This is a genomic window from Kitasatospora sp. NPDC034023 (assembly GCF_055575795.1).
This window is the reverse complement of the sequence record NZ_JBVIRY010000010.1, coordinates 115,344-204,594: the sequence shown is the minus strand read 5'-3', so window position 1 is coordinate 204,594 and position 89,251 is coordinate 115,344. Positions and strand designations below refer to the sequence as shown.

Here is an 89,251-nt window from a genome sequence, read left to right as displayed (position 1 = left end):
CCAGTACCGCCCCGACATCCTCGACGGATTCCTCGCCGGGACCGGCCTCTCCCTCGACCTCCCGCCGCCATCACCCTGAAGCGCCAATTTCAGTAAGAGCCGGCCGGTGACTGTCGTCCGTCCGCAGGCCCGGGTGCGCCCGCCGCCCGGGCCGACCGCCCGCCGGGCGGGGACGGGGCGGCGGGTAGGGTGCGTGAACATGACGGACACGCGGGGCACGCACCTTTCCGAGCCCGCCCACCCGACCGGCAACGACCTGCACCTCGACCTCCCCGCCACCGGCGGCCGCCGCGCCGCACTGATGACGGCCCTGCGCGAGGCGATCCGCAGCGGCCGGCTGGCGCCCGGCACCCGCCTGCCGCCGTACCGGACGCTCGCCGCCGACCTCGGCCTGGCCCGCAACACCGCCGCCGAGGCCTACGCCGAACTCGTCGCCGAGGGCTGGCTGACCGCTCGTCAGGGATCCGGCACCACCGTCGCCGAACGCGCCGAACCCGTCCCGCCCGCCCAGGCCCGCCGGCCCTCGCGCCGCCCCGGGCCCCGGCACGACCTGCGCCAGGGCCAGCCCGACGGCGCCTCCTTCCCCCGTGCCGCCTGGCTGGCCGCCGCCCGCCGGGCCCTCACCGCCGCGCCCAACGAGGCCTTCGGCCCCGGCGATCCGCAGGGCCGGCGCGAGCTGCGCACCGTCCTCGCCGACTACCTGGCCCGCGCCCGGGGGGTGCGCACCGACCCGGACCGGATCGTGATCTGCTCCGGCTTCGCCCACGCGCTGCGGCTGCTCTTCGACGGCGCAAGGCCCGTCCTGCCGCCCGCCGAGAACGGGCCGCTGGCCGTCGAGGCGTACGGCCTGGGCTTCCACCACGGGCTGCTGGCCGCCGCCGGGGTCACAGCCGTGCCGCTGCCGATCGACGAACAGGGCGCCCTCGTCGACGAGTTGGCGCACCACAGGACCGTCCGTACGGCCCTGCTCACCCCCGCCCACCAGTTCCCCACCGGCGGCCCGCTGAACCCGGGCCGCCGCGCCGCCGTGGTCGACTGGGCGCGCGGCCGCGGCGCACTGGTCCTGGAGGACGACTACGACGGCGAGTTCCGCTACGACCGCCAGCCGGTCGGCGCCGTCCAGGGCCTCGACCCGGAGCGGGTGGTCTACCTCGGCAGCGCCAGCAAGAGCCTCACCCCCGCGCTGCGCCTCGGCTGGATGGTGCTGCCGGACCACCTGGTCGACCGGGTGCTCGCCGCCAAGGGCGAACGCGAGGGCTGGGCCAGCGCGTTGGACCAGCTGACCCTCGCCGAGTTCATCGACTCCGGCGGCTACGACCGGCACGTGCGCCGGATGCGCCGCCACTACCGGGACCGCCGCGACCAGCTGGTGGCCGCACTCGCGGTGAACGCCCCGCACATCGAGGTGTCCGGCATCGCGGCCGGCCTGCACGCGGTGCTGCGGCTGGAGCCCGGCACCGAGCGCTCGGTGCTCAAGGCTGCCGCCTACCGGGGCCTGGCCGTCGACGGCCTCGCCGACTTCCGGCACCCGGCGATCACCCCCGAGGCCATGCCGGCCGTCGACGGGCTGGTGGTCGGCTACGCCACGCCGCCCGACCACGCCTACACGGCGGCGGTCGAGGCGCTCTGCGACATCCTGCCGCCGTCCGCCTGAGTCCTGAGGGCTGAGTCCTCAGGGCGGGGGCCTCGGGCCGGGGTGCGAGCGGGAGACCGAGGGCGGGGGAGCGGCGAAGGATAGGCTCCCGGGCGCCCCGGTGGGGCCGGAACGCGACTTGCCGGTCCACGGCGTCCGCGCACCGCTCCTGCGTCGGTACGGAACCGGGCTGAGGAGAGCAGCCCAAGCGGTGCCGCCGCTTACGCTCCTTGGTCATGCGCAGAACACATCCGATCCGCGCCGCGCTCGTCGCGTGCCCGGCCCTCGTCGTCGGTCTGCTCCTCTCCGCCGCTCCCGCCCGGGCCGACACCCCGCTGCCCCTCACCGCCGTCTCCGACAAGCAGACGACCGTCCGGGGCGGCGAGTTCACGCTCACGCTGACGCTCACCAACCCTTACGACACCCCGATCCAGTTCGTCTACCAGAGTGTCCAGGAGACCTACGGAACCAGCCTGCAGACCGGCCTCAAGTTCACCGAGACCGCCTGCGGCACCCAGACCAACGGCTGCAGTGACAACGTCCACGGCGGCATCGCCCGGTACAACGTGCCGCTCGGACCCGGCGCCAGCAGCACCTTCACGGTGACCTACGCCATCGCCCCGGACTCGGCCTGCGGCGACGCCACCCGGATCGACTTCTACTCCTACCTGTACTACGAGTACAACGCAGGGCTGAGCAACAACGCGGGCATCGTCGGGGTCCCCGGCACCCAGGTCGCCTGCGCCTGACCCGAGAGTGACCCGGTCTCGAACCGATCCCGACCCGGCGCGGGCCCGCGACCGTCCCCGGCGCACGCCCCCACTGCGCATCCCCCGTTCCCCCGTCAGGTGCCGGCCGCCCCCGTTCCGGCACCTGACGGGCCGTCCGCGGCGTCGTGGGCGGATGGCAGGCCGGGCGCACGCGTGCCTCGATGCCCCATGGCCCGGTCGGTCCGGTCGATCTCCCCGGCCTGCCGATGTCGTCCGACTTGGCTTGTCTGCGGCTCGACCGGGTGCGACGCGGGTTTTGAGGTGGCCTGAACCGTCCGACCGGTGTGCCGGGTTGACGCCGGCCGGTGGCCGCCGGGGCCGTCCGACGGGGTCGGGGACGGGTGGGAAAGCCATTGGCAGCACGGGGATCGCAGGTGCGAACGGATGTTCCTCCGGTTTTCGGGGCGGTGGGGGCGGACCACGCGAGATTCACCCTATCGGGGGGTACTGGGCGTCCGTACGGCCTTGGTCGGGTTCTGGTGATCTAGGGTTCCGGATGGGCCGCCGGGAGAGGGCGGCCGCATCGCGACAGTTCGCCAACGCCCCCACCGATATACGGATCTGAGGATCCGTCACGGCATGCGCCAGGGCGGTTCGTTCGTACGGCCCTGGCCGCGTGACCCGACCACAGGAATGGAGACCCCTGCCGATGCCCGTGGACACGAGCCCGGAGACAGAGCAGGTCAAGCAGCAGAGCCTTGCGACGGCCGCTGCACGCAACCTTGCCACCACGACCAAGTCCGCACCGCAGATGCAGGAGATCACCTCCCGCTGGCTGCTCAAGGTGCTCCCCTGGGTGCAGGCCGCCGGTGGCGCCTACCGGGTGAACCGTCGGCTCACCTACACCGTGGGCAACGGCGTGGTGGAGTTCATCAAGACCGGTTCCCAGGTCCGGGTGATCCCGGCGGAGCTGGGTGAGTTGGCCCTGCTGCGCGGCTTCGAGGACGAGGAGGTGCTCACCGCCCTGGCCGACCGCTGCCAGCAGCGGGACTTCGGCCCCGGTGAGGTGCTCGCCACCCAGGGCGAGGCCGCCGACCGGATCTTCCTGATCGCGCACGGCAGGATCAACCTGTTCGGCACCGGCAAGTACGGCGACGAGACCGAGATCGGCGTGGCCGCCGACGGCGACCGCTTCGGTGACGACTCCCTGTTGAACCCGGACGCCGTCTGGGACTGCACCGCCAAGACCGTCACCTCCGGTGTGGCCCTCACCCTGACCCGGGCGGACTTCGCCGCCATCCGGGACAACGCGCCCAGCCTGCAGGAGCACCTGCAGGCCTTCCTGGCCCTGCCGCTGCAGGCCCAGAACGAGCGCGGCGAGGCCGAGATCGCCATGTCGGCCGGTCACCACGGCGAGTACGAGCTCCCCGGCGCCTTCGTGGACTACGAGCTCAATCCGCGTGAGTACGAGCTGAGCGTCGCGCAGACCATCCTCAAGGTCCACACCCGCGTCGCGGACCTGTACAACCAGCCGATGAACCAGATCGAGCACCAGCTCCGGCTGACCATCGAGGCCCTGCGCGAGCGCCAGGAGCACGAGCTCGTCAACAACCCGGAGTTCGGCCTGCTCAACAACGCCGACTTCGACCAGCGGATCCAGACCCACTCCGGCCCGCCCACCCCGGACGACCTGGACGAGCTGCTCAGCCGCCGCCGCGACCCCGACTACCTGCTGGCCCACCCGCGGACCATCGCCGCGATCGGCCGCGAGTTCAACGCGCGGGGCCTGTACCCCACCCACGTCGACCTCGGCGGGCAGCAGGTGCCGGCCTGGCGCGGGGTACCGATCCTGCCCTGCAACAAGATCCCGATCACCAAGGAGAACACGAGCTCGATCCTCGTGATCCGTGCCGGTGAGGACAACCAGGGCGTGATCGGCCTGCACCAGACCGGCATCCCGGACGAGTACCAGCCGTCCCTCTCGGTCCGCTTCATGGGGATCGACGAGAAGGCGATCATCTCGTACCTGGTCAGCGCCTACTACTCGGCCGCGATCCTGGTGCCGGACGCGGTCGGTGTGCTGGAGAACGTCGAGATCGCGCACCGCCGCCACTGAGCGCGCGGAACACGTTCGTGCGGAACAGTGCGTGCGGGCCGTAACCGGCCGGCACCAAGATCGTTTGACCTGATGACGGACGGCTCACCCCCGGAGGTGGGCCGTCCGCCGCGCGTTTGACCACTTTTGGTCGTGTCCGATCGATTCTCGGCCGGGAGCCGACCGCTTCCGGCCGGTCCTGTCTTGTCCCGTCCTTCCCCCCATGCGACCCGAGAGGTGTGTGGAGCCCATGTCCCAGCGTCGGCAGTTACGCCGGATACCGCTGCACGCCGGCGGGTCGGCGGTCTCCGGGCGGCGGGTACGGCTGATCGGCGCGGCGGTCGGCGTGGTCGCGATGTGCGCACTGGCCACCGGCGCGACCGCGTCCGGGGCCGAGCACGCCGGAGGGTATCCGCACGGCCCGGCCGTGGACACCTGCGTCTGCACCGAGACCGACGTGTCGGTGTCGGTGGGGCCGGGCGGCAGCGTGGGCGTCGGGGTGGGCGTCGACGTCCAGGTCGGCGTCAGCGTCGCCCCCAACGCCGGTACCGGACACCACGGCCACAGGCCCCCGTCAGGCCACCACCCGTGCCACACGCCCCGGGCCACTCCCCTCCCGGCGGCTCCCTCGTCCTCGGCGGGACCACGGCCGGAGCCCGGGCGGCCGGACGACGAGCACGAGGGGCCGGACGGGCACGGCGAGCGCGGGGGGCACAGCTGGCACGACTGGCACGACTGGGGTCACCACCATCACCACCCGCACCCCTGCCCGAGTCCGACGCCCACGCCTACACCTACGCCGACCCATGCGCCCACCCCCACGCCTACACCTACGCCCACCCCCACGCCGACCCCGACTTTTACGCCGACCCCCACGCCGACGCCGACCCCCACGCGTACGCCGACCCCCACGCCCAGCCCGACGCCGGCTCCCACCCCGCCGCCCCCGTCGCCGCCCGCGCCGCCGCCGCCCGTACCTGCGGCCCCGGCACCCCCGGCTCCCGCTCCGGATCCGCCCGCTCCCGCGCCGGTCCCGCCGCCACCCGCTGTCCCGGTCGTGCCGAGTCCGGTCGTGCCCAGTCCGGCGGCCCTGAGCGCCGCCCCGCCGAGCCCGGTGCGCCCGAGCCCGCTGTGGCCGGTGCCGTCGGCGCGGCCGACGTTCCACGTGCCCGTTTCGAAGCCGATGAGTGTGCCGCAGCGTCACCACGGCGCCTCGATGACCAAGACGATGCTGCTGGTCATGGTCCCCGCCGTGCTCGCGGCGGCGGCCCTGCGCCCGGGCGGTGGCGGCGGCCGCGGTCGAGGCCGCGCGGGCCGGTCCTGACCCACCACGGGCCCCGACGCCCGTCGGTCGGCCCCGGGACCGCTCCGGCCCCGGGGCCGCCTCCGATCTTTCTGTTCCGTCACAAGCCAAGCCAGAGAAGGGAGTTCCCATGTCCGAGTGGGTGGCGTTGGTCATCGCCATGGCGGCGGCCTGTGTCGTCGTGGTGGCGGTGGTGCTGTTGAGGCACCGCCGCGTGCGCACGGTGGAGAGCACCGACGAGACGCCGGACGTCATCGAGTACATCACGATGATGATCGGGGTGGTCTACGCGATCGTCCTCGGTCTCGCCATCGCGGGTGTCTGGGAGGGGCGCGGCGCCGCCCAGGACGACCTGTTCCGGGAGGCGCAGTCGCTGCGCGAGGTGAGCGACCGGGCGGTGGTCTACCCGGTGGAGTTCCGCGACCAGGTCCGCGCCGACGTGGACGCCTACGTCACGTACGTGGTGAACACCGAGTGGGACTACATGCGCGAGCACGGCGAACTCACCGAGAAGGGCGGCCAGTTGCTGCAGAAGCTGCAGACGGACGTCGCCACCCGGCCGCCGGCCTCCGACCTGGAGTCGCAGGCCTACCAGCCGATCCTGGACCGGATCGACCAGGCCTCCGACGCCCGCAATTCGCGCGGCCAGAACGCCGGCCCCACCATGCCGGACGTGGTCTGGTTCGGACTGCTCGGCGGTGCCGTGGTGACGGTCGGCATGCTGTTCGCGCTGCAGATCCGGAACACGCCGCGGGAGTTGATCCTGGCACTCTGCTTCAGCGCGCTGATCGCCTTCCTGCTGTTCATGATCTGGGACTTCGACAACCCGTTCTCCCGCAGCGTCTCGGTGACCACCCAGCCGTTCGAGGACCTCTTCCCCTCGCTCAACCTCAAGGGCTGAGCAGCGGTGGACGGCCCGCGCGGAATCGGCGGTATCCCGCGCGGGCCGTCGCCGTTCACAGTCGCCTGATGTGACGTCAGCGAAGACTGCTGCCCGTCGAGTTGAGCATCGTGCCGGCCGTGTCGTCGTTCTCCAGGGAGAAGGCGAACAGGCCGCCCAGCCCCTTGCTCTTGGCGTAGGCCCCGCGCGCCTGGACGGCCTGCGGAGTGTCACCGGTCCAGAAGTCGGTGCCGTCGTAGACCCAGCTGCTCTCGGTGACCGGGTCCCAGTGGGTCTGCGCCGCGGTCGGGTTGAGCTCCTTCCAGGCGGCCAGACCGGCCGCCTGGCTCATCGGCTTGGCGGCCGTCGGACCGGTCGCGCTCTGGTAGAGGCCGAAGTTCGAGCCCGCCGGGACGCTCGTCCAGCCGCGCCAGTAGAACGGGATGCCGAGCACCAGTTTGCTCGCCGGGAAGCCGCCGGGGATGCCGTACTCGGGCAGGCCGGTGGTGTACGCGGCGACCGTGGTGTCCACGTTGTACTTGCGGGTGCCGGGGGTGATCGGCGTGGTCGGATCGGCCGGGCTGTCGTGCAGCGGGTCCTGGTGGTTGGTCGGGCCCTTGGCGTCCCACGCGCCGTGCATGTCGTAGGACATCACGTCGGCGTAGTCCAGGTAGGCGCCGATCCTGTCGGTCTCCAGCTGGGCGACCTTGTCCTGACCACTGGGCAGCGCGGCGGTCGGCAGGTAGCGCTTGCCCTGCGCGGAGCCGAGGGTGTCCAGCTGGGTGCGGAACTCCAGCAGCAGCGTGTAGTTCTGCCTGTCGGCGGGGGAGTAGTGGTTGCCGGTGTGGACGCCGGCCGAGCCGGGGTACTCCCAGTCGAGGTCGATGCCGTCGAAGATGCCCGCGGCCGAGGCCTGTCCGCCCGAGGCGTCACCGGCGACACCGGTCGGCAGGTTCCCCTTGAGGAACATGTCGATGCAGGAGGATACGAAGGTCTTTCGGGAGGCGTCGGTGGCCGCCGCGCCGGAGAAGTACTTGGAGTACGTCCAGCCGCCGATCGAGATGGTGAACCGCAGGTTCGGGTACGCGGCCTTGAGCTGGCGCAGCTGGTTGAAGGGACCAATATTCGCCGTCAAGGGTGTCCGCCCGCTGGACCGTTCCCGGTCGTGGTCTCGTCGGCCCGGTAGGTTGGCCGGTGCAACCGGCAGGACCGGCACGAGCAGGCCCGTCGAACGACCGTCGAACGGAGGAGCCGCGATGGACAGCCAGGACTGGGACGACCGCTACGCCGCGAGCGAGCTGGTGTGGGGCGCCGAGCCCAACCAGTGGGTGGTCCGCGAACTGACCGGCCGCGCTCCCGGCCACGCCCTCGACCTGGCCGCCGGCGAAGGCCGCAACGCCATCTGGCTGGCCGCCCAGGGCTGGGAGGTCACCGGACTGGACTTCTCCGCCGTCGCCCTGGAACGCGCCGAACGGCTCACCGCCGACCTGCCCGACGAGGTCGCCGACCGCCTCACCTGGCGCCACGGCGACGCCCGCACCTTTGAAGGCCCCGCCGCCGGCTACGACCTCGTCCTGGTCGCCTACCTCCAGCTCCCTGCCGAGGACCGCCGCACCGCGCTGCGCCGCGCCGCCGACGCGCTCGCCCCCGGCGGCACCCTGCTGGTCGTCGGACACGACCTGAGCAACCTCACCGAGGGCGTCGGCGGCCCGCAGGACCCGGCCGTGCTCTTCACCCCGGAGGACGTCCGGGCCGACCTCGCCGACCTCGGCCTGCGCACCGTCCGCGCCGAGCGGGTGCACCGTACGGTCGGTGGCGAGCCCGGGCACAAGGGTGGGGGCGCGGGCGGCGTCGCCGTGGACGCGCTGGTACGGCTGGAACGGGCCGCGCGGTGACGGACGGACCCGCTCGGCGCGCCGTGCTCGGCGGGCTGTTGGCCGTCGCCCCGCTGGTGCTGGCGGGGTGCTCAGGGAAGCCGAAGCAGCCCGCCGCGATGCCCGAGCCGAGCGACCTGGGCCGCGAGGCCTTCGTGATGGTGATCCGGCACGGCGAGAAGCCCGACGGCAGCCACCCGGGCCTGGACGAGGCCGGCAAGCCGGACGGCAAGTCGCTCACCGAGCGCGGCTGGGCCCGCGCGAAGGCGCTGCCCACGTTGTTCTCCCCGCCCGTGCCCGGTCTGCGCACCCCGGCCAGGATCCTCGCAGCCGCCGATGACGGCCCGCTGGCCGGCGCACGCCGGATGCGCCAGACCGTCACCCCGCTGGCCGGCAGGCTCGGGCTGACGGTGAACACCGGGTACGCGGAGTCCCAGGAGTCCGCGCTGGTCGGCTCCGCCCTGGCCGGGGAGCAGCCGGTGCTGATCTGCTGGGAGCACTCGCGGATCCCGCGGATCGTCGAAGCGCTCGGCGCCACCGGCAGCGGCGTGCCCGCCGCCTGGCCGGACCGGTTCGACACGATCTGGACGTTCTCCCGGCCGGCGCGCGGGCCGTGGGCCTTCCACGAGGTGCGGCAGCACCTGCTGGACGGCGACACCTGATCCGCCCCGGCCGGGAGGGCGTAGGAGAGTCGGCCCTGGACAGCGTCCTGCCCCGGTCGTTCGGTGCCGTTCCACGGCTACGCCGGACGTCGGACCGCCGGTTCCGTCGGTGTGCGGACCGTTGTCGGGGGTGAGGCGAGGGGGAGTGCGGGGTAGGGGTGCTCGCAGGACCCCGTCGGATGATCAGGAAATTTTCTACAGTGCTGTAGATTCTCGGCACGCGGCGGTGGCAGAACGAGGAGGACGCGATGAGCGTTTCGCTGGCCAAGGGGCAGCAGATCAGCCTGGAGAAGCCGGGCGGTGGGCAGCTGAGCCTGGTCCGGATGGGCCTCGGGTGGAAGGCGGCGGAGCGCAAGGGCTTCCTCGCCAAGCTGCTCGCCGCCGGCCGGGAGATCGACCTGGACGCCTCGGCGGTGCTGTTCGCCCAGGGGCGGCCGGTGGACGTGGTGTTCTTCCAGCACCTCACCAGCAACGACGGCTCGGTGCGGCACAGCGGGGACAACCTGGTCGGCGGCTCGGGCGGCGCGACCGACGACGAGTCGATCACGGTCAACCTGACGACGGTGTCGGCCGAGGTCGATCAGATCCTCTTCACCGTCAACTCCTTCACCGGCCAGACCTTCCAGGAGGTCGAGGCGGCCTTCTGCCGGCTCGTGGACGAGACCACCGGTGCCGAGCTGGCCCGCTACACGCTCACCGGCGGCGGCCCGTACACCGCGCAGATCATGGCCAAGGTGCAGCGCACGCCGACCGGTTGGCAGATGGCCGCGATCGGCCAGCCGGCCAGCGGGCGGACCTTCCAGGACCTGATGCCGGAGTTGGTCAAGCACCTCTGAGCAGGCCCGGACGGGCGGCGGTCGCAGCGGGGGCGCGGTTCCACGAGGTGGAACCGCGCCCCCGTCCTGTCACTTCTTCCTGGTCACTTCTTCGGGGCGGCCGACGGCGAGAACGAGGCGCTGAGGGTGGTGCTGGGCGCGGCGCTCGGGGAGCCGGTCGGGGCGGGGGTCGGGCAGCCGGGGGTGCCGGTGGGCGTCGCCGTCGGGGTGCCGGTGGGCGTCGCGGTCGGGGACGGGGAGCCCGTCGGGGTGGGCGTACCCGTGGGCGTGCCGGTGGGCGTGCCGGTGGGCGTGCCGGTCGGGGTGGCCGTGGCCGTCGGGTCCGGGCAGGCCGTGGGCGTGCCGGTCGGGGTGCCCGTGGGCGTCGTGGTCGGGGTGCCGCTCGGGGTGGTCGTCGGCGTGCCGGTCGGCGACGGCGAACCGGTGGTCGTCGGCGTGCCGGTCGGCGACGGCGAACCGGTGGGCGTGGGCGTCGTCGTCGGCGTCGGCTGCGCGGTCGGCGACGGGTTCGGGGTGGGCGTCACCGGCGTCGTCGGCTCCTGCGTCGGAGTCGGTGTCGGTGTCGGAGCCGGGGGAGCGGTCGGCGTCGTGCCGGCACCGGTCGTGCCGCTGCCCGTCCCGCCGCCGACCGTCGGGTCGCCGACGACCGGGAGGTACGGCGAGGGCAGCGAGGACGTCGGGACCGAGGACCCCGCGCGGTCCGGGACGGTGGTCACCGTGCCGCTGCCGTAGTGGGCCATCCAGTTGCGGACGGTCCGCAGGTACTCGCCCGAGTTGTTGTAGCTGAGCACCGCGCGGTCGAGCTGCGCCGGGTCGGCGAGGTCGCGGCCGCCCGCGCACAGGTAGCGCCCGGCGGCCTCGGCGGCGTCGAAGACGTTGTTCGGGTCGGCCTTGCCGTCGCCGTTGGCGTCCACGCCCCAGGAGGCCCAGGTGGACGGGATGAACTGCATCGGTCCGACGGCGCGGTCCCAGCGGGCGTCGCCGTCGTAACGGCCGCCGTCGGTGTCGGCTATCGCGGCGAAGCCGTTGCCGTCCAGTGCCGGGCCGAGGATCGGGGTCAGGGTCGTGCCGAAGGCGTCCACCTGGCCGCCGTTGGCCTGCCCGGACTCGACCTGGCCGATCGCGGCCAGCAGCTGCCAGGGCAGGTGGCAGCCGGGGGAGCGCTGTGCCACCGAGGCCTCGGCCTGGTGGTAGGCGGTGAGCACCGTGCTGGGCAGTGCGGGCCCGGTGGCCGCGAACGGGCCGGCGTCGGGTGCGCCGGGCAGCGTGCCGGGCGGCTGCGGGAACAGGAGGGTGCTGCCGCCGTCGGCCGGGACTGCGGTGCCGGGGGTGCCGGGTGAGGGGGTGCCGTCCAGGGTGCCGGTCCCGTAGCGGTCGTCGCCCCGGGCGGTGGTGCCGCTCGTCGGACCGGTGTCGGCGGCCGCGACCGGCGCGAGCCCGAGACCCGTCACCTGAGAGCCGGTCAGTGCGGCCAGTGCGGCGAAGGCGGCCGCCGTCCCCGTGACCCGCTTGCCGACCCGGACCTTGCGCCCGCCCTGGGTGCTGCCGAACCTCGCCGTCATCCGTTTCCCCTCCCCGTCGCCGTCCGGACCATCCCGGAACGGTTGAGTTGTCGGCATCGTGCCCGTCATCGTGCCCGTCCATCTGATAACGGGAGCCGTCGCCGGGACGATTAGTATCACGACGATCTGACAGGGACAGGGTGACCGGGAGGCGGCCCGACGCCCACCGAGGGGTTGACTCGGCACTTCAGCGGGGGTGCGGCCGCTTCCCGGGGCGTCGCGCGAGGCCGGTGGCCTGCGGTCGTCCGGCCCGCTTCCGGCGGCATCTCCGGTTCCGGTACGGGGAGTTGACCAAGGCCCCAACGGCGGTGGGACGGACGCCCCGGGCGCCGGACCGGCGGTTCGGAGCACGGGGGTGGTACGTGTGCGGCGGTTCGGGCTCCCCGGCGGCGCCCGCGACCGACCCCTCTGACCTGCCGGAACGTCCGCCGCTCGGGGCGGCCTCCCCTAGCAGGACGAGCCTGCGGGCGCCAGGGTGCGTCCCCAACTCGGCCCTGGACGGGTGACGTTCTGGTGAAAGTGGGCATGCCAGGTATCGCCGCCCGGCATGCTGTGCCGCGTGATGATGCGGATGGAGGTCCAGACCGTGAGCGCGAACCTGCCGGATACCGTCGCCGAGGGAGCGGTCGTCCTGCCGGCGCCCCCTCGGGTCGTGGACGACCTGGCCCGTGACCTGACCCAGGCCGCCGCCGCCGTCCGGGCGGTGTCGCGGAACTGTCGCTCCGGTGGGGACGTCGCGGTCGCCGCCTACACCGCGGTGGTGTGCACCGGACTGTCGGCCGCCCGCGCCCTGGAGGAGGCGGCCGCCTGGTGCCGGCAGGCCCCCGAGGCCGAGGTGCACTCGCTCGCCTGGGCCCGGGTGCCGGGGCACCGGGAGGACGTCCACGAGTACCGCGTCACCATGGCCGTCAGCTTCCCCGACGACGAGACCGGCGAGCACCTCGGGGACACCCACCACTCCCGGCACTGAGGTCGTATCATCGACTCCATGGATGAGGGGGGTACGAACGACATGATGAACGACACCGCAAGCACCGCCGACGCCGACGGCCCGCAGGAGCTCTCGCGGGCCGCCGCCGTCACGGTCACCGTCCTGGCCGCGCTGTGCGGTTCGGCGATGCTGCTGGCCGTCTTCCACTGGCTGGGGTGGACCGTCCCGGGGATCGGCTGGATCGTCGCCAAGGCCGGGATCAAGCTCGCCGTCGGCGGCTTCGCCGGGCTGGCCGTCGGCCTCACCTGGCTCCGCTCCAGGCTGGGGTCCGGGCTGCGGACCCGGCCCCGGCGCTGACCTGGCAGCCGTCAACCCGCCTGCGGTGAAGCGCAGGTGAGGTCGTGCGCGGGTGCCTGGTCGTCCAGCAGGTAGCGCTCGACCACGTCGGTGACGCAGGCGTTGGGACCGGGGTACTGGCCGTGGTCGCCGTTCCCGGTGACGGTGACCAGCCTCGAGCCGCGCAGCGCGCGGTGGGCGCCGAGCGCCGCCTCGTAGTAAGTCGCCGGATCGTGCACCGAGTTGAGCATCAGCGTGGTCGGCAGATGGGCGCCGGTGACCTTGACCTTGGGCGCCGGGGCGACCGGCCAGGAGGCGCAGACCGCGCTGAAGGCGAGTGTCCGGGAGCCGGCCAGCGGCCAACGGGCGGTGTTCTCGGCGCCGCGCGCGATCCAGGTGTCCATATCCCTGGTCCACGGGGTGTCGGAGCAGGTCACCGAGAAGTACTCGGCGAGGAAGTCCGGGCTGAGGTAGTGGCTGAAGGCTTTCCCGGCCATGGCCTTGGCCGCCGGGTCGGCGGTCTGCCAGTTGTCGACGGTGGTCAGGATCCGGGCGAGGATCGGGAAGTTGGCGGCCTCGTAGATCGCCCCGATCGCCACGTTGTCCAACTGGTTCGGGCCGATCGTCACCGAGCCCTCGACGATGGGCGAGTCGTGCAGTGCGGCGCGCCGCTGCTCCCAGTGCGCCTGTACCTGCTCCGGCGTCGAGCCCCAGTGGTAGGTGGCGTCCCGGGCCGCGAGCCAGGGGACGAAGTCCTCGTCGAAGCGGCGCTGGAAGCTCATCGGCTGGCCCAGTTCGAACTTCTCCCAGGTGCCCTCGAAGCCGATGTTGCTGTCCAGCACCATCCGCTCGACCCGGTGCGGGAAGAGCGTGCCGTAGTAGGCGCCGATCATCGTGGCGTAGGACGGGCCGAAGTAGCTGAGCTTGCGCTCGCCGAGCAGGGCGCGGAACAGGTCGATGTCGTGGGCGGTCTGCTCGGTGTTCAGGTAGGGGATCAGGTCGCCGCTGCGCTCCTGGCAACTGGCGGCCAGCTTCCTGGCGTTGGCGATGACGCCGTCGATCGCGGCGGGGGACTGGTCGCGGTAGTCGCCGGCCAGGAACTCCTGGTACTCCTCCGGCGTCTGGCACACGGCCTTGGTGCTCGCGCCGACCCCGCGCTGGTCGAAGCCCACGATGTCGTAGGCGGCGGCGACGGCCGGGGCCGTCTCGGCCAGCCCGGCCGGGCGCGGCAGGCCCGAGGCGCCGGGGCCGCCGGCCGCCATCAGCAGGGTGCCCCTGCGCTTGGCCGGGTCGGTGGCGCGGTGCCGGGAGACGGCGATGCTCAGGTCGGCCCCGACGCCGGGGTGGTGCCAGTCGCGCGGGGCGGCCATGGTGGCGCAGTCCAGGGTGGGCTGCCCGGCGCAGGGCTGCCAGTTCAGGGTCTGGTGGGTGTAGCGGGCGGGTGCCGGGTCGGCGTCGCCCGGGTCGCGGGCGGTGTCGGCGCCGGCGGTGGCGGGTGCGGCGAGGCCGGCGAGGACGGCGGCGGCCACGGCCAGTGCGGCGCGCCGGAGGCGGGGCTTGGCCGTGGCCGGGACGGTGTCGGTCGCTGCGGTGCTCGTCGCTGCGGTGCTCGTCGGCGCGGTGTCGGTCGATGCGGTGTTGGTCACGGAAACGATCCTGTCCGAAACCCGCCCTGACGATCGATCACCCGTACCCCCGTCTTCGGGGTGGTGCTGGCTACACCCCCGTCCGGGTGGGAGCCCCAGCATCCGGTCTGTGGTGGACCGCGGCGGCCTCACCCCCGTCGAGGCCGCCGCGGCCGGTCAGTAGCCGGCGGTGAACCGCGCGCGGCGGTGGGCGGGCCTCTCGACCTCGTCGAGGAGGGCGATGGCGAGGTCCTCCATGGAGATCGCCGAGTTGCCGTCGGTGTCGACCAGCAGTTCGTCCCGTCCGAGCCGGAACCGGCCGGTGCGCACACCGGGCTCGAGCAGCGCGGCCGGGCTCAGGTAGGTCCAGTCGACATCGGCGTCGGCCGCGCGGTAGTGCGCGAGTTGCTCGTTGCAGGCCAGCGCGATCGGCCGGATCGCGGCGGGGAACCCGGGGTCCTCCACGAGGGTCATCCCGTCGGTGCCCGGGACGGTGAGGCTGCCCGCGCCGCCGACGGCCAGCAGCCGGACGCCGGTGCCGGCGATGCCCGCCAGCAGGCCCTTGGTGGCGACGGCCAGTTCGTGCTCGCTGCCGGGCACCGGGCGGGTGGCGGTGATGACCGCGTCCTGCCCGGGAGCTATCCGGGCGACGTCCTCGGGGTTGCGGGCGTCACCGACGGCGATGGCGGCGGCGGACGGCAGGCCGTGCGGCTTGGCCGGGTCCCGTACGACGGCGGTGACCTCGTGGCCGCGGGCGAGCGCCTCGGTCACGACCCGGCTGCCGACGTTGCCGGTGGCGCCGAACACGGTGATACGCATGGGGAGTTCTCCTTGAACCGGGCTGGACTGGATGCGGGATGCGGGATGCGGATTTTCGGGATGTGGGATGTGGGCGCGGGGTGCGGATGAGGCGGGTCAGGCGTTCTCGCGCACCGGTGGCGTGGAGGCCGATCGGGCCACCGGCGTCGACCCGGTGGCGGCGCCGGGCCGCCGGGTCTGGGCGACGACGAGCGAGCCGAGCACGACCAGGGCGCCCAGCGCCTGCAGCGGACTGAGGTCCTGTCCGAGCGCCAGCCAGCCGATCGCGGTGGCGACCACCGGGCTGAGCAGGGCGAGGAAGGAGACCGAGGTCGGCGTCAGCGCCTGGATCCCGCGGAACCACAGCACGTAGGTGAAGGCCGCGCCGATCAGGCACAGGTAGGTGTAGCCGAGCACGTTGGCGGCCGTGTAGTGGGACGGCGGCGCTCCCTCGGTGAGCAGCGTGAGCGGAACCAACAGCATTCCGCCGGTGGTGAGTTGCCAGCCGGTGGTGGCGAGCAGCGGGGCGGGGGACACCCAGAGCTTGGAGAGGACGACGCCGGCGGCCATGACCACCGCGCCGCCGAGCGCGGCGGCCACCCCGAGGGCGTCCAGCTGCGCGTTGGCCCGCAGGACCAGCAGGCTCACGCCCGCCACGCCGGCGATGCCGGACAGCACGGTCCGCAGGGTGAGCCGGTCGCCGAGGACGGCGGCGGAGAGTCCGGCGGTGATCAGCGGCTGGACGGCGCCGACGGTGGCCGCGATGCCGCCGGGCAGGCGGTAGGCGGCGATGAAGAGCAGGGCCTGGAACGCCCCGATGTTGAGCGCGCCGAGGACCAGCGATCGCCACCACCAGCTGCCCTGCGGCAGTCGGCGGGTGAGGGCGATCAGGAGGAGCCCGGCGGGCAGGCAGCGGATGACGGCGGCGAGGAGGGGACGGTGGGGCGGGAGCAGCTCGGTGGTGACGAGGTAGGTCGTCCCCCAGATGGCGGGGGCGAGGGCCGTCACCAGTACGACGGCGAGGCGATGTCTTAGCACTAAGCCAATGTATCTCAGCGCTAAGGTATTTTCCATCGGAGCCGACCGGTGACGTGGCTCACAGTTATCTCACCGCTAAGGAATCCTGTACCTCACCGCTAAGGAACCCGAGCCCGATCGCCTACCCTGGAGCCGTGGCAGATCATGTGGACCGCGTAGTCGCGCAGTGGGCCGCCGAGCGCCCCGACCTGGACGTTTCCCCGATGGAGGTGTTCGGCCGGCTCAAGCGCCTCTACCGCCTGGTGGACGCGGCGCTCAACCGCACCTTCGCCGAGCACGGCCTGGACGCCGCCTCCTTCGACGTCCTCGCCACCCTGAAACGCAGCGGCCCGCCCTACCGCCTCACCCCCACCGGCCTGATGCAGTCCGCCATGGTCACCTCCGGCGCCATCACCCAGCGCCTCGACCGGCTGGAGGCCCGCGGCCTGGTCACCCGGACCCGCAGCGACCAGGACGGCCGCAGCCGCGAGGTCGCCCTCACCCCCGAGGGCCACGCCCTGATCGAGCGCGCGCTGCCCGACCACCTCGCCACCGAGTTCGGCCTCCTCGAGGGACTGGACGACGCCCGGACCGCCGCGCTGGTCGACGCGATGCGCACCATGCTGGCGGCCCTCGGAGACACCCCCGAGTAACGCCTCCGGCCCCGGCCCCGGTCCTGGCCCCGGCCCTTCTGCCTCAGGGATTGACGGCGACCGCCTTGAAGAAGGTGTAGTGGAAGGTCCCGCCCGGCTCGGCCGCGCGGCGCAGCTCCGCGATGCCCCGGTCGAAGTCCTCCGCCGTGGCCAGCCCGGCGGCCAGCGCCTCCGCCCGCACGGCCTCGACCATCGCGACGAAGGTCCGCAGGGTGAAGCCCTCCACCAGCGCCGGGCGGCCGCCGTCGGCGTACACCGTCCGCGGCCGGACCGTCACCTCGGTGAACCCGGCCGCCGTCAGCAGCGGGTAGAGGCGGCGGCCGATCAGCCCGTCGCCGCCCGCCTCGGCCTGGAGCCGGACCAGGTGGTCGATCGTCCGGCCGGCCGCCAGGCTCTGCGGGTGGAAGAAGGCCGAGCCGTGGTCGCCCTCGATCACCGTGATCGTCCCGCCCGGCCGCAGCACCCGCCGCAGCGCCGCGAGCCCGGCCGCCGGATTGGGCAGGTGCTCCAGCACGAAGCAGAGGAAGACGTGGTCGAACGCGCCGTCCGGGAACGGCATCCGGTGCAGGTCGCCGTGGTGCCAGGTGACCTTCGCGTCGGGCATCTGCGCCGCCACCCGGGCGCGGGCCTGCGCGAGCGACTCCGCCGAGAGGTCCATCGCGGTGAGCAGCGCCCCCGGGCCGGCGGCCAGCAGGTGCACCGTCTGAGCCCCCACCCCGCAGCCTGCCTCCAGCACCCGGCTGCCCGCCGGGTAGGCCGTGCCCGCGTGCAGCAACTCGGCGAGGGTGTCCGCCTGGTCACCGAGGCGCTGCGCCTCGGCGTCCGAATAGCCGTGGACGTACTCCGAATGGCCGTGGACGTCGGTCGTGTTCTCTGGCGGTGCCGTTTCCGTGGTCATGGCCCCCACCCTCGCGCCACTATGGTCCGGTGAACAGGTCCAAAGCCACCACGTCGGACAGGTCCAAAGCTGCCGCATCCGACAGGCCCAAAGAGCTCGGCGCCGACTTCCTCCAGCTCGACACCGCCGACGCCCCGCCCGGCGGCCTCGCCGACTGGCTCGCCCGCCGGCTGCGCGAGGCCGTCGCCGACGGGCGGCTCCCGGCCGGCAGTCGGCTGCCCGCCAGTCGGGTGCTGGCGGCCGAACTCGGCGTCTCCCGTGGGGTGGTGACCGACGCCTACCGTCGCCTCGCCGAGGAGGGGCGGGTCGCCGGGCGCGGCCGGGGCGGCACCGTCGTGGTCGAGGCCCCGGCCCCTCCCGCCGCGCCCGACCCCGAACCTCCCCGCCCCCGGTCGGCGGCGCCCGCCCTCTTCCGGGACGACCCCGACTCCGAGGTGTTCGACCTGCTGCGCGGCACCCCCGCCCGGATCGACCTCACCCCCGGCGTACCCGACCTCGCCGCCTTCCCCCGCACCGCCTGGCTGCGCGCCGAACGCGCCGTCCTCGACGGCCTCGCCGCACACGACCTCGGCTACGGCGACGTCCGCGGCACCCCGGCCCTGCGCCGGGCCGTCGCCCACTGGCTCGCCCGCAACCGGGGCATCCGCGCCGACCCCGACGAGGTGCTGATCGTCGCCGGGACGGCCCAGGCCCTCGCCCTGCTCGGCCGCGCCCTCGAACGGACGGGCATCACCGAGGTCGCGGTCGAGGACCCCGGCTCCCTCGGCGCCCGCCAGCACCTCGCCCACTGGCTCGCCGCCACCCCGCCCGTCCCGGTCGATGCCGACGGCATCCGGGTCGACGCCCTGCGTGCCACCGGCGCGCAGGCCGTGCTGCTCACCCCCGCCCACCAGTACCCGACCGGCGTCGTCCTCGGCGGCGACCGCCGACGCGACGTGTTGCGCTGGGCGGCGGAGGGCGGCCTGGTCATCGAGGACGACTACGACGCCGAGCACCGCTACGACCGCCCGCCCGTCGCGGCGCTGCGCGCCACCCTGCCGGACCGGGTCTGCTACGCGGGCAGCATCTCCAAGCTGCTCGCCCCGGCCCTGCGAACCGGCTGGCTGCTGGTACCCGCCCGCCTCCGCGGCGCCGTCCTCGACGCCAAGCGCTTCGCCGACCTCGGCAACCCGGTCCTGCCCCAGCTCGTCCTCGCCCACCTGATGGAGTCCGGCGAACTCGACCGCCACCTACGGCTGCTGCGCCGCCGCCACCGCCGCCGCCGGGATGCCATGATCACCGCCATCCGCACCCACCTCCCCGGCGCCACCGTCCACGGCGCGGCGGCAGGCCTCCACCTGATGCTCACCCTGCCGCCGGAACTCGGCTGCACCGACACCGAGTTGGCCACCGCCGCACTGGCCCGGGGCGTGAAGGTCCAGCCCCTCTCCTGGCACGCCCGCCTCCCGTACCCACCCGGCCTGGTCCTCGGCTACGCGGCGGGCTCACCGCCCGAGATCACCGAAGGCATCGCCGTCCTCGGGCAGTTGGTCCGCCACGCGGGGTGAGGGCGGGCGCAGCCGAAGCCAGGCCGGGCGCGAGCGCCGGGCCCGAGCGCCGAGCCTGCGTGCCGGGCCCGAGCGCCGGGGCCGGCTTCCGTTACAGAGCGCCGTGCCACCAGGGGTCGGCCGCGGCGCGGGCGAGTTCGGCGTCGTACTGCTCGGCTTCGAAGTCGAACTCCGGCGGGCGGGCCTCCAGATATGGCACCTCCCAGTCCGAGCAGCGGATGACGTTCCCGAAGCGCTGCACGTCGGCGGAGAGGTAGCCGCAGCAGCCGCCGGTGCAGTCGGGCTCGCCCAGCTCCACGCGGTGCGGCTCGGCGGTCGCCTGCAGCGGGCTCGGGCGGTCGCGAGGGAGCAGCAGGCCGGCCCACCGGCCCTGGCCGGCGGCCCCGGCCGCCTGGGCCACCAGGTCCTCGCCGTTGACCCAGACCCGCACCTCGGCGGGGAGGCGCGGGCCGGGCGGCAGGATCCTGATCTCCAGTCGATCGAACATCCGGCCAGCCTAGGGCCCTGCGGGGCATCGTCTGTCGGAATATCGGCTGGACCCGGTGTGGGGTGGAATGGCGGATCGGGGTCCTGGGTACGCTGACGGGCCGTAGACCGCTGCTGACCCAGGAGGCGTGATGGCCCCGCTCCGGCGAGTCGCCCGGTTCGGGGCGGTGCTGACGGTCCTGGGGGCCGCGTTCGGGCCCGCCCCGATCGGGTCGGCGTCCGCGCCCCGCAGCACCCACCCGGAGAGGACCGTAGCGATGGCCGCCCAGGACCAGGAGGAGTCGCGCTTGCTCGCCGGACGGCGGATCGTCCTCTCGTACGCGGGCCCGACGCCGCCGCCCGGGGTGCTGCGGACGATCCGGGAGGGCCGGGCGGCCGGGGTGATCCTGTTCGGCGAGAACGTCACCGGCCCGGAGCAGCTCGCCGAGGCCGTCGCCGAGTTGAAGCAGGCGGCCGCCGAGGCGCCGAACCCGCGCGCGCTGCTGCTGATGACCGACCAGGAGGGCGGCAGGATCCGCCGGCTGCCCGGTGCGCCCGAACTCTCCGCCCGCCGCACCGGGTCGGCTCCGAACCCGGCGGCCGCCGCGGTGGACTCCGGCACCGGCGCCGCCCGGACCCTCACGGACGCCGGGCTGAACGTCAACCTCGCCCCGGTGCTCGACGTCTACGACACCCCGGACAACTTCATCGACCACTTCGAGCGTTCCTACAGCCAGGACCCCGCCACGGTCGGGAGGTTGGGCAGCGCCTTCCTCGCCGCCCAGCAGAGCCTCGGCGTGGCCGCGACCGCCAAGCACTTCCCGGGCCTCGGCGCCGCCGCCCGCGAGGAGAACACCGACGACCGCCCGGTCACCCTCACCGTCCCGCTGGAGCAGCTGCGGACCCGCGGCGAGGCGCCCTACCGGTCCGCGATCGCGGCGGGTGTCCGGCTGGTGATGGCCTCCTGGGCGGTCTACCCGGCACTGGACCCGGAGCGCCCGGCCGGACTGTCGCCCACTGTCATCCAGGGCGAGCTCCGCGGCCGGCTGGGCTTCGACGGCGTGACCGTCACCGACGCGATGGAGGCCGGCGCGCTCGCTCCGTACGGCGACACCGGCGACCGCGCGGTGGCCGCCGCCGAGGCCGGCATGGACCTGCTGCTCTGCTCCGTCCGCGACCCGCAGCAGGCCGAGGACGCCACCGATGCCCTGGCCGATGCCCTCGACTCCGGCCGGCTCGATCGCGACGCCTTCGCCGCCGCCGTCGCCCGGGTCGACGCCCTGCGCGCCTCCCTCGGCTGACCGGTCGCGGAGGCGGTGCGGAGGCGGTTCACCTGGGGGCAACGTGGGCGTTGCCTGGGGGCTTGCGCGGGTTGGGTCACTCAAGGGTGATTGCGCCATCGAAGGTCTGGTTTCGGTCGAGCCGGTAGTTCCAAGGGTAAAACTGGCTCGTCGCATAGGAATCGCATGACAAAGTATCTGTCTGTGGGCCTATGAAATGTCATATGTGCCACGCCACCTGTCTCTGACCGTCCTCGTGCCCTCCCAGGAGGAACTCATGAACCGCATCGCCAAGATCGCGGCCGGCGCCGCCGGCGCCGGCGCCCTGTTCGCGGTGCCCGTACCGGCGTTCGCCTCGGCCCCGACGGCTGCCGCTGCCACCACCGTCACCACCTGCGGGTGGTCCGGCCTGCAGGCCGGGCTGTCCACCAAGGTCTGCGCCGACGTCACCGGCAACAGCGTCGTGCTGTACGGGCAGATCGGGCTGGCCGGCCCGCCGTCGCCGGGCACCCCGTGGCCGCCGGCGCCGCAGGAGCTGCTCACCCGGGTGTCGGCCGACGTGACCGGCGGTAACTCGCTCGGCGCGGTGAACGGTCGCACCGTGTTCACGGTCAGCACCGTGCGGGTCGACGGGATCACGGCGACCGCGCCGTGCGGTTCGACCGTGCACGCATCCTTCTCGGTCGAGACGATGTGGTGGGGACCGTCCCCGGTGACGGTCGATGTGCCTGTAGTCTGCTGACGGCTCATCACTGTGACTGCCGAGCCCGGGAGTTGGTAGCGTCTCGGGCTCGGCGTTCGCATGTCCGGGCGCGGCGTGCCGATGTGAGGTGGGTCACCTGCGCGCGTCGCCCGGGAGTCGTCGAGCTGTGACGACTTGAAGAAATCTTCATCTGTCCGCGATGATGCCTACCGGCCGTGGCGCGCACCCGCCCGGCCGGGACGACCACCGAGCCGGATTCGAGGGAGGCGCGCGGACGATGCCGGTCCCGCTGTACCAGGCCAAGGCGGAGTTCTTCCGCACCCTCGGCCACCCCGTGCGGATCCGGGTCCTGGAGCTGCTCCAGGACGGACCCAGGCCGGTGCGCGAGCTGCTGGCGGAGATCGAGGTCGAACCGTCCAACCTCTCCCAGCAGCTCGCGGTGCTACGCCGCACCCAGCTGGTCACGGCCACCCGTGAGGGCAACACGGTGGTGTACGCGCTCAGCACCCCGGACGTGGCCGAGCTGCTGCGCGCGGCGCGCCGGATCCTGACCGAGCTGATCACCGACCAGGGCGCGCTGCTCACCGAGCTGCGTGTGTCCGGCGGCCGGCGGTCCCGCTGAGCCGCGCCCGGCCCGTCCGCCCGACCCGAGGAGCACCACCCACCATGAACGACGGCACGAGCGAGGAGAAGAGGCGCCGCAAGGCGATGCTGATCCGCGCGGGCATCTACATCTTCGCCACGCACCTGTTCGCCGGCTTCGTGCTGCTGCTGTTCGCGCTCGGCGGCCGGAAGTAGCGGGGCGCGAGCGGGCGGCTGTCCGGTGCCCCCGCTCATCGGTGCGCCGGCTCAGCGCTGCCCTCCGTTCAAGGCTGCTCTCCGTTCAGCGCTGCCTCCGTTCAAGGTTGTTCTCCGTTCAGCGCTGCCGCCCGCCGTCCGGCACCAGGTAGCGGTCGCTGGTGCTGGTCCAGGCCTGTACGCCGGCGACGAGCTCCCGGGTGCCGTCCAGGTACCAGCGCCCCGCCGGGTGGCGGCGCTGCAGGTCGCGGCGCAGGTCCTCGCTCTCCTGCCGCAGTCGCGCCACCCGGTCGCGGACGGCGCGGACGGCGCGGCTCCGGGTGCAGCGGCGGGCCCGTTGCAGGGTGAGCACGGTGTTGAAGGCGGCCGCGGTCTGCCGTTCCTCCCGCTCCAGCGAGTAGAGGTCGTTGATCAGCGTGGCGGTGTCGGCGGTGTTGGCGCGCAGGCGGTGCAGCGCGGGCTCCGCGTGGAGGGCGGCGGGGGCGTCGGCGCCGTGGACCCGTTCCAGTATGTTCATGAACGGGTAGAGGCAGCTGCCGTGTCGGCGCAGCCGCATGGTGTCCGCCAGGCCGAGGGCGGGCACGGTGCCGCGGGCGCGGTGGTCGGCTTCGGCGGGGAAGGTGGCCAGGCAGGCCTGCCATTCGCGGGCGGCGCGGGCGCGCCAGGCGGGGGACATCGACGCCGTCTGACGTTTCCACAGTTCCCGCCAGGAGCCCAGGAGTTGGCAGTCCGGAGGGGTGCTTCTGCCGTCGAGGACGGCGATCAGCGGGTCGACCAGGGCGTGTGCCTCGGCCGGGCGGCGTCCGGGCGTGCCGTCGAAGCGGTCGTCCAGGATGGTGAACCAGCCCAGCATGTCCACCAGCAGGTCGAGTTCGGTGCCGCGGGCGGTGGGGAAGGCGTGGCCGATCAGCTCGTGCAGGGCGTAGGCCCGGTAGCCGGGCAGCTCCGCGGGGGTGAGCAGGCCGTGGTGGACCGCCCAGTCGGTGTGCCGGTCCGCGGCGGCGCGCAGCTCGCCGGGCGGGCGTGCCGGCAGGGCGGCCGTGGGGGTGCCGGTGAACGGGCAGCCGCCTGGTACCGCCGGTTCGTCGCGCGAGGGCGCCGCACCGCTCGCCCGCGCGGTCCGTTCGCTGCGCGCGGCCCGGCCCGCGCCGCCCGCCGGCCCCGCGTCGGTCGACCGCTGCTCGCGCGGCGCCAGCCGGACGCGCAGCCCCTGCGCCTGGACCGTCGTCCAGACCACCTCCCGGGCCCGCGCTCCGGGCACGGCCTCAGGGCGCCAGCGGCGCAGGATCGCGGCTGCCGCGACCGTCAGCTCGGCCCAGGCGAAGGCCTCCCCGATGCACTTGTGCTTGCCCGCTCCGAAGGGCAGGAAGGACGGCCGCCCGGTGCCGCCGCCGTCCTGCCAGCGCTCGGGGCGGAAGCCGAGCGGCTCGGGGTAGCGGACCGGGTCGCGGTGCAGCGCGGTGAGGCTGTACAGCAGTTCGGTGCCGGCCGGGATCCGGTACGGGCCGAGGTCGACCGGGACCTGGGCGGTGCGCATCAGGAAGGCGTTGGGCGCGTGCAGGCGCACCACCTCCTGGGTGACGTTGCGGGTGTACGTGAGCCGGGCCAGTGCCTCGGGGGTGGGGATGGTGCCGGCGGGCAGGTGCTCGTCCAGTTCGGCCAGGACGCGGGCCTCCACCTCGGGGTGGCGCAGCAGTTCGTCGAGCAGCCAGGTCAGTGTGGTGGAGACGGTCTCGGTGCCCGCGCCGAACATGGTGATGGCCTCGGACCGGACGTCGGCTTCGGTGAGCGGGCGGCCGGTGCCCGGGTCGGTCGCGGCGCGCAGCAGGCCGGGCAGGGTGCCCCGGCCCCGGCCCCGGCCCCGGCCCCGACCCTGACTCTGGTCGGAACGGGTGTTCGCGGTACGGCCGTTGACGGCCTGGTCGACGACCCGGTTGAGCACCCGCACGGCGGCGTCGAAGCGCCGGTTGACGGGCAGCGGCAGCCGGGCGAGCGCCGGGTGCGGGTAGAGGGACTGGACGATCTGGCCCTTCACCATGTCCGGCAGCGCCTGCTGGAAGGCGAGGGTGGCGTCCTCGCTGAGCCGGGCGTCGAACAGTGAGCGGGTGACGATCTCCAGTGCCAGGTGGTTCATCTCCTTGGCGACGTCGAGGACCTGACCGGGGCGCCAGCGCCCGGCGCGCTCCTCGGTGACCTGGTGCATCACGGCCAGGTATTCGCCCATCCGGTCCGGGCCGAACGCGGGCTGGATGATCCGGCGCCGGTCGCGGTGGGCCTGCCCCTCGGACATCAGTAGGCCGTCGCCGAACGCCGTCTTGAGGGTGTCCTGGACGGCGCCGCGCGGGCAGTCGTAGGCGAGCGCGACGAGCAGGGTGTGGACCAGCCGGGCATCGGTGACGACGCAGACGGTGCGCGGCCCGAGGCGGATGCGCACCACGCCGCCGTGGCGGGAGAGGGAGCCGAGGAAGCCGAGCGGGTCGCGCAGCAGGGCGGCGGCGTGCCCGAGGCCGGGGAGCGCGCCGGGGGCGAGCGGGGGCACGGCCGCACGGGTCAGGGGGGACGGGTGCGCCGCGGATCTCGGGGCGACGATCCGTTTCCGGGTCTCGGTCTGCAGGTTCATGACATTACCTCTCACGGGAGGGCCGGTGCGGGCGGTGCCGGGCGGGCACCGGCACACCGGCCGCGAGTCGGGGGACGGGCCAGCGCGGACCCGCGCGCACCCCCACCGGAGGGCGCATGCCATGGCAAACGCGCCGTTCCCACGGGCGTTGCGCCGAACACGCGGGGATCACTCCAACGGCGGATCTCCCCGGCCCTCCCGTGCCCGCCCCGAGAGCCGGGGTGACCTGCGCGGATGTCCCGGGCTGAAAGGTCCGCGGCAGGGCCGGGCCGGAGGGTCTTCGGACCCTCGCCGCAGAGCCGTGCGAGGGCCGGCAATGGTGGCGGAGAAGGAGGAGCCTGATGACCCGTTTGTGCCGACCGGGAGCAGGGACCACGGACTGCGACGAGGTCATGCTGACCGTCCGGATCACCGCGGCCGAGCGGGCGCTGCTGCGCGTCCTGGCCCGGCCCACCCCCTTCGCCCGGTGGCTGCCCGCCGCGGTCGCGGACCTGCTGCCGCTGCTCGGCGGCCTGGCCGCCGCACTTTGCTGATGAGTCGTCATATGCCTGACGAGGATGGCCTGTTTGGGATGGAAAGCGACCTTCCCAGGGCTCTGGTCAGCACCCCTCGACGGGTCTAGCATTCCGTCACGGCCGACGGAGTCGCAAGGCCCCGCGACTCCGGCCGGGTGGCCGCCACCACCCCATGCCGGGGAGCGCGCACCCCCCGAGTGCGCTCCCCGGCTCTTCCTGTTCCGGACCGTTCTTCCTGTCCCGAACCGTTCCGCGGCTTCGCCCGCCGCGACCGCCCGATCCGGCGGAGCGAGTCGGACACCGCGAGCGCTCGATCCGGCCGAGCGAGTCGGCGACCGCGACCGCCCGATCGAACGGGTCGAAGAAATTCGTAAAAGGTTTCTGTTATTCCCGGCCGTCCCGTCCGCTCTCCGGAGTGTCGGAAGGCCCGAGCCCCCTTTCACCACAGGGCACGGGTCGTCGCACGAGGAAAGGAACGCGATGGGACACCGGAGCAGCGAGCTTCGTCGGCGCAAGCGCCGCAGGCTCACCCGCAGGAGCGCCCTGGTCGCCGCAGCGGTGGCGGCAGGGTTGGTGGCGGGGACGCTCGGCATCCGCACCGCGCTGGAGCCGGCGGCCATGCACAGCGCCGTCACGGCCGCGGCGGACGTGGTCGACAATTCGGGGTCGCAGGCCGGACTGGTCGGCGACGACGGCGGACCGGGCGAGACCGGCACCGCCGAGGGGGCCACCCAGGCACCCGCCCCGAAGCGGGACGAGAAGGCCGTGCCGCTCAAGGCGATACCCAAGGACCAGCCCGACCGCGGCCTGGTCTACGCGGGATTGAGCCTGCCGGGCAGCGACCGCTGCGGCGGCACGCTGGAGGTCACCGGTAGCACCCAGTGCAGCCACGGTCCGGACGTGCCGCCCAAGGGCGTGGACATCCACCAGGACGTCGCGCCGGTCGCGGCACCGGCCGCCCAGGCGCCCGCGCTCACCCCCGCGGCCGGGGCTCAGCCGCCCGCCGCCGCCGACCTGCTGAAGGGCGCCGCGCCCGTCCTGGACGCCACGCAGAAGGCGCTGCTCGGCGGCTCCGGCAGCGCCGCCGCGGAGCCCGCCCCGGGCGCGGCGGCGGCCGCGCCCGCCGGATCGAAGCTGGTCTGCGAGGGCGACGGCAGCAGCGGCAACCGCGTCCAGGTGGTGTACGTGCACAGCCCGGGCAACGACCGCTTCGCCCAGTACCTGCCCTCGTTCAAGAAGTGGGCCGCGGACGTCGACGTCATCTACAACGCCAGCGCCGGCGAGACCGGCGGCGAGCGGCACGTCCGCTTCGTCACCGAAGCCGACTGCACCGCCTCGGTGCTGAACGTGCAGATCTCCGACGCCGAGATCCAGGACTTCAACGCGACCAACCGGGCCCTCGCCGCGCAGGGGTTCAACCGCAAGGACCGCAAGTACATGATGTTCACCGACGCCAAGGTGTACTGCGGGATCGGCACCTTCGCCGGGGACGAGCGCCCCAGCCAGGACAACCTCAGCAACTTCGGTCCCTCGTACGGCCGGACCGACTCCGGCTGCTGGAGCGGCAGCACCGCCGCGCACGAGCTCGGCCACAACCTGGGCGCGGTGAACAACAGCGCGCCGAACTCCAGCAAGGCCGGGCACTGCGTCGACGAGTGGGACATCATGTGCTACTCGGACGCCCCCAACTACCCGCAGATGCGGACCGTCTGCCCGGACCGCGCCCATGACGACCGGCTCGACTGCAACCACGACGACTACTACAACACCGCGCCCGCGCCCGGAAGTTACCTCACCACGCACTGGAACGTCGCCAACAACCGGTTCCTCATCGCCGGCGGCGGCAGCGGCCCGAACCCCACGCCCACGCCGACCCCGACGCCCACACCGACCCCGACCCCGACTGCGACGGCTTCCCCGACCCGCACGCCCTCGCCGTCCCCGACGCCCACCGGCAGCCCCACCGCCACGCCGACCGGCTCCCCGTCGCCGACCGCGACCCCGACTCCGGGCAACGCCGGACCTGATGTGAGCACCAGCCAGATCACCCAGAATTCCGTGATGCTGAGCTGGAAGGCGGCCCCCGCGGCGGCCGGCTACGACGTCCTGCTGAACGGCCAGACGATCGGTACCGTCCGTTCGACCGTGGTCGGCGTGGTCCGCCTCGCCCCCGGCACCTCTTACACCGTGGCCGTCGCCGTCCGCGACGCCGCCGGTGCGGTCGGCAAGCCCGGCCGGGCCGCCACCTTCCGTACGGTCTCCGACAGCGGACGCCCGCAGCCGAGCGCGAACTACACCATGGTCAACGGCCTCACCGGCCAGGCGGCCGACCTGTGGGGCAGCTCGATGAACGACGGCACCGTGGCCATCGCCTACCAGCGCACCGGCTACGCCAACCAGAAGTGGCAGTTCGATGACGCCGGGAACGGCGCGGTGCGGATCAAGTCCGCGCGCTCCGGCAAGTGCCTGCAGCTCGGCGGCACCCCGGTCGCCGGTCAGTACGTCGCCCAGCAGCCGTGCTCCGACGCAGCCGCGCAGAAGTGGCAACTCACCGCCGCGGACGGCGGGTTCACCATCACGGCGGACGGTGGTTCGCTGGTGCTGGGGCTCAGCGACCGTTGGTACTACGGTGGTTGGCTGCTGGAACTGCAGCAGGCGAACGGCCGGCCGTACCAGAACTGGTCGCTGCTGAAGACCTCGTAGGTCGGTCCCTCCACAAGCCCGCACGTCGCGAAGCCCGTAAGTCGCGAAGCACGTCAGTCGTTTCGCCCCGTTCGCCGGGCGTGGCCGCCCCCTGAGGCGGCCGCGCCCGGCGCACCCGCTTCCCGCGCCCGTCCCCCACACCGCCACGAGGAATGCCCGTCATGCGAACCCGCCCGATCCTCGCTGCCCGCCCGATCCTCGCCGTCGCCGCCCTCGTCGCGGCGGCCGTCCTGCCCGCCGCCGCGCCCGCGGCCGCCCACGGCGACAGCGTCCACCTCGACGTCACCGGCCAGCAGAACGGCCACGTCAGCACCGTCGCCACCTGGGAGAACGACCACGATCCGGTCACCGAGGAGTTCGCCGGCACGCTCTCCGCCACCGCCGCGGACGGCCGCGCGGTCGGCCCCTGGCGCCTGATCACCGTCCCCGGCCACCCGGGGACGTACACCACCCGGGAGATCCTCCCCGCCGGGCACTGGCAGGTGACCGTCGACTGCGCCTTCCCCTCGCTGGGCCACGCCCAGCGCGAGCTCGACGTCGAGGCCGCCGTCATCAACGACCCGGTGCCCGCGGGCACGGCGGCCTCACCGCCGTCGGCCGAGGCCACCGCAGGGGCGGCGTCCGCACCCGCGCCCGCCCCCGCGCAGGCGGCCACCGCCGGGCCCGTCCGCGCGACCACGGCCGCACCCGCCGGCGAGACCACCACCGACAGCACCACCTGGGCCGCCATCGGCACCGCCGCCGCAGCCGTCCTGCTGACCGTCGCCGGCCTCTGGCTCCGTCGTCGCCGGGCCTGAGCGGCCGGGTCCGGGGGCCACCACCCATGAGCCGCAGTACCCGAGCCGCCGAGCCCGCCTCACCGCCCCTGAGCTGCCGGTACTGCCGACCCGGGAACCGGCAGGGCACGAACCGGCGTCCTCTCCGATCATCGGGTGCCGCCGGGTGCCCGGCCGATCGCAAGGGAGCATTCGCGGATGAAGAAGGTCCTGATCACCGGCGGAGCGGGGTTCATCGGCAGCACGGTGGCGTCCGCCCTGCTCGACCGGGGGATCACCCCGGTCGTGCTGGACGACCTGTCGAAGGGCCGGGCCGAGTTCGTCGAGGACCGGATCTTCTACCAGGGCGACATCGCCGACGCCGCCGTGCTCGACCGGATCTTCGCCGACCACCCTGACATCGACGCCACCGTGCACTGCGCCGCGAAGATCGTCGTACCGGAGTCGGTGGCCAAACCGCTGTACTACTACCGGGAGAACGTCGCCAAGACGGTCGAACTCCTGGACTCCCTCCAGCGACACGGCTGCACCCGCATCGTCTTCAGCAGCTCCGCCTCCATCTACGCGCCCACCCCCGACGCCCGGGTCGACGAGCGCAGCCCGGTCGACGCCAACAGCCCGTACGCGCGCACCAAGCAGATGATGGAGCAGGTACTCCAGGACTGGACCCGGGGCGAGGGGGCCGAGCGGCAGCGCGTCATCACCCTGCGCTACTTCAACCCGATCGGCGCCGACCCGCAGCTGCGCACCGGACTGCAGGACCTCAACCCGACCCATGCCCTCGGCAAGCTGATCGAGGCGCACACCACCGGCGCGCCGTTCACCGTGACCGGCGTCGAGTGGGAGACCCGCGACGGCTCCGGCATCCGCGACTACGTCCACGTCCAGGACCTCGCCGAGGCACACGTCGCGGCGCTGCTCCGCTTCGACGAGGTGATCGCCCCGGGCGCGGCGGACCGCTACCGCGTGATCAACGTCGGGACGGGCGACGGCACCACCGTCCGCGAGTTGATCGCCGCCTTCGAACAGGCCGTCGGCGCCCGGCTCGACGTCCGGGAGGCGGACCCGCGCCCCGGCGACGTGATCGGCTGCTACGCCGCCGTCGACACCGCCCGCGAGCTGCTGGACTGGCAGCCCCGGCGCGGCATCGCGGAGGGGGTCACCGACGCGCTCGCCTGGCGCGCCAAGTGGGCTGCCCGCCTGGGCGTCTGATCCTTCGGGAGTTCGGGGCCTGCCTCCGACTGCTGGTCAGTCCCTCCGGCCGCCCGTCAGTCCTCCGGCGGCCCGTCAGTCCTCCGGCCGGCGCCCGGCGGCGGCGGTTCGCGGGCAGGCCCTTCCTCACGGCCACGTCTCGGCCTCGCGGCACGGCCTCATGTCACGGTCTCACTTCACGGCCTCGCCGGACTTCGTCCAGTTGTCGCGCAGCCGGTCCAGGTAGGACTGCGCCTGGGAACCGATCTTGACGCCCCGGGCGAAGGCCAGCATGTTGCCCGCGCCCGCGTTGTAGCCGAGGGCGACGAGTTCGTCGCGGCTCAGCGACACGCTCGGGTGGGCCGGGAGCTGCGCGGCGAGGTCGTGCAGGTGCCACGCGGCCGCCTGGACGGCGAGGTTGCGGTCGTCCGGGAGCTCCTCCCACTGGCGGGAGGCGAACGGGCGGCCCGGCTTGGTGTCGTCGAACGCGGCGCGGTGCATGTTGGCGATGCCGAAGGAGGCGTCCGGTTTGCTGCGCTGCCAGGCCCGTTCCAGCTCGGGGTCGTGCGGCTTGTACGACTCGTTGTAGAGGATCGCCATCAGCAGCTGCGGGTTGACCCCGGCCTCGGCGGCGTACTGGCGGACCGGCGCCGCGTAGTCGGCGGGGTCGTACCCGGCGGAGGGCTTCGACGGCGCGGCCGAGGGGCCGGCCGACGGTGTGGCGCCGGACGACGGGGCCCCGGACGAGTGGGCCGACGCGGCGCCGGACGGGGCGGGGTCGGCGGAGGTCGCGCCGTCGTGGCCGTTGCCGCGGATGAGGCCCAGTACGGCCACGACCACGACGCCGATCACCAGCCGGCGTCCCCAGCCCGGCCCCTTCTGTTCCTCGCTCACCGCTGCCGGCCCTCCCCGTTCGTCCGTGCGCTCGTTCGACCGCCGTACGGTCGATCGTGTCCGGCGGCAGGTTACTCGGCGGGCTTCCGGTCGCCGTCGAGGTTGCGGAAGAGGTCCTTCGCCTTCTCGACGCCGGTGTCGATCTGCCCGCTGTACTTGCCGTCCGTGCGATCGTCGATCGCGTCGCCGACCTTGTCCAGGCCCTGTCCGATCACGTCGCCGTGCTCGCGGGCGAGGTCGGTGGCCTTGTCCGCGAGGTCCTTCAGACTCTCAGACATGGTTACGCTCTGCTCCTCCGATGCGTTCCTGATGGTGTGCCGACGTGGCGGGGATCATGGCCATCCTAACGACGGCCCACCGAACGGTTCGCCTGCTGTCGGTCGGCAGCGGGTGACTTTCGGTGACACGGGTTTGTATGCTCCAGCCCGACTTCTACAGAGATGTAGAGGGCGGGGCCGCCGCCAGGACCGAAGGCGTCCCGGCATCCGCGCCGGTGCGACCGCGCCGCCGCAGCCGCAACGATCGAGGGAAGTGCGCATGGCCGGCCAGCGGGCGAGAACGCCGTACCAGGACGCGGGACCGCGCACCGAGGACCGTGCTTTCCCCGCCCAGCGCTCCCACCCGGCCGGGGGCGCGGCCGGTGAGGGGGGCGCGGCGGACGCAGGGGGCGCCGGCGCGGAGCGGTCGGCGCGGGCGCAGCGGGCGGGAGTGGCGCGCCGTCGGCAGCAGGCGCGGTGGCGCGGCGGGCTGGTGGCCGCGCTCTCGGCGGTCGGACTGCCCGTGCTGGGCGGTGTGGCGGACGAGTTGGGCGGGCCCGGCGTCGGACTCCTGTTCGCGGTGGGCTCGGTGCTCGGACCGGGCATCGCGGCGGCGCTGTGCAGCCGGCCGGGCCGGTGGTGGGTGGTGACGGCGGCTCCGATCGTGGTGCTGCTCGCCGCGTCGGGCGTGGAGTACGTGGCGCATCCCCACAAGTACCAGGGCAAGAACCTCGGCACCGGCGCGCTGCGCTGGGTGGTCGGGGCGTTCCCGGTGATGGCCGCCGCGGTGGGCGTGGCGCTGGCGGTGGTCGTCGGCCGGGCAGTGGCCGACCGCCGCCGGGCAGTGGCCGACCGCCGCCGGGCGGTGGCCGACGGCCGACGACCCGACAGTTCGGGCGTCCCGACCGGAGGGAGCCGCCGTGGCTGAGCGCAACCGGAGCCGGAGCCGGAGCCGTACCGACGGCGGCGGCGCCGCTGGTCGTACCGGCCGTACCGGCAGTCCGCGCGGCCGCGCCCCGCGGCGCGGCGCCGCCCCGCTGACCGTCGCCGGGCGCACGCTGGCCTGCACCGTCTCCGTCGCCGTGCTCGGGGCCAGCGGCTTCACCTGGTACGAGTACCGAAGCCTGGACGACGGCATGATCAAGTCCACCGCGCTGAGCGAGGCCAAGAAGAACGCCCCGCCGCACCTCGACAAGTCCGTCAACCTGCTGCTGATCGGCCTGGACAGTCGCAAGGACATGGACGGCAACGACCTGCCCAAGCAGTTCGTCGAGGACGAACTGCACGCCGGCTCCAGCGAGATCGGCGGCTACAACACCAACGCGCTGATCGTGCTGCACATCCCGGCCAACGGCGGCAAGGTCACCGCGCTGTCCGTCCCGCGCGACGACTACGTGCAGACCGTCGGCGCCGACGGCAAGATGCACAAGATCAAGGAGGCGTACGGCATCGCCAAGGACGCCGCCGAGCTGAAGCTGGGCGGCAAGGGGCTCTCCAAAGCGGAGCTGGAGCGGCAGAGCCGGGAGGCCGGCCGCTCGGCCACCATCCAGACCGTGCAGAGCTTCCTGGACGTTCCGATCGACCACTTCGCGGAGGTGAACCTGATCGGTTTCTACGACATCGCCAAGGCGGTCGAGCCGATCCAGGTCTGCCTCAACCACCCCGTGGACGATCCGATCACCGCCCGGACCGCCACCCACGAGGGCGGCGGCACCGGCCTCAAGCTCCCGGCCGGGATCAGCTCCCTCGACGCCGCCCAGGCGCTCTCCTTCGTCCGCCAGCGCCACCACCTCACCAACGGCGACCTCGACCGCACCCACCGGCAGCAGGCGTTCATCTCCTCCGTCGAGTACAAGCTCAAACAGCAGGGGATCCTGAACGACTTCGGGCAGATGCAGAAGCTGTTCGGGGTGGTGAAGAAGGACGTCGTCATCGACAACGAGTGGAACATCCTCGACTTCGCCCAGCAGGCGCCCAACCTGACGGGCGGCAACGTCGAGTTCAACACCCTGCCGATCTCGGGGTTCAAGACGGTCGGCGGACAGGAGGTCAACACCGTCAACCCGGACCTGATCAAGAAGATCGTCCGACAGCTGTTCAACCACGAGACGGCGCCGGCCGCTCCGGCCCCGGCCCCCGGCGACACGGCGGGCGATTCGGCCGCTTCACCCCTGGCCTCCGCCGGCTCCGCCCCGGCCTCGCCGAGCGGGTCGGCCAAGGCGGTGGTCGACATCAACGCGGCGGCCGGCGCCGGTGCCGCCTCCACCGAGTCCAAGGCGCTGGCCGAACTCGGTTACCAGGCGGGGAAGATCGGCGACGCCCCCGCCAGGACCCGGATGACCACCGTGGCCTACGGCACCGGGGCCAAGGCCGACGCCCAGCAGCTCGCCGGCCGCTACGGCGTCACCGCCGCGCCCTCCGGTGCCGTTCCACCGGGCCACGTCCTGCTCACCCTCGCCGCCACCCGCACCCCGACCCCCACCGCCGCGCCCTCCGGCACCGCCGCATCGGGCGACCCGTCCGCCGACCCGGCGGCGGGCCTGCCCATGCAGGGACCCGCGGTGAAGGCGGGCGGGATCCCCTGCGTGGACTGAGGCGCGCGTCCCGAAGGGGCGCCGGTCGAGGACCTCGGCTGCTCAGGGCGCGGGGCCTTCTCGCCGTGGACGGCGGCGTACTCCGCGGCGAGCCACGGGCCCAGGTCGTCGATGAGCAGGGCGAGGACGGTCCGATCCGTGGCGGGCGTGCGGGCGGTGGCGGCGGCCAGGTGCATCTGGGCGGCACGCTCGGGGTAGTGGTCGGAGAAGGCCTTGGCGGAGGCGGTGAGGTCGCTGGTCCAGCCGCCCCAGCGGGGCATGACCAGGGTGAAGCCGGTGCGGACGATGCGGCGGGTGACCGCGCGGCTGAGGGCGCGCAGGTCGGCGTCACTGGTGGCGGCGGCCGCGCGTGCGCGCCAGCCCGGGAGGGCCAGGGCCAGGTCGCCGTTGGTCTCCCGGGCGAGCAGGGAGGTGGGGCGGTAGCGGGGGAGCCGTGCGGCGAGGTCCTCGCCGAGCAGCGGGGTGCAGAGGCAGGCCACGAACCAGCCCAGGTCGTGGAGTTCGAGCTCGCTGAGCAGCGTGCCGGTGCTGAAGAGCAGCACACCGACCCCGTCGACCTGCGCGAACTCGGCGTCGAGCGCGGCCTCGAGGGCGTCCGCTTCCGCCCGGTCCGCCGCCGTGGGCTCGTGGCGCAGGGCCACGAGCAGGTCCAGGTCGGAGACCCCGGGGACCGCGGTGCCGCGCGGGATGCTGCCGTAGAGGTAGGCACTGTGCAGCCGGGCGGGGCCGAAGGCACCGGCGATCCGCTCACGGGCGGCGTCCACTACCGGCGCGAACTCCGCCGGCACGCGGGCGAGCGAGCCCTCCCGTGCGATGAACCCGTCGGCGTCCAGTCCCTGAGTGGTGGTCATGGGGGCACTCTGCCCCACCGGTACCCCGCTGACCAGCGAATATCCGTCCGCTCGGTGGACTGCCGGTGGCGTGACTGTCAGTGGCGTGATTGTCAGTGGCGTGTGCAAGTATCCGTCGTACACGAACACGAAAGGCGTCGGGGAACACGAGGGGATCGGCATGGGTACGTAAGGCATCGGCCAGAGCGCCGACGGTGCTGCGCCCCTGGGGCGTGCCGCTGCCACCGGCCGGGGGTGCGGGCGGTGGCAGCGGGACGAGGCCGGACGCCGGGTCAGCTCGGCGTGGCGGTCAGCGTGGTCGGGCAGGGTGGCAGGGTCGACGGCGGCGTGGTCGCGCAGGTCGCGGCCGGCGTCTTCGGGACGGTGGTGGTGCTCGCGGCCGAGGTGCTGGTGACGGTCGGCTTACTGGTGCTCGTGGTGCTGCCGGCGCTCGTCGTCGTGCCGGTGGCGGTCGAGGCCGAGGTGCTCGACGTCGCCTTCGTCTCGGACGGAGTGCCGGAGGAGGTGGAGGAGGTCGCCGAGGAGGACGACGGCCCGCCCGACGACGTGGTCGAGCCCGAGGTCGTGGAACCCGACGTGGTCGAACCGGACGTCGTGGAGCCTGACGTCGTCGAACCGGAGGTGGTCGAGCCCGAGGTCGTCGGACCGGACGTCGTGGCCCCCTTGGTCGACGTGGTCGCCGTGCCCGACGGCGTGGACGGCGTCCACGGCCCCGGCGGCGGGACGCCCGGCACCAGTGGGCCCTTCGGCGGCTCGACGGGCTTGTCCACGATCTCGATCCGCCCGGTCAGCCGGGAGAACCAACCGCCGGTCTCGACGTTCACCAGGATGATCTCGGTCACCGGCTGCGGCGCCGGCACCACCACGATCAGCGTGGTCGGCTGGAAGCCGGCCCAGGCCTTCCCGGTGTACTTGGCGTTGCTCACCAGTTTCGGCGGCTTCAGCGGGTTGCCGCAGGCGCAGCGCACCCGGGGCACGCCCTGGGAGTCCACCAGGACGGCGGTGCCCGCCTGCAGCGCGGACTGGTACTCGACCACGGCGCCGCTCTTGTAGTTGTGGTTGGTCACCCGGGCGTCCACCCGCAGGTACGTCGGGGTCAGCGAGCGCAGGTAGCCGGGGATGTCGGCCTGCGCGATGCCCACGGCGGAGGCCCAGGCGCGGCCGGTGTCCCCGGCCGACACCATGCCGATCAGGCGCTCGGTGTCGCAGCTGGACTTGCCCATCGTCCCGGCGTACAGCCCGGTGGAGCTGCCCTCGACGCTGTGGAGGGCGGCCGGTGAGCTGCTCTTGGACGTTGCGCCGCCGGGGTGGGAGGTCGCGCCGCCCGGCTGCTGCGCCGCCGCCGAGGTGGCGGGAGCGGAGGCGGTCATGCCCTGGGTTTCCACCGATGGGGTGAACGGGTCCGGCCCGGGGTCGGCCGGCGCCTGCAGCGCGACCTCGTTCGCGGCCGGGACGGCCTCGGTGTGACTGCCCTGGTTGTTGACGATCAGCACGGTGGCCACGACGGCCACCACCAGGGTGCCCGCCGCCAGGGCCAGCCCCTTGCCGGAGCGCCACCACGGCGTGCGCGGCCTGCCGCTGGATCCACTGGATCCGCCGCGACCGTCGGAGGGCGGCCCGGAGGCCCCGGGCGGGCCCGAGGGCGGTGGGGGGACGGACGGCGGTCCGGCCGTTCCCCCACCGGACGGCCGACCGGCCAACGGGCCGGACGGGGGACCGGAGGGAGGGCCGTACGGCGGCTCGCTCGGCGGGCCGGACGGAGGCGGTTGGGGGGTCATCGAGGCTCCGTTTCGCAGGCGGCCGGCGATCACGGCCGGCACAGGAAGCTCCTGCCATTGGTTCCTTTCTCCCCCGGTGCCCCGTCCGCCGCAACAGCAGGTGCCCCGGCCGTCGCCGAGCGTGCGCAGCGCCCGTCGGCCACCCTGGAAACCGGCCGGGCCCGGAGAGCGGGCGGGCCCCATCGAGCGACCAGGAGGCGGCATGCAGCAGCCCACGACCCGGGCCGTGGGCCCGCCCGGCGCCGTCCGCGGCTGGCTGGACGCGCTCGCCGTCGTGCTGGCCGGAGTGGCCGCGATGGCGGCGGTGGCCGCGTTGGGCCTCTGGCTGGCCGGTGCCGACGACCTCCCGGACGGCGGCTTCCCCTCGGTGCTCGCCGCGACGCTGGCGCTCGCCGTCGGCGGATCCGTCCAACTCGACGGCGGTGCGGGCAACTTCGCCGCCCTGGACGCCGGGATCAGCGCGATGCCGCTGACCGTCTCGCTGGTCGGCGCGGTCGCGATGGCCGAGGTGTTCCTGCGTCAGCTGCGCTTCCGCGCGGTGGCCGGCGGGGGCGAACTGCTCGGCCGGATCGCCCGGACGGTCGTGGTCTGGCTGCTCGCGCTCGTCCTGCTGACCCTCGGCGCCCGGCACAGCTTCGTCGTCCCGCTCGGCGGCGACCTCGTGCAGTCGATCGGTGGCGCACTCGGGCTGACCCCGGAGGTGGGCTTCCACGCGGACGGCCCGAGCACCGTCGGCATCGGCCTGGCCTGGCTGCTGCTGGTGCTCGCGGCGACTTTCGCGGTGTCCCGGCGGGCGCCGCTGCCGCCCGCCCTGGTGCGCTACCAACTCGCGGTCCGACCTGCCGCGTTCGCGCTCTGGCTGGTGCTGCTGGCGTACCTGGCGCTCGGCGCGGTGGCCGGGGTGCTGACCGCGATCGTGCACGGCAACGCCCGGCAGACCCTGGCCGTGGTGCTGCTCGCGCTGCCCGACCTGGTCTGGCTGGCCTTCGGTGTCGGCCTCGGCGCCGAGTGGCAGGGCCGGTTGGTCGGCGGGCTCGGCCTGCCCGTGCCCAAGCCGCTCGCCGACGTGCTGCGCGCGCCGCACGGGCAGTCGGCGACGGTCGACCTCGGCACCCTGGCCGACCAGGACGCGCGCGCCTGGCTGCTGCTGCCGCTGGCCGCCGTCCTGCTGCTCGCGGCCGCCTTCCTGGCGGCCCGCCGCTCGCCCCGTACCGTCCGGCTCTGGCAGCACGCCGTACGGTTCGCGCTGGCCACCGCCGTCACCGTGCTGCTGGTGGGCCTGTGGACCCGGATGGACGCCGCCTACGGGCTGTCCGTCCTCGGTGTCGGTCTCGGTCAGGGCGGCCTCGGTGACCTGCTCGGCTCCGTCCTCGGCGGCTCGAACCCGTTGGCCGGCCTCGCCGGGGGCAGCCTCACGCTGCGTCCGGTGCTCTGGATGGCCGTTCCGCTCGCGGCGGGCTGGGGCCTGCTCACCGGCACGCTCGGCGCACTGCTCGCCACCCGGGTGCGGCACCGGGGCGAGGTGTCGGCAGACGCGGACGAAGAGGGGTGACAGGCGGTGCGGGGTGACGGGCGGCGCGGCCGGGGGGCTCGGAAGCTCAGAACAGCCGGTGGCCCTGGACCAGGGCGGTCTTGGTGCCGTCGTCCCGGACGAGCCGGAGCTTCTTGACGCCGCTGTGCATCTTCGCGCTGACCAGCAGCGACGGGCCGACGATCACGCCCACGGCGGCCAGGGCGACGAGCATGCCGATGTTGTCGGTGCTTTGCTGGTCGCCCTCCTCGACGGTCTGGCCGCCCAGGTGGATCAGCATCGGGACGGTGACCAGGAGCGAGAGCAGCAGCAGCCAGCCCAGGCTCCGGTGCAGCAGCTGCTTGGCCCGCGCCCGGGTGGCGCTCTCCACCCGGACCGCGAACGCCAGGGTGCAGCGCGGGCAGATGAGGGCGATCTCCTGGTCGCCGCTCGCCGGCCGGGGCGAGCCGCCGGGCGGCAGGTGGGAGATGCTCCACTTGACCGTCGTCGTGGTGAGCCCGTGTTCCACGCCCGCTCTGCAGCCGATGCTCACGACGTACCGGTCACCGATCGAGGACCGCGCCACCCTGCCACCCCCTGGACGCCGCCGCGACCGTCGCGGGGTAGGCGGATTGTATTCCCGTCGGGGGCGGTCGAACAGATGACTGTCGGTCAAAAGGCTTCGGCGAGAAGAATCACCGCCGCCGGGACCGCCTGGCCGAGCGCGCCGCGCCACAGCCTGGGCTCCGAGACGGCGAGGGTGATGCCGCCCGCGACCATGAACGCGGCGATGTAGAGGATCACCGGCCGGCCCGAGCTGCTGTGCCCGGTGTGCAGCAGGACCAGGCCCGTGACCAGGCCGAGTGCCAGGAACAGGTTGTAGAAGCCCACGTTGAAGCGCCAGAGCCGGACCTCCGGGGCGTCCGCCGTGTTGCCGGTGAGCAGGTAGCGCACCCGGGGGTGTCCGTACAGGAAGCTCTCCAGTGGCCACACGACGAGGTGGATCGCGGCGGCGATCATGGCGAAGACCTGGCTCACGGCGTTCATGGCGGGCGGCTCCCTCCTGGCGCGGACGGTGACAGCGGCGCGGACGGTGACAGGGGTGCGGACGGCGGGTGGACGACCGGCGCGGCCCAGACGGGCGGCTCCGGCACCGCGTGGGGCCCGCCCGCGGAGACCGCCGGGACGACCTGGGTGGGCGGCCCCGCCCCGCCCCACCGGCCCGGGGCGGGAGCGCCGGCGGCGGTGGTCGCCGCGCGCAGCTCGGCGACGAACTGCAGGCAGCTCGCGTACCGCTCCTCGGGCGTCTTGGCGAGCGACCGGGCGACCACCGCCGCCAGGGCGGCGGGCAGGTCGGGCCGGTGCTCGTCCAGCGCGGGCGGCGGGTCGTTGAGGTGGGCCCAGAGCAGCGCGAGGTCGCTCTCCCGGCGGAACGGCGGGGCGCCCGCGAGCATCTCGAAGACCACGCAGCCGAGGCTGTACTGGTCGCAGCGCCCGTCCAGCGGCCTTCCGGAGATCTGTTCGGGCGCCGCGTAGTCGAGCGTGCCGACGATCTGGCCGACGCTGGTCAGCCCGCTGAGCGAGAGGGACTTCTTGGTGAGCCCGAAGTCCGCCAGGTACAGGTGCTCGGGGTGCTCGCTGTCCGTTCCGGCGGCGACCAGCACGTTGCCCGGCTTGACGTCCCGGTGCACCAGGTCGCGGTCGTGCGCGGCGTCCAGCGCGGAGGCGATCTGCAGGGCCAGCCGGGTGGTCCGCTCGACCGGGAAGGGGCCGCTGCGGTTGAGCAGGGCCCGCAGGTCGCCGCCCTCGACGTAGCGCATCGCGATGAACAGGATGCCGTCCTGCTCACCCGCCTCGAACACCGGGATGATGTGCGGGTGGTCGATCGCGGCGGCGGCCTCGGACTCGTGCATGAAGCGCTGCCGGAACACCTCGTTGCGGGCCAGTTCGGGGGCCAGCAGCTTGACCGCGACGGTCCGGCCGAGCCGCAGGTCCTTGGCCCGGTAGACCACGGCCATGCCGCCGCGCCCGATCTCGCTCTCCAGCCGGTAGCCCGCGACCTTCCGCCCGACCAGGCCGGCGGGCAGGCTGGGGGCGGACGGCTGTCCGGCCGAGGTCACGGCTCGCCGGCCTGGGTCGGGGCGTACGGGCTGTGCGCGGGCGACGGCGAGGCCCCGGGTGTGGGCGTCGGCTTCGGGGTCGGCGTCGGTGTCGAGGCGGGCTTCGGCGTCGAGTGCGGCGGTGGCCGGTCGGTGGCCGCGTACGTCTGGAGCTGCAGCCCGTCGCAGTAGCACCAGCGGTCGTGCACCGGATCGAACACCCAGAGCGCCTCGCCGTCCACCACCAGACCCACCCGCAGGCCGCGCGTGTGCTCCCGGAAGGCCTCCAGGTCGAGGGTGCCCGCCGCGAGGTCCTCGAGCAGGGCGCGGTAGCGGGCCAGCGCGGTCTCGGCCTCGGCGAGCGCCGGGCGCGGGTCGGCGGTCCGGGCGGGCGGTCCCCCGGCGGCGGGCGGCGGCTGCGGGAGGGCGACCAGCAGACGGCCGTCGACCCAGGTGGTCCAGCCGTTGGAGCAGAGGACCTGGGCCCAGTCGCCCTGGTGGCCGAGCAGCTGCACGGGGAGCAGCGGGTCGAGCCGGGCGGTGGGCCGTGCCGGGTCCGGGGCCGTCCAGGAGGCCATCCCGCCCGGCGGGGCGACGTGGGTGGGGTGGAACGCGAACTCGTCCATGGGCGGCTACATTTCCTCCGCCGCGCGACCCCCGCCGCGCGCGGCACGACTCGCACCACAGGGCTGTTCCCACTCTACCGGCGACGGCCCGGACCGACCCGGCGTCGCGACCGGCGCATGATCACCGGGACCCTCGCGCCATCACGGTGCTCCCTGCCTGAGCGGGGTGTGCGACGTGCGGGCTCGGGGTGCTACGCATGCGATCGGATGCTACGTAGGCGATCGCCGTGCGCCGTGCGCGATCCGGGTGCTACTTGCGCATGATCGCGGGCTCGTGGCGCCGCAGCAGGCCCAGCACCACCAGCCCGTATGCGGCCGAGAGCAGCGGCAGCATGATCATGCTCAGCTCCCATCCGGGCCGTTCGTGGCGGAACATCGGGTCCTTGGTGATCTCGTTCGGGAAGAGCGTGTGCAGTTCCACCGTGCGGGCCATCGCGGACATGCCCCAGCGGGACGGGATCAGCCAGGCGAACTGCTCCAGCCCGGGGACGCCGTAGAGCTTGAGCATCAGGCCGCTGAAGACGATCTGGACGACGGAGAGGAGCACCAGCAGCGGCATGGTGGCCTCCTCCTTGTCCACGAGCGCGGAGACCACCAGGCCGAGCATCATCGCGGAGAACGCGAGCAGCGCGACGGCGATGATCAGTTCGGGGAGCTGGGGCATCACGATGCCGGTCGGCACCGCCGAGGAGAGGTCCACTCCGGCCAGGCCGACCACGGTGAGCACCGCGGCCTGACCGACCGTGACGATACCGAGGATCACCACCTTGGAGACCAGGTAGGCCGATCTGGACAGCCCGACCACCCGTTCCCGCTGGTAGATCGCGCGTTCCTTGACCAGTTCGCGCACCGAGTTGGCGGAGCCGGTCAGCAGGCCGCCGATGCAGAGGGTGAGCAGGCAGTTGACGGCGTTGACGGGGGTGAGGCGGGAGCCGGCCATCGCCCGGCACATCAGGCCGATGACGAACGGCAGCACCACCATGATGGTGAGGAACAGCCGGTCGGCGGCCAGCACGGCGGCGTACCGGCGCACCAGGGTGCCCAGCTGGGAGAACCAGCCCTGTGGCTTCTCCCGGCCGATCGCCGGTGCCCGCTCCGGTGCGGGTGTCAGTGCGGGCAGGGGCACCGACGGGACGGCCTCGGCCGCCACGTACCGCCGGTACTGCGGGGAGGCGCGGAAGCGGGTCTGCCAGGCGGCGTGGTCCTCGTTCTCGAAGGCCTCGAAGGCCTCCGGCCACTCCTCGTAGCCGAAGTAGCCGAGCGCCTCGCCGGGCGGCCCGTAGTACGCCGTCCGACCGCCCGGGGCCAGCACCAGCAGACGGTCGCAGACGTTCAGGCTGAGCACACTGTGCGTCACCACGACCACCGTGCGGCCGTCGTCGGCCAGCCCGCGCAGCATGTGCATCACCGAGCGCTCCATGCCCGGGTCCAGACCGGACGTCGGCTCGTCGAGGAAGAGCAGGGACGGCTTGGTGAGCAGCTCCAGGGCGACGCTGACCCGCTTGCGCTGGCCGCCGGAGAGGCTGGCGATCATCTGGTCGGCCCGGTTGTCCAGGCCCAGTTCGTGGATCACCTCCAGGACCCGGGCCTCCCGCTCGTGCGGGGCCGTGTCACCGGGGAAGCGCAGCTCGGCCGCGTAGGACAGCGCGCGGCGGACGGTGAGCTGGGTGTGCAGGATGTCGTCCTGCGGCACCAGGCCGATCCGGCTGCGCAGCTCGGCGTAGTCGCGGTACAGGTCGCGTCCGTCGTACAGCACCGTGCCCTCGTCGGCGGGGCGCAGCCCGGTGAGCGCGTTGAGCAGGGTGGACTTGCCCGCGCCGCTCGGGCCGGCCACCGCGAGCAGGGCCTTCTGGGCGAGCGGGAAGCCGACGCCGTCCAGCAGCACCCGCCGGTCGCGGCCGACCCGGACCACCAGTTGCTGGACGTCCAGGGAGATCTCGCCGGTGTCGGTGTACTCGACCAGGTGGCCGTCGGAGAGACAGAGCGCGGAGTGGCCGATGCCGACGATGTCGGCCGGGCCGACCGGGGCCCGCTGGACCGGGCGGCCGTTGAGGTAGGTGCCGTTGTGGCTGCCCAGGTCGACGATCTCGTGGCCGCCGTCGGGCAGTTCGCGCAGCTCGGCGTGGTGCCGGGAGACCACCAGGTCGTCCAGTACCAGGTCGTTGTCGTCCGAGCGGCCGATCCGCACCGTGTGCCCGGGCAGCTGGAGGACGGCGCTCGGGCTGCGGAAGGTGCCGGAGCTCTGCGGGGCGACCAGGGACGGGCGCTCGTGCGGCCCGGGGGCGGGCACGCCGGCGAAGGTCGCGGACGGGCCGTCGGCCGGATCGCCGAAGCGCAGCCGGGTGCCCGGGCCGACGTCCTCGCGGCTGACCCGGTGGCCCTGGTCGTAGGTGCCGTTGGTGCTGCCGACGTCCTCCAGCAGCCAGTGGCCGTCGGTGGCGCGCAGGATCGCGTGGTGCCAGGAGACCCGGGGGTCGTCCAGCACGATCTCGCTGGTCGGGTCGCGGCCGACGTGGTAGGCCCGGGCCGGGTCGATCAGCTGGGAGTCGGTGTCGGTGACCAGGACGAGGGGTGGCGCGATGGTTGCGCCGGGGCGCTCTCCCATGCTGCGAATTCTATCGCCGGAGGCCGCGAAGGGCCTTTCCGGATTGCGGGATTGGACTGGACCACTGCGCCGAGGCGGCACTGTCGTTCGGCGTGCCCGCGCGCGCCGCCGAGCGTCGGGCGTCGCCGAGCGTCATCGAGTGCTTCGGAACGGAACCCATGAGCCTCTGGCCCCAGTTGCGCCGGTCCCGGACGGTCCGAGCCGGGACCGCCACTGGGCGGGTGCTGCGCTGCGGCCTGATGGACACCATGCTCGCCGACCTCGCCGTCTCGCTCGTGCTCTGCTTCGAGCGGCCGCTGGACGACGACCGGCTCGCCGCCGGGCTGGCCCGCGCCCTGGAACGGGTACCGGTTTTCGCCGGACGGCTGCGCACCGTCGACGGCGTCCTGGAGGCGGTCTGCGACGACTCCGGCGTACCGCTCGACGTCTACACCGTGGACGGCACGCTCGCCGAGGCGATGGGCCGGGTGACGGCGGCCGGCTCCGAACTGGTCGACCGGGTGGACGCCCCGGCCGCACGCGCCGGCGGCGCCCCGCTGGTCACCGTCCGGATCACCCGCACCGCCGACGGCGGGACGGTGCTCGGCTGCTCCTGGCACCACGCGATCGGCGACCTGCACAGCTTCATGCTGCTGCTGCGGATCTGGTCGGCGGCGGTCGAGGGAGAGCCGCTCCCGGAGGCCGAACTCGTCGGCGACCAGGACGAGTTGCTGGACGATACGCTCCCCGCCGAGGACTGCGGGCGCCCCGGCTTCCGGGTGCCCTCGGCGGAGGAGGCGGAGCTGCTGGCCTGCGAGGTGGCGGCCGGGCCGCGCGCCAACCGGACGGTCCAGATCGCCTTCACCGATGCCGAAGTGGCGCGGATGTGCGAGGAGTTCGGTGCGACGACCGGGCGCCGGCTCTCCTGTGGCGACGTACTCTGCGCCCATCTCCTCGGCACCCTGTGGGAGTTGGACGGCGACGACGCCGAGCGGATGCTGACCGTCCCGGTCAACGTGCGCCGCCCGCTCGGCCTCTCACCCGCCCTGGTCGGCAACCTGCTGAGCGAGGTCCACGTACCGCACCGGCCCGAGGACGGCCCGGCGGCGCTCGCGGGCGCGCTGCGGACGGCGGTAGAGGAGTTCCCGACCGCGCACCTCAACCTCCGGTCCAACCTGGGCTTCCTGGCCGCGCTCGGCCGTTCGCGGCTGCGCGAGTGCGTACCGCTGGGCTTCGATCCGCGGGCGCGCCGGTTCAGCTTCTCCAACTGGAGCCGCTTCGGCGCCTACCGGGTGAGCTTCCAGGGGCGCCGCCCGGTGTTCTTCAGCCCGGCCGCCAACTATCCGCTGCCGTGGGTGTGCTGGACGGTCGAGGGGTTCCGCGGCGAGGGGTACCTGAGCACGGTGGTGCTGCCGGCCAGGCTCGCCGCCCGGATCCGCGGGGCGGCGGGCCGTGCGCGAGCGCCTCGCCGACGGTGTTCATCCCGCCGTGGCACAGCACCGCGTCCAGCTCGCCGCGCGCCATCAGCTCCAGCACCGGCGCGCGGTCCACCGCGACCGCTCGCACCGGGAGTTCGGGCAGCAGCTCGCGCGGCGCCGCGAACACCGGCTGCACGTCCTCGCCGCACAGCTCCAGCGCCCGCACGGCCCGGGCGAGGAAGTCCGTGCCCAGCTCGCCGGCCAGCGTCCCCATGGTCACGAGTACCCGCCGCCGGCCCGGCAGCAGCCGCTCCCACGGGAACCCCGGAGCGTGCGGCCGCGCCGCGAGCACCGGACCGACCGTCGCGCAGTGCGGCGGCGCAGTGCAGCCGGTCAGCGCCGGACCAGTGGTGGCCGGCATCAGGGCGGGGGAGAAGCGCGGGTCGACGTACTCCGCCTCGGGCAGCCGGGCGCGCTCCCACAACCCGCGCAGCAGCCCCGTCATCCACGCCTCGACCTGCGGCAACGCGCGGTACGGCCGGCCCAGCTCCATCGCCCCGGGCGCGAAGCTCGCCCACGGCAGGCCGTGCCGGTGCGCGACCAGCGCGCCCGCCGGGGTGTGCTGGTCGACCAGCAGCACGTCCGGCCGGTACTCCCGCACGATCGCGTCCAGCGGCTTCGCGGTGAACCGCGCGTACGGGACGATGAAGCCCTCCCAGAGCGAGCGCAGCGCGGCCAGCCCGTGCCCGCCCTGTGCCCGGAACGCCCGGGTGCCGGTGCCGAGCACGCGGGCGTCGCCGCCGAGCAGCGGCCGCAGCACCGACTCCGTACCGGTCCAGGCGACCTCGTGGCCGCGCGCGGTCAGTTCGGCGGCGATGCCCGCGGCCGGGTTGACGTGTCCGGTCAACGGGGGCATCGGGCTGCCGTGGCCGCGCTCGGCGAACCGCCGTTACATGCCAACATGCTTGTGTGGCGGCCTGATTGATGCCTCGTCGAATCCGGCCTACTTTGGTCTGGACCAGTCGGCGGCCCCGCTGGTAGCGTCCCGATCACACCCCCCGCTGAGCCCCTCCCGGCGAGCCGAAAGGCGCGTACGACGTGACTCCGCACGACCTGATTTCCCGCGAGGCGGCTCCATCCAAGGCGACCGCGCACGAGACGACGCCGCACGAGACGACGCCGCACGAGACGACGCCGCACGAGACGACGCCGCACGAGGCGGCTCCGCACGATGCGACAACGCCCGAGCTGCCCCCGCACGACACGCGACCGGCCGCCAGGCTGGTCACCGTCCGGTTCGCCGCCGCCGCCGCCGGCAGCGGCTCCGGTCCGCTCACCCGCGGCCAGGACAACATGATCCGCTGCATCCGGAGCGAAGCCCCCGAGCAGATCAACAAGCACTCCGTCTGGCCGGTGCCCGCCGGCACCTCGGTCCCGGCCGGCCTGGTGGCCCTGCGACTGCTGGTCGAGCGGCACGAGTCGCTGCGGACCTCCTTCCCGGCCGGCCCCGGACCGGACGGCTTCCCGGACCGCCAGGTGGTGCACCCGAGCGGGCGCTTCGCTGTGACGGTGGTCGAGGCGGACGGTCGTGAGGACAGTCGACTGGACGCCCTGGCAGCCGAGTTGGGGCGGAGAGATCTCGCCGTCCCGCTGGATCTCGCGCTGCCGTCGCGGATCCGGTTCACCCTGGTCGCCCGCGGCGAGCGGCTGCTCCGTCTGGTCGCCGTGGTCTGCCATGCGGGCGCCGACGGCGCCGCCACCGCCGTACTGATCCAGGACTGGCACGCCCTCGCCGCCGGGAAGGAGCTGCCCCCGGTCACCGCCCCGACGCCGCTGCAACTCGCGGTCGCGGAGCAGAGCGCCCGCGGTCGTCGCAAGGCGGCCGCCGGCCTGCGGCACTGGGCCCGGGTCCTGGGCAGCGGCCCGCAGACCGTCTTCGCCGACGCGCGGGTCACCGGCCCGCCCCGCGACCACACCGCGCTGATGGTGCGCTCGTGCTCGGCGGCCGACCACCTCGCCGCCGTCTGCCGCCGGGTCGGCGCCGGCCCGTCCGTCGTCCTGCTCGCCGCCTTCGCCGCGCTGGTCGCCCACCGCGCCGGCCGGCGGGGGGAACTGGTGCTGTCGGCGCTCTCCGCCAACCGCCACCAGGCCGAGCTGATCGACCACGTCGGCACCCTCGCGCAGGACGCGCTGATCCTGCTGGACACCGACGCGGCCGACCTCGACCAGCTGATCGGCCGAGCCAAGTCGGCTTCGCTGAAAGCCTATTGGAACAGCATCCTGGACGCCGGGCAGGTCTGGCAGCTGGTCGAGGACGTCGCCCACCGGCGCGGCTCCCGGTTCGCCCGCCAAGTGGTCGTCAACGACCTGAGCCTCACCGTCCCGGCTGCCGTTGCCGACGCCCAGCCGCCCCCGTCCGGCGACCCCGAGCTGACCGCGCTGCCAAGCCCGCCGCTGCCGGTCCGGCTGATGCTCGCCGTCCTGCGGGTCACCGGCAGCCTGGACTTCGTCCTCGTCGCCTGCCCCCAGGTGCTCGACGCGGAGGAGGCGGAGGGCTTCGCCCGGGCGCTGCTCGCGGTGCTCGCGGCCGCCGCCGAAGGCCCGGTGCTGCTCGCCGACCTGCCCGCCGTGCTCGGCCCGCCGGCCGACGGCCGTAGCGGCGAGTGGCGGCTGATCGACGGTTCCTGGATCGACCTCGCGGCCGTCCGCGCCCTGCTGGACGCCGCCCTCCTGGACACCGCCCTTCCGGATACTGCCCTCCGTTCCCACGAACTGTCGTTTTCCGAAGGAGAGTTGGTGGCCGAGATCGTCACCGACGACCCCGCGCTCGGCCCCGCCGCCGCCCACCGGGCCGTCGCCGCCGCCCTGCCCGGCCGCGACACCGCGATGGCGCCGCACCACTACGTCATCCGGCGGGTGACGCCGGACGGCGAGGAGGTCCACGCCGGAAGCGGACGCGACCCGGAGATCGTCGCCCGGTTGTCCGCACTCACCTGAAGGGATGATCGCGGGCAGCCACGGGCCGCTCATCCTCACGAGTCTTCGCCGCTCACTCTCGCGAATCGTCGGCGCTCACTCTCGCGAGTGCCGCGTCGTTCACTCCGGCGAGTGCCTCGGCGAACCCTCGCCGTCGTCGCCGAGCCCCCGCGGGAGGTCCCACGAACATGCGGAGGTCGCCCCCGAGGTGAGCCCCCACGGGCTCGGGACCTCCTCCGCGTCGTCGTCGCCCTGCAGTGGCAGCCGGTCGATCACCGCGACCAGGGCGGGCGGCAGCTGCGGCGCCAGCCCCCGGTGCACCCGGGACAGGATGTCGCGCCGTACGTCCTCCGGCAGTAGCGGTCGGCTCATCCGCAACGGCCTTGGCCCGGGTGGGCGTTCGGCCGTGGACAGCTGGTCCGACCAGGCCCGCCAGTAGTCCGCGTCGTCGGTCTCGCCGAGCATCAGGTGGTGCAGGTGCAGGCAGTACGCGGCCGTCCCGCTGCCCGAGCCCGCCGCGAAGCGCCACCAGAACTCGGCGCCCTCCTCCTTGCCGGTGGCGTACAGCAGTGCGCCGAACACCTCCGCCCCCTCCGGCTGGATCCGGCGCGCGTTCACCAGCAGGTCGAGTCCGCGCGAGGCGTCCGGCGCGCCCAGGAGCAGGGCCACCACCAGGCCCAGCTCGAAGGCGGCCTGCTCGTGCTCTGACGGCAGGTGGGTCGGCGCGGCCGTCAGCCGGGCCTGGCGGACCTCGGCGATCCGCTCGGCGTGGGCGCGTTGGGGCCGTGGCACGCGGAGGACCGCACGCCCCCCGCCCGTGGTGCACGCCCCGCCCGGCGACGCGGTCGTCCGTCGGCCCGTCACAGTTCGTCGCCACGGTCCGGGAGTTCGCCCACCCCGAGCCGGCGCGCCAGCCGTTCTCGGGCATGCCGCAGGTTGGAGTGCACCGTCGCCACGGGCCCTCCCAGGTACGCCGCGATCACCTTCACGTGCAGACCCAGCAGGTAGCGCAGGATCACCACATCCCTTTGTCGGTCCGGCAGTTCGAGGATCGCCGCGTACAGCCGCACCTCGTCCGCCTCGCTGTGCAGCAGCCCGTTGGCCACCTGTTTGAACGCATTGATCACCGCCGCGAAGGTGACCGCCTCCACCTCCACCGGCTCCTCGGCGGCGACCCAGTCCGAGACCTGCCGGTTGGCCAACCGCCAGGCGTACGCGGCCGGTTCCTCGAACCGCAGCACCTGTGGCCAGCAGCGGGCCAGGTCGGCCTTCACCACCTTGACCACCAGCGCGGCGTCGGCCTGGCTGCCTATCCTGGTCAACGCGAGGGCGTGCCAAGCGGGTTCATGCGTCTCGCAGAACGCGGCGTAGGTGAGGTCCAGGCTGAGGCCGAGGTCCCCGCCGACCCCTCGCTCCGGCCCGTTCCCGCCGGCGCAGTCCACTGCCGCCCCGCCCCGGTACCCGCGCACCGGGGCACCCCTGTCGATCGTCATCGATCCTGCTTTCCGTGGCCGTCGGCTGCTCACCCGGCCACCCGAGGGTCGGGCTGTCCGTGCCCATCCTCATTCCATCAGGCCTGTTACTCCAGGCTGCAAAGTGAATACAGATTGTCATCTCATGGGATCTGGCGACTGGTTGAATCGGTCCCGCCGGGATTGGCCCCGCAGGGATTGGTCCCCGGATACCGTGGGCAGCAATCGGTCGGTTGCGATCGAGGTACCGAGGGGGAAACGATGGGTCTCTACGACGGGGTGGACCTGCGGCTGAACGTGCCGCACTCGGCCCGGATGTACGACTACTTCCTGGGCGGTTTCACCAACTTCGCCGCCGACCGCGAGGCCGCCGGACACGCCCTCGCCGTCGCGCCCTGGCTGCGCACCGGCGCCCGCGCCAACCGCTCCTTCATGCACCGCTCGACCCGCGCCCTCGCCGAGGCCGGCCTCGACCAGTTCCTCGACATCGGCACCGGAATCCCCACCTCGCCCAACCTCCACGAGGTCGCCCAACGCGTCCGGCCGGACGCCCACGTCGTCTACGCCGACAACGACCCGATCGTCCTCTCGCACGCCCAGGCCCTGCTCACCGGCACCCCCGAGGGCCGCACCGCCTACGTCGAGGCCGACGTCACCGACGTCACCCGGCTGCTCGCCGCCCCCGGGCTGCGCGACACCATCGACCTGGACCGCCCCGTCGCGCTCTCCCTCAACGCCCTGCTCCACTTCGTCCCCGACGCCCGCGGCGCGTACGAGATCATCGAGCACCTCAAATCCGTCCTGGCCCCCGGCAGCGCCCTGGTGGTGACCCACACCACCCCCGACTTCGCCCCCGAGGACATCGCCAACCTGGTCCGCATCTACGGGTCCGGCGGCACCGCCGTCCAGGCCCGCACCCGCGCCGAGGTCGCCCGCTTCTTCGACGGCTGGACCCTCCTCGCCCCGGGCGTCGTCCCCACCCCCCAGTGGCGGCCCTCGGCGGACGAACCCCCGGTCTCCGCCCCGGAGGCCTCGGCGTACGCGGCGGTGGCCCTCCGGCCCTGACCCGTGGTCGACGAACCACCCAGGCCCCCGTAGCGTCCTGTGATCGAGAAGGCGGTTCGCGCCGCGACACTCGACCAGAGGGGCACCATGTACTCGCAGCCTTCGGAAGCCCGCCACCGCCGTCACAGCCGCCGCGCGGTCCTCGGCCTCGGGGCGGCCGTCGCCGTCACGGCCGCGACCGGCGGACCGGCCCGCGCCGCGTCCACCAGCGGCGGACCGGCCTACGCCGCGTCCGCCCCGGGTACGCCCGACGGCTCCGACCTCCACCGCCGGCTCGCCGCCCTCGAACAGGAGCACTCCGCCCGGCTCGGCGTCTACGCCCGGAACCTGGCCACCGGCCGGACCGTGCGCTACCGCGCCGACGAACTGTTCCCGATCTGCTCGGTCTTCAAGACCGTCGCCGTCGCCGCCGTCCTGCGCGACCTCGACCGCGACGGCGAGTTCCTCGCCCGGCGGATCCGGTACACCCAGGCCGACGTCGACCGGGCCGGCGGCGCACCGATCACCGGCGAGCCCGGCAACCTGGCGAACGGCATGACCGTCGCCGAACTCTGCGCGGCCGCCCTCGACCACAGTGACAACACCGCCGGCAACCTGCTGCTCCGCGAACTCGGCGGACCGACGGCCGTCACCCGCTTCTGCCGCTCGATCGGTGACCGCGTCACCCGGCTGGACCGCTGGGAGCCCGAACTCAACACGGCCGAGCCCGATCGCATCACCGACACCACCAGCCCGCACGCCGTCGGCCGCACCTACGGCCGCCTCGCCCTCGGCCGCACGCTCCCACCGGCCAAGCGCGACCGGCTCACCGCCTGGCTGCGGGCCAACACCACCAGCACCCACCGCTTCCGCGAGGGCCTGCCGCAGGACTGGACCCTCGCCGACAAGACCGGCACCGGCAGCTACGGCACCACCAACGACGTCGGCATCGCCTGGACCCCGACCGGAGCCCCCGTCCTCCTCGCCGTCCTCACCACCAAGCCCGCGGACGCCGCCGCCCCCAAGGACGAACCCCTCGTCGCGAAGACCGCCGCCCTGCTCGCCCCCGTCCTCGGGTAACCCCGCGCCCGACGTGCCACCCCCGCACCGGCCGGGCGACGGCCCGCACCACGCGCTGCGCGCCGGCCCCGCCCGGCCCCGCCCGGCCCCGCCCTCGGCGGCCGCGGCTGCTGTTCCGTGCCCCGACCCGCAGCACCGCCCGTCCCGCCCGTGCGCGGTCCACCCGCTGCCACTCGCTGACGCCCCTTACCCACCCGTGCGCCCGCGCCGCCCCGGGGACAGACTGGTGGTGGACCGATGCTGTCCCGCGAGGCTGGGAGACGCATGCTGCTGGGACTCACCACCGCGCTGGTCGCGACCGTCTGCTTCGGCTTCGGGGCGGTCTTCCAGGCGCGCGGGGCGCGGTCGGCCCCGCGTGCCGACCGGGTGCGGGCGGGGCTGCTGGCCGCGCTGGTGCGGTCGTGGCAGTTCCTGGTCGGGACGGTGCTGGACATCGCCGGCTTCGTGCTGAGCATCGTGGCCCTGCGCAGCCTTCCGCTCTTCCTGGTGCAGGCCGTCACCAACGCCAGCCTGGCCGTCACCGCCCTGGCCGCCGTCTGGCTGCTGGGAGCGCGCCTGCGCCGGGGGGACGTCGCGGGCATCGTTGTCGTCGTCGTCGGCCTCACCCTGCTGGCGCTCGGCTCGGGCAAGGAGGGCCGGAACGACGCCCCGGCGGCGTTCCACTGGTCGCTGCTCGCCACCACCGCCGTCATGCTGCTGGCCACCCTCGTGCTGGTGCGCCGGGACGGCACCGTGGCGGCCGCCGGGTTGGGCCTGCTGGCCGGGGTCGGTTTCGGGGTGACCAGCCTCGCGGTGCGCGTCCTGGATGCCTCCGGACCGCTCGCGGTCCTCTCCGACCCGGCCGCCTACGCCTTGGCCGTCGGCGGCCTCGGCGGCTATCTCGCGTACGCACTGGCCCTGCAGCGCGGCACGGTGACGGCCGCGACCGCCGCCGGGACGGTGGCCGAGACCTTCGGCCCGGCCCTGGTCGGCGTGGCGGCGCTCGGCGACGCCGCGCGCCCCGGGTTCGAGTGGTGCGCGCTGACGGGCTTCGCGGTGGCGGTGGGCGGCACTTTCCTGCTGTCCCGTTTCGGTGAACTCGAGGGCGGGTCGGCCGAGCTGTCGATGCCGTACCCGGGCGCCGAGGCGGAGTCGGCCGTCCCGCCCCGGTAGCCCGGACGACTCCGCCGTGCGAAGGTGACTTGCCGGACAAATCGGACGGCGACACGGCCTCAGAGCGGCAGGTGCGCGATGGCGGAGGAACCCCGATCGGAACCCCACCCCGGATCTCGGCGGTCGGTACCGACCGAGCGTCCCGTCGCGCTGATCACCGGCGCCTCCTCCGGGATCGGCCTCGCCACCGCCATCCGGTTGGCCGAGGCCGGCTGGCACACCCTGCTCTCCGGCACCGACCGGGCCCGCCTCGACGAGGTCGCCGACCGCACCGGCGGCCTGGCCCTGCCCGAGGACCTGAGCAAGCCGGACGGCCCGCGCCGCCTCGCCGACGCCGCCCTGACCGAGGCCGGCCGGGTGGACGCCCTGGTCGCGAGCGCCGGCCTCGGCTGGCGCGGCCCGTTCGCGGACACCCCCCTCGACACCCTGGACCGGATGTTCGAGGTCAACTTCGCCGCCCCGCTGCGCCTGGTCCGCCTGCTCCTGCCCGGCATGCTGGAGCGCCGCCACGGCCGGATCGTGCTGCTCGGCTCGATGGCCGGCCAGGTCGGCGTGCGCGACGAATCGGGCTACTCGGCCACCAAGGGCGGCCTGACCATGTTCGCGGAGAGCCTCTGGTACGAGCTGCGCGGTACGGGCGTGGGGGTGCGCCTGGTACTCCCGGGGGCGGTGGACACCCCGTTCTTCGACCGGCGCGGCACGCCGTACCAGCGGGAGCGGCCGCGCCCCGTCTCGGCGGAGCGGGTCGCGGACACCGTGGTCGCGACCATCAGCACCGAACGCGACCGCCTGTACGTGCCGCACTGGCTCGGCTTCCCGGCCCGCATCCACGGCGTCGCGCCGGGCGTGTTCCGCCGGATGGCCTCCCGCTTCGGGTGAGCGCCGGATGGGCGTCGCCACCGAGGCCGTCAGCACCGGGGCCGTCAGCACCGAGGCGGTCAGCACCGAGGCGGTCATCACGAAGGCCGTCTTCGCCGGGGCCGCCGTGGCCGGGGTGGAGTTGCTGCACCTCGCCCCGGCCGCCGTCCGCCTCCCGCCGCTGCGCCGCACCGTGGCCCGCCGCACGGCCGGCCACGGCACCGCCCCCGGCCACATCGCCCTGACCTTCGACGACGGCCCCGACCCGCGTAGCACTCCGTACATCCTCGACGCGCTGGACGAACTCGGCGTCCGTGCCACCTTCTTCCTGCTGGGCGCGATGCTGGAACGGGCCCCCGCGCTCGGCCGCGAGCTGGTGTGGCGCGGCCACGAGGTCGCCGTCCACGGCTGGCACCACCGGCAGCAGTGGTACCCGGCCCCCGCCCGCGACCTGCGCGAACTGCGCCGCGCCAGCGAGGCGGTGACCGACCTCTGCGGCGCCCGCCCGCTCTGGTACCGCCCGCCGTACGGCGTCCTGACCGCCGGCCCGGCCCTGGCCGCCCGCCGCCTGGGCCTGCGCAGCGTGCTGTGGACCGCCTGGGGCCGCGACTGGACGGCGGAGGCCACCGGCGCCTCCGTCTACGCGACCGCCCGCCCCGGCCTGACCGGCGGCGCGACCCTCCTCCTCCACGACTCCGACTGCACCTCCGCCCCCGACTCCTGGCGCGCCACCCTCGCCGCCCTACCCCTGATCGCCGGCCACTGCCGCACCCGCCACCTCACCCTCGGCCCGCTCCGCGACCACGCGGTGCCGCCCCGCTAGCCGGGCTCGCGCCCGTGTCGGCACGGTGCGCGTGACCTACCCCAGCCCCACCCGCCGCAGTGCCTCCGCGAACCCTGCCTGCCATCCCGTCGGGGTGGCGCCGGGCGAGGGCGCGGGGGAGGGCCGTTTCAGGGCCGCGAGGGCGTTGCGGACGACGTCGGCCGGGCGGGCGGAGGTGACGTCGGCGTGGCCGAGTTCGAGTTCGTGCTGGAGGTTGTCGCGCCCGTGGCCCTGGACGACGTCGAGGAGCAGCAGCCGTCGGCCGAGTGCGCGGGCTTCGCTGCAGGTGTCGCCGGAGCTGGTGACGACGAGGTCGGCGGCGGTCATCAGCGCGGGGATCCGGTCGGTGTAGCCGAACGGGTGCAGCCGGGGCTGCCGGTGGGCGGCGGCTCGGAGGCGGTGCTGGAGTGCGCGGTTGCGTCCGGCGACCGCGAGCACGTGCGGCCCGGTGGCGGCGAGTGAGGCGGCGGTGCGGGCGAGCGGGCCGAGCCCCCAGGAGCCGGACATCAGCAGGACGCAGGGGGCGTCCGCCGGTACGCCCAGCTCGTTCCGTGCTTCGGCGCGTCCCGGCGGGTGGTAGAACGGCTGCCGCAGCGGCGCGGGCACGACGGCGATGTCGGCGTCCGGGCGGTACCGCCGCACCGCGCAGGCGGCGACCTCGGAGGTGACCAGGAACAGGTCCGTCCCCTCCTGTACCCAGAGCCGGTGCGGCGTCACGTCGGTGCAGAACACGAAGTGCCGGAACTCCCGTCCCTGTCCCCACCCCTGCAGCCGGTTGACCGCCGAGGTCGCGGTGGCGAACACCGAGACCACGAGCTGCGGCCGCTGGGTCTCGACCAGTTTCCGCAGTGCCGGGACGAGCCGGGTGCGGGCCGCCGCGTCGGTGAGCCGGGCGATCCGGGTGCCCGGCCGCAGCGCCGAGAAGTGGAAGGCGTCGTACACCCCGGGGAGGCCGAGCAGGTGGCGGAAGACCGCCTCCCCGGCGGCGCCCGAGCGTTCGCCGAGCAGGGCCATGGCGTCGACGGTGTCGGTGGTCCAGCCGCGGTCCCGCAGGGTGTCGGCGCAGGCCTGGGCCATCACGTCGTGGCCCTGGCCGAGCGAGCCGGAGATCAGCAGGGCGTGCGGCATCGGGTGGTCCCGGTCAGGTGGTGGTGGACGCGGCGGTGGCGGCCCGGTACCAGTCGGCGTACCGTCGCACGCCGTCCGCGAAGTTGGTCCGCGGAGACCAGCCGAGCAGTCGCTTCGCTTGAGCGGACGAGATCCGACGGCCCGTGTAGTCGGCTTTCCGGCCCCCGATGTGTTCGATGCTGACGGGTCCGAGCAGTTCGTCGACGGTGTCGGCGATGTCGCGTACGGAGACGGCGGTGGAGCCTTCGAGGGCGAAGGTCTGGTCCTCGGCGGCGGGGGACAGGGCCCGGACGTGGGCGTCGGCGAGGTCCTCGACGTAGACGAAGTTGCGGCTCTGGCGTCCGTCGCCGGCGATGGTGATCGGCCGCCCGGCCAGCGCGGCCTGGACGAACCGTGCGACGACCAGTTCGTCGCGCATCCGGGGTCCGTACGGGATGCCGTAGCGCAGGATGGTGAAGTGCTGCCCGTACAGCTCGCGGTAGCTGTGCACCAGCATTTCGGCGGCGAGCTTGGTGGCCACGTAGAGGTGGCCGCTGTGCTCCAGCTCGATCGGGACGTGCTCGTCCAATTCCTCTTCTTCGCCGCCGAGTTGCTCGCCGCCGAGGGCGGCGCCGTAGACCCAGACGGTACTCGCGAGCACGGTGCGGCTGAGGCCGCTGCGCCGCGCGGCTTCCAGGACGGCCTCGGTGCCGTCGATGTTGGTCCGCACGGCGCGGACCGGGTCGGCGGAGACCTGTTCGACGTCGGCCATCGCGGCGAGGTGGTAGACCACTTCGCTGCCCGCCAGTGCGGAGGTGAGGGCCTTCAGGTCGAGGACGTCGATCCGCGCGTGTTCGGCGTCGGGGTTGAGGTACTGGTCGGTGGTGTCCACCGCGAGGACGTCGTGGCCGGCCGCGATCAGGTGGTCCACGACGTGTGAGCCGATGAATCCGCAGCCCCCGGTGACGGCTATCCGCACGTTCTTGCTCCCTTCGCTCCGGCCGGCCGGCTAACCGGCCGACCGCCGGTACACCGCCGAGACGGCTTCGATGACCTGCTCCGTCTCGTCCTCCGTCATGTCGGAGTGCACCGGCAGGCAGACCTGCCGTGCGCAGAGGTCCTCGGCCACGGGCAGGGGCCCGCGCCGGTACGGGGCGAGCACGGGCTGCAGGTGCAGCGGCAGGTCGTAGACCTCGCCGGACAGCCGCACGCCGTGCTCCTCGGCGACCGCCCGCTTGAACGCCGCACGGTCCGTGCCGGGCGGCAGCAGCGCCACGTACTTGTAGTAGTTGCCACGGCAGCCGGGCGGTTCGAGCACCGGCTGCAGGCCGTCCGGCCCGGCCAGCGCCGCGTCGTAGCGACGGGCGACGGCCCGGCGGGTCTCGATGAACTCCTTGAGCCGGCGCAGGTGCACGGCGCCGACCGCCGCGTGGAGCTCGCTCATCCGCCAGGAGTAGCCGAGCAGCACGTGGTGGTTGGTGGTGAAGGAGCCCTTGCCCTGGTCACGGTAGATCCGGGCCTCGTCGCGCAGCTCCGGCGACTCGGTGAGGATCATGCCGCCCTCACCGCTGGTGGTGACCTTGGTCGGGTAGAAGGAGAAGGCTCCGGCCAGCCCGAAGGTCCCGGCGGCGCGCCCGTTGACGCTGCTGCCGTGGGCGTGCGCGGCGTCCTCGACCAGCGGGATGCCGCGTTGGTCGCAGAGTGCCCGCAGGGCGTCGACCTGCGGGGTGACCAGCCCGCCGATGTGCACCAGCACGACGGCGGCGGTGTCCGGGGTGAGGGCCTCCTCGAGGGTTTCGGGGGAGAGCGCGAGGGTGGCCGGGTCGACGTCGGCGAACACCGGGCGCCCGCCCGCGTGGAGCACCGCGCCGGCGGTCGCGTAGAAGGTGACGGCGGGGACGACCACGTCGCGGCCCCGGACATCGACGGTGCGCAGGATCATCTCCAGCGCCGCCGTGCCACTGCTCACCGCGACGGCGTGGGAGGCGCCGTGCTCGGCGGCGAAGCCCTGCTCGAAGCGCTCGGTCCAGGGACCGAGGGTCAGGGCACCGGTGGTGAGCATCTCGGTCACCGCCTCGGCGACGGCCGCGCGGTCGCTCTCGTCGAACACGATGCGGGCGGCTGGCACGCCCATGGGGCACCTCCGGCGGCGGGCTGCCGACGCAGCACCGATCGGGTCGGATCCTCCCGAACCGCACAAAAGCGGTCGGGTCAGGCACATCACGCTACTTCGCCCGGCCGGGTCACGGCCTGTCGTCGCCCCCCGCACGGGTGACCCGGCTGCTTCCTCCGCAGGTAGGAGGGCTACTCCCGACGCAGGGCGTGCGCTCCTCCGTCCGGGGGACGGCCGTACTGCGTCCGCAGTACGCAAACGGCCTGCGCAGGGACGACGACGGAGCAGGGGTCGGCGATCAAGGATTGGTCACGCTGCGGCGGACCGCGTCCTCAGGGGCGTACGGCCCGCCCGCGGCGCGCCCTGTACCGAGACGCCGCATCCGAAGGAGTCCGCTCTCCCGTGGCCACGTTCCTCTACCGCCTGGGCCGATGGGCCTTCGTCCGGCGCCGGCTGGTGACCTTGCTCTGGGTCGCCGTGCTGGCGGTCGGCGGAGTCCTGGCGGCCAAGGCGCCCGCCGCACCCGACGACGGCTTCGCGATGCCCGGCACGGAAGCGCAGAAGGCCTTCGACCTGATGAACGAGCGCTTCCCCGGCGGTCACGCCGACGGCGCCTCGGCCAGGTTGGTGTTCGTCGCGCCCTCCGGGCAGAAGATCACCGCCGCGCCCCACCAGCAGGCGGTGGAGCGGACGGTCGACGAGCTCGCCCACGCCGAGCAGGTCACCGGGGCGGTCAGCCCCTTCAAGGCGGGCGCCGTCTCCAAGGACGGCAGCACCGCGTACGCGACCGTGAACTACTCCGTCAAGGCGGGCGAGCTGTCCCAGGGCGCCACCCACGCCCTGGAGCAGGCCGCCCAGCACGGCCGGGACGCCGGGCTCAAGGTCGAGATCGGCGGCAACGCGCTGACGGCCAAACCCGGCGCGGGCGGCAGCAGCGAGACGATCGGCATGGCACTGTCCGCCGTCGTGCTGGTGATCACCTTCGGCTCGCTGGTCGCGGCCGGCCTGCCGCTGCTCACGGCGGTCGTCGGCGTCGGCCTCGGCATGGCGCTGATCACCGCGCTCGGCAGCACCCTCGGCCTGTCCAGCACCACCGGCACGCTCGCCATGATGCTCGGCCTCGCGGTCGGCATCGACTACGCGGTGTTCATCGTCTCCCGCTACCGGGCCGAACTCACCGAGGGCCGGACCCCCCAGGAGGCGGCCGGCCGGGCCGTCGGCACCGCCGGGTCCGCCGTGGTGTTCGCCGGCCTCACCGTGGTGATCGCCCTCGCCGGGCTGTCCGTGGTCGGCATCCCGATCCTCGCCAAGATGGGCATGGCCGCCGCCGGGACGGTCGTCATCGCCGTGCTGGTCGCGCTCACCCTGGTCCCGGCGCTGCTCGGCTTCCTCGGCCGCAAGGTGCTGCCGCGCAAGGTCCGCAAGGCCCGCGGCGACGCCGCCCGGGAGGCGACCAAGGAGAACGGCGGCGCCCGCTGGGCCCGGTTCGTGCTGCGCCGCCCGCTCGCGGTGCTGCTCGGCGGCGTGATCGGACTCGGCGTGCTCGCGGCCCCCGCGCTCGACCTACGGCTCGGCCTGCCGGGCGACGAGGCCAAGCCCACCTCCACCACCCAGCGCCGCGCCTACGACCTGCTCTCCGAGGGCTTCGGCCCGGGCTTCAACGGCCCGCTGACCGTCCTGGTGGACGCCAAGGGCGTCGCCGACCCGAAGGCCGCGGCGAACGAGGTCTCCCAGAAGGTCTCCGGCCTGCCGGGCGTCGTCACCGTGACACCGCCGATGTTCAACCAGGCCGGCGACACGGCCCTGCTCAACGCGATACCGGCGACCGGCCCGAGCGAGGCCGAGACCAAGGCCATCGTGCACGCCATCCGCGGCGACGCGGCCGCCCTGAAGTCGGCCACCGGCGCGACGGTCCTGGTCAGCGGTACGACGGCGATGAACATCGACGTCTCGCAGAAGCTCACGGACGCACTGGTGCCCTACCTCGCCGTGGTGGTCGGCCTCGCCGTCCTCCTGCTGCTGGTGGTCTTCCGCTCCGTGCTCGTCCCGCTGAAGGCGGCGCTCGGCTTCCTGCTCTCGGTGGCCGCCGCCCTCGGCGCCGTGGTCGCGGTCTTCCAGTGGGGCTGGCTGGCCGACCTGATCGGCGTGGAGCAGACCGGCCCGGTGATGAGCATGATGCCGATCTTCATGATCGGCGTGGTCTTCGGCCTCGCCATGGACTACGAGGTGTTCCTGGTCACCCGGATCCGGGAGGGCTACGTCCACGGCGAGGAGCCCGGCGAGGCGATCGTCACCGGCTTCCGGCACAACGCCCGGGTGGTCACCGCCGCCGCCTTCATCATGATCGCCGTCTTCTCGGGCTTCATCGGGATGAGCGAGCCGATGATCAAGATGATGGGCCTGGGGCTCGCCGCGGCCGTCGCCTTCGACGCCTTCGTGGTCCGGATGGCCATCGTCCCGGCCGTCCTCGCCCTGCTCGGCCGCCGTGCCTGGTGGCTGCCGCGTCGGCTCGACCGGCTGATACCGGACGTGGACGTCGAGGGCAGCAAGCTGCAGCCGCCCGCCGCCGAACCGGCCCCGGCCCCGGAGTCGGTCACCGTCTAGGCAAGCAGGCAAGCAGGCAAGCAGGCAAGCAGGCAAGCAGGCAAGCAGGCAGGCAGGCAGGCAGGACGGGGCCGGGCGGAACACGCCCGGACCCGTCCGGACCCGGTCGGCACCGCTGGCGCCGGCCGGCACAGCTCGCCTCGCTCGGCACTGCTTGCCCCGTCCGGCTCGACACTGGTTCGAGCCCCTACCGTTACCGTTGCTGTCGGGGGCCGCCGCCCGCGCGGAGGTCCCCGGTCCGGCCCGCCGCCCTCACCCGGACGCGGCGCGGCACGAACTGGCGAGCCCGGCGAGGCTGCGGCCAGAGCCCCCGACCCGGAGAGCACGACCATGACCGACACCTGGCAGCGCCTGCGTCGCGACCACCCGCGGCTGCTCGACGCCGTCGGCGGAGCCGCCCTGATCACGGTCACCGCGCTCGGCGCCACCGTCGACCAGACCAACGGGCCCGTCACCATGCCCGACCCGGCCACCGGCGTGATCGCCCTGGTCTCCGCCGTCGCCGTGTTCGCCCACCGCCGCTTCCCGCGCGCGGTCGTCGCCGTCACACTGCTCTGCACGATGGTGCTCGCCGGGACGAGCCCCCGGCTCACCCCCATGCTGGCCACCCCCCTCCTGCTCGCGCTCTACTTCCTCGCCGTCCGCACCGACCGCGCCACCGCCCTGCGCGCCTCGATCGCCACCGCCGTCCTGCTCACCGGGATCTCCCTGCTGATCGGCCCCGGCGGCCCGATCGGCGAGCGGATCAGCGTCCTGGCCTGGGCCCTGCTGCCCGGCGCCCTCGGCGACTCCATCCGCAACCGCCGCGCCCACCTCGCGGCCATCGAGGAACGCGCCGAACGCGCCGAACGCACCCGCGAGGAGGAGGCCCGCCGCAGGGTCGCCGACGAGCGGATCCGGATCGCCCGCGACCTGCACGACGTGGTCGCCCACCACATCGCCCTGGCCAACGCCCAGGCCGGCATCGCCGTCCACCTCATGGACAACCACCCGGTGCAGGCCCGCGAGGTGCTCAGCCACATCACCGACGCCACCGGCTCGGCCCTGCAGGAGCTGCGCGCCACCGTCGGCCTGCTGCGCCGCGCCGAGGAGCCCGCCCCGCTCGAACCCACCCCGGGCCTGGACCGGCTGCCCGAGCTGCTCGGCTCCTTCGAGCGGGCCGGGCTGCCGGTCCGCCTCACCGTCCGCGGTGACGCCCGGCCGCTGTCGCCCGGCGTCGACCTCACCGCCTTCCGGATCGTCCAGGAGTCGCTGACCAACGTCGCCAAGCACGCCCACGGCGCCGACGCCGAGGTCACCCTCGCCTACAGCGAGAGCCGGGTGACGGTCAGCGTCGCCAACGGCCGTCCGGCCGCGACCGGGAGCCCCCGCGCCGCACTGCTGCCCCAGCCCGCCCCGGGCGAGAGCGGCTTCGGCCTGATCGGCATGCGCGAGCGGGCCGGCGCGGTGGGCGGTCGGCTCAGCGCCGACCGACGGCCCGACGGGGGCTTCCTGGTCACCGCCGAACTGCCCCTGCGCACCGGCGCCCTCGACGACGGCCCGGCCCATGCCGGTGCGGCCGGTCCGCACCCGGCCGGTGCACACGGGGCCGGCTCACCAGGGGCCGGTGCCCGCGGGGTCGGCTCGCCGGGGGCCGGCGGACAGGATCACGCCGTTCGGGGAGGCGGTGCCGCGCCCCTCTGCAGCCCCCGAACCGCCCGCGCCGCCCGTACGCACGACGCCGAAGGACAGGACCGCGCCGCCCGACCGGCACGCGCGGTCCGAGAGGACAGGGACCACGCATGACCATCAGGGTGCTCCTCGCCGACGACCAGGCCCTGCTGCGCGGCGCCTTCCGCATGCTGATCGACGCGGAGGAGGACATGGAGGTGGTCGGCGAGGCCGCCGACGGGCGCGAGGCCGTCGAGCTCGCCCGGGCCACCAGGCCCGACATCGTCCTGATGGACATCCGGATGCCCGGCGCCGACGGCCTCGGCGCCACCGCCGCGATCTGCGGCGACGAGGAACTGTCGGGCACCCGGGTGCTCATCCTCACCACCTTCGAGATCGACGAGTACGTGGCCCAGGCGCTGCGCGCGGGCGCCGGCGGGTTCCTCGGCAAGGGCGCCGACCCGAAGGAACTGCTCGCCGCCGTCCGTACCGTCGCAGCCGGCGACGCCCTGCTCTCGCCCGCCGCCACCCGGGCCGTGATCGACCAGTTCCTGGCCCAGCCCGACCCGGGCGCCGCCGGCCCGGCGAGCGAGCGGCTCGCCGTCCTCACCGCCCGCGAGCGCGAGGTGATGTCGATGGCCGCCACCGGCCTCACCAACGAGGAGATCGCCGAGCGGATGTTCGTCAGCCCGTTCACCGTCCGCACCCACGTGCACCGGGCGATGGCCAAGCTCGACGCCCGCGACCGCGCCCAACTCGTCGCGATCGCCTACCAGTCCGGCCTGGTCCCGCCCGGCCGGCCGTCCTGATCACGGCCGACTCGCGTCATTCGAGCAGCCTGAGGGCTGAGTCTCCGTCAAATTTCCGCAGCAGAAGCGGATCAGGTTCCCGGCCTGGCCGAAAACGACCCCCGAACTGGTGTATCAGCGAGTAGTCTGCCGGTGACTCAGAATGAGGAGGATGTTCGTGGAAACCAAGGACACGGCCGGCGAGGTGCGGATTCTCCAGCCGTTGCCCGGGCGTACGGCGGACGCATCTCAGGCGTTCGACCTTCGGCTCGCGCGACTGCTCCGCCTGCTCGGGGTCGAGGCCGGACCCGGTCCCGACTACCAGAGTTCGGCCCGGTGGGAGGTCCACAAGGTGGTCGCCGGAAGGTCCGAGCTGCCCGAGGAGTACTTCGAGGCGCTGCTGGAGGCGGCGGTCCACGACCCCAACCCGAGCTTCAACCGGCGCTTCGTCGAGCCGGCCCTGCTCGCCTTCGGGCAGCGCCGGGTCCGCCTCGCCCTGCTCGGCTACCTGCGCACCGGCACCGGCCCGGAGCGGGCGGGCGCCGCGCGGGCCTGGTACTGGACGGCCCTGTCGATCGGGGACGGGCGCAACGGCGCCGCCGCCGACGAGGGTGCGAGCGTCCGGGACGCCTGGTACGAGACCGCGCTGCGGGAGTTCGTCGCCAACGAGGACCTGGACGTCCGCCGCTGCATCCTCCCCGGCCTCCCGCTCGTGCCGCGCGCCTACCCGGCGGAACTGCACGGCCTGGTCGAGGCGGCGGTCGCGATCGCCCGCTCGCACCCCGACGAGTACATTCGGCACCGCGCGGAGATCCAGGTCGGTCTCTGACTCTCGGGTGACCCCGCTCCGGGTGCACGCGCCGACGTGCGCACTCGACGGGTGTACCCGGAGCGGCATTTCCCGTCCGGTCGTTCCATTCGCCCACGATCCGGCGAATCGCTCCGGCCACCGGCCCTGGGCCGAGGAGCCCGAGCGCTTCATCGCCCTCGTCGACGACTTCCTGAACGAACGCCCCTAGCGTCGCGGTGAGGTGCCGGTGTCCGGGGCGGGCTTGGCGGCGAACGGGCATCGGTTGGCAACCTATCGGTGGCACGCCACGGTGCGCGCCGACGAGACTTTCCGTCATGAGCCGTGGCCCCCGGTGCCACGGCCGAGCACGAAAAGGGGAAGTCCCATGGCGACGTTCGTTCTCGTACCCGGCGGTTGGCACGGCTCCTGGGCGTTCGAGGCGGTGGTCCCGCTGCTGGAGCGGGCCGGCCACACCGTCCACACCCTGACCCTGACCGGCCTGCGCCCCCACGACGACCCCGCCACGATCGCCGCCGCCAACCTCGACACCCACGCCGAGGACGTGCTGCGCCTGCTGGAGCGCGCCCACCTCGGCGACGTGACGCTCGTCGGTCACAGCTACGGCGGGATGGTGATCACCGCCGCCGCCGACCGCGCCGGCGGCCGGGTCTCCCGCCTGGTGTACCTGGACGCCTGCGTGCCGCGCGACGGCGAGTCGTGCTGGTCCATCATGAACGAGGGCTACCGGCAGTCGTTCGTCGCCGGCGCCGCCACCACCGGCTACGCCGTCCAACCCCCGTGGCGGCCGGACGGCGACCCGCGCCGCCGCCCGCACCCGCTCGCCGCCTTCCTGCAGACGGTCCACCTCACGGGCGCCCTCGCCGAGGTCACCCGCCGCGAGTTCGTCTACTGCTCGGGATGGGAGGACCGCACACCGTTTGCCGACCAGCGCACCCGGCTGCTCGCCGACCCGGGATGGACCGTCCACGACGTGCCGACCGGCCACAACCCGATGCGCGAGGCGCCGCAGGCAGTCGCCGCGCTCCTGCTCGACGGAGCAGATGAAGCCGATGAAGCCGACGAGCGCGGAGGACCCGACGAACGCGGCGGACCCGGCGGACCCGGTGACAACGCCGTCCTCACCCCGGGCCGGATGGCCCTGTTGGGGTCGTGACGTACCTGATGAACCTGGCGACATGATCACCAGGGGGCCGGACCGCTCACTGATCACCTCACTGATCACCTACGACCACTGACCGGTTTCGGAGCTGCTCGTCCAGCCGATCCGAGCCCACGTCACAGCAGGGCCAGCGCCTGCCGGAGGTTGTACTCGGCGATGCCGGCCATGGCCGACCGGTCGGGGAAGTCGCCGTCGAGCAGCCGCAGCGGGCCCGCCGTCAGCGACAGCCGCTGCGCCAGCGTGTAGAGGGCGAGCCGGGCCTCGTCCAGCCCGTCCACCGCCGGCGGCCGGTAGGCGTCGTGGAAGCGGATCCGCAGGAAGACGTGCTCCCACTCGACGTCGAAGTACATCGTGCCTTCGATGTCGATCAGCACCGGGTGCCCGTCCGCGTCCACCAGGACGTGGTCGGGCCCGAGTTCGCCGTGCACGACCGCGTACTCCGCGCGCGGCCGCACCGCCGCCGTCAGGCCCAGCAGCCGTTCCTCCAGCCGACCTTGGGTGTGCGCGATCCGCCGGTCGCGCGATGCAGCCTCGGCGAGGTCGCGCAGCGCACGGTCCAGGACGACCGCCTCGCAGGACGTACCGCGCGAGGTTCCCCCTCCGTCGACCACGGCCACCTTGCCGTACCCGGACGCCCGATGACCTCGCATCGCCTCCAGCGCTTCCCCGAGCCGGGCGACCACCGGGGCGGCCGAGCGTGGGTCGCGCGCGAGCAGGTCCTCCAGGTTCCCGCCCGGGAGGTCCTCGACGATCGCGAGGTCCGACGGGCCGTGGACGCCGTCGCGGTCCAGGAGCCGGATCGCCGGGACCCGGACGCCGAGCGCGTCCAGCCGCGCGTGCGCGGCCTCGAACAGGTCGAGCCCGAGGCCGGGGGAGAACGGGTTGGTGAGGTCGCTGTCGCCCTCGGCCGCCGGCCAGTAGTTCTCGGCGTCATCCCACAGGTAGGCGACCACCGTCGCCGCATCGTCCATCACCAGGCGGTACGCGCCCTTCTTGCTGCCACCCGCAAGCCGCTCGACGGTCTCCAGCCGCCGCCCGCCACCCAGTGCGGCCCGCGCCGCCCCCGCCAACCGCTGCCGCCCGACCGCCCCCGGTGCCACCGCGTTCCGAACCGCCCTCCCCGCGACCACGACCCGCGCACCCTACGGGAGCACCGACCGGCAGGCGAAAGACCCGCCATTTCCTCGGGTGCCTCGCCCCCGCCCGTGACGGCATCGTCCACCTCTCCGGTCGCCACCCGGCGGCAGCCGCCTGCAGCTCGGCGGGTGGCCCCCGGAAGCCTCGCCCGGAACCGCTGCCCGCAAGGGTCTGATGATCTACTCGCGGCCTTGCCGGCGCACAGCCTGCAGCCCAGGGCACGGCCCTGGTGCCGGTTGATCGGGTCACCCCCGTTTGTCCCTTTCGTCTCGGCGGGCGTGCGCGGAGGCTCGCCGCGCGCCGCGGTCCCTCCCGGCGCAGGATGGAAGTCCCGGGGCAGTGGTACAACCGGCGGCGGGAGGTCCGGGCCGTGGTGATCGCAATGGCAGACATCCGCGAGTGGCGTGGCCATGCCGTGGTCGACGAGAAGAGCCACCGCATCGGCACGCTGGAGTCGGTCTACGTCGAGACGGCCAGTGACGAGCCGTTCTTCGCCACCGTCACGGTGGGCTTCGCCGGTCGGCGCCGGCTGGTCTTCGTGCCGCTGGAGGGCGCCGTGGTCGGGCCGGACTACGTCCGGGTGGCGTATGCGAAGAACCAGGTCAAGGATGCTCCGGCGATCGGCACCGACGACGTCCTGCCCGCCGAGGACGAGCCCGCCGTGTTCGCCCACTACGAGCTTCCGTACGCGACCGGCGCCGGTGGCGAGCGCCGGCTGGCCCGCCGCTGACCTCGCGCGGGGGAAACCGGCGGGGGAAGCGGTTGGCAGCTGTTCCTCGCCCTGGCCTGAGCGGCGCCACGAGCCCGGCGACAACGGCACCACAGCCGACAACGCGCCACCGCTGACAGTCGGCAGCTGAGAGCCGACAACCGCATACCCGTAGGAGGGCCGCGACGGATCACCCGTCGCGGCCCTTTCGCTGTGCGCGGATGTTCCCGTACCGCCCGATGTTCCGTCATGCGTCGTTCATGTGCAGGTCGCTGGCCTTCGGATGAATGAGGCAGCCCGCAGTTGTACAGCCAACTGTGGAGCACCTCTTCCTCCCAGCCTTCCGTGACCAGCCGTACCCGGCCCCGGCGAACCGTCCCCCGGCGGACCGGGCACCGGGCGGCGGACAGGACAACCGTGGCCGCAGGCAGCGCCCTGACCATCACCTCATCCACCGACCCCACCGAAGGCGACCGGCTCACCTTCCACTGGACCACCGATGCTCCCGACGCCAAGAACTGGGTCGGCATCTACGACGGCACCCGGCAGCCCGGCACCGGTTCGTCGCTCCTGTGGAAGTACGTCCCGGGCACCTCCGGCGACGTGCAGATCGACACCTCCGCGCTGACCGGTGGCCCGTACACCGCCTACCTCCTCGCCAAGGACGGGTACGGCATCCTCGCCCGGAGCGCGCCGTTCGGCTTCCGCCCCAAGCCCGCCGTCGTCCGCCCGCACGCCGCCGTCGACGCCTTCACCGCGACGCCGGTCGCCCCGGGCGCCGCCGTACAGGTCAAGCTCGGCGGCCTCTGGTCCCGGCCGGTCGGCAATGTGCCCGGCTCCGCCGCCTTCCGCAAGGTCAGCGGCCCGGCCTGGGCCTCGGTCAGCGCCGATGGCACGCTGACCGGCACCGCTCCCGCCACCCCCGGCAAGAACCCCGAGGTGGTCGTCGTCGGCGTCAAGGACAGCGCGGGCGCCACCGACACCGTCACCGTCCTGGTCCCCGTCGTCGACCCGGCCGCGCCGCCCCGCCTCAAGGCCGCGAGCTGGAACCTGCACAACGCGGGCGCGGCCTCCACGGACGCGCTGGAGAAGCAGCTGCGCGTGGTCCTCGCCCAGGGCCTGGACGTGCTCGCCTTGCAGGAGACGGCGGGGGAGCGGGCCAAGACCCTGGCCGACGCCCTCGGCTGGTACGCCTACCAGAGCCCGGGCAGCGTCGGCATCCTCAGCCGCTACCCGCTCGCCGTCGTCACCCCGCCGACCGCCGACCTGCCCGCCGCCGCGGCCACCCTCCGGCTGCCCGGCGGCCGCGAGGTGCGCTTCTGGGCCGCTCACCTGGACGAGGCGGGCTACGGCCCGTACGCGGTCCAGGACGGCAGCTCCGCCGCGCAGACCGTGGCCGCCGAGAACGGCTCGCTCCGGGTGAAGCAGGCCGGGTTGCTGGCCGCCGCCGTGCGCGCGGACCTCGCCCGGCGTGTCCCGGTCGTCCTGGGCGGCGCGCTCTCCTCGCCCTCCCACCGGGACTGGACGGCCGCCACCGCCGCCGCCCACCACGGCGTCGGCCCGCTCGACTGGCCGGTCACCGTCGCCCTGGAGGCCGCCGGGCTGACCGACGCCTTCCGCGAGGAGTACCGCGACCCGGCCAAGGCCCCCGGGGCCACCTGGTCGCCCACCCGCAAGCAGCGCGGCGACCGGCCCGAGCCGCAGGACCGCATCGACTACGTCCAGTACGCCGGCCCGTTGAAGCTGGTCGAGGCGCACACCCTGGTCGCCGACTGGCCGCAGCCCGAGCCGAACACCGCCGCCAACGAGTGGCCCTCCGACACCGCCGCCGCCGTCGCCACCTTCCAGCTCTGAGAGGTCAGTTCGTGATGCCCGAGCTCTCCCGCCGCACCTTCGTCGGCGCCACCGCGGCGGTCGGCGCCACCGCCCTGACCGGCCTGGCCGCCGCCCCGGCCGAAGCCGCGTCCGCCGCTGGCACCGCCGAAGCCGCCCCCGCTCCTGCCCCCGCCGGATCCGACCGGGCCACCGGCACCATCAAGGACGTCAGGCACGTCGTCGTCCTGATGCAGGAGAACCGTTCCTTCGACCACTACTTCGGTACCCTCGCCGGCGTCCGCGGTTTCGGCGACAAGCAGGCGCTCCGGTTCCCGGACGGCACCGACGTGTTCCGCCAGCCGGACACCCGCCGCAGTGACGGCGGCGCGATGCTGCCGTACCGGATGGACACCGCCAAGTACAACGCGCAGAACGCCGGCGGCCTGGCCCACGACTGGGCGACCGGCCACCAGGCCATCAACAACAGTGCGATGAACAAGTGGATCGCCGCCAAGGGCGAGCGCACCATGGGCTACTTCACCCGCGACGACATCCCCTACCAGTACGCCCTGGCCGACGCCTTCACCGTCTGCGACGCCTACTTCACCTCCCTCGCCGGCCCCACCGACCCCAACCGCCTCTACTTGTGGACCGGCACCTCCGGCCCCGGCCGCGACGGCACCACCGGCCCGTGGATCGACAACACCCCGGTCACCGACAACCCCGTCGCCGACTGGACCACCTACGCCGAGCGGCTGCAGGCGGCCGGCGTCACCTGGCGCGTCTACCACAACCCCAGCAAGGACGACCGCACCGGCGACTACGACGACAACGCGCTCTCCTACTTCAAGCAGTTCCACGCGTTCGCGCCCGACGACCCGCGGTACGTCAACGCGATGACCAAGTTCGACCCGGCCGACTTCGACCGCCACTGCAAGGACGGCACCCTGCCGACCGTCTCCTGGCTGGTCGCGCCCTACCTGTTCTCCGAGCACCCGGAGGCCGGACCGGCCTACGGCGCGCACTGGGTCGACCAGGCGCTGCAGTCGCTGATGTCCAACCCGGACGTCTGGCGGCACACCGTCTTCCTGGTCATGTACGACGAGAACGACGGCTACTTCGACCACATGGTCCCGCCCACCCCCGAGCCCGGCACCCCCGAGGAGTTCACCCAGGGACGGGCCATCGGCCTCGGCAACCGCGTCCCGCTCTGGGTCATCTCGCCGTGGTCGCGCGGCGGTTGGGTCAACTCCCAGGTCTTCGACCACACCTCGGTGCTGCGTTTCATGGAGCAGGTCACCGGCGTGGCCGAGCCCAACATCTCGGCCTGGCGCCGGGCCGTCTGCGGTGACCTCACCAGCTGCTTCGACTTCGCCGCCCCCGAGTACTCGATCCCGAAGCTGCCCGACACCAAGGCCCTGATGGCCAAGGCCGACGCGGGCGCCAAGCTGCCCGGTGTCGCCCTGCCGGCGGTCGGCGCCCAGTCGATGCCCGTCCAGGAGCGCGGCGAGCGCCCGCACCGCCCCCTGCCGTACCAGCCGTGGGCCGACGTGGAGGTGGACCGGAAGACCGGCAAGGTCACCTGCACGATGAGCAACGACGGTTCGGTGGCGTTCCCGTACACCGTCTACCCCAACATCGTGTTCCCCTTCGCGGGCACCCCGTACACCGTCGCCCCCGGCGCCACCGCCCGGTACGTCTGGGACGCGGCCGCCACCGACGGCCGCTACGATTTCACCGTCCACGGCCCGGACGGCTTCGTCCGCCGCTTCGCCGGCACGGTGGTCCGGGACGGGCAGGACGGCCAGAACGACATCGGCGTGCCGATCGTCACCGCCGACCTGCGCGGCAACGGGAAGTTCAGCCTCCAACTGGCCAACGACGGCATGACCGACGTGGCCTTCACCGCCGCGCCCAACGACTTCGCGGGCACCGCGCAGACCGTCTGGGTCAAGCCCGGCAAGCAGGCCGACCTGGCCTGGCCGCTGGACAGGCAGGGTCGCTACGACGTCATCGTGACCGCCCACACCGGTCAGCGCTTCACCCAGCGCTACGCGGGCTGGGTGCACTGATCCGTGCTCCCGCCACGGCCGTGGGGCGCCGAACCGGTGACCCCCGGCCGTGGCTCGGCCTTCCTGTCGGGCCCCGCCGCTACCGTCGGGCCCATGCAGAAAATCAGCACCTTCCTCTGGTTCGACGACCAGGCCGAAGAGGCCGCCGCCTTCTACACCTCGGTCTTCCCCAACTCCCGCATCACGCAGGTCACCCACTACGGCGAGGCCGGCCCCCGCGAGGCCGGCTCGGTCATGACCGTCGCCTTCGAACTCGCCGGCCGGGAGTACGTCGCCCTCAACGGCGGCCCGGAGTTCACGTTCACCGAGGCCGTCTCGCTGCAGGTGGAGTGCGAGGACCAGCGGGAGATCGACGAGCTCTGGGCCAAGCTCACCGCCGACGGCGGCCAGGAGGGCCCGTGCGGCTGGCTCAAGGACCGCTTCGGCCTGTCCTGGCAGATCACGCCGCGCGTCCTGCTCGACCTGATCGGCGACCGCGACCGGGCCAAGGCCGACCGCGTGATGGCGACCGTGCTGCGGATGCAGAAGCTCGACATCCGGCAGCTGCTCGACGCGGCCGAGGGCTGATGCCGTGACCGCCTCCGCCCACCGCGCGATCGTCTACCTGCGGGCCGCCCCCGAGCGGGTCTGGCACGCGCTCACCAACGCCGACGAGTCCGGCCTCTACTGGGGCCACCGCAACGTCTCGACCTGGCTGCCCGGCGCGCCCTGGGAGCACCAGCGCACCGACGACTCCGGGATCTCCGACGTCGTCGGCACCGTCGAGGCCGCCGACCGCCCGCACCGGCTGGTCACCACCTGGGCCGGCCCGCAGGAGCGGCGCCCCGGCGGGCCCTCGCGGGTCACCTTCGACATCCGCAGCTGGCAGGACCTCACCCGGCTCACCGTCACCCACGAGAACCTCGCCGACGAGGCCGAGCGGACGAACGCCGAGGAGGGCTGGGCGGCGGTGCTCTCCAACCTCAAGACCTACCTGGAGACCGGCCACCCGCTCCCGCAGCAGCCCTGGCTGATGCCCTGACGCCCTGAGGCCCTGATGGCCTGAGGCCCCGCAGGCCGTCAGCGCCCGGCAGCGGATCGGCGCCCGGCCTCCGCTGCCGGGCGCCCCGCAGTTCCCCGCCCGCGCCCCCGCCCCCGCTCGCCGCGCAGGAACCGGCGCAGCCCGGCGAACCGCGCGAACCGCTCCCGGTTCGCCACCGACGCCCGGTCCAGCTCCTCCATCAGCCGTCGGCTGCGGTGCTCCAGGTCCAGCTCGTCCAGGATCCGGTCCACCTCGGCCAGTATCGAACCGTGCAGCTGCCAGGCCTCCGGGTGCTCCTGCACCTTGCGCAGCAGCACCGGGGCGACGTTCTCCCGGCAGGCCCAGGCCGCCGCCAGCTCGGCGGTCAGCCGGGTCTCCGCCTCCTCGGCGCTGCGGCTCACCTGGGTGGTCACCAGCACCGCGAAGCTCACCATCGCCCCGCCGACGTGGTCCAGCAGCTCCTCCAGGCCCACCGCGACGTCCGGTGGGAAGAGCCGCTCGCCGGGCGCGCGCCGCTTGGCCAGGTCGGTCAGCGAGCGGGCCAGCACCCGGATCACCACGACGCAGATCTCCAGGGTGTCCAGCCCGGTGCGCAGCACCAGCCGGGACAGCAGCCCCTCGCTGATCCGGGGGTTGAACCGCAGGCTGTCCTCGGCCTGCCGCAGCGCCGCGTCCACCTCGGAGATCGCCTGGTCCAGCCGGCGGGCCTCGTGCAGCCGCTCGGCGGCCCGGGCGACCGGGGTGGGCCGGCCCAGTTCCTCGGAGATGTCGACCAGCAGCTGCCGGGCCCGCCGGGCGAGGTCCTCGATCGACTCCCCGGCGGTGTCCACCCAGACCGGCGGCGCGAACACCAGGTTGAACAGCAGGCCGACAGCGGCGCCGATGAGCGTCTCCAGCACCCGGTCCCAGGCCTGGGAGGCCAGCTTGGTGACGCCCAGGATCAGCATCGCGCTGATCGCGACCTCCTGGACGAACTCCTCGACCCGGACGAACCGGCCGACGACCAGCGAGGCCAGGATGATCAGCCCGAGGCTCCACCAGGAGAGTCCGACCACGGCGCTGAAGCCGATCGCGATCAGCACCCCGACGACCACCGAGTTGACCCGGCGGATGCTGGTCTTGAGCGTCGAGTAGACGGTGACCTGGACCACCAGCAGCGCGGTCAGCGGCGCCGTCAGCGGGGCGGGCTCGGCGCTGAGCTGCGTCGCCACCGCGTAGGCGATGGTGGCCGCGACGGTGGCCCGCATGGTCTGGACCACGAAGGGTTCCCGCGCGCTGCGGCGGATCAGGGCCGTGAGTGACTCCGGGAGAAGGGCCATGTCGCCCTTCTTTCCCCGCCGCCGCCCTTCACACCGGTCCCGGGCCCGTCCGGCACCCGTATGAGCCCGGATGAACCCGTATGAACCCGCAGGACCCGTGAAAACGAGCGGTTCCGACCGGCTACTGGTCGCCTTCCGGCTGCCTCCGGTCAGTTGCCGCGGTGGAAGCGCAGCTTCCAGGGGGCCAGCGCGGACTCGACCTGCACCCCGATGCTCATCTTCGAGGCGCCCTCGATCCGCTCCTCGAAGCGGATCGGCACCTCGCGGATCGTCATGCCCTGCTTGACCACCCGGTAGTTCATCTCGACCTGGAACGAGTAGCCGTTGCTCTGCACGGTCGGCAGGTCGATGGCGCGCAGGGTGCTCGCGCGCCAGGCCTTGAACCCGGCGGTGGCGTCCCTGACGCCCAGGCCGAGGATGGTGTTGACGTAGAGGTTGGCCCAGGCGGACAGGGCCTTGCGGTGCCAGGGCCACTCGGCGGCGGTGGAGCCGCCGGTGACGTAGCGGGAGCCGATCACCACGCCGGTGTCGTCGGTGAGCAGGGTCCGCACCATCTCGGGAATCACCGAGGCCGGGTGCGAGAGGTCGGCGTCCATCTGGACCACGACGTCGGCGCCCTCGTCCAGGGCCCGGTCCATGCCGGCCAGGTAGGCGCGGCCGAGGCCATTCTTCTCGGTGCGGTGCAGCACGCCGACGGTGCCGCCGGAGTCCGCGGCGAGCTTCTCGGCGATCTCGCCGGTGCCGTCGGGCGAGTTGTCGTCGACCACCAGGAGGTGCAGGTTCGGCACCGGAAGCTCCGCGATCAGGCCCGCGAGGACCGGGAGGTTCTCCCGCTCGTTGTACGTGGGGACGACCACAACGACCTTGGGGGAGGCCTCGACCATGTTCTGTTTCCCTCGTGCACTCGCCGGTCGGCACCCGGGCCGCACCGGTCGGTTTGCCTGGACGACCTGCGCTGGTTGGACCGGGTGAGTGTATCGGGGGCGCGGGCCCCCTCCTGCCGCGGGCGGCGGTCGGACGTCCGTTCGACCACGATGCGCTCCCGCGGCGGGCCGCCCCCGCCCGGAACGGTGTCCGGAGAACTCGCCGCTACGCCGTGCCGTAGACGGCGCCGAGGTTGTCCTGGGCCGGGTGGGTGCGGGCGGCCGGGCCGGCGGCGAAGGTGCGCAGGACGTTCTCGGTGGTCCTGCGGACCAGGTCCCCGGCCTGGGCGTCGATGCCGTGGTCGGCCTTGCCACCGCCGGGGCCGTGGGCGTCGAGGGTCTCGACCCAGCGCATCGTGCCGGAGGCGAAGACCCCGGCGCCGCCGGGCACGGTGTAGTAGGCGGTGTCGGAGTGGGAGTGGCGGCCCTCGCAGACCACGGGGGAGTGGGCGATCACCTCGATCGGGCGCGGGGTGGGGAAGGCGGTGTCCACCCGGTCGTACTCGACGCCGACCAGGTGCGGGAAGGACGCCCCGGCCGCGACGCCCGTCCCCTCGAAGGCCCAGTGCCCGGGGGAGGTGACCACGTACGGGGCGTCCACCGGGTAGCCGTCGTAGATCACGCCGAGCATCGAGCTCTCCGGGTCGGCGCCCGGGTCGGCCCGGAAGTCGGTGGTCGCCGGGGCGCCCGCCTGGTACCCCGGGTCCTGCGCCCAGGCGCCCTTGTAGCAGACCACCGTGCGCTCCGGGCCGAGGTCGGTCGGCTCGAAGCGGACCCGGCGGAAGCAGCAGTTGGCGCCCAGGATCGCCAGGTTGGTCCCGGCGTCGCGGGCGGCGACCACCCGGGCGCGCTGCTCGGGGGACCAGTACTCGTCGTGGCCCAGCGACACCACGGTGGTCGCGCCGGTCAGCAGCCCGGGCTCGCGGGCCACGTCGATGCCGGTGGTGTAGGCGAGCGGCAGACCCAGCCGCTCGGCGAGGGCGACCAGCGGCGCCTCGTAGACCAGGAACAGCCCGGCGCCGTGGTCGTAGTCGTACGGCCGGTCGAAGACGACTTTCAGCGAACGGGTGGCCAGGCCTCCGGTCGGGCCGTTGTAGAGGCTGTAGCCGCCCCACTCGTTGTAGGCCTGCCAGGTCGCCGGGGCGCTCATGATCACCGTCTTCCCGGCGGTGACGGCCGAGCGGACGGTGAGCGGCACGTAGCGGTGGCCGGAGCCGTCCTCGGTGTCCAGGCGCAGCAGGTACGCGCCCTCGGGCCAGCCGGTGGTGTCCACGGCGAGGGTGCGCTGCCAGCCGGTCAGCACGGTGCGGGTCGCCGGGTCGACGTGCGGCGCGGGCTGCTGGTCGCCGGGGACGTGTTCGCGGCGCCAGACCAGGCGGGCGCGGGCGCCGTCGTACCAGCCCATCCGGTAGGCGGAGACGGTGAACGCGGAGGCCGGGGTGGAGACGTGCAGGCCGAAGCTCTCGCCGGGCAGCACGCTGACCCGGTCGGCGAAGCCCGCGATGGCGGCGTCCGGGCCGGGGTCGGTGATCTCCCAGCCGGGCGTGCCGGGCAGGGCCTGCTCGTGCTTCAGGTCGTTGGTCGCCCCGGCGTGCCGGCCGGCGTCCCCCGCGCCGGGGCCGGCCGGTGGTTCGGCGGAGGGGTGCGGGGCCGGTGCCGGCTCCGGGTGACGGGCACCGCAGGAGGTGACGGCGGCTGCCATCAGGCCCAGGCCCAGGATCCCCCGCCGGCTCGGTACCGCCACCGCGGCCTCCCTCTGGTTCGCAGCTGTGTCGATGGTGTCGATCGGCCCGCGCCGACCCGGAGCGTCAACCTCGTGCGTCAATGCGCGCGGACATCCTCACCCGTTCCGGAGGCCGAGTCCGGGTAAACGCGCCGGGCCGCCGGGCACGGCCGGACGCCGCCCGCCGGCCGGGAGGGCCGTACGGGCGCACCCTGGCGTGTTGGCCCGCGCGGTTCCCGGGCGGGCCCGACCCGGTCACCTAGCCTGACCAGGCCCGCCGTCCGGCGGCCACAGGGGGTCCGGCCCCGTAGGCGGCCGACCGAGTCGTGGACAGGGGTGTACGTGGTCTCGTCGGGTTCGGCCGAACCGGGGGCGCCGTCCCGGCCCAAGGGCGGGCGGTTCCGGGCGTGGATGCTCGAAGGCCTGGCGGACAGGGCCAAGCAGCACCCCGGCCCGCACGCCCAGGTGCCGCACGTGAAGGGGCAGCGCTGGTGGCGGGTCATGTGCCTGACCGGCCTGGACTACTTCTCCACGCTCGGCTACCAGCCCGGCATCGCCGCTCTCGCGGCCGGCCTGGTGTCGCCGCTGGCGACCATCGTGCTGGTGATCGTCACCCTGCTCGGCGCGCTCCCGGTCTACCGGCGGGTCGCCCAGGAGAGCCCGCACGGCGAGGGCTCGATCGCGATGCTGGAGCGGCTGCTGTCGTTCTGGAAGGGCAAGCTGTTCGTCCTCGCGCTGCTGGGCTTCGCGGCCACCGACTTCATGATCACCATCACCCTGTCCGCCGCCGACGCGAGCGCGCACCTGGTCGAGAACCCGCACCTGCACAGCGCGCTGACCGGCAAGGAGGTCCTCCTCACCCTGATCATGATCGCGCTGCTCGGCGGGGTCTTCCTCAAGGGCTTCGGCGAGGCGATCGGCCTGGCCGTGGTGCTGGTCGCGGTCTACCTCGCGCTGAACGTCGTGGTGGTCGTCGACGGGCTCTGGAACGTGCTCAAGGCCCCGCACCTGTTCAGCGACTGGACCGACGCGCTCATCATGGAGCACGGCAACGTGATCGCCATGGTCGGCGTCGCCCTGATCGTCTTCCCCAAGCTCGCGCTCGGCCTGTCCGGCTTCGAGACCGGCGTCGCCGTGATGCCGCACATCGAGGGCGACCCCGACGACACCGAGGAGAAGCCCACCGGCCGGATCCGGGGCGCCCGCCTGCTGCTCACCACCGCCGCCGCGATCATGAGCTGCTTCCTGATCGCCACCAGCTTCATCACCACCCTGCTCATCCCGGCCGACGCCTTCAAGAAGGGCGGCCCGGCCAACGGGCGGGCGCTCGCCTACCTCGCCCACGAGTACCTCGGCAGCGCCTTCGGCAGCATCTACGACCTGTCCACGATCGCCATCCTCTGGTTCGCCGGCGCCTCCGCGATGGCCGGACTGCTCAACCTGATGCCGCGCTACCTGCCCCGCTACGGCATGGCGCCGCACTGGGCCCGCGCCGTGCGGCCCACCGTCATCGTCCTCACCCTGATCGCCTTCCTGGTCACCTGGCTCTTCGACGCCAACGTGGACGCCCAGGGCGGCGCGTACGCGACCGGCGTCCTGGTGCTGATCAGCTCCGCCGCGATCGCCGTCACCATCGCCGCGCACAAGGCCGGACAGCGCCGCTGGCGGTCCGGCTTCGCGGTGATCGCGGCGGTGTTCCTCTACACCACGGCGGTCAACATCGCCGAGCGGCCGGACGGCGTCAAGATCGGTGCCTGCTTCATCGCGGGCATCATGCTGGTCTCCTTCCTCTCCCGGCTCAAGCGGGCCTTCGAACTGCGCGTCACCGACGTGGTGCTGGACGACGTCGCGGAGCGGTTCGTCCGGGACTACATGCACCGCCCGCTGCGGCTGATCGCCAACGAGCCGAACAGCCGGGACCTCGCCGAGTACCGGGACAAGATCCACCAGATCCGCCGGGACAACGACATCCCGGTCGAGGACGACCTGGTCTTCGTCGAGGTCACCGTGCTCGACCCGTCCGACTTCGAAGCCGAACTGACCGTGCACGGCGAGGTGATGCACGACCGCTACCGGGTGCTGTCGCTGCAGAGCTCCAGCGTCCCCAACGCGCTGGCCGCCCTGCTGCTGCAGGTCCGCGACCTGACCGGGCAGCAGCCGCACATCTACTTCGAGTGGACCGAGGGCAACCCCTTCGCGCAGTTCCTGCGGTTCTTCCTGTTCGGGCAGGGTGAGATCGCACCGGTCACCCGCGAGGTGCTGCGCGAGGCCGAACCGGACCGCTCGCGCCGTCCGGCCGTGCACGTGGGCTGAGCGGTACGGCCGCGGGGTGCGGCCGTACCGCTCAGCCCGGCGGGCCGGCCGGGGCCACGAGGTCAGCGGCTGTGGTGGGACCTGCTCCAGGCGGGCGCGACGAAGGCCACCAGGCCGACGGCGAAGGCGAGTTGGAGGATGTGCCGAATCCAGTCGATGCCCGAGGTGTGGCGGACGCCGACCCAGCCGGAGACGGCGTTGCCGAGCCAGGCCCCGGCGGCGCCGAGCAGCATGGTCAGCCACCAGGGAATCGCCTGCGGGCCGCGCAGGATCAGCTTGGCGAGCACGCCGAGCACGAAGCCGATGAGCAGAATCCACAGGAGCTGGAACATCGCAGTCCACCTTCCGGGCGCCACCGGAGCCGACCGGCGCGCCGAATCGCCGAATCGCCAAAGACGCGGTTTGTCCCATGCTCACCCGGATCGGCCGGACGGGCACGTCGGCGGAGAGCGGCGCAGGTCACCGATGGGATGCGCGTCTCCTGACGGCTTCCGGTGGCGGCGGGGCCTCAGCGGTCCCGCATCGCCTCGACGGCCTCGCGGACATCCGGGTCCGGATCGTCCGCGAGGCCGTCCAGCAGCCCGGCGGCGCCCGGGGTGGACCAGGTGCCGACGGTCCAGACCAGATCCTCGCGCACGCCCGGATCGGGGTGCGCGGCCAGGCGGGCCAGGGCGTCCACCGGGCCGCGACGGCGCATCGCGAACCAGTGCAGGGCGGCCCGCAGCTCGGTCGGGTCGCCCGGGTCGCCGGCCGCCTCGATCCGGGAGAGCAGGACGGGGACGGGCGGCGGCGGACCGTCCAGCGCGTGCGGCCGGCGCTCGCGCAGCCGACGTCCGCCGTACTCGCCGCGGATCCGGCAGCCGAAGCAGGTGCAGGGCCGGGTGCCGTGGGCGTTCGGCAGGTAGCGCCAGCCGGCGACCTGCGGCACGGCGCGGATCCGGTGCACCTCGCGGGCGCCCACCGCACGCGGCAGGAAGACCTCCCAGCCGCGCGGATCGGCCAGCGCGCCGATCCGCCGCACCGCCTCGGCCGCGGACACCGACTGCTGGGCGCCCTTCGCTCGGTCGCGGTAGTGCCCGGCCAGGACCTCCTGCGCGTCGTCCAGTCGGACGTGCACCGCGACCAGGGAACCCTTGGGTCCGAACCTGGCCAGCTCGCGCAGCCACTGGTGGGTCACCGTGTACGAGGGCAGCACGGGGAAGCAGTAGAGCCCGCGCGCTCCGCCCTGCCCGCGGCTGTCGGCCCGGATCCCGGCGCGGCGGATGCGCGGCGCGTTGGCCGCGGCGGTCAGGTGCACGAACATCGCCATGGGGCGCGATGGTAGCGGGCGGACGGGCGGTGGTCCGAGGGGTTTTCCGGGTGCGCGGCTGAGCCGGATTCTCGCGGTCAGGCCTGCCGGGTGTGGCTCAGGTCTGCCGGGTGCGGCGCTCGATCAGGGCGGCCAGGCCGTCGAGGATGCGTTCCAGGCCGAAGTCGAGCGCCTGGTCGCGCCCGCCCGGGTCGGCCATGGCGGCCGCGACGGCGGGGTAGCGGTCGGCGTGCCGGCGCACCACGGTGTCGAGGACGCTGAGGAGTTCGGCCTCGGGGGAGCCGGCGGGTCCGGCGGCGCGGGACTGCTCGGCGATCCCGCGCACGTGCCCGGCGAGCAGGACGGCGGCGTCCATCCGCTCGGGGCCGGTCAGCCCGTGGCCGTCGAGTGCGGCCACCACCCGCTCCAGCCACGTGAGTTCCTTCGGGCCGACCACCCGGGGGCCGACGGTGGCGTCCAGCAGCCACGGGTGCCGGGCGAAGGTGGCGGCCAAGTGGACTGCCCAGGCGGAGAGTTGCTCCCGCCAGTCGGCGCCGTCCGCGGGCCGTGGGGGCTCGTCGACGGCCGACTCGACCATCAGGGCGATCAGTTCGGCCTTGCCGGGGACGTAGCGGTAGAGCGACATCTTGGTGAAGTCGAGCAGCCCGGCCACCCTCTGCATCGACACCGCGCCCAGGCCCTCCGCGTCGGCGACCTCGACGCCGGCCGCGGCGATCCGCTCCAGGGTGAGGGCCGGCTTCGGCCCCCGGGTCGGCTTGGCCGGCGGCTCCCAGAGCAGCCGCACCGTGTCGTTCGCCGCCTCGCTCATCGTCCGCTCCCGTCGTGCTGCCTTGGGGGTTGCCCTCCATTCCAACTGTGTCTACCGTACACAGCAGCAAACAGTGTCCGCCGGACGCAGTTTTCCGAATCCTCGGACGGAGTGGTCCCCATGAGCACCAAGATCCTGATCTCGGGCGCGAGCATCGCCGGCCCCGCGCTGGCCCACTGGCTGGGCCGGTACGGCTTCGAGGTGACCGTGGTCGAGCTGGCCCCCGCACTGCGCGACGGCGGCCAGGACGTCGACTTCCGCGGCCGCACCCACCTGACCGTGCTGGAACGGATGGGCGTGCTGGACGAGCTGCGCCCACTCGCCACCGGTGGCAGCCCGATGACCTTCCTGGCCGCCGACGGCAGCCGACTGCTGCACCTGCCCGCCGAGTTCGCGGGCGGCGACCTGGAAATACCGCGCGGGGAACTCGCCCAGCTGCTGTACCGGCACAGCAGCGCCCGCGCCGAGTACCTCTTCGGCGACTCGATCACCGCGCTGGAGGAGACGCCGAGCGGAGTCCGGGTCGCCTTCCGGCACGGTGCGCCGCGCGAGTTCGACCTGGTGATCGGCGCCGACGGGCTGCACTCCAACGTCCGTCGGCTCGCCTTCGGCCCGGAGGAGCGCTACGTCCGCCACCTCGGCTACTACGCGGCCACCTGGCAGCTGCCGAACGGCCTCGGACTGCCGGTCGGAACGGTGGGACTGAACGTCCCCGGCCGGCTGATGGCCGTCGGCGCCGCCCACCGGGACCCGAACCGGGCGGGCGCCTTCTGCCTGTTCGCCTCGCCTGAGCTGCGCTACGACCGCCACGACCAGGCGCAGCAGAAAACCCTGGTCCGGGCCGCCTTCGCGGATCTCGGCTGGCGGGTGCCACAGCTGCTGGAAAGCCTGGACGCCGCCCCCGAGCTGTACTTCGACTCCATCAGCCGGGCCGACACGCCCACCTGGTCGAGCGGCCGGATCGCCCTGATCGGCGACGCCGCCTGCGGCGCGACCATCGGTGGCATGGGCACCGGGACGGCGGTGGTGGCCGCGTACGTCCTGGCGGGCGAGCTGGCCCGGGCGCGCGGTGACCACCGCGCCGCCTTCGAGCGGTACGAGACGCTGCTGCGCGGCTACGCGCAGGGCTGCCAGAAGGGCGGCGACCGCACCGGGCCGTTCCTGGCGCCGCGCACGGCGACCGGGCTGCGGTTCCGCAACGCGGTACTGAACCGGCGGTGGGCGCTGGAGAAGATGCTGGAGCTGGGGAAGAAGGTCAGTAGCGTCGAACTTCCGGACTACGAGGCGGAGTTGTCAGGTGCAGCAGGTGCCGCGGGTGCGGCAGGCTGAGCGGCGCGGGGGTTCAGTGCAGCGGGCCGATGCGGGTGCCGTTGTCGAGGAGCGCCTCCACCTGGACGGCCGCGCGGGCAGGGCGCTCGACGGCGAGGGTGTGGTCCGCGGCGGGCCGGTCGGCGGACCAGTCCGGGCCCTTGACCGAGAGTCGGGTGACGCGGCGGCTGCCCGCCGCGAGCAGGTACTCCGTGCCCTGCGGGGAGCGCCACCAGGCCCAGGCCACCGTGTCCTGCTCGAAGCGGCTGCACGCCCGGCCCGGGCCGCCGCCGGTGCGCTGCGGTCCGCGGGCCGCCGGCAGGACGACGGCGGTGGCCGCGCTGCCCTCGCCGTTCCAGCGGTCGGCGCGCAGGCAGACCCAGGCGGCCGAGCCCGCGTTCTGCGGCAGCGGCTGGACGGCGAAGGCCCACAGGTCGAGCTGCTTGACGCCCGGTTTGCCGTCCGGGACGGCGCAGCCGGCCCGGGCCCAGGCCTGCAGCGCGTCCTGGGCGGTCGCCTCGTGGGGTTCGCGGGTCGGCTGGGAGCGGTCGGACTGGGCGGGCTGGGGGCGGTCCGGCGGCGCGGCGTAGGTGAGGTGCGCGGGGACGAGGCCGCCCAGGTCGGCCAGCAGGAAGGCGTGCTTGGCGACCACGGGGGAGGAGTGCAACTGGAGCAGGGTGGCGCCCTGGCAGTCGGCGGGACCGCCGCCGGCGGCCGGGGTGGTGATGCCGTCGGGGTGCTCCAACGGGCGGGCAGGGGCGTCGGGTTGGTCGATCCGACGGGTCTCGGCGGCGTCCACCCAGGGCGCCAGCAGATACCGGACGGCGGTGCCCTGGCGGCGCAGTGCCACCGCGCCCGCCGTGGTCAGGTCCGCGTCGTCGGCGCGGGCGAGGTCCAGACCGCCGTCGCGGCCGTCGGTGTAGCGGGCGATCCGCCGGCCGTCGTACAGCACCACCACGCCGGTGCCGTCCACCGTCCCGGCGAACAGCAGCTGCGGTGCTTCGGGGGGCGGCGCGGCGGTGGTGCCCGGCTCGGTGCGGGTCCGCGGTCCGGGCTGCGCCCAGGCGGCCAGGGCGTGGCCGAGCAGCGCGCCGTCCTCGCGGCGGTCGCCCCGGGCGGGCCAGGCGGAGAAGTCCACCCGTGCGGTGTGCTGCCACGCGTCGGGCGCCACCCGGACCAGCCGGGCCGGATCGGCGGCGCCCGGGGCGGGCCCGGACGCCGGTCCGGTGGGCGTCGCGGGGCCGGATCCGCCCAGGACGGCGGCCGTGGTGGTGAGCCCCAGCACGCCGACCGCCAACGCCGCGGTCAGCGTCCGGCGGCGGCGCAGCAGGTCGGTGGGCTGCACTCGGACCGCGCACGGGTCGAAGGCGGGTGGCTGCGGGTCCGGGCCGGACGGGACGGCGGCGGCCGCGGTCACCGCCTCGTCCGGCTGTGCCACCCCCGCCTGCCGCAGCACCTCCGCGGCCTCGTCCGCGTCCAGCTCCTCGACCGTCCGCAGGGCGAACGCGGCCCGGGCCGGGGCGTCGAGCGCGGCGAGCGCGCGGTCGAGTTCCGCGTCCTCCTCGCCGCCGTGCGGGGTGAACAGCCGCAGCCCCCAGACCCGGGGCGCGAACAGGCGGGCGGCCGGGTGCGGGCGGAGCGCGGCGCGCAGGACCCGCAGGCGCAGCGCGGCGTACACCGGGTCCGCTTCGGCGGTGCCCGATTCGTCACGGCGGGTCCAGCGGAAGGGCAGGGCGCGCTGGACGGCGGCGTGCGCGGCGAGCACCCGGGTGTGCCGGTCCCGGTCGGCCGGCAGAGCGAGGTACGCCAGCCGGACCAGCCTGCTGTAGTGGCGCACCAGCGCGGCCTCCGCCCGGGCCACGGGACGCGCCGCGACCCCTCGGGCCGGCGCTGCCGCGCCCACCGTCCGTCCTGGCAAAGGGGCCTCCCGGGAGCCGTGGTGCTGTCGTGGTGGACGGTCCAACGAGTCGATCATGTGATGGTTGCGCCGTCCGGGGATCCCGGCGGGCGATCGGAAGCGATCGAGGGGTGCGCGGAGCTCCGGTCGGGGCCGTGTACCAGGAGCGGGCCGGGGCCCAAGGTCCCACCCGTTCGGCCCCTTGGCCCCTGGCGATCCGCGCGGCCGCGCGCCATGCTGCCGGTAACCGGCCGGGACGATCCGCGCCCGGTCGGACCAGCACTGTTGGACGAGGTGAACCGGCGTGCGGCATGCCACTGTCGAATCCGTGATGACCAGCCCCGTGGTCCTGGTCTCCCCCGAGACCGGGTTCCGGGAGATCGTGACGCTGCTGAGCGAGTACGACATCACCGGGGTGCCGGTGACGGACCCGGAGGGGCGGCCGCTCGGCGTGGTCTCGGAGGCCGACCTGCTGCGCACCCTGGCCGCGCAGGAGGACCCGGGCAGCCTGCTGCCGGCGCCCGAGTCGGTGCAAGCGGGCCCGGGCGGCGAGGTCACCGCCGCCGACCTGATGACGACCCAACCGGTCTGCACCACCCCCGGCACCAGCGTGGTCGCGGCGGCCCGCATGATGAGCCGGCACGGACTGAAGCGGCTGCCGGTGCTGGACGAGGAGGGGCGGGTCATCGCCATGGTCAGCCGCGGGGACCTGCTGCGGGTGTTCCTGCGCGAGGACATGGTGATCCGGCGGGAGATCGTCGAGGAGGTACTCGGCCGGATCGACGGGGTCAGCCCGGCGGAGATCGGGGTGGAGGTCAACCAGGGCCGGGTGGTGCTCAGCGGCACCGTGCCCGAACCGCACCTGGTGCCGATCGTGCTCAACCTGTGCCGCTCGGTGGACGGCGTGGTCTCGGTGACCGACCGGCTCGGTGCCGGGGGCGCGGCGACGGTCGGCTGATCCGGCTTCCGGCTACCGGCTTCCGGCCCTCGGTTCCGGCCTGTCGGCTCCGTCGGCTGTGGGTGCCGGCTCGGACCCGGGCGGTCCACTTCGCATACAGCGGAGCGTATCGGGTAACTCACCCTGTGTGCCCGGCTGATGACTGCCGGGACATCGGTGCACCGGGGAGGCGGCCGTGACAGTCGTGTTCGACGCGGACTTCACTTCGACCAGGCAGTGGATCACCGGGCGCAGCAGCGCCTATCCCCGGATGGGGCCGACCAATCGGAGCGACCACAAGCTCGACTACCTCGTCCGCGGGTACTGCCCCGGCGGACTGTTCACCGCCACCCGGCGGCACAGCGGCGGGCTGTGGAGCTGCAACCTGCTGACCACCGAGGGCAGTCCGGACGGTTTCCAGGTCCGCACCGGGGACGTGCTGTCCGCGCGTGTGACGCTGCCCGTCGAATTGGGCGCGTGGCCGGCGATCTGGACCTGGCGGGACGGCGGCAACGAGGTGGACGTCTTCGAGTACCACCCCGACAACCCGGACCTGCTGGAGATCTCCAACCACGTCCGGGGCGGTTTCCGGTACTGGCACGGCGGCGGTGTCGGGATCGGCCCCGGGGCGACCTTCGGCCTGCGGGTGGTGCTCGGCGCACACTCGGTGGACTGGTACGTCGAGGACGAGCTGGTCTACGCGGACCTGCACGGGGTGGGGTCCAACTGGCACGCCTACCTGATCGTCAACCTGTCCGTGGCGGACGGGACGTACCACGACCGGCCGCCGATCGACGGGCCGGACCGGCTCAGCTGGGTCTGCCACAGCTTGCAGGTCGAGCGCTGAGACGGACGGACCCTTCGGCCTGTGGTTCGCGGCGTGTGCGGCTTGCTGTTCACGGCGCGTACGGCTTGCTGTTCACGGCGCGAAGGCGGCGGTGATCGGGCCGTGCGGGCCGAAGCGGTGGAACCAGACCGCGCGGCGGTTCCGGCCGATGTGGGCGGGGTCGGTCACGTACAGGTCGTCGCGCGGGGCGTGCTCGTTGCCCGGGGCGAGGGCCGCGTCCACGGCCTGGTCCGCGAGTTCGCGCAGCAGGGCGGTGGCGGTGGCCTCGGCGGCGGACGGCGCGATGGCGAGGGCGGCGAGTTCGGCCCAGAGCGCGGTGGCGACGTAGGTGATCGGGGAGTGGCCGAGCCTCGGGTGGGGGCTGGGGTCGGTGTGGCGCCGCAGCACGCCGGCGGCGACGAGCTGCTCGGGGGAGCGGCCGTCGTCGGGTGGATGGCGGGTCGTGGGCGGGTGCCGGTTCACGAGCGGCACGCTACCCCCGTGGGTGCGTGCCAGGGCGCCGGAACGTTTTTTCAGGCTTTCTTCACGGCACTTTCACCGGTGCCGGGCGCACGATGGTGGTAAGGCGCTGATCACCTCGGCGGGCCCCGACGGGGCCGGAGGAGGAGGTCCTGATGAGGCACTGGCATGGGTTCGGGCACGGCCACGGCATGGGTGGCTGGGGCGTCGGGATGATGGTGATCGGGACGTTGCTGGTCCTGGCGTTGATCGTGGTCCTCGCCGTCGCCCTGTTCCGGTACGTCTCGCGCTCGCGGCAGCCGATCCCGCCCGGTCCGGCGGCACCGGGCCCCGGCGGTCATGGGCCGGGCGGCTCGCGCGGCTGGGCGTCGGGGCCGACCCCGGAGCAGATGCTCGCGGAGCGGTTCGCGCGGGGCGAGATCGACGCGGAGGAGTACCGGCACAGACTGGAGACGCTGCGCTCGGCGAACGGGCCGGGAGGAGGCTGAGCCGGCGCGTGTCGGTGTGGGCGGCATCGCGCAGGGCGCAGGGGCGGGCCCGCCGCACGTGCTGTGCGGCGGGCCCGGTGTGCCTGCGAAGGCTTCCGCGCGGTATCGCGACCGGCGGACCCGCGCAGTTGCCCGACTACTCGACGACCAGCTCGACCGGGATGTTGCCCCGGGTGGCGCGGGAGTACGGGCAGACCTCGTGCGCCTGCTTGACCAGCAGCTCGCCGGTCTCGCCCGCGAGGGAGTCGGGCAGCTCGACGCGCAGCACGACGGCGAGGCCGAAGCCGGCGCCGTCCTTGCCGATGGACACCTCGGCGGTCACCGAGACCTCGCTGGTGTCCACCCGGGACTGCCGGCCGACCAGGCCGAGGGCGCTCGCGAAGCAGGCGGCGTAGCCGGCCGCGAACAGCTGCTCGGGGTTGGTGCCCTCGCCGTTGCCGCCGAGCGCCGCCGGCATCGCCAGCGGGAGGTCCAGTCGGCCGTCGGAGCTGACGGCGCGGCCCTCCCGGCCGTTGGCGGTGGCGGCGGCGGTGTAGAGCGCGTCCATGGTCGGTCCCCTTCGTGGTGCTTCACGTTGCTCGGATGGGTGGGCCCGGGGGCGTCGCCGTTGTTCTGGCGGCCTGTCCGGTGCCCTGCCGTGAGATAAGTAGAGCACGCAATTCAATTGCGCACAACTCAATGGCGCGAGTGTGATCGGTACCATGGACCCATGACCACGCTTCCCGGCATGGCGGACGAGGAACTGCTCCGCCTCGACCAGCAGATCTGCTTCTCGCTCAACGCGGCCTCGCGGGCCTTCGGCGGCACCTACCGGGTGCTGCTCCGGGACCTCGGGCTGACCTACCCGCAGTACCTGGTCATGCTGGTGCTCTGGGAGGACGGCGAGCTGCCCGTCAAGCGGATCGGCGAGCGCCTGCGGCTCGACTCCGGCACGCTCTCCCCGCTGCTCAAGCGGCTGGAGGCAGCCGGACTGGTGCGCCGCGAGCGCAGCCCGCAGGACGAGCGGTCGGTCACCGTCGCGCTCACGCCCGAGGGGTCGGCGCTGCGCGAGCGGGCCGGGCAGGTCCCGCGCCGTCTGCTCACCGCGACCGGGCTGCCGGTCGAGGATCTGGCGGCGCTGCGGGGGCTGCTGGAGCGGGTGACCGCCGCGCTGGACTCGGCGGCGGTGGAGCCGGCGCCGTAGGGCCGGGCAGCGCGCGAGGCTGCCGACGGGGGTGGCGACGCGAGGGTGGTGACGCGGGGTGGCGTTGTCGGGTGGCGTCGGGGGTCGGTGTCGCCGCATCGGCGCCATGGGGCTTGTCAAGCCGACGCCCCGCCCGATGTGATCTGGGTCACATAGCCGGTGTTCCGGCGGGGCTGAAGGGCCCGAATCGGCAGGTCAGTCGTGCTGTTCAAAAGTGAACGGAAACGTTCACCAATTGTCCGCCCGATCCGGTCGACATCCCGCGCCTCCCGGACGGTTACACCACGAGCCCCCAAGGGGCCGTCGGCGTGCCACCCGGTGGGCCGGCCAGCTGACCCACGAGAGGGGGCGTGCATGAACAGTCCCGGGCCGGGCGAGGAGCGGGGCCTTCGGGCGGACCCGCTCGGCGACCTGCCGAACGACTTCGAGGCCTTCTTCACCCGCGAGAACTCGGGCTACCTCCGCTACGCCCAGCAGCGCCTGCGGCACCGCGAGGACGCCCAGGACGCGGTCCAGAACGCCGGCGCCACGCTCTACAAGAACTGGCGCCGGGCCCTGGCCAGCGCCGATCCACAGGCCTTCGCCTTCAAGGTCGTGAAGGACGCGGTGGTGGACGTCATGCGCGACCGCCGACGCACCGAACGCAAACGACTGCGGGTGATCGCCCAGCGCAGCCCCGACAACAGCCAGGACGAGCTGGACGAACTCGCCGAACTGGACGCCCTCGACTGGGCGATGGACGAGCTCGCGCGGGCCGCGCCGGTCCAGGCCGATGTGGTCCGACTGCGCCAGGCAGGCCTGTCGTACCCCGACATCGGCCGGTCGCTCGGCATCGCGCACACCACCGCCCGCACCTACTACAGCCTGGGGCGGCGCCACCTGGAGTACCTGCTGGAGCACCCGGACGACGACGAGGCGGAGACGTGAGGGTCGGGGACCTGCTGCGTGCGCACTCCGCCGAGCTGGAGCGGGAGTTCGACGACCACGACCCGGTGGCCTTCACCCGGCGGCTGGCCGAGCGGCTCGCCGCCGCCCGTCGGCCCGCCCCCGCCGTGCGCGAACGCCCCGCCCGTCCGCCGGCCGGCGCCCGACCGCCGCACGCTCCGGCGTCGGGGTCGAGCCCGGGGGTGGGGCTGGGCCCGGGAGCAGGCCCGGGACCTGGTTCGGGACCGGGTCCCGGGCCGGGTTGGGGACCGGCTTGGAGTCCTGGTTCGGGTTCGGGCGGGGCGCCGGGTGCAGGCGCGGGCACGGGGGCGGGACAGTCCCCGTGGGCCGGGCGCCGGGCCGAACTCCGCCGGGACCTGCGGCACCTGTGCGCGGGCGTGGCGGGTGCCGTGAAGCCCGCGGAACTGGCCCTGGACCTCGAACTCGCCGAGAAGACCGCCTTCCGCACCCTCGGCTGCCTGCTGTACGGGATGGGCCGCGCGCCGGACGGCGTCTTCTGGTGGCGGATCGCCGCCCAGTACGGGGACCAGCTGGCCGTGCACTGCCTGGCCGTGCACTACACCGCCGAGGGCGAGCGGCGGGACGCGGCGCGCTGGGCGGCCCAGGCCCAGGACCTCAGCGCCCCGGGCCGGCTGCCGGAACTGGCGCCGGACGTGCGGCCGGGCGGTCCGGCCGAGCTGGCGCGGGTCCTGGCGGAGCGCTACGACGGGGAGATCCTGCTGACGCTGCGGGAGGCGGTGGCGGCGCACCCGAGGACGGACCCCGCAAGGCTGGGCGTCCGGGCGGTACGGGGGCGGGGGGTGGTGCGGATCCGGTGAGGGGCGCGGGCCGACCGGCGCGCGGCCGTGGACCGCGTGCCCTCGGAGACGGGGTCTGGCTCACGTGAGCCCGGAGACCGCGTCGCCCAGGTACTCGGCTCCGAGCACGGCCGGGACCGTGGTCAGGACGGCGGCCTGGTGGGTGGCCGTCCAGGCCCGCCACTCGCCGAGGGTCCGGGCTCCGTCCCGCGGGTGGACCGCGAGCGGCAGGAGCGTGCAGAGCGAGCCGATCGACACCAGCAGTGCCGCGGCCACGGCCTCGGCGCCGGTGCCGGTCGCGGTGGCGGCGATCGAGGCGGCGCCGCCGACGGCCGGGAGCAGGGTCCTCGGGCTGCGCGCGACGAGTGCGAGGGCGAGGCCGGCGGACCTGGCGGGCGAGAAGCGGTCGATCCCCTGCAGCCAGGCGGGCGGCGCCGTGACGTGGCCCGCGCGAGGCCGGTCGTGCCACTGCCGCGCGGCCGACAGCAGGAGCAGCGCGCCGAGGGCGAGCTTCAGCCAGGACGACCAGGTAGGGGTGGTCTGAACCCGGTTCAGCGCGCTGCCGACCGCCAGGGTGACGGC

The 89,251-nt window shown here is 73.8% G+C and carries 79 protein-coding genes and 2 pseudogenes (1 of these 81 running past the window's edge); 47 read left to right on the top strand and 34 right to left on the bottom strand.

Going from position 1 to position 89,251, the window contains the following annotated elements; translation table 11 throughout:
• The first annotated feature begins 199 nt into the window (after positions 1-199).
• The 4 genes from pdxR (ACZ52R_RS16820) (at position 200) to ACZ52R_RS16805 (ending at position 6,642) form a co-directional block, all read left to right on the top strand.
• On the top strand, positions 200-1,654 hold the full coding sequence (gene pdxR / locus ACZ52R_RS16820) for a MocR-like pyridoxine biosynthesis transcription factor PdxR (protein WP_465753661.1): 1,455 nt from the start codon (positions 200-202) through the stop codon (positions 1,652-1,654).
• Between the two features lie 215 nt (positions 1,655-1,869).
• The gene (locus tag ACZ52R_RS16815) at positions 1,870-2,382 is read left to right on the top strand and encodes a hypothetical protein (RefSeq protein ID WP_360494087.1); all 513 of its coding nucleotides are present in this window, start codon (positions 1,870-1,872) and stop codon (positions 2,380-2,382) included.
• A 670-nt stretch (positions 2,383-3,052) separates the two neighbouring features.
• Positions 3,053-4,459, top strand: coding sequence for a family 2B encapsulin nanocompartment shell protein (locus tag ACZ52R_RS16810; protein WP_465753660.1), 1,407 nt, complete (start codon positions 3,053-3,055; stop codon positions 4,457-4,459).
• A gap of 1,412 nt (positions 4,460-5,871) precedes the next feature.
• Positions 5,872-6,642, top strand: a complete 771-nt coding sequence (locus ACZ52R_RS16805; RefSeq protein ID WP_465618127.1) for a bestrophin-like domain — start codon at positions 5,872-5,874, stop codon at positions 6,640-6,642.
• A gap of 76 nt (positions 6,643-6,718) precedes the next feature.
• On the opposite strand, the gene ACZ52R_RS16800 is transcribed toward ACZ52R_RS16805, so the two are convergent.
• Positions 6,719-7,756, bottom strand: a complete 1,038-nt coding sequence (locus tag ACZ52R_RS16800; RefSeq protein WP_465753659.1) for a glycoside hydrolase family 18 protein — start codon at positions 7,754-7,756, stop codon at positions 6,719-6,721.
• A 121-nt stretch (positions 7,757-7,877) separates the two neighbouring features.
• On the opposite strand from ACZ52R_RS16800, the gene ACZ52R_RS16795 reads away from it, so the two are divergent.
• The 3 genes from ACZ52R_RS16795 (at position 7,878) to ACZ52R_RS16785 (ending at position 9,993) form a co-directional block, all read left to right on the top strand.
• On the top strand, positions 7,878-8,516 hold the full coding sequence (locus ACZ52R_RS16795) for a class I SAM-dependent methyltransferase (protein WP_465618129.1): 639 nt from the start codon (positions 7,878-7,880) through the stop codon (positions 8,514-8,516).
• Positions 8,513-9,157, top strand: coding sequence for a hypothetical protein (locus ACZ52R_RS16790; RefSeq protein WP_465663459.1), 645 nt, complete (start codon positions 8,513-8,515; stop codon positions 9,155-9,157). The genes ACZ52R_RS16795 and ACZ52R_RS16790 overlap by 4 nt, the downstream gene beginning before the upstream one ends.
• Positions 9,158-9,405: 248 nt before the next feature.
• On the top strand, positions 9,406-9,993 hold the full coding sequence (locus ACZ52R_RS16785) for a TerD family protein (protein ID WP_360494105.1): 588 nt from the start codon (positions 9,406-9,408) through the stop codon (positions 9,991-9,993).
• Positions 9,994-10,076: 83 nt separating this feature from the next.
• Here the strand turns inward: ACZ52R_RS16785 and ACZ52R_RS16780 are convergent, their stop codons facing one another.
• Positions 10,077-11,555: a lytic transglycosylase domain-containing protein gene (locus ACZ52R_RS16780; protein WP_465753658.1), complete on the bottom strand. Its 1,479-nt coding sequence runs from the start codon at positions 11,553-11,555 to the stop codon at positions 10,077-10,079.
• A gap of 586 nt (positions 11,556-12,141) precedes the next feature.
• On the opposite strand from ACZ52R_RS16780, the gene ACZ52R_RS16775 reads away from it, so the two are divergent.
• Both ACZ52R_RS16775 and ACZ52R_RS16770 read left to right on the top strand, forming a co-directional pair.
• A complete protein-coding gene (locus tag ACZ52R_RS16775) occupies positions 12,142-12,525 on the top strand; it encodes a hypothetical protein (protein WP_465664681.1) in 384 nt (127 codons plus the stop codon).
• A gap of 18 nt (positions 12,526-12,543) precedes the next feature.
• Positions 12,544-12,843, top strand: coding sequence for a hypothetical protein (locus ACZ52R_RS16770; RefSeq protein ID WP_360494114.1), 300 nt, complete (start codon positions 12,544-12,546; stop codon positions 12,841-12,843).
• A gap of 11 nt (positions 12,844-12,854) precedes the next feature.
• Here ACZ52R_RS16770 and ACZ52R_RS16765 read toward each other — a convergent pair whose 3' ends face one another.
• The 3 genes from ACZ52R_RS16765 to ACZ52R_RS16755 all read right to left on the bottom strand — a co-directional run bounded on the left by ACZ52R_RS16765 (position 12,855) and on the right by ACZ52R_RS16755 (position 16,283).
• Positions 12,855-14,468 carry an alpha/beta hydrolase gene (locus ACZ52R_RS16765; protein WP_465664682.1) on the bottom strand — a complete coding sequence of 538 codons (1,614 nt, stop codon included), beginning with the start codon at positions 14,466-14,468 and terminating at the stop codon, positions 12,855-12,857.
• Positions 14,469-14,624: 156 nt separating this feature from the next.
• Positions 14,625-15,266, bottom strand: coding sequence for an NAD(P)-dependent oxidoreductase (locus ACZ52R_RS16760; RefSeq protein ID WP_465618140.1), 642 nt, complete (start codon positions 15,264-15,266; stop codon positions 14,625-14,627).
• A 96-nt stretch (positions 15,267-15,362) separates the two neighbouring features.
• Positions 15,363-16,283: an EamA family transporter gene (locus ACZ52R_RS16755; protein WP_465618142.1), complete on the bottom strand. Its 921-nt coding sequence runs from the start codon at positions 16,281-16,283 to the stop codon at positions 15,363-15,365.
• 134 nt (positions 16,284-16,417) lie between these two features.
• Here ACZ52R_RS16755 and ACZ52R_RS16750 point away from each other — a divergent pair, with 134 nt between their 5' ends.
• Entirely contained in the window at positions 16,418-16,915 is a 498-nt protein-coding gene (locus ACZ52R_RS16750; RefSeq protein ID WP_360494126.1) for a MarR family winged helix-turn-helix transcriptional regulator, read from the top strand.
• 43 nt (positions 16,916-16,958) lie between these two features.
• On the opposite strand, the gene ACZ52R_RS16745 is transcribed toward ACZ52R_RS16750, so the two are convergent.
• Positions 16,959-17,813 carry a methyltransferase domain-containing protein gene (locus ACZ52R_RS16745; protein ID WP_465753657.1) on the bottom strand — a complete coding sequence of 285 codons (855 nt, stop codon included), beginning with the start codon at positions 17,811-17,813 and terminating at the stop codon, positions 16,959-16,961.
• A 29-nt stretch (positions 17,814-17,842) separates the two neighbouring features.
• On the opposite strand from ACZ52R_RS16745, the gene pdxR (ACZ52R_RS16740) reads away from it, so the two are divergent.
• On the top strand, positions 17,843-19,360 hold the full coding sequence (gene pdxR, locus ACZ52R_RS16740) for a MocR-like pyridoxine biosynthesis transcription factor PdxR (RefSeq protein WP_465618146.1): 1,518 nt from the start codon (positions 17,843-17,845) through the stop codon (positions 19,358-19,360).
• 91 nt (positions 19,361-19,451) lie between these two features.
• On the opposite strand, the gene ACZ52R_RS16735 is transcribed toward pdxR (ACZ52R_RS16740), so the two are convergent.
• Positions 19,452-19,847: a hypothetical protein gene (locus tag ACZ52R_RS16735; RefSeq protein ID WP_465753656.1), complete on the bottom strand. Its 396-nt coding sequence runs from the start codon at positions 19,845-19,847 to the stop codon at positions 19,452-19,454.
• Between the two features lie 130 nt (positions 19,848-19,977).
• Between ACZ52R_RS16735 and ACZ52R_RS16730 the strand changes: the two genes are divergently transcribed.
• The 4 genes from ACZ52R_RS16730 (at position 19,978) to ACZ52R_RS16715 (ending at position 22,606) form a co-directional block, all read left to right on the top strand.
• Positions 19,978-21,126 carry a glycoside hydrolase family 3 N-terminal domain-containing protein gene (locus ACZ52R_RS16730; protein WP_465753655.1) on the top strand — a complete coding sequence of 383 codons (1,149 nt, stop codon included), beginning with the start codon at positions 19,978-19,980 and terminating at the stop codon, positions 21,124-21,126.
• A 256-nt stretch (positions 21,127-21,382) separates the two neighbouring features.
• The gene (locus tag ACZ52R_RS16725) at positions 21,383-21,847 is read left to right on the top strand and encodes a hypothetical protein (RefSeq protein ID WP_465753654.1); all 465 of its coding nucleotides are present in this window, start codon (positions 21,383-21,385) and stop codon (positions 21,845-21,847) included.
• 238 nt (positions 21,848-22,085) lie between these two features.
• Positions 22,086-22,430 (top strand): ArsR/SmtB family transcription factor, encoded by a 345-nt coding sequence (locus ACZ52R_RS16720; protein WP_465618154.1) that lies wholly within the window; start codon positions 22,086-22,088, stop codon positions 22,428-22,430.
• Between the two features lie 44 nt (positions 22,431-22,474).
• Positions 22,475-22,606 carry a DUF6126 family protein gene (locus ACZ52R_RS16715; RefSeq protein ID WP_360494147.1) on the top strand — a complete coding sequence of 44 codons (132 nt, stop codon included), beginning with the start codon at positions 22,475-22,477 and terminating at the stop codon, positions 22,604-22,606.
• A 118-nt stretch (positions 22,607-22,724) separates the two neighbouring features.
• Here ACZ52R_RS16715 and ACZ52R_RS16710 read toward each other — a convergent pair whose 3' ends face one another.
• Positions 22,725-25,226 carry a cytochrome P450 gene (locus tag ACZ52R_RS16710; protein ID WP_465753653.1) on the bottom strand — a complete coding sequence of 834 codons (2,502 nt, stop codon included), beginning with the start codon at positions 25,224-25,226 and terminating at the stop codon, positions 22,725-22,727.
• 341 nt (positions 25,227-25,567) lie between these two features.
• On the opposite strand from ACZ52R_RS16710, the gene ACZ52R_RS16705 reads away from it, so the two are divergent.
• The 4 genes from ACZ52R_RS16705 (at position 25,568) to galE (ending at position 30,432) form a co-directional block, all read left to right on the top strand.
• Positions 25,568-25,759 (top strand): hypothetical protein, encoded by a 192-nt coding sequence (locus ACZ52R_RS16705; protein WP_465664686.1) that lies wholly within the window; start codon positions 25,568-25,570, stop codon positions 25,757-25,759.
• Positions 25,760-26,221: 462 nt separating this feature from the next.
• Positions 26,222-28,444: an RICIN domain-containing protein gene (locus ACZ52R_RS16700; RefSeq protein WP_465664687.1), complete on the top strand. Its 2,223-nt coding sequence runs from the start codon at positions 26,222-26,224 to the stop codon at positions 28,442-28,444.
• Positions 28,445-28,605: 161 nt separating this feature from the next.
• Positions 28,606-29,241 carry a hypothetical protein gene (locus ACZ52R_RS16695; protein ID WP_465664688.1) on the top strand — a complete coding sequence of 212 codons (636 nt, stop codon included), beginning with the start codon at positions 28,606-28,608 and terminating at the stop codon, positions 29,239-29,241.
• 177 nt (positions 29,242-29,418) lie between these two features.
• Complete coding sequence (gene galE / locus ACZ52R_RS16690; protein ID WP_465664689.1) at positions 29,419-30,432, top strand: UDP-glucose 4-epimerase GalE; 1,014 nt, start codon at positions 29,419-29,421, stop codon at positions 30,430-30,432.
• Positions 30,433-30,603: 171 nt separating this feature from the next.
• Here galE and ACZ52R_RS16685 read toward each other — a convergent pair whose 3' ends face one another.
• Positions 30,604-31,305, bottom strand: a complete 702-nt coding sequence (locus tag ACZ52R_RS16685; protein ID WP_465664690.1) for a transglycosylase SLT domain-containing protein — start codon at positions 31,303-31,305, stop codon at positions 30,604-30,606.
• A gap of 71 nt (positions 31,306-31,376) precedes the next feature.
• Complete coding sequence (locus ACZ52R_RS16680; RefSeq protein WP_465618168.1) at positions 31,377-31,583, bottom strand: antitoxin; 207 nt, start codon at positions 31,581-31,583, stop codon at positions 31,377-31,379.
• A gap of 259 nt (positions 31,584-31,842) precedes the next feature.
• Here ACZ52R_RS16680 and ACZ52R_RS16675 point away from each other — a divergent pair, with 259 nt between their 5' ends.
• Together ACZ52R_RS16675 and ACZ52R_RS16670 are read left to right on the top strand one after the other, a co-directional pair.
• Positions 31,843-32,490, top strand: a complete 648-nt coding sequence (locus tag ACZ52R_RS16675; RefSeq protein ID WP_465664691.1) for a DUF6542 domain-containing protein — start codon at positions 31,843-31,845, stop codon at positions 32,488-32,490.
• Complete coding sequence (locus ACZ52R_RS16670; protein ID WP_465664692.1) at positions 32,483-34,156, top strand: LCP family protein; 1,674 nt, start codon at positions 32,483-32,485, stop codon at positions 34,154-34,156. Before ACZ52R_RS16675 ends, ACZ52R_RS16670 begins: the two co-directional genes overlap by 8 nt.
• Positions 34,157-34,200: 44 nt before the next feature.
• Here the strand turns inward: ACZ52R_RS16670 and ACZ52R_RS16665 are convergent.
• Positions 34,201-35,007 (bottom strand): annotated as a pseudogene (locus ACZ52R_RS16665) (nucleotidyltransferase domain-containing protein); the annotation flags it as partial.
• 272 nt (positions 35,008-35,279) lie between these two features.
• Positions 35,280-36,509 (bottom strand): DUF6777 domain-containing protein, encoded by a 1,230-nt coding sequence (locus tag ACZ52R_RS16660; protein WP_465618176.1) that lies wholly within the window; start codon positions 36,507-36,509, stop codon positions 35,280-35,282.
• A gap of 478 nt (positions 36,510-36,987) precedes the next feature.
• Between ACZ52R_RS16660 and ACZ52R_RS16655 the strand changes: the two genes are divergently transcribed.
• Positions 36,988-38,337: a streptophobe family protein gene (locus ACZ52R_RS16655; RefSeq protein ID WP_465753652.1), complete on the top strand. Its 1,350-nt coding sequence runs from the start codon at positions 36,988-36,990 to the stop codon at positions 38,335-38,337.
• A gap of 46 nt (positions 38,338-38,383) precedes the next feature.
• Here the strand turns inward: ACZ52R_RS16655 and ACZ52R_RS16650 are convergent, their stop codons facing one another.
• The 5 genes from ACZ52R_RS16650 to ACZ52R_RS16630 form a co-directional block, all read right to left on the bottom strand.
• Complete coding sequence (locus ACZ52R_RS16650; RefSeq protein WP_465618180.1) at positions 38,384-38,824, bottom strand: hypothetical protein; 441 nt, start codon at positions 38,822-38,824, stop codon at positions 38,384-38,386.
• A 143-nt stretch (positions 38,825-38,967) separates the two neighbouring features.
• Positions 38,968-39,342 (bottom strand): DUF1304 domain-containing protein, encoded by a 375-nt coding sequence (locus tag ACZ52R_RS16645; protein WP_360504574.1) that lies wholly within the window; start codon positions 39,340-39,342, stop codon positions 38,968-38,970.
• Positions 39,339-40,415 carry a protein kinase domain-containing protein gene (locus ACZ52R_RS16640; protein WP_465664694.1) on the bottom strand — a complete coding sequence of 359 codons (1,077 nt, stop codon included), beginning with the start codon at positions 40,413-40,415 and terminating at the stop codon, positions 39,339-39,341. The genes ACZ52R_RS16645 and ACZ52R_RS16640 overlap by 4 nt, the downstream gene beginning before the upstream one ends.
• Positions 40,412-41,020 (bottom strand): hypothetical protein, encoded by a 609-nt coding sequence (locus ACZ52R_RS16635; protein ID WP_465618184.1) that lies wholly within the window; start codon positions 41,018-41,020, stop codon positions 40,412-40,414. Before ACZ52R_RS16635 ends, ACZ52R_RS16640 begins: the two co-directional genes overlap by 4 nt.
• A 250-nt stretch (positions 41,021-41,270) precedes the next feature.
• The gene (locus tag ACZ52R_RS16630) at positions 41,271-43,625 is read right to left on the bottom strand and encodes an FHA domain-containing protein (protein WP_465753651.1); all 2,355 of its coding nucleotides are present in this window, start codon (positions 43,623-43,625) and stop codon (positions 41,271-41,273) included.
• Positions 43,626-43,783: 158 nt separating this feature from the next.
• Here ACZ52R_RS16630 and ACZ52R_RS16625 point away from each other — a divergent pair.
• Positions 43,784-44,878 (top strand): annotated as a pseudogene (locus ACZ52R_RS16625) (acyltransferase); the annotation flags it as partial.
• Positions 44,879-44,927: 49 nt separating this feature from the next.
• Here the strand turns inward: ACZ52R_RS16625 and ACZ52R_RS16620 are convergent.
• On the bottom strand, positions 44,928-45,938 hold the full coding sequence (locus tag ACZ52R_RS16620) for a glycosyltransferase (RefSeq protein ID WP_465753650.1): 1,011 nt from the start codon (positions 45,936-45,938) through the stop codon (positions 44,928-44,930).
• Positions 45,939-46,120: 182 nt separating this feature from the next.
• Here ACZ52R_RS16620 and ACZ52R_RS16615 point away from each other — a divergent pair, with 182 nt between their 5' ends.
• Positions 46,121-48,019 carry a condensation domain-containing protein gene (locus ACZ52R_RS16615; protein ID WP_465753649.1) on the top strand — a complete coding sequence of 633 codons (1,899 nt, stop codon included), beginning with the start codon at positions 46,121-46,123 and terminating at the stop codon, positions 48,017-48,019.
• Between the two features lie 99 nt (positions 48,020-48,118).
• On the opposite strand, the gene ACZ52R_RS16610 is transcribed toward ACZ52R_RS16615, so the two are convergent.
• Positions 48,119-48,790, bottom strand: coding sequence for a hypothetical protein (locus tag ACZ52R_RS16610; protein WP_465618192.1), 672 nt, complete (start codon positions 48,788-48,790; stop codon positions 48,119-48,121).
• A gap of 68 nt (positions 48,791-48,858) precedes the next feature.
• Positions 48,859-49,491, bottom strand: coding sequence for an RNA polymerase sigma factor (locus ACZ52R_RS16605; protein ID WP_360504551.1), 633 nt, complete (start codon positions 49,489-49,491; stop codon positions 48,859-48,861).
• Between the two features lie 240 nt (positions 49,492-49,731).
• Between ACZ52R_RS16605 and ACZ52R_RS16600 the strand changes: the two genes are divergently transcribed.
• The 5 genes from ACZ52R_RS16600 to ACZ52R_RS16580 all read left to right on the top strand — a co-directional run bounded on the left by ACZ52R_RS16600 (position 49,732) and on the right by ACZ52R_RS16580 (position 54,427).
• On the top strand, positions 49,732-50,535 hold the full coding sequence (locus ACZ52R_RS16600) for an SAM-dependent methyltransferase (protein ID WP_465753648.1): 804 nt from the start codon (positions 49,732-49,734) through the stop codon (positions 50,533-50,535).
• Between the two features lie 87 nt (positions 50,536-50,622).
• Complete coding sequence (gene bla / locus ACZ52R_RS16595; protein WP_465753647.1) at positions 50,623-51,594, top strand: class A beta-lactamase; 972 nt, start codon at positions 50,623-50,625, stop codon at positions 51,592-51,594.
• 264 nt (positions 51,595-51,858) lie between these two features.
• The gene (locus tag ACZ52R_RS16590) at positions 51,859-52,746 is read left to right on the top strand and encodes a DMT family transporter (RefSeq protein WP_465753646.1); all 888 of its coding nucleotides are present in this window, start codon (positions 51,859-51,861) and stop codon (positions 52,744-52,746) included.
• 78 nt (positions 52,747-52,824) lie between these two features.
• Positions 52,825-53,625 (top strand): SDR family NAD(P)-dependent oxidoreductase, encoded by an 801-nt coding sequence (locus ACZ52R_RS16585; RefSeq protein WP_360504543.1) that lies wholly within the window; start codon positions 52,825-52,827, stop codon positions 53,623-53,625.
• A gap of 7 nt (positions 53,626-53,632) precedes the next feature.
• A complete protein-coding gene (locus tag ACZ52R_RS16580) occupies positions 53,633-54,427 on the top strand; it encodes a polysaccharide deacetylase family protein (protein ID WP_465753645.1) in 795 nt (264 codons plus the stop codon).
• A 36-nt stretch (positions 54,428-54,463) separates the two neighbouring features.
• Here the strand turns inward: ACZ52R_RS16580 and ACZ52R_RS16575 are convergent, their stop codons facing one another.
• Genes ACZ52R_RS16575 through ACZ52R_RS16565 form a run of 3 tightly spaced genes read right to left on the bottom strand, consistent with a single transcriptional unit; the run spans position 54,464 to position 57,668 of the window.
• Positions 54,464-55,555 (bottom strand): glycosyltransferase family protein, encoded by a 1,092-nt coding sequence (locus tag ACZ52R_RS16575; protein WP_465618201.1) that lies wholly within the window; start codon positions 55,553-55,555, stop codon positions 54,464-54,466.
• A 13-nt stretch (positions 55,556-55,568) separates the two neighbouring features.
• Positions 55,569-56,513, bottom strand: coding sequence for an NAD-dependent epimerase/dehydratase family protein (locus ACZ52R_RS16570; protein WP_465618203.1), 945 nt, complete (start codon positions 56,511-56,513; stop codon positions 55,569-55,571).
• Between the two features lie 30 nt (positions 56,514-56,543).
• Positions 56,544-57,668: a DegT/DnrJ/EryC1/StrS family aminotransferase gene (locus ACZ52R_RS16565; RefSeq protein ID WP_465753644.1), complete on the bottom strand. Its 1,125-nt coding sequence runs from the start codon at positions 57,666-57,668 to the stop codon at positions 56,544-56,546.
• A 381-nt stretch (positions 57,669-58,049) separates the two neighbouring features.
• On the opposite strand from ACZ52R_RS16565, the gene ACZ52R_RS16560 reads away from it, so the two are divergent.
• From ACZ52R_RS16560 to ACZ52R_RS16540, 5 genes are all read left to right on the top strand, one after another.
• The gene (locus tag ACZ52R_RS16560; protein WP_465618207.1) at positions 58,050-60,251 is read left to right on the top strand and encodes an MMPL family transporter; all 2,202 of its coding nucleotides are present in this window, start codon (positions 58,050-58,052) and stop codon (positions 60,249-60,251) included.
• A gap of 330 nt (positions 60,252-60,581) precedes the next feature.
• Complete coding sequence (locus tag ACZ52R_RS16555) at positions 60,582-62,036, top strand: sensor histidine kinase (RefSeq protein ID WP_465753643.1); 1,455 nt, start codon at positions 60,582-60,584, stop codon at positions 62,034-62,036.
• Positions 62,033-62,710 carry a response regulator transcription factor gene (locus ACZ52R_RS16550; protein ID WP_465618211.1) on the top strand — a complete coding sequence of 226 codons (678 nt, stop codon included), beginning with the start codon at positions 62,033-62,035 and terminating at the stop codon, positions 62,708-62,710. The genes ACZ52R_RS16555 and ACZ52R_RS16550 overlap by 4 nt, the downstream gene beginning before the upstream one ends.
• A gap of 157 nt (positions 62,711-62,867) precedes the next feature.
• Entirely contained in the window at positions 62,868-63,518 is a 651-nt protein-coding gene (locus tag ACZ52R_RS16545; RefSeq protein WP_465753642.1) for a hypothetical protein, read from the top strand.
• Between the two features lie 346 nt (positions 63,519-63,864).
• The gene (locus tag ACZ52R_RS16540; protein ID WP_465618215.1) at positions 63,865-64,653 is read left to right on the top strand and encodes an alpha/beta fold hydrolase; all 789 of its coding nucleotides are present in this window, start codon (positions 63,865-63,867) and stop codon (positions 64,651-64,653) included.
• 122 nt (positions 64,654-64,775) lie between these two features.
• Here the strand turns inward: ACZ52R_RS16540 and ACZ52R_RS16535 are convergent, their stop codons facing one another.
• Positions 64,776-65,729 carry a phosphotransferase family protein gene (locus ACZ52R_RS16535; RefSeq protein ID WP_465618277.1) on the bottom strand — a complete coding sequence of 318 codons (954 nt, stop codon included), beginning with the start codon at positions 65,727-65,729 and terminating at the stop codon, positions 64,776-64,778.
• Positions 65,730-66,178: 449 nt separating this feature from the next.
• On the opposite strand from ACZ52R_RS16535, the gene ACZ52R_RS16530 reads away from it, so the two are divergent.
• From ACZ52R_RS16530 to ACZ52R_RS16510, 5 genes are all read left to right on the top strand, one after another.
• The gene (locus tag ACZ52R_RS16530) at positions 66,179-66,526 is read left to right on the top strand and encodes a PRC-barrel domain-containing protein (protein ID WP_465618217.1); all 348 of its coding nucleotides are present in this window, start codon (positions 66,179-66,181) and stop codon (positions 66,524-66,526) included.
• Between the two features lie 396 nt (positions 66,527-66,922).
• Entirely contained in the window at positions 66,923-68,359 is a 1,437-nt protein-coding gene (locus ACZ52R_RS16525) for an endonuclease/exonuclease/phosphatase family protein (protein ID WP_465618219.1), read from the top strand.
• A 14-nt stretch (positions 68,360-68,373) separates the two neighbouring features.
• Positions 68,374-70,392, top strand: a complete 2,019-nt coding sequence (locus ACZ52R_RS16520; protein ID WP_465618221.1) for a phosphocholine-specific phospholipase C — start codon at positions 68,374-68,376, stop codon at positions 70,390-70,392.
• A gap of 93 nt (positions 70,393-70,485) precedes the next feature.
• Positions 70,486-70,959, top strand: a complete 474-nt coding sequence (locus ACZ52R_RS16515; RefSeq protein WP_465618223.1) for a VOC family protein — start codon at positions 70,486-70,488, stop codon at positions 70,957-70,959.
• A gap of 4 nt (positions 70,960-70,963) precedes the next feature.
• The gene (locus tag ACZ52R_RS16510) at positions 70,964-71,413 is read left to right on the top strand and encodes an SRPBCC family protein (protein ID WP_360504515.1); all 450 of its coding nucleotides are present in this window, start codon (positions 70,964-70,966) and stop codon (positions 71,411-71,413) included.
• 38 nt (positions 71,414-71,451) lie between these two features.
• On the opposite strand, the gene ACZ52R_RS16505 is transcribed toward ACZ52R_RS16510, so the two are convergent.
• The 3 genes from ACZ52R_RS16505 to ACZ52R_RS16495 all read right to left on the bottom strand — a co-directional run bounded on the left by ACZ52R_RS16505 (position 71,452) and on the right by ACZ52R_RS16495 (position 75,399).
• Positions 71,452-72,732, bottom strand: coding sequence for an FUSC family protein (locus ACZ52R_RS16505; protein ID WP_465618225.1), 1,281 nt, complete (start codon positions 72,730-72,732; stop codon positions 71,452-71,454).
• A gap of 149 nt (positions 72,733-72,881) precedes the next feature.
• Complete coding sequence (locus tag ACZ52R_RS16500) at positions 72,882-73,616, bottom strand: polyprenol monophosphomannose synthase (protein ID WP_465664695.1); 735 nt, start codon at positions 73,614-73,616, stop codon at positions 72,882-72,884.
• Between the two features lie 205 nt (positions 73,617-73,821).
• Complete coding sequence (locus ACZ52R_RS16495) at positions 73,822-75,399, bottom strand: N,N-dimethylformamidase beta subunit family domain-containing protein (RefSeq protein ID WP_465664696.1); 1,578 nt, start codon at positions 75,397-75,399, stop codon at positions 73,822-73,824.
• 390 nt (positions 75,400-75,789) lie between these two features.
• On the opposite strand from ACZ52R_RS16495, the gene ACZ52R_RS16490 reads away from it, so the two are divergent.
• Positions 75,790-77,691: an APC family permease gene (locus ACZ52R_RS16490; RefSeq protein WP_465664704.1), complete on the top strand. Its 1,902-nt coding sequence runs from the start codon at positions 75,790-75,792 to the stop codon at positions 77,689-77,691.
• Between the two features lie 62 nt (positions 77,692-77,753).
• Here ACZ52R_RS16490 and ACZ52R_RS16485 read toward each other — a convergent pair whose 3' ends face one another.
• From ACZ52R_RS16485 to ACZ52R_RS16475, 3 genes are all read right to left on the bottom strand, one after another.
• Entirely contained in the window at positions 77,754-78,023 is a 270-nt protein-coding gene (locus ACZ52R_RS16485) for a GlsB/YeaQ/YmgE family stress response membrane protein (protein ID WP_465618231.1), read from the bottom strand.
• A 176-nt stretch (positions 78,024-78,199) separates the two neighbouring features.
• Positions 78,200-79,000: a HEAT repeat domain-containing protein gene (locus tag ACZ52R_RS16480; protein WP_465618233.1), complete on the bottom strand. Its 801-nt coding sequence runs from the start codon at positions 78,998-79,000 to the stop codon at positions 78,200-78,202.
• A 97-nt stretch (positions 79,001-79,097) separates the two neighbouring features.
• Positions 79,098-79,808, bottom strand: a complete 711-nt coding sequence (locus tag ACZ52R_RS16475; RefSeq protein WP_465664697.1) for a TetR/AcrR family transcriptional regulator — start codon at positions 79,806-79,808, stop codon at positions 79,098-79,100.
• A 120-nt stretch (positions 79,809-79,928) separates the two neighbouring features.
• Between ACZ52R_RS16475 and ACZ52R_RS16470 the strand changes: the two genes are divergently transcribed.
• The gene (locus ACZ52R_RS16470; RefSeq protein WP_465664698.1) at positions 79,929-81,137 is read left to right on the top strand and encodes an FAD-dependent monooxygenase; all 1,209 of its coding nucleotides are present in this window, start codon (positions 79,929-79,931) and stop codon (positions 81,135-81,137) included.
• Between the two features lie 13 nt (positions 81,138-81,150).
• Here ACZ52R_RS16470 and ACZ52R_RS16465 read toward each other — a convergent pair whose 3' ends face one another.
• Positions 81,151-82,977: a hypothetical protein gene (locus ACZ52R_RS16465; protein ID WP_465664699.1), complete on the bottom strand. Its 1,827-nt coding sequence runs from the start codon at positions 82,975-82,977 to the stop codon at positions 81,151-81,153.
• 367 nt (positions 82,978-83,344) lie between these two features.
• On the opposite strand from ACZ52R_RS16465, the gene ACZ52R_RS16460 reads away from it, so the two are divergent.
• Entirely contained in the window at positions 83,345-83,971 is a 627-nt protein-coding gene (locus tag ACZ52R_RS16460; RefSeq protein ID WP_465618241.1) for a CBS domain-containing protein, read from the top strand.
• A gap of 175 nt (positions 83,972-84,146) precedes the next feature.
• Positions 84,147-84,797: a LamG domain-containing protein gene (locus tag ACZ52R_RS16455; RefSeq protein ID WP_465618243.1), complete on the top strand. Its 651-nt coding sequence runs from the start codon at positions 84,147-84,149 to the stop codon at positions 84,795-84,797.
• 72 nt (positions 84,798-84,869) lie between these two features.
• On the opposite strand, the gene ACZ52R_RS16450 is transcribed toward ACZ52R_RS16455, so the two are convergent.
• Positions 84,870-85,259 (bottom strand): hypothetical protein, encoded by a 390-nt coding sequence (locus ACZ52R_RS16450; RefSeq protein ID WP_465618245.1) that lies wholly within the window; start codon positions 85,257-85,259, stop codon positions 84,870-84,872.
• Positions 85,260-85,411: 152 nt separating this feature from the next.
• Between ACZ52R_RS16450 and ACZ52R_RS16445 the strand changes: the two genes are divergently transcribed.
• On the top strand, positions 85,412-85,744 hold the full coding sequence (locus ACZ52R_RS16445) for an SHOCT domain-containing protein (RefSeq protein ID WP_360504495.1): 333 nt from the start codon (positions 85,412-85,414) through the stop codon (positions 85,742-85,744).
• 136 nt (positions 85,745-85,880) lie between these two features.
• Here the strand turns inward: ACZ52R_RS16445 and ACZ52R_RS16440 are convergent, their stop codons facing one another.
• The gene (locus tag ACZ52R_RS16440; protein ID WP_360504493.1) at positions 85,881-86,291 is read right to left on the bottom strand and encodes an organic hydroperoxide resistance protein; all 411 of its coding nucleotides are present in this window, start codon (positions 86,289-86,291) and stop codon (positions 85,881-85,883) included.
• A 162-nt stretch (positions 86,292-86,453) separates the two neighbouring features.
• Between ACZ52R_RS16440 and ACZ52R_RS16435 the strand changes: the two genes are divergently transcribed.
• The 3 genes from ACZ52R_RS16435 to ACZ52R_RS16425 all read left to right on the top strand — a co-directional run bounded on the left by ACZ52R_RS16435 (position 86,454) and on the right by ACZ52R_RS16425 (position 88,690).
• Positions 86,454-86,927 (top strand): MarR family winged helix-turn-helix transcriptional regulator, encoded by a 474-nt coding sequence (locus ACZ52R_RS16435; RefSeq protein ID WP_360504491.1) that lies wholly within the window; start codon positions 86,454-86,456, stop codon positions 86,925-86,927.
• Positions 86,928-87,281: 354 nt separating this feature from the next.
• On the top strand, positions 87,282-87,854 hold the full coding sequence (locus ACZ52R_RS16430; protein ID WP_360504489.1) for an RNA polymerase sigma factor: 573 nt from the start codon (positions 87,282-87,284) through the stop codon (positions 87,852-87,854).
• 407 nt (positions 87,855-88,261) lie between these two features.
• Entirely contained in the window at positions 88,262-88,690 is a 429-nt protein-coding gene (locus ACZ52R_RS16425) for a hypothetical protein (RefSeq protein WP_465618249.1), read from the top strand.
• Between the two features lie 60 nt (positions 88,691-88,750).
• Here the strand turns inward: ACZ52R_RS16425 and ACZ52R_RS16420 are convergent, their stop codons facing one another.
• Positions 88,751-89,251 carry the 3' portion of a GAP family protein gene (locus tag ACZ52R_RS16420; protein ID WP_465664700.1) on the bottom strand. 159 nt of this gene lie beyond the right edge of the window, so 501 of the gene's 660 nt are visible here — the last part of the coding sequence; the start codon falls outside the window, past its right edge; it ends in the stop codon at positions 88,751-88,753.

Excerpts from the sequence above, each read along its gene's own strand:
- pdxR (WP_465753661.1), top strand. The coding sequence starts at position 200 with ATGACGGACACGCGGGGCACGCACCTTTCCGAGCCCGCCCACCCGACC.
- ACZ52R_RS16815 (WP_360494087.1), top strand. The coding sequence starts at position 1,870 with ATGCGCAGAACACATCCGATCCGCGCCGCGCTCGTCGCGTGCCCGGCC.
- ACZ52R_RS16810 (WP_465753660.1), top strand. The coding sequence starts at position 3,053 with ATGCCCGTGGACACGAGCCCGGAGACAGAGCAGGTCAAGCAGCAGAGC.
- ACZ52R_RS16805 (WP_465618127.1), top strand. The coding sequence starts at position 5,872 with ATGTCCGAGTGGGTGGCGTTGGTCATCGCCATGGCGGCGGCCTGTGTC.
- ACZ52R_RS16795 (WP_465618129.1), top strand. The coding sequence starts at position 7,878 with ATGGACAGCCAGGACTGGGACGACCGCTACGCCGCGAGCGAGCTGGTG.
- ACZ52R_RS16785 (WP_360494105.1), top strand. The coding sequence starts at position 9,406 with ATGAGCGTTTCGCTGGCCAAGGGGCAGCAGATCAGCCTGGAGAAGCCG.
- ACZ52R_RS16780 (WP_465753658.1), bottom strand. The coding sequence starts at position 11,555 with ATGACGGCGAGGTTCGGCAGCACCCAGGGCGGGCGCAAGGTCCGGGTC.
- ACZ52R_RS16770 (WP_360494114.1), top strand. The coding sequence starts at position 12,544 with ATGGATGAGGGGGGTACGAACGACATGATGAACGACACCGCAAGCACC.
- ACZ52R_RS16760 (WP_465618140.1), bottom strand. The coding sequence starts at position 15,266 with ATGCGTATCACCGTGTTCGGCGCCACCGGCAACGTCGGCAGCCGGGTC.
- ACZ52R_RS16745 (WP_465753657.1), bottom strand. The coding sequence starts at position 17,813 with ATGACCACGGAAACGGCACCGCCAGAGAACACGACCGACGTCCACGGC.
- ACZ52R_RS16735 (WP_465753656.1), bottom strand. The coding sequence starts at position 19,847 with ATGTTCGATCGACTGGAGATCAGGATCCTGCCGCCCGGCCCGCGCCTC.
- ACZ52R_RS16730 (WP_465753655.1), top strand. The coding sequence starts at position 19,978 with ATGGCCCCGCTCCGGCGAGTCGCCCGGTTCGGGGCGGTGCTGACGGTC.
- ACZ52R_RS16725 (WP_465753654.1), top strand. The coding sequence starts at position 21,383 with ATGAACCGCATCGCCAAGATCGCGGCCGGCGCCGCCGGCGCCGGCGCC.
- ACZ52R_RS16720 (WP_465618154.1), top strand. The coding sequence starts at position 22,086 with ATGCCGGTCCCGCTGTACCAGGCCAAGGCGGAGTTCTTCCGCACCCTC.
- ACZ52R_RS16715 (WP_360494147.1), top strand. The coding sequence starts at position 22,475 with ATGAACGACGGCACGAGCGAGGAGAAGAGGCGCCGCAAGGCGATGCTG.
- ACZ52R_RS16710 (WP_465753653.1), bottom strand. The coding sequence starts at position 25,226 with ATGAACCTGCAGACCGAGACCCGGAAACGGATCGTCGCCCCGAGATCC.
- ACZ52R_RS16705 (WP_465664686.1), top strand. The coding sequence starts at position 25,568 with ATGACCCGTTTGTGCCGACCGGGAGCAGGGACCACGGACTGCGACGAG.
- ACZ52R_RS16700 (WP_465664687.1), top strand. The coding sequence starts at position 26,222 with ATGGGACACCGGAGCAGCGAGCTTCGTCGGCGCAAGCGCCGCAGGCTC.
- ACZ52R_RS16695 (WP_465664688.1), top strand. The coding sequence starts at position 28,606 with ATGCGAACCCGCCCGATCCTCGCTGCCCGCCCGATCCTCGCCGTCGCC.
- galE (WP_465664689.1), top strand. The coding sequence starts at position 29,419 with ATGAAGAAGGTCCTGATCACCGGCGGAGCGGGGTTCATCGGCAGCACG.
- ACZ52R_RS16680 (WP_465618168.1), bottom strand. The coding sequence starts at position 31,583 with ATGTCTGAGAGTCTGAAGGACCTCGCGGACAAGGCCACCGACCTCGCC.
- ACZ52R_RS16675 (WP_465664691.1), top strand. The coding sequence starts at position 31,843 with ATGGCCGGCCAGCGGGCGAGAACGCCGTACCAGGACGCGGGACCGCGC.
- ACZ52R_RS16655 (WP_465753652.1), top strand. The coding sequence starts at position 36,988 with ATGCAGCAGCCCACGACCCGGGCCGTGGGCCCGCCCGGCGCCGTCCGC.
- ACZ52R_RS16645 (WP_360504574.1), bottom strand. The coding sequence starts at position 39,342 with ATGAACGCCGTGAGCCAGGTCTTCGCCATGATCGCCGCCGCGATCCAC.
- ACZ52R_RS16635 (WP_465618184.1), bottom strand. The coding sequence starts at position 41,020 with ATGGACGAGTTCGCGTTCCACCCCACCCACGTCGCCCCGCCGGGCGGG.
- ACZ52R_RS16630 (WP_465753651.1), bottom strand. The coding sequence starts at position 43,625 with ATGGGAGAGCGCCCCGGCGCAACCATCGCGCCACCCCTCGTCCTGGTC.
- ACZ52R_RS16620 (WP_465753650.1), bottom strand. The coding sequence starts at position 45,938 with ATGCCCCCGTTGACCGGACACGTCAACCCGGCCGCGGGCATCGCCGCC.
- ACZ52R_RS16605 (WP_360504551.1), bottom strand. The coding sequence starts at position 49,491 with ATGACGATCGACAGGGGTGCCCCGGTGCGCGGGTACCGGGGCGGGGCG.
- ACZ52R_RS16600 (WP_465753648.1), top strand. The coding sequence starts at position 49,732 with ATGGGTCTCTACGACGGGGTGGACCTGCGGCTGAACGTGCCGCACTCG.
- bla (WP_465753647.1), top strand. The coding sequence starts at position 50,623 with ATGTACTCGCAGCCTTCGGAAGCCCGCCACCGCCGTCACAGCCGCCGC.
- ACZ52R_RS16590 (WP_465753646.1), top strand. The coding sequence starts at position 51,859 with ATGCTGCTGGGACTCACCACCGCGCTGGTCGCGACCGTCTGCTTCGGC.
- ACZ52R_RS16585 (WP_360504543.1), top strand. The coding sequence starts at position 52,825 with ATGGCGGAGGAACCCCGATCGGAACCCCACCCCGGATCTCGGCGGTCG.
- ACZ52R_RS16580 (WP_465753645.1), top strand. The coding sequence starts at position 53,633 with ATGGGCGTCGCCACCGAGGCCGTCAGCACCGGGGCCGTCAGCACCGAG.
- ACZ52R_RS16575 (WP_465618201.1), bottom strand. The coding sequence starts at position 55,555 with ATGCCGCACGCCCTGCTGATCTCCGGCTCGCTCGGCCAGGGCCACGAC.
- ACZ52R_RS16565 (WP_465753644.1), bottom strand. The coding sequence starts at position 57,668 with ATGGGCGTGCCAGCCGCCCGCATCGTGTTCGACGAGAGCGACCGCGCG.
- ACZ52R_RS16555 (WP_465753643.1), top strand. The coding sequence starts at position 60,582 with ATGACCGACACCTGGCAGCGCCTGCGTCGCGACCACCCGCGGCTGCTC.
- ACZ52R_RS16550 (WP_465618211.1), top strand. The coding sequence starts at position 62,033 with ATGACCATCAGGGTGCTCCTCGCCGACGACCAGGCCCTGCTGCGCGGC.
- ACZ52R_RS16540 (WP_465618215.1), top strand. The coding sequence starts at position 63,865 with ATGGCGACGTTCGTTCTCGTACCCGGCGGTTGGCACGGCTCCTGGGCG.
- ACZ52R_RS16530 (WP_465618217.1), top strand. The coding sequence starts at position 66,179 with ATGGCAGACATCCGCGAGTGGCGTGGCCATGCCGTGGTCGACGAGAAG.
- ACZ52R_RS16520 (WP_465618221.1), top strand. The coding sequence starts at position 68,374 with ATGCCCGAGCTCTCCCGCCGCACCTTCGTCGGCGCCACCGCGGCGGTC.
- ACZ52R_RS16515 (WP_465618223.1), top strand. The coding sequence starts at position 70,486 with ATGCAGAAAATCAGCACCTTCCTCTGGTTCGACGACCAGGCCGAAGAG.
- ACZ52R_RS16505 (WP_465618225.1), bottom strand. The coding sequence starts at position 72,732 with ATGGCCCTTCTCCCGGAGTCACTCACGGCCCTGATCCGCCGCAGCGCG.
- ACZ52R_RS16500 (WP_465664695.1), bottom strand. The coding sequence starts at position 73,616 with ATGGTCGAGGCCTCCCCCAAGGTCGTTGTGGTCGTCCCCACGTACAAC.
- ACZ52R_RS16490 (WP_465664704.1), top strand. The coding sequence starts at position 75,790 with ATGCTCGAAGGCCTGGCGGACAGGGCCAAGCAGCACCCCGGCCCGCAC.
- ACZ52R_RS16485 (WP_465618231.1), bottom strand. The coding sequence starts at position 78,023 with ATGTTCCAGCTCCTGTGGATTCTGCTCATCGGCTTCGTGCTCGGCGTG.
- ACZ52R_RS16480 (WP_465618233.1), bottom strand. The coding sequence starts at position 79,000 with ATGGCGATGTTCGTGCACCTGACCGCCGCGGCCAACGCGCCGCGCATC.
- ACZ52R_RS16475 (WP_465664697.1), bottom strand. The coding sequence starts at position 79,808 with ATGAGCGAGGCGGCGAACGACACGGTGCGGCTGCTCTGGGAGCCGCCG.
- ACZ52R_RS16470 (WP_465664698.1), top strand. The coding sequence starts at position 79,929 with ATGAGCACCAAGATCCTGATCTCGGGCGCGAGCATCGCCGGCCCCGCG.
- ACZ52R_RS16460 (WP_465618241.1), top strand. The coding sequence starts at position 83,345 with ATGACCAGCCCCGTGGTCCTGGTCTCCCCCGAGACCGGGTTCCGGGAG.
- ACZ52R_RS16445 (WP_360504495.1), top strand. The coding sequence starts at position 85,412 with ATGAGGCACTGGCATGGGTTCGGGCACGGCCACGGCATGGGTGGCTGG.
- ACZ52R_RS16440 (WP_360504493.1), bottom strand. The coding sequence starts at position 86,291 with ATGGACGCGCTCTACACCGCCGCCGCCACCGCCAACGGCCGGGAGGGC.
- ACZ52R_RS16435 (WP_360504491.1), top strand. The coding sequence starts at position 86,454 with ATGACCACGCTTCCCGGCATGGCGGACGAGGAACTGCTCCGCCTCGAC.
- ACZ52R_RS16430 (WP_360504489.1), top strand. The coding sequence starts at position 87,282 with ATGAACAGTCCCGGGCCGGGCGAGGAGCGGGGCCTTCGGGCGGACCCG.